Origin of the sequence: Marilutibacter spongiae (assembly GCF_014145325.1) — a bacterium.
GTDB classification, from domain to species: Bacteria; Pseudomonadota; Gammaproteobacteria; order Xanthomonadales; family Xanthomonadaceae; genus Marilutibacter; species Marilutibacter spongiae.
Genome location: NZ_JACHTF010000013.1, coordinates 1 through 107,327 on the forward strand (window position 1 = coordinate 1; position 107,327 = coordinate 107,327).

Here is a 107,327-nt window from a genome sequence, read left to right on the forward strand (position 1 = left end):
GCCCGGCGAGCGCCGTCCGCGCCGCAAGCCCGAAGGCGAGGCGACGGCTGCCGCGCGTCCGGCCGATGCGACCGAGACGCCCGCCGCCACGCCGCCGTCGCCCGCGGCCGCCGCGGTGGCCAACGCGATGCCGGCCGAAGGCGACGCCGCCAAGCCGCGCAAGCGCCGCCGTCGCCGTCGCGGCCGCAAGGTCGAGGGGGCCGGCGAGAACGGCGCCAGCGCCACCCCATCCGCCCCGTCGACGCCATCGCCCGCTTCGACGGCGCCCGCCGCCGGCGGTGCCCGACAGGTGCAGGCGAACAAGCCGCGCCAGGCCGCGCCGGCCAAGCCGGCCGCCGATGCCGGCGAATCCCGGCCGGGCCTGTTCAGCCGCATTGGCCGTGGTCTGAAGTCCCTGGTCACGCGCGCGCCCAACTCGCAGCACTGAGCACGCCGGGCGGGCCGCGAAACGCGGCCTGCCCCGGACCCCGCCGCCGCCGCCCGCGCGGCGGCCCCGGTGGCCGCGCATGCCCCGGAACCGCGACCGCGCACCTAGCCATCGCGCTCCGCGCCGTCGATACTGGGCGGCAGTGCGTGGACCCTTCCATGCGACCGGGTGATCGATGAGCGTCCTGCGCTTCGACAACGTCAGCAAGCGGTATGCCAGTGGGCGCGAGGCGCTCAGCGAAGTCAGCTTCGAGGTCGGGGCGGGCGAGATGCTGTTCGTCACCGGCCACTCCGGCGCCGGCAAGAGCACCCTGCTGAAGCTGATCCACCTGTCCGAGCGGCCCAGCCGCGGCGCGGTGCTGTTCGGCGATCGCAACCTGCTCAAGGTGCGCGGACGGCGCGTGGCCCTTCACCGGCGCGAGGTCGGCGTGGTCTTCCAGGACCATCGCCTGCTGACCGACCGCAGCGTCGCCGACAACGTGGGCCTGCCGCTGGTGCTGCGCGGCGAGCGTCGCGCCGACACCGGCAAGCGGGTGCGCAGCGTGCTCGACCGGGTCGGCCTGGGCGACCGCGCCGGCGCCCTGCCGGGCCAGCTGTCCGCGGGCGAGCAGCAACGCGTGGGCATCGCCCGGGCAATCATCGCCGAGCCGCGCCTGCTGGTTGCCGACGAGCCCACCGGCAACCTCGACCCGACGCTGTCGGCCGAGATCATGGCCCTGTTCGAGTCGCTGCCCGAGCGCGGCACCAGCGTCATGATCGCCAGCCACGACCTGGCCCTGGTCAAGCGCATGCGCAAGCGCGTGCTGGTGCTCAACCAGGGCCGCCTGGTGGACGACATCCGGCCGGAGGACCTTGCCGAATGAACGTGCGCAGGCAGGCTCCCGCCAACACCCCGGTCACGCGCCGGCCCTCGCGGCTGGCGGCGTGGCTGGACCACCATGTCTTCAGCCTGGTCGCCAGCCTCGGCCGGCTGGCCGCCAAGCCCTGGGCCGCGGCGCTGACCATCGGCGTGATGGCGGTGGCCCTGGCCCTGCCGCTCGGCCTGTGGGTCATGCTCGGCAACGCCGAGCGCTTCGTGGGCGATGTCCAGGAGGCACGGCGCATCGACCTCTTCCTCAAGCCCGGGGTCGACGTCGACCGGGCCCGCGCGCTGGCCGGCGAGCTGGAGGCGCGCGCGGACGTGGCCGGCGTCGAGGTGCGTACGCCCGAACAGGGCCTGGCCTCGCTGCGGGGCGCCAGCGGCCTGGACGAGGCCCTGCAGGTGATCGGCGAGAACCCGTTGCCCAGCCTGCTCGTGGTGTCCCCCGCCGGCGACGAGCTGGCCCTGGCCGAGTCGCTGCGCGGCCTGGACGAGGCCGACGTGGTCCAGCACGACGCCGCCTGGCGCGAGCGCCTGGACGGCTGGCTGCGTTTTGGCACCCGCTTCGCCTGGGCCCTGGCGGTCCTGCTCGGTGTGGGCGCCCTGCTGGTGGTCGGCAACACGGTGCGGCTGGACATCCAGCAGCGCCGCGAGGAGATCAGCGTGCTGCAGCAGCTCGGCGCGACCGACGGATTCATCCGCCGGCCGTTCCTGTACCTCGGCGCCTGTTACGGTGTGCTGGCCGGTGCCGTTGCGCTGGCGGTGCTGACGGCCGTGGACTGGTCGCTGCGGCCGCCGCTGCTGGCGCTGGCGCGAAGCTATGGCAGCGACTTCACGCTGCAGGGCTTCAGCCTGTCGCATGCGGGCCTGGTGGTCGTGGCGGCGGGCGCGCTGGGTTGGCTGGGGGCCGGCCTGGTGACCGGACAGACCCTGCGGCAGACCCGCGCCACCGATACCTGATGCAGACAATGAGTGCCACGTCGTGACCGAATCACAGGACAAGCTCCGCCACGTCAGCCAGGACGCGCCCAGGATCATGGTGGTGGACGGCTCGAAGCTGGTGCGCAAGCTGATCGGCGACACGCTGCGGCGCTCGGTCGAGCGCGTGGAGGTCGTGTCCTGCGGCAGCATCGCCGAAGCGCGCGAAGCGCTGGCCGAGGCGCCGGTGAACCTGGTCACCACCGCGCTGGTGCTGCCCGATGGCGACGGCGTCGCGCTCGCCCGCAGCGTCCGCGACGCCGCCGGCCAGGCCTACGTGCCGGTGATCGTGGTGTCGGGTTCGGCGCAGAGCCATCTCGAGTCGCGCCAGTTCACCGAGGACGTGACCGACTATTTCGACAAGGCGCTGGGCCATGAAGCGCTGGCGGCCTTCATCCTGGGCTATGTCCAGCCCGAGGCCATCCCCGACGCGCGCGTGCTCTACGTCGAGGACAGCAAGGTGGTGGCGCTGGCGACCAAGCGCATGCTCGAGCGCCACGGCGTCAAGGTCATGCACTTCATCGGCGTGGAAGAGGCGCTCGAGTACCTTGAGACGCAGCGCGGCGAGGACGACCCCGGCGCCGACCTGGTCCTGACCGACGTCTACCTGAAGGGCGAGCTCAGCGGCATGGACCTGCTGCAGCGCCTGCGCGAGGACTTCCGCTACGGCAAGCGCCGCCTGCCGGTGCTGGTGATGACCGGCGACGACAACAAGGACAACCAGAGCAAGCTGCTGCGGCAGGGCGCCAACGACCTGGTGCTCAAGCCGATCGAGGAGCGCCTGCTGATCACCAAGACCCTGTTCCAGCTGCGCCTGGCGCGGCTGCCCGAGCAGGTGGCGATGGACGCGTCCTGAGTCCGGTGGGCGAGGCGCACGTCCGCCTGGAGGCCAGCTGGAAGGCGCGGGTCGGCGACTACCTGCTGCGCGAGGACATGCAGGCACTGTCGGCCTTCCTGCGCGAGCGCAAGGCCGCCGGTGCCACGATCCATCCGCCCGGGCCGCAGATCTTCGCCGCCTTCGACGCGACCCCGTTCGACGCGGTGAAGGTGGTCGTCCTCGGCCAGGATCCCTACCACGGCCCCGGCCAGGCCCACGGCCTGTGCTTCTCGGTGCAGCCCGGCGTGGCGGTCCCGCCCTCGCTGGCGAACATCTACAAGGAGCAGCAGCGCGACCTGGGCATCGCGCCGCCGCGCCATGGCTACCTGATGCCCTGGGCGGAGCGCGGCGTGCTGCTGCTCAATGCCGTGCTGACGGTGGAGTCCGGCCGCGCCGGCAGCCACCAGGGCAAGGGCTGGGAAGGCTTCACCGACCACGTGGTCGACACCCTCAACCGCGAGCGCGAGGGCCTGGTGTTCCTGCTCTGGGGCAGCTACGCGCAGGCCAAGGGCAAGGTCATCGATCCGCGCCGCCACCGCGTGCTGAAGGCGCCGCACCCCTCGCCGCTGTCGGCCCACCGCGGCTTCATCGGCTGCGGGCACTTCTCCGCGGCCAACGACTACCTGGCCCGCCAGGGCCGCGGCGCCATCGACTGGACCCTGCCGCCCGTCGCCTGAGGCCGCCCTTTGCGCCGGCGCCCCGGCGCGGGGATGATGGGGCTGGATCGTCTCGCTCGAAACCGGGTCTGGCCAGCATGGGGTGGAAGATGAAAGTGACGTTGGCCGGCGTGGGCACCCTGGTGCTCGCCGCGCTGCTGTTCGTCGTGCTCGGCTGTTCGACCCTGCCCCCGCGTCCGGAGGGACCGGCGACGAGCGTCCTGCCGGTCGCCGGCGACACCCGGCTCGACCGCGTCGTAGGCCCGGCGCTCGAGGCCCGGCCCGGACAGTCGGGCTTCCACCTGGTCGCCGACGGCGTGGAGGCCTTCGCGCTGCGCGGCCTGTCCGGGCGCGCGGCCGAGCGCAGCCTCGACGTGCAGTACTACATCTGGCACGACGACCTGACCGGGCGCCTGCTCGCGCTCGAGCTCATCGAGGCCGCCGACCGCGGCGTGCGCGTGCGCCTGCTGCTCGACGACATGGACGCGCGGTCCAAGAACTTCGCGATCGCCGCACTGGCCGCGCACCCCAACATCAGCGTGCGCCTGTTCAATCCCTTCGCCTCCCGCCAGGGCTTCTTCGGCAAGGCGATGGAAGGCCTCACCAGCTTCTCGCGGATCAACCACCGCATGCACAACAAGAGCTGGATCGTCGACAACCGCTTCGCCATCGCCGGCGGGCGCAATGTCGGCGACGAATACTTCTCCGCCAGCGAACACGTCAATTTCAACGATCTCGACCTGGCCTTCGTCGGTCCGGCGGTGGAGCAGCTGAGCGCATCGTTCGACCGCTACTGGAATTCGGACCAGGTCTGGCCGATCGAATCGCTCAGTCCCGACGCGGTGTCCACCGAGGCGCTCGACGACCTGCGCCGGCGCGCCCAGGCCTATGCCGTTGAGGCCCGCCAGACCCCGTACATCCGGGCCATGGAAGGGCACGACGCGGTGGCCGCGGCCAAGGCCATGGCCCTGCCGATGCAGTGGACGCCCCGCTGGCAGGTGCTCAGCGACGCGCCGGACAAGGCCACCCGCAAGGCGCCGGCGCTGGAAACCTCGGCGGTGCTGGACGGCCTGACCCGGGCGGTCGGCGAGGCGCGCGACGACGTGGTGTTGATCTCGCCGTACTTCGTGCCCGGCGACAGCGGGACCGCGCAACTCGTCGGCCTGGTCGAACAGGGTCGCAAGGTCCGCATCCTGACCAATTCGCTGGCGGCCAATGACGTCGCCGCGGTGCACGGCGGCTACTCGGCCTATCGCAAGGACCTGCTGGAGGGAGGCGTCGCCCTGTGGGAGCTCAAGCCCGAGCGGAGCAGCGAGGGCAAGGACGGGATCAGCATGTTCGGTTCGTCCGGGGCCAGCCTGCACAGCAAGGCCGCGGTGATCGACGACGAGGTCGCCTTCGTCGGTTCGTTCAACCTGGATCCGCGTTCGGTCTCGCTCAACTGCGAGCAGGGCATCCTGGTGGACGACCCGGTCATCGCCGCCCAGGTCGCGGCGCTGTTCCAGGCCATGACCGCGCCCGCGTCCGCCTGGGAAGTCACCCTCGAGGACGGCGACCTGCGCTGGAGCGACGGCAGCGAGCGCTTCGACAGGGAGCCCGAGGCCAGCTTCGGGCGTCGTTTCCAGGCCCGCATGGCGCGCTGGCTGCCGGTCGAGACCCTGCTTTGAGGCTCGGCGGCGTGAAAAGAAACTGAACAGGTGGTTTGTCCCATGCCTGAAACACTGTGAACTTATTGCCGACTTAGCAGTCATATAACGTGACTGCTAAGATGACTGCCATGACCCAGACTGCCTCCACCGCCCTGATCCCCAACAACCTGCCGGTCCCCAACGCGCTGGGGTCGCTCGACGCCTACATTGGCGCCGTGTACCAGATCCCGGTGTTGACCCAGGAAGAGGAGCAATCGTTGGCCCGTCGCTTCCACGCGGACGAGGACCTCGATGCCGCCCGCGAGCTGGTGCATTCGCACCTTCGCTTCGTCGTGCACGTGGCGCGCGGCTACAACGGCTACGGCCTGCCCCTGGGCGACCTCATCCAGGAAGGCAACATCGGCCTGATGAAGGCGGTCAAGCGCTTCGATCCCGACCAGGGCGTGCGCCTGGTGAGCTTCGCGGTGCACTGGATCCGTGCCGAGATGCACGAGTTCATCCTCAAGAACTGGCGCATCGTCAAGGTCGCGACGACCAAGGCGCAGCGCAAGCTCTTCTTCAACCTGCGCAAGAGCAAGAAGCGCCTGGGCTGGCTCAATGCCGCCGAGGTCAGCGCGGTGGCGAAGGACCTCAACGTCTCCGAGCGCGAAGTGCTGGAGATGGAGTCGCGCCTGTCCGGCCGCGACATCGGTTTCGATGCGCCGGCGAACGAGGACGAGGAGCGCGCGCCGCCGTCGCCCGCCGCCTACCTGCGCGCCTCGGAAGAGGACCCCTCGCAGCTGTACGAGCGCGAGGACGAGGAAGACAACCAGCTGGCCCTCCTGCGCGAAGGCCTGTCGAACCTCGACGAGCGCTCGCGCGACATCGTCAAGCGCCGCTGGCTCGATGGCGAAGGCAAGATCACTCTGCAGGAGCTGGCCGACGAGTACGGCGTCTCCGCCGAGCGCATCCGCCAGATCGAAGCCAATGCCCTGAAGAAGATGCGGGCGCTGTTTGCTGCGTGATGGGTCATTGGTGAGTGGTGATTGGCGATTTGAAGAAAAGGCCCGCGCAGCGGGCCTTTTTCGTGGGGGCGCGTGGTACGCCAGTTCCCGCGTTCCGCCCAGGATGATCCGGGCGTGGCGCTGGCAGCCCTAGGGTGGATGGAGCCGAAGGCGATACCCACCGTCGCGGGATCGCACGCACGACGCACGATGGGTTTTGCTTCGCGCTACCCATCCTACGGTGCTGCCTCTCGCCCCGCCTCGTAGGGTGGGTAGAGCCGAAGGCGAAACCCACCGTGGCGTGTTCGCATGGACGATGAATGATGGGTTTTGCTTCGCGCAGCCCATCCTACGAAGGGGTGGCATCCCCACGCAAAGTCAAAGGCTTCCGCCCATTGGGCGGGTCCCTTCTGTCTTGTCAAAAGGAACCAAAACCGCCGGCTCCATCGGCCGCCGGTCCGGCTTCGCCGCACCGGTCCCCTGCGCTACTCGGCCCTGGCGGCACGGCGCCCAAACTCGCTTAGCTCAGACAAGGGCGCCTCTACGGCCGCCACGGCCTGCGGTGCTCGGCGGCCTCAAAGTCGCGAAGATCAACGGCAACGGCAACGGCAACGGCAACGGCAACGGCAACACGCCGCGTAGCCCGGGTAAGCGAAGCGCACCCGGGGCCCGGTCGAGGATAGCTCGTAGGGCGCAATAAGCGCAGCGCATGGCGCCACGCCCCGTGCCGGCCAACTGTCCCGGGCGATGATGGGCGGCGCGGTAGAAAGCAAAGGCTGGATCCCAGCATTCGCTGGGTGACGGCTTATGGGGTCGCCGGATGGGGTTCGGTCGCGACGTAGCCGTAGGGGGGGGGCGAGCCGAAGGCGATACCCACCATGGATTCCGGCCACGACGTGAGATGGGTTTTGCTTCGCGCTACCCATCCTACGAGGGGGGTGGAACTGCCGACCGCCCGCCACTCCCCCTCGTTTGGGAGACGAACAGAAATGCCCGCTCAGACGGCATTTTTTCGTCGAGGCGTGCTGTACTCCTATTCCCTATTCCCTATTCCCTGCTCCCGCTTGCCCCCCAGGATGATCCGGGCGTGGCGCTGGTAGCTCCAGTAGGCCCAGGCCCAGTTGATGAGCACGATGAGCCGGTTGCGGAAACCGATCAGGAACATCACGTGCACACACAGCCAGAACCACCAGGCCAGCAGGCCCGATAGCCGCAGGCCATGGACGTCGACCACCGCGGCCATGCGCCCGATGGTGGCAAGGTTGCCCATGTCGGCATAGCGGAAGGCGGGCGCCTGCCGGCCCGCGAGGCGTGCGCGGATCGCGCGGGCGACATGCGTGCCCATCTGCTTGGCGGCGGGCGCGACGCCGGGCACGGGCGTGCCGTCGTCCTGCCGGACGCTGGCGAGGTCGCCGGCGACGAACACCTCGGGGTGGCCGGGTACCGACAGGTCGGACTCGACCTGGACCCGGCCGGCGCGGTCGCGGGGCGCGTCCAGCAGCGCGCCGAGCGGCGAGGCGGCCACGCCGGCGGCCCACAGCACGGTACGCGCGGCCACGCGTTCGCCACCGAGCACGTACCCTTCGGCATCGATCGCTTCGACCGCGCGTCCGGTCGCCACGTCCACGCCGAGTTTCTCCAGCTGCCGCTGCGCCCGCGCCGACAGCGACTCGGGAAAGCCGGCGAGCACCCGCGGGCCGGCTTCGATCAGGCGCACCCGGGCACCGGCGGGGTCGATGTGGCGGAACTCGTCCCTCAGCGTGTGCCGCGCGATCTCGGCCAGGGTGCCGGCCAGTTCGACGCCGGTCGGGCCGCCGCCGACGACGGCGAAGTCGAGCCAGGCCGCGCGCTCGGCCGGATCGTTCGCGGCCTCGGCGCGCTCGAAGGCCAGCAGCACCCGCCGGCGGATCGCGAGAGCGTCGTCCAGCGATTTCAGACCGGGGGCATGCGGCGACCAGTCGTCGTGACCGAAGTAGGCGTGGGTCGCGCCGCTGGCCACCACCAGGACGTCGTAGGCGATGCCGTCGCCGTCGGCCAGGGCAATCCGGCGCGCGGCGGTATCGATGCCGGTGACCTCGCCCAGGCGGACTTCGACGTTGCGCTGGCGCCGCAGGATGTGGCGCAGCGGCGCGGCGATGTCCGGCGCCGAGAGGCCGGCGGTCGCGACCTGGTAGAGCAGCGGCTGGAACAGGTGGTGGTTGCGGCGGTCGACCAGGGTGACGTGCACCTTGTCGCGGGCGAGCGCGCGTGTCGCCCACAGGCCGGCAAAGCCGCCGCCGACGACCACGACGTGGGGCCGAGCCGGCGCGTTCATGCGTGCCCCCGCACGGCCTGCCGGGGCGTCGGCGCGACCGCGCGCCCTTCCGGCAGCGGTCGGCCCACGATGCGCGGAGGGCGGCCGAGCAGGGCCGGAAGACGATTGACCCGGGGGCAGTTGTCCTGCCGCAGCAGCTCCCAGTGGCCATAGGAAAACGGCGTCAGGTGCAGCAGGTCGCAGGCGTGGCTGGCGAGGCGGGCCAGCCAGCCCGGGACCGTCAGTGCCATTGCCGGGTGCGCGTGGTGCAGGCGGCGCATGGCCGCCACGTGCCCGGCGAGCGTGCAGGCATGCAGGCCGCCGAGCTCGTGCTCGCGCACCATGCCCGCGCTCGCCGGCGCCTGCACCAGGTTCGCGATCGCCTCGCCCAGATCGCGCACGTCCAGCACCGCGATGCGCCCGACGGCATCGGCCGGCAGGACCAGCAGGGGCCAGCGCGCGACCCGCCGTACCCAGCGCGCGCCGAAGCCGCCCTCGCCGTCGAGCAGCGAGGGGCGGACGATGTGCCAGTCGGCCCCGCTCGCGCGCAGCGCCGCCTCGCCGTCGCGCTTGGAGCGCAGGAAGCCGCTGCGGACCGGGCCGTCGAGGCCGAGCGCCGATACGTGGACCAGGCGCAGCCCGCGTGCGGCGCACGCGGCGGCCAGCGCGGCCGGCGCGCGGTGATGCACGCGATCGTAGGTTTCGCGCCCGCGTGGCCGCAGGATGCCCACGCAGTTGACCACGGTGTCCACGTCGGCGAGCACGTCCCGCCAGGCATCCGGGTGCGTCATGCGTTCCATGCGCAGGCCGCGGAAGGCGGCTGACGTGCCGCTGGCGCGCTGCCGCCGCCGCGGATGCCGGCTGCCGACGCTGACCCCCAGGCCCTTCCCGAGAAGGGCCTCGACCACGTGACGGCCGATGAAGCCGGCGCCGCCCAGGACCAGCACGTGGCGCGGCGGGGCGGGACCCGCGTCGGGGAGGGGGGCGATCGGAGCCTGCATGCCTGCGCTTCCTTGTCTTTTATTTCTGTATTGACAGAAATATATGACGAAACTAACCTCCAGCCAAGCCCCCATGGGTCATGAGCCCAAACCCGATGAGCGAATCCGAGCCCCTGTCCCCGATCGCCCGACGCTTCGTCCTGCACTGGGGCGAGATGGGCTCGCGCTGGGGCGTCAATCGCAGTGTCGCGCAGATCCATGCGCTGCTGTTCCTGTCCGCGCGGCCCCTGCATGCCGAGGAGATCACCCAGGCGTTGGGCGTGGCCCGTTCCAACGTCAGCACCAGCCTGCGCGAACTGCTCAACTACAACCTGGTGCGCACGGTGCACCGGCTCGGCGACCGTCGCGACCATTTCGAGACGTCCAAGGACGTATGGGCGCTGTTCCGCACCGTGGTCGGCGAGCGCAAGGCGCGCGAGTTCGACCCCACCGTCGCCATGCTGGGCGAATGCATGGCCTCGCCGGAAATCGACGACGAACCGCCCGAGGTGCGCGAGCGCATCCGCGACACCCTGGCGATGATGGGCGCGCTGTCGGCCTGGGGCGACGAGATGCTGCGGCTGGAACCGGCGACCCTGATGAAGGTGATGAAGCTCGGCAGCCGCATCCAGAAACTGCTGCGCGACGGCTGATTGCGTCGAGGCTCAGGCGGAGTCGGTGTCTACGCGTGAGGTGCGGCGCGTGTCCGATATCCACACGCACACCGTCAGCGACACACCGATGCAGGCGGGCGCGCACCAGTAGAGCCCCTGTTCGATGCCTGCCTGCTCGAACTACAGCGCGACTTACTCGGCGGTGTCTGCTCGCATCCGGCAGTCTTGCCAAGGGTGGTGGCTTGCACGAGGGAGGTGATAGCGTGGCTCTCCAGATCAGGGGCCGACGATTCAAATGCAACCATATGTTGCCGGTGAGGTGGTGCAGGGTGTGGCTGTCTGATCCGTCGCATTCAATGAGGATGTGTTCCTCGATTAATTCATCGAGACCCTTCGGTAGCCAAGGAGCAAGGATCATGATCGGAATCAGATTGTTTTTTGTTGGTGTCTTGATGTTGTTTTCAATAAATGCAGTTGCAGCTGGGCGGCTTGAAGTGAATTTATATTATCCGGCTGACGCGCATGGATCTCGTCTGGATGCGGGGGCTGGCAAGGTTGAAGTTGTACTGTTGAATACGGGAGACCAATCTATTGATGTGGTCTTGCCGACGATCCCCAGTGTTACCGGCAATGGCTTCTTGACGAACAATCTTTTCGAAGTGATTGCAGATGACGGTGTTCGGGCAAGCTATATTGGCATCGACCTTGTCTCGGCGAGTTTGGAGGGGCCTTACGTAACGATTGCTCCCGGGGAAAGCCGGGTATATTTGGTGAGCATAAGAGACAATTATCGGGTCCGGGCCGGCGGCAAGTATGATGTCAAGTTGCGTCCAGTACGTTACTTGAGGCGGCCTCGAGCAAGCTATATGCAAACGTCAGCACAGGATATTCGCGCCTTGCTGTCGGAGTCTCAGCCCCAGCAAGTGTTGACGTTGTGGATCGATCCGCGTCTTGCTTCACCTTCGGGCATCAGCAGGCAATTATTGTTTGATGAGTCAGCTGAATGCGAAGATTGGCAGCTGAATGAGTTCGAGCATATTAAGGCCGCAGCAGCCTCACTGGCCAATGAAGCATTCTGGCATTACAATGATTTGTTCGTGACGGAATGGCTGGGGATGCCGCCTTGGTTTACTTGGGAGTTCACTGCATCCCAGCGGTATACGAAATGGTTTGGAGTCGATCCAGTTGCAGACATGAATCAATGGGCTGAAGATGACTTGCTGCTTTATTCCACGTTGCAGGCCATTCCCGAGCGCATGGGTAGCGAGTTGGTGGCCGTAACCTGCCATTGCGAGGCTGGCAAGGATCGTCCGGATGCAATGGCATATATTCAACGTCCATATCACTACATAATAAATTCATGCCCTGCTTTCTGGCAGTCGCCAAGGGTGCCGACATTCAAAGACCAGCCGTCTCAAGTTGGCACTTTGATACATGAAGCAAGTCATTTTGAAGATTCATTGTCGTCGCCTGGCACGGAGCATCATGCCGAGTTCTACGATAATGCATCAACATTGGCAGGGGTCAATCGCTCTTTGGCGATCCGAAATTCGAACACTTACAAGTTCTATGTGTTGAACCAGAGCTGGTAGTCGGACGTGGCTGCACAGCCGGCGCGCAGATGTGAGCGACGATGCAGGTGCGTGGCGAGTGCAGGCGCCGCCCGCCGCCCTCATGCGACGCTGGCAATGTCCATGCGGTCGGCCAGCAGCACTTCCAGCTTGGCCTGATCCGCGGCGAAGCGGCGAATGCCGTCGGCCAGCTTGTCGGTGGCCATCGCGTCCTCGTTGTGCGCCCAGCGGAAGCGCGCCTCGTCCAGCGGCGCCGGCGGGGCCTTGCGCTCGCCATCGTCGACCAGGGCGCGGGCCACGTCGCCGCCGTCGGCGTCCAGCTCGCCCAGCAGGTCGGGCGAGATCGTCAGGCGGTCGCAACCGGCCAGGGCCAGCACCTGTCCGGTGTTGCGGAAGCTCGCGCCCATCACCACGGTGTCGTAGCCATGGCGCTTGTAGTACTGCCAGATGCGCGTCACCGACTGCACGCCCGGGTCGTCGGCCGGGTCCGCGGGCGGCGCCATGCCGTTGCCCAGGTGCCAGTCCAGGATGCGGCCGACGAAGGGCGAGATCAGGAACACGCCGGCCTCGGCGCACGCGACGGCCTGGGCGAAGGAGAACAGCAGGGTGAGGTTGCAGTGGATGCCCTCGCGCTCGAGCCGCTCGGCGGCGCGGATACCTTCCCAGCTCGCCGCGATCTTGATCAGCAGGCGCTCGCGGCCGATGCCGGCGTCGGCGTACAGGGCGACCAGCTTGCGCGCCTGCGCGAGCGTGGCCTCGGTGTCGAAACTCAGCCGCGCATCGACCTCGGTCGACACCCGTCCCGGGACCAGCTTCAGGATCTCGCCGCCGATCGCCACCGCCAGGCGGTCGCCGGCGTCGGCGATGCGCGTGGCCGCGTCGTCGCCGCGCGCGGACTCGAGCGCCTGGTCGAGCAGGGGCGCATAGGCCGGCAGCGCTGCGGCCTTGAGCAGCAGCGAGGGGTTGGTGGTGGCGTCGAGCGGCCTGAAGCGCGCGATCGCGTCGATGTCGCCGGTATCGGCGACCACGGCGGACAGGTCGCGCAGGTGCTGGAGCTTTGAGGTCATCGTCAGGAGTCCGGAACCGGTGGAGGGGCGTCTGGACATGGAGGATGACACGTCCTGCACCCGCCCCGCACGGGGCTGCGGTAGTCTCGGGGCCAATCCCCGTCCACGGAGGCCGCATGGCCGAGCCCGAGAAGCGCATCGCCCTGTTGATCGACGCCGACAATGCCCCCGCGTCCAAGATCGACGTGGTGCTCGCCGAGGTCGCGCGCCACGGCGCGGCCAACGTCCGCCGCGCCTACGGCAACTGGAAGAGCCCGGCGATGAAGGGCTGGGAAGCGGTGCTGCACGAGTACGCGATCCGGCCCATCCAGCAGTTCGCCTACAGCAAGGGCAAGAACGCCTCGGACATGGCGATGGTGATCGACGCGATGGACCTGCTGTACGCCGGTCGCCTGGACGCGTTCGCGATCGTCTCTTCCGATGCCGACTTCACCCCGCTGGTGATGCGCATCCTCACCGAAGGCGTGAAGGTCTACGGCTTCGGCGCGCGGCAGACGCCCGAGCCCTTCGTCAATGCGTGCTCGAAGTTCACCTATGTCGAGGCCCTGGGGCAGGCCAGTGGTGCCGACGACAACGGCGGCCCCGCCAGCCGCGCCATGTCGGCCAAGGCCCTGCGCGGCGACACCCGCCTGCTGCAGATGCTCCGCAGCGCGGTCGACGCCGCCGCCGAGGACGACGGCTGGGCGCACCTGGGCGCCGTCGGCAGCCAGGTCGGCAACCAGGCCTCGTTCGACCCGCGCAACTACGGCTACCGCAAGCTCAGCGACCTCATCGAGGCGATCGGCCTGTTCGAGGTCAAGCGCCAGAACCAGGTCGTGCTGGTGCGCGACATGCCCAAGGGCGGGAAGGGCGGCAAGGGCGGCGCCCGGCGCGGCTGATCCCCTCGACGCCGCCCGGGCCGGCGGCTAGTCTGGCGACGCCCGGTGCAGGAGCACCGGCGGGGACGTGGCGACGGCAACTGCAACAGGGGAAAGGAATGCGTTTGAAGGCGATTGCACTGTGCGTGCTGGCGTGCGCGTGGACGGTATCGACCGCGCGTGCAGGGGGGGACCTGGACGCGTTCCTGCAGCGGGACGCGTTCGGCACGATCAAGGTCTCGCCCGACGGGCGGCATTACGCCGCCACCATGCCCATGGGCGATCGCACCGGCATGGTCATCATCGATCGCAAGGAACGGAGCTTCGTCTCCAAGGCCACGGGCGGCGTGGGCTCGGCAGTGGCCGATTTCTGGTGGATCGACGATGCGCGCGTTGTCATCGCCATGGCCGAGACCGAAGGCAGCGAGGCCATGCCGTACGTGACCGGCGACCTGTTCGTGTTCGATGTAGATGGCAACAAGGCCAGGAACATCTTCGGCCGCCAGGTCGACCCCGGCATGACCGACCGCTACGGGCCCGCCACGCAACGACGCGACATGGCCACCCTGATCGATCCCCTGGTCGATGCGCCCGGCGAGGTCCTGGTCGCGGTGGCGCCGTTGAACAGTACGCCGCACACGCGCGTCGAACGTTTGCACATGCAATCCCGGCAGACCCGCGTCATTGCGACGGCGCCGGTGTCGCGCGCGCACTTCACCGTCGACGCCGGCGCACACGTGCGTTTTGCGGAGGGTGCCGACGAGCGCAACTACCGCAAGCTCTTCTACCGGGTCGACGACGATGCCGACTGGCAACTGGTCAACGACGAAACATCGAGCGGGCAGGTGGTCTCGGCGATCGGCCTGTCCGCCGCGGGCGACGTCGCCTACCTGCGGGTGCAGCAGGGCTCCGGCCCCGATGCGATCGAAGTGCTGGACGTGGCGACGCTCGAGCGCAAGCCGTTGCTGCGCGATGCCCATGTCGATCCGTACGCCGTGCTCTATGATCGCGATGGCCGCACGCCAATCGGTGTGCAGTACATGGACGAAGGCGTCCGCAACCGCTTCTTCGACGAAGCCTCGCCGATGGCGCGTACCTATCGCGCGCTGGAGAAGTCGATGCCCGGCTCGGCGATCGACTTCACCTCCTTCAGCCGCGACGGCAACCTCGGCGTGCTGCGCGTGCGCAGCGACCGCGTGCGTGGCGACTATGCGCTGTTCGACATGGCGGCGCGCCGCGCCGACGGCATCTTCCGGTCGCACGAGTGGCTGTCGCCCGACGACCTGCCGCGGACCGCACGCATCGAACTCCGCGCGCGCGATGGCGTGGCGCTGCAGGGCTACCTCACGCGTCCGCCCGCCTGGACGTCGGGCGCCATGCCGATGGTGATCGTTCCACACGGCGGCCCCTTCGGCGTCTTCGACGAATGGACGTACGATGCCGAGACCCAGCTCCTGGCCGCGGCGGGATACGCTGTGCTCCGGGTGAATTTCCGCGGTTCGGGCAACTTCGGGCGGGCCTTCCGGCAACTGGGCGCGCGCGAGTGGGGCGGGACCATGCAGGACGACCTGACCGATGCCACCCGATGGGCGATCGACGAAGGCGTCGCCGATCCGGCGCGCGTGTGCATCTACGGCGCCAGCTACGGCGGATATGCTGCCCTGATGGGCGTGGCCCGGGACCCCGGCCTGTACCGATGCGCGGCCGGCTATGTCGGCGTCTACGACCTGGAGGCCAAGCATGCGAGCAACTCGCGTTACGCCGATTGGGCCCGCCACTGGTCGAACGACTGGATGGGCTCGCGTTCGAGCCTGGAGGCGCGCTCGCCGGTGACGCTGGCCGGCTCGATCAAGGTGCCCGTCTTCCTTGCCGCGGGCGGGGCCGACCCGGTCGCTCCGCTTTCGCACAGCAGGCAGATGGAGCGCGCGCTCCGCCGTGCCGACGTGCCCGTGCAGACCCTCTACTACGACAGCGAGGGGCATGGCTTCGTCGACGATGCGCACCGGCGCGAGTTCTACGCCCGCCTGCTCGACTTCCTCGCCGATCACATCGGCGGCGAAAGGGCCGATCCGGCGGACGTGGCGCAGGCTCAGTCGCGGTCGGGTGCGCCCAGCGGGAACAGCGGCCGGTAGGGCCGGGCCTCGTCGACCGCCCGGGCGAACGAGGGGCGGGCCAGCAGTCGCCGGCGATAGGCGTGCACGCGCTCGAAGGCCGGGTCGATCGGGTGCGACCAGTCGGCGTAGAACAGCGCGGGCGCCGCGGCGCAGTCGGCCAGGGTGAAGCGGTCGCCGATCGCCCATTCGCGGCCCTCCAGCTCGTGGTCCAGCCAGCGGTAGGCGGTCTCCAGCATGCGGCGCGCGTCGGCGACGCCCACCGGGTCGCGGTCGGGTTCGGCGCGCATGCGATCGAACACGAGCTTCTGCTGCGGCGTCGAGACGTAGTTGTCGAAGAAGCGGTCCAGCCGTCGCGCCTCCAGCGCGAGCCCGGGGTCGTCGGGCAGCAGCATGATCGGGCCGGGATGGTGCAGTTGCAGGTACTCGATGATGATCGTCGCCTCGGGCACCACGCGCGCGCCATCGCGCAGCAGCGGGAAGCGCTTGATCGGCCAGAACGCCTCGAACTCGCGCACATGCGACGGATGTTCCGGCGACAGCATGCGGAACTCGAACGGGGTGGCGTTCTCGTACAGGGCGACCAGCGCCTTCTGGCAGTACGACGAGAACGGGTGGGCGTAGAGCTGCAGGGTCATGGGCGTGCCTCCGGGTTTATCTTGACGACGGATGGAGGGTGGCCATCTAGACACCCGGGCCGACGAACCTCATCGTCCGACACCATGATCGTGCCGCCTGCGAGGACGTGGCTCTTCATCGTGCACTGATACACTGGCGTCCCCGCGGGGGCAGGGGGCAGGGGGCAAGGGGCAGGGGACGTCATGCAAGCGCAGTCGATCGAGTTCAATCCGGTACTGATCGTGGAGGACGATGCGGCGACGCGCACTCGCCTGCTCCGGCTGATGCGCGATCTGGCCGGGGCGGCGGCACGCATCGATGCTGTGGCCGGGATGGTCGAGGCGCGCGAACACCTGCAGCGCCAACCATGTGCGCTGGCGCTGGTCGACGTGAACCTGCCCGACGGGAATGGCATCGACCTGGTCGCGTGGATTACCCGTCGTCTGGACGGCCCCTCGTCGGTGATCGTCTCGGCGTTCGCCGCGGAGGACACGATCCTGGCGGCGGTGCGGGCGGGAGCGATCGGCTACCTGCTCAAGGATCGCGACGACGAAGAGCTGAAGTCATCGCTCGAGAGTCTGCGGCGCGGCGGCGCGCCGATCGATCCACTGATCGCGCGGCGCATACTCGCGCTGGTGCCGCCGGCGCCCATGGACGCGACGCCGTCGCCCGAATCCGCGCCGCCGCTGTCTGGACGCGAACACGAGATCCTGCGCCTCGTGGCCCGGGGCTTCAGCAACCGCGAGATCGCCGACCTGCTGGCTTTGTCCCGACTCACCATCGAATGCCATACCAAGAACATCTACCGCAAGCTTTCCGTGGGCTCGCGCACCTCGGCGGTGTTCGAGGCGCGCGCGCTGGGTCTACTCGACTGAACCCGGCACGCGCCGTCGCTGCGCGACGCCAGTGTCGCCGATGGTGCCGGCTCGTGATCGCATTGCTGGTTCTTGCCACGGCCGGCGTCGCGGCGGGAGCGGAGCCAGGGGTGACCGTGCTCGATCGTGGCGAGGCTGCGCGCTCGACCTGGCACGCCGAGGTGCCGCCGGCCTCCGGGTGGGTCCAGGTGACGTTGATGGACCTGTGGCAGGAGCGCTGGCCCCGCCATGACGGGGTGGTCTGGTATCGCCTGCACTGGCACCAGGACGATCCGCTCCGGCCGACCGCGCTGCTTGCCGACTACATGAGCATGAGTGGCGCGGTCTACGTCAACGGGCAGGCGGTGGCGCGCGATCCCAGCCTCGTGGAACCACTGTCGCGCACCTGGCATTCCCCGCACTATGCGCTGCTCCCGCCGGCGCTGCTGCGCGCGGGCGAGAACACCGTGTGGCTGCGGGTTTCCGGCATGGCCGCCTACCAACCCGGTGCGGGCGCGGTACGCGTAGGCGATCCGCACGCGCTGCAGCAGCGCTACCTCGGCGAACGGTTCCAGCGCTACGACATCAAGCTCATCAACCTGGCGATGGCGGTGGTCCTGGGGGGCGTATTCCTGCTGGTGTGGTTGTTGCGCACCAAGGACAGCGTCTATGGCTGGTTCGCGTTGACCGAACTGGCAGGCGCCCTGTATGGCTACAACCACATCGCCATCACGACCTGGCCCTTGCCGGGCACCGACGCCTGGCAGGCATTCAATGCCGCGTTCTACGTGGTCGCGGCGGCCTCGTATGCCCTGTTCCTGCTCCGGTACTGCGAGCGCCACCATCGGCGAACCGAGCGTGCGCTGGGCGTGCTCGCGGCGGCGGCACTGCTCTCGGCGGCATTGGCGCCCGCCTGGATGGGGCACCATCGCAACCTGTGGTTCGCCGCCGGTGGCCTGTGCTACTACGCCGCCATTGCCTGGTTCCTGCTGCAGGCCTGGCGCAGCAAGCGACCCGACGCCCTTGTACTGGCCGCTTGCCTGTTGCTGCCGGTGCTGGTGTCGTTCCACGATTTCGCGCTCTTCTTTGGCTGGGTGGAGGGCACCACCTATTGGCTCAGCCTGACCTCGGTGTTGACCCTGGTGGGCATCGGATTCGTGCTTTCCTACCGTTTCGTGACCGCGATGCGGCGCGTGGAAGGCTTCAACCGGGAGCTCAGGCGCGAGGTCGATGCGGCCACCGGCGAGCTGGCCGCGACGCTGTCGCGGCAGCATGCGCTGGAGCTCGCGCACGGTCGGGCGGGAGAACGCCTGCAATTGGTGCGCGACCTGCACGATGGCTTTGGCGGCACCCTGGTCGCGACGATCGCGCAACTGGAGGCGGCGCCCGAGGAGACTCCGAAGCACCGGCTCGTCGCGATACTGCGTGACCTGCGCGACGACCTCCGCCTGGTGATCGACAGTACCGCGCGCGAACATGCGGACCTGCTCGCGCAGGTGGCCCCCTTGCGACATCGCCTCGCCCGCCTGACGGAGAACGCCGGCGTCGACCTTCGCTGGCACTTGCTGGACCTGGAGGGAGTCGAGCTGGACAGTGCCCGTACCCTCGACCTGCTGCGGCTCTTGCAGGAGGCCCTGGCCAATGCCCTCAGGCACAGTGGCGCGCGCCGGGTCGACGTCAGGTTGAGACGGGTCGGCGCGATGTTGCAGGTCAGCATCGAGGACGATGGCCGCGGCCTCGGCGGGACCGCCCTCCCCGGCAGCGGCGCTGGCATGGCCAGCATGCGCCTGCGCGCGCAGCGCCTCGGTGGCGCGCTGCACATCGTGTCGGGGCAGGCAGGCACGGCGCTGCACGTGCGCGTGCCCGTCCCGGCCTGAGCCGCGCGCGTCGCTACCCGGTTTCGGGGATGTCGCGGCCATCGGTGCCGACGCATCGTGGGTGGGTGATCACGCGCGCGCACGGCACGCGTTGGGTCTTGTGTCCCCATGCAGGAAGGAGCTTGCAATGTCTGCCAACAAGGTGCCGCCCCCCTCCAGCGCGAACCAGGACCTCTCAAGCGACCTGGAGGAGCTCAAGTCGTTCCTCGCCTCGCGTCTGGTCGGCCCTTTCTTCGGCCTGCTGATATCGCAGCAGGTGGATTCACTGGACGCATTCGCCGCGTTGATCAAGGTGTCCGACCTGAAGGCTTCCTTGCGAGAGGCCTTCAAGCGGACCGTCGTGGACCCTACCCCCGACCCGTCACCCGGCAAGGACGACGCATCGGGATCGCAGATCCCCAGCGAGGGAAAGGCGCGCCCGGCGCCTTCCAGGAAGACGGCGCGGGCCGAGGCGGTCGTGGAGGACGCCGCACTGCCGGCCGGCTACCGGGCCGCGCTTGCTGCGTTCGACGCACTTGACGGCGACGCTATCGATGGAGACGTCAAGGCGTTCCGCAAGGCGCGCGAGCCGGCTTCGGCGCCTCTGCAGCGGCAGCGCTACGAGGCCACGACGGAACTCAAGGAGTATCTGTCCCAAGAGGGCTTGCCCTCGGCCAGCGTGCCCATGTTCGAGGAGCATGGCGTCTACTCGGTCCAGTCCCTGCAGGATCTGTGCGGCGATCCCGGGCGCCGGGATGCCCTGGAGGCCGACCTGCGCAAGGGCGCCGTGATCGACGGACGCAGCTTTCCCGGTTCCGATAGCGCCGCCAACCTGCTCAAGAAGCTTTCCGCCGACGACGTGGCGGCGCGCTCGAAGCCGTCGATCCAGGCCGACAGCGTCATGTCCGAGCAGGCGCAGGCGCGCCGCAAGCGGGTAGAAGAGGCGATCGCCAAGGTCGAGGAGCTTCGCGCTGCCTGTGCCGCCGATGCCAGCGCCGACATGGCGACGCTGAAGAAGCGCGCCGAAGCAGAGCTGGGCGCGATGCTCGAGCGTGCCGGGGTGGACGGTGCATTGGCGCGATTGGAAAAGGGTGCCTTCGCCACCCGGGGGACGTTGACCGACACGCTGGCCGACATCGGCAGGGACCTCGGCGAGGCCGTGGGCAAGGACGTGCTGGCCGCGCAGCGCAAGGAGGCGTCGCTGTCGAACGACGCGCTCGTCGAGTACAACGATCTGCGTCGCGGCGTCTTGCTCAGCGTGGCCGGCGTGCGCGATGCCTGCGGCCCGGAGCTGGTGGACGTGGCCGCGAGCGTGAGCTACAGCAACGAAGGCTATCGCGAGAGTATCGCGCAGTTCGAGAGCGAATCCGCCTACCAGTACGCGGAGAAGACGGTCGAACGGTCGTCCTCGGCATTCTCCACCTCCGAACGCGCCAGTGGAGGCGGTATCGGCCAGGCCGGGCTGTTCGCGCTGAGCATGGCCGGCTCCCATGCGCGCGCCCGGTACGCACAGAAGGAGTCCACCACGGCTGGGCGGCGTAGCCAGGCCAACAAATTCGCGGTGCGGAAGATCGAACTCACCTGCGCGCGCGTGCGCTTGCCGTCCGTTGGGGCTCGGCTGACGCGCGCCGCCACCGTCGCGGTGGCACGCATCGCCGCCGAAGCCGACGAGCAACGGGCGCAGGCGCTCGCCCGGGGGTTCATCGAGGAATTCGGCAGCCACCTGTTCCGGGAAACCAGGCTGGGAGGCTGTTACAAGACCGTGGTAAAGGCCGAGGCGCTCGCCGAAGACGGTATCGGGGTGTTGTCCCGGGCGGCGAGCCTGGCGACGGGCTGGAAAGCATCCGGCGCGGCCACCTACGTGGGCCTCAACTTCATGGGCAGTGCTGCGACGGCCAACGAGGGCGAGAAGGCGGAGGCCGAGGGCTTCAGCAAGGACGAGCGGAAGCAGCTCAAGTCAGTGCGCGTCGACATAAGCTCGCACGCCGTGGGCGGCCTGCCGGGGCTCCCTGCGGACCTGTGGAAGCACAGCCTGGGCAAGAACCATGGGTGGAGGGTCGTCGACCGGCTGCGCCCCGTCGGCGTGTGGACGCTGCTGGCCGATGCGATCGTCGACGGCTTGAGCGATGCGCAGAAGGACCGTGTGGCCCGGCTGCTGGAACGCAGTTGGGTACGCGACTTCTTCCTGCCCGAACTGTTGGCGCTGGATCCGGAACTCGCGCAGCACGATGCGTTGGCGCATGCCGATTCCGTGGAGGGACTGGTGGCGGCGGTCGAGCTGTTGATGCGTCCACCGCCGCTGCACGTGTGCTGTTTCCGCAAGACCTTCGACGCCAGCAGGACCCGGCGTGCCGCGCTGGAGCTTCCCGAACATTACAAGATCCTCTCCGGCGGCGTACGCACGCTGCAGACGGTGGAAGGGAATTTCGTCGTCTCCAGCTACCCAAGCTACGACCCGACGCTGGCACGCTGGGCCTGGCACGCGGAGATGCGCGACATCAAGTTCGCCTCGAGCGAGGAGCACGAAATCACGGTCGTCGCAGTGTACGACCCCGAAGACGAGTGGGACGTCCGCCTGTTCGGTCGTCGGACCCAGGGCACGGCCACGTCCCAATCGCTGCATGTGGACGTGGAGACCGGGTACCTGGTGACCGGCGGCGGCGGCCAGATCGACCGCTTTGGTTGGGCCGTGCTGACGCAGTGCGGGTTCGACCTTGCGTCCGATGTCCAGGCCAGGGCCATGCCCGGCCCTGGCTTTCGCGTGGCCTCGCGCAGTTGCCTGAAGGAATCCGAGCACGTGCTGACGGGGATTGCCATTGGCCTGCGACCGCGCAACGGTACCCGCCTGGCGCCCCTCTACCTCCACCAGACGGCGAAGGCCTGCGCGCATCCGGACGTGCACCTGGCGCGGCCCGATCGCCACGAGCGATTCCTCGGCGGTGGCGTCCGATTGCATCCGGACGTCGACAACTTCCTGCTGGGTTCATCTCCGGTCTTCGACGACGCGTCCGGTGTGTCCGGCTGGCGGGCCGCGTCCAAGGACCACGAGCACGGCGCTCCCGCCAGCATGACGGTGACCCTGGTCGGCGTGGCCAACGCCGACGTCCTCCTCCACGTACCCAAGGGCGCAGCCGTGGTGCGCGAGGACCCGGCCCAGGTGTGCCTGGCGTGTGGTCATGTGGGGCCTTGGACCGAAGTGCCGGTTGGCGTGACGATCCCGATCTCCATCGGCAAGGCCCAGGCCGAATATCTTTTCTGTTGCGCCGCTTGCCGGACGGTCATGCGGAAAGGCGCGTAGCGGCAAGCGAGCAGGCGGTACCCCGGCGGCGATGCGTGTCCCGGAGCGGAGTCCGGCCGCGACTGGCCATGCGCGCCCTCGTCCCCGGGCGTCCAGCCACTTCGCGAGAACGCGGTCGGATGCGGCATGCCGCGGGCGATGGCTGCATCGGCGTAGCGGTGCAGGGGCCTGGCGCTACCTGATTTCGGCGATGCGGGCCGCCCCGCTGGCGCGTAACGTCCCGGCATTCCGCTTGGGGGGATCAACCTTTGGAACCTCTCGGCGTCGGTCACGAGCGAGGGATCTCCATGTCGAAACCATCTGCCCGGGCGCTGTGCCCACTTGCGCTTGCCATCGTCCTGTCGGTGGGCAGCATGATCACGCCGGTGGTCGCCGGCACCACCTGCGACTTGCTCGATGCCTCCGGTACCCCGGCGGGCGACGGAGGCGCCGACGCGGGCGACGATACTGACCAGGCGAACGCATTGGCCTGCGGCCCGGGTGCGGTCGCGACCGGAGCGGGGTCCGCGGCGCTGGGCGACGCCAGCCGGGCGTCGGGCGCGCGTAGCGTGGCGGTGGGCAGTGATTCGGTGGCCGGTGCCGACGACACGGTCTCGCTGGGTCACGGCGCACGTGACCTCGACGCGCTGGGCGACCCGTTCGGGAGCGATCTCGATCGCCGTCCGACCCACCTGGCCGACGGCGTCGACGCCACCGATGCGGTCAACCTGCGCCAGCTCAACGCGGCGATGGCCGCAAGCGGATCGCCCTACTTCGCCATCGGCGCGGCCGCCAGCGACATCGGCACCGCCGACGCGCAAGCCCCTCGCCTGGGATCGATCGCGATCGGCAGTAACGCCATGGCCAATACCAGCGGGAACAACTACGGCATCGCCATCGGCGCGGCCAGCCAGGCCCAGGGCTACAGCTCGATTGCCATCGGGCCGGTGGCGACCACGACGTCTTCCGCGTTCGGATCGGTGGCCATTGGCCTGTATGCCGTGGCTGGGGAGAGTGGGGTCGTGTCCTTCGGGCACGCGGCCGGCGATTCGGTCTTTCTGCCCGGGAGTGGCACCACCATCACGTTCGACACCGAGCAGACGCGCCGGCTCCTCCACGTGGCGGCTGCCGAAGGCGATACCGACGCGGTCAACCTGTCGCAGCTGCATCCGCTGGCCGCGGCGCTGGGCGGCGGCGCGAGCTACGCGAGTGGCATTCTCACACCGCCATCCTACGCCATCCAGGGGGCCCGCTACTCCAACGTCGGTGACGCCTTGGCCGCCGTGGACACCCGCCTTGGCCAGCTGCAGGCGAGTATTGACGACATCGCGACCGCCCCCGGTCCGCAGGGGCCCGAAGGACCGGCAGGACCGGCAGGACCAGCAGGACCGGCAGGACCCGCCGGCCCGGGCAGCGAGCTCGCGGTCGAATACGACGGCAGCGACGCCGGATCGATCACCTTGGAGGGCGTCGGAGGCACGGTGATCTCCAATGTCGCAGACGGCACCGCGGCACGCGATGCCGTGAACAAGGGACAGATGGATGCCGCCGATGCCGGAGTGCTGGCCTCCGCGGGCAACTATACGAACGCGCGGGAAGCCGCGATACGCGACGACATGGCCGCCGGCGATGCGGCCACGTTGCAGGTGGCGCAGACCTATGCCCGGTCGGCGGCCGACGGTGCGCTGCAAGCGGCCAATACCTATACCGACAGCCAGATGGCCGTGCTCAATGATCGTTTCGAAGCGCTGTCCAGCGACGTGGATGCGCGCTTGCGCGGCCAGGACCGCCGCCTGGACCGGATAGGCGCGATGGGGGGCGCGATGGCGGCAGCCGCGCTGAATACCGCTGGACTGTCGGGCCGCAATCGCATCGGTGTCGGCGTGGGCTCGCAGGGCGGCGAGAGTGCGTTCGCCATGGGCTACCAGCGCGTGTTCGGTGAGCGTGTGAGCCTCTCGCTTTCGGCCGGCTTTTCCGGCGACGAAAGCAATGTGTCAGCGGGTGCCGGCTTCAGCTGGTAGTGCACGCGATCGGTCCGGCTGATTGAGCGCCGCGGCGTCAGTACAGGTCGATCGGGTCGACGTCGAGCGACCAGCGCACCTTGCGCGCCTCCGGCGCGGCGTGGATGGCGGGCAATGCGCCATCGAGCACGGCATGCAGGTCGCGGCGGCTGGCGGCCGACAGCAGCAATTGCACGCGCTGGTAACCGGCCCGTCGCGGCATGGGGGCGGGGATCGGCCCCTGGACTTCGAACGGCGCATCGCGCGCCGTCGGCATGCACGCCTCGAACGCGGAACGCGCCATGCGCAGGAAGGCTTCGGCGACCTCGACCTGGCGCGCCTCCGCGCGCAGCATCGCCATGTGCGAGAAGGGGGGGAACGCGGCCGCTTCGCGCTGCGGCAACTCCGCATCGGCGAAGGCGGCATAGCCGCCGCCCAGCAGGGTTTCCAGCAGGGGATGGCCGGGGTGGTGGGTCTGTAGCAGCACTTCGCCGGGCCGCTCGGCGCGCCCGGCGCGGCCGGCGACCTGGATCAGCAACTGCGCGAGCTTCTCCGGCGCACGGAAATCGGCACTGAACAAGCCCTCGTCGATGCCGACCACGGCGACCAGGGTCAGCCCGGCGATGTCGTGGCCCTTGGCCAGCATCTGCGTGCCGACCAGGATGCCGGGCGCATCGCCGAACTCGGCCAGCAGGCGTTCCATGGCATCGCGGCGCTGGGTGCTGCCGCGGTCGATGCGCAGTACCGGGGTATCGGGGAAGCGCGCCTTGAGTGCGTCCTCGATGCGCTCGGTGCCGGCCCCCTGCGGTTGCAACGCCAGTCCGCCACAGTCCGGGCAGGCGTCGGGCACGCGCTGGCGCGCGCCGCAGTGGTGGCACTGCAGGCGCCGGCCGCCGCCGTGCACGGTCATCGGCGTGCCATGCAAGGGCGTGCTGCAGCGCGGGCACTGCGCGCTCCAGCCGCAGTCGTGGCACAACAGCACCGGGGCATAGCCGCGCCGGTTCTTGAACACCAGCACCTGGCCGCCGGCCTCGAGCGCCTGGTCGATGGCGGCCAGCATTTCCGGCGACAGGCCGGCCTCGAGCGGGCGCTTGCGCACGTCGACGACCCGCACCCGCGGTGGGCGGGCGTTGCCGGCGCGCTCGCGCAGGCGCAGGTGCGCATAGCGGTCGGCGCGCGCGTTGCGCAGGGATTCCAGCGAGGGCGTGGCACTGCCGAGCACGACCGGCACGTCCAGCGCCTTGCCGCGTACCAGGGCGAAGTCGCGGGCGTGGTAGCGGATGCCGTCGAGCTGCTTGAAGCTGCCGTCGTGCTCCTCGTCGACGACGATCAGGCCGGCATCCGGCAGGGGCAGGAAGATCGCCGAGCGCGTGCCGACCACCACGCGGGCTTCGCCGCGCGCCGCCGCCGCCCAGACCCGCGCCCGCTCGCCGTCGGCGAGGCCGGAATGCAGCGCATGCACCGATACGCCCAGGCGGCTGCGGAAGCGCGCCAGGGTCTGCGGGGTGAGGCCGATCTCGGGGACCAGGACCAGCGCCTGCCGGCCGCGCGCCAGGCAGTCGGCGATCGCATGCAGGTAGACCTCGGTCTTGCCGCTGCCGGTTACCCCGTCCAGCAGGAAGGGGTGGAAGCGGCCGGCGCTCGCGAGGATCGCGTCCACCGCGGCCTGTTGCCCGTCATTGAGCACGGGCCCCGGCGTGGGCTCGGGGACGCGCAAGGACGGGGCGATCGCCACGCGCTCGGCGTACCCGCGCTGGGCCAGGCTGCGCGCGGCGGCGCGCCAGCCGTCGAGGTGGCCCGGTGCGCCGGCATCCTCCAGTCGGTCTTCGCCGACGCCGATGCCCGGATCCGGCGCGTCCAGGAGGCGGGCGGCCAGTCGCGCCGGCTTGCCCTGGCGCAGGCCGGGCAGGGCGGTGGCCCCGGCCTCGGTCAACCGCCAGGCCCAGGTGCGGGTGTCGGGCAGTGTTTCGCCGTGCCGCAACGGGCCGGGTAGCGCGGTGGCGAGGACTTCGCCCAGCGGCGCATGGGTGTAGCGGGCCAGCCAGCGCAGGGAGGCGAGCAGCTCGTCGCGAAACAAGGGGGCGTCGTCGATTCGTGCCAGCACCCGCTTGGGCTCGGCGACCGCGGCCTCCAGCGGCCCGGTCGCCACGACCACCCCGACCTTCTCGCCCGAACGCCCGAACGGGACCAGCACCCGGCAGCCCACCGGGTCGCCCGGGACCGCCCCGTCGGCGGGCGGCAGGTAGTCGAACAGGCGGGGCAGGGGGACCGGCAGGGCGACCCGCCAGGCCAGGGCGTCCGGTCCGGGGGGCGCGTCGGCGCGGGCGTCGGCAGGGGGCTGGGGCATCGCGGCAGTCTAGGGGAAGTGCCGCACGCGCGGTTTCGTTTCAGTTGCGGGTCATTGTTGCCTGTCATGTGATGAAAATCACGCAAGTCACCGGATGCAAAGAAGAAATTTCCTTATCCACATCGACTGTGGATAACTCTGTGCATGTCATGTCGGCAGAGGGGCGTAACCCCGGCGCAATAAGCCTTCACGCCAGCTTGGCGAAAAAATAGCCACCGCGTGAATAAGTATTTGAATCAATAACTTACCCGTGAAACATCGGTGACATGAGGCGGGGTTGCGATGGCGGGCACCGGCGGGTGACGGTTTTCTTACTGCTGTGCACAACCGATTTCGGGCCAGAACCTCCGTCACACTTGGCGGAGCACGGAATGCGCGCTTGTCAAGCCTGAATCGGTGGCGCCGCTCCGACGCCAACGCAGTCACGGAACCGCGCCGTCGGCGGATTTTTTCGAGGGCGCGGCGGACGGTTCCCGGCGGGGCGTGGCTATCATGCGCAGATGCCCGCGTGCCCGCCATGACCGACGCTTCCGAGTCGCCCCCTTCGGCCGCCCTGGCCGCGTTCATGCGCGGGGTGGAGCGGCGTGCCGCGGTACTGGCCGAACTGCAGGCGGGCGACGCCGCCGCCGGCGATGCGGCGGTCGAAGCCGCACTGTATGCCTTCCGCGCCGAAGCCGACCGGCGGCCCATGAGCCAGTGGCCCCTGTGCTTCTGGTCCGGCCTGCTGGCCGATCCGGCACTGCAAAGGCGCGTGGCGGTGGCGATCCCGCTCGCGGCCAGCGACCGCCTGGCGGAACTGGGCAACGGGCCCCGCGCGGCGGTCCTGTTGCGCCTCGCCGCCGGACTGACCGAAGACGAGGCATCGCAGGTGCTCGGCGTCACCATCGCCGGCTACCGCCTGGCCCTGGCCCGCGCCGTGGCCGAGGATGGCACCGGGGTCGGCCAGCAGGAGGCCTGGCAGCGCCTGCGCGACGAAGTGCAGATGCGCATCCGCCTGTTGCCCCCGCCGCGGATGTCGCACCTGGCGCGCGTACGCGAATCGGCCCTGCACGGCGAGCGCCCCGCGGGGACGCCCGCGGCTCCCCAGGCCGCGTCCGGCGCCGCTGGAGGCCCATTGCGCGCCCGGCGGGGCGCGGAGCCCTCGCGGCCCCACGTCGGTCTCAGGCGGCTGCTGTGGGCCCTGCTGGTCCTGTGCATCCTGGCCTTCGGCGCGACGTTCTGGTGGCCGTTCCCGGGTTTCGACCCCCTGGGCCTGTCGAAGGGCTCCTGGGCGCGTTCGGCGCCCGGCATCGGCGAGGTCCGGGTCGAGCCGCTCGGGGCGCCCGAAGCGGCCGCCTCGAACTACGACGCGGCGACGGCGCTGCTGCTGCATCCGGATTTCGACCTGCTCGCCGATCCCCAGGGCGCGGAAGTGGCGACCGGCATGGACTTCTACAGTTGGCTGGTCGCCGACGGCGCGGACGCGCCCGACGCGATGTTGCCTCCGCTCGAGTCCGGGTCAGGGTCCGGGGCGGACGACCCGCCGGCCGACACCCCGCCAGGCCCGATCGACGATACGGTGCACGACGATGCGACGCTGTAGCCCATCCAGCGCCCGCCGTGGCGTCCTGACCGTCGCCGGGCTTGGGCTCCTGCTCGCGAGCGCGGCGGTCGCGGCGGCGTTGCCGGCGCCCCCGGTCGCGCAGGTCGCGGGTGCCGGGGCGGCCTTGCCCGAAGGCGTGGACACCCTGCTGGAGACGCTGCCGCCGGCACAACGGGCCGTCCTGCGGCAGCGGGTTGAGCGCTGGCAGTCCTGGACGCCCGAGGCGCGTGCGGCCTTCGCCGAGCGCGCCGCGAGCTGGGACGCCCTGCCCCCGCTCGAGCGCGGCCGTCGGCGCGAGGCCTGGCAGGCCTGGCGCGCCCTGCCGCCGATGCAGCGCGAGCAGGTGGGCGGCATGTCGCGCGAATTCGCGGCCCGGCCGGTCGACGAGCGCGAGGCCCTGCGCGCGCGCTTCCAGGCCCTGGACACGAGCGTGCAACGGGGCTGGCTGCTCGGCCCGGTGCTGGGGGCGGACTACTGGCGCCTGCACGGCCTGTTGGCGCAGGTCCCCGGCGACCAGCGCGCGCCGTTGCTCGAGGTCCTGGCGGCGATGACCGCCGCCCAGCGCGCGCAGTTGTACGTGCTGGTCCAGCGCACCCCGCCGCAGGACCGCGACGCGCTGCGACGCGAACTGGTGGCCACGCCCGCCGGACGGCGCCAGCAGTGGCTGTGGGAGCAGCTCGACCGCTGAGGCCGCGCTCGCCTCAGCGGCCGCAATCCTCCTTCGCCAGATGTACCAGCACGCGGCGACGAGCCGCGTAGCGGCCGCCGAAGCGCGTCTCGCCCTCTTCGCGCATGCGTGGCGCATGGTCGGCCAGGTAGCTCTGGAACGCCGCCGCGTCGCGCATGCGGTACTGCACGCACAACGCCACGCGGCCCGGCTCGCTGGCCGGGTCGATGACCTCGTAGAGGTCGGCGTCGATGAAGCCCGGCAGCTGGCAGACATCCTCGACGTGCGCGTCCAGCCACGCCCGGTAGTCCTCGATGATCGCCGCGTCGACGTCCAGGTTGACTTCGTAGACCACGTTGCCGTTCATACCGTCTTCGCCATGGTTGCCAGGAACATGAAGGTCGCCGTCAGCGTCAGCATCCAGAAGTAGATCGAGCCGATCACCAGGTACTTGAGCAGCGTCATCGGCCAGCCCTGGCCGTAGACGCGCTTCTGCATCAGCAGCAGGTAGACCGGCATCCACAGCAGGATCAGGACCCAGGCGATCCCGGTGAGCGTGGACAGCCACGGCAGCGAGGTCGCGACGGCGTCGCCCAGGCCGATCAGCAGGAACATCACCGTCAGGCTGACCAGCAGGAAGCAATGGCTGTAGAGCGCGATCGCCAGGTGCTCCAGGTAAAGGCGGCGCTTGAACAGGTAGGCGACCTTCAGCAGCAGCGCGAACAGCGGTACCAGCACGAACAGCGCGGACGGCACCGAGCCCAGGAACGCCTGCAGGTACAGGTCGGGGCGTCCTTCGAGGCGCTCGAAGTTCGCGACCATGTGCGCGAACTTGCGGTTCAGCCAGGCATTGGCCGGCGCCGGCAGGCTCTTGATGTTCACCGTGTTCTCGTCGACCTTCCAGGCTTCGGAGTCGGCGGCGAACAGCGGGCCATCGAACTCGCCGTCTTCGCCCGCATCGGCGTCTTCCGTCGCGCCGGCATCGGCGGTCGCCGTGGCGGCTGCAGCGTCCGCCGGGGTCGCCGGATCGGCGGCAGGCGTCGTCGCGGCTTCCGCCCCATTCGGCGCGCCTGCCTCCGCGGGCGGCGCGTCGCCGGCCGCGCCCGCCTTTGCCCGCGCGCGACGTTCCGCGCGCTGCAACTGCCCGATGCGATTGGCCGCCTCGCCGCGGATGCGGGTCTCGGCGGTGATGAGCACGACGTCCACCCCGGGCAATGCGGCGCCGTCGGCAGCCGCCTCTTCGCGCGCCTTGCGGATTTCCGCGAGCATCTCGTCGCGGCGCTTTTCCACCGCCTCCACGGTGTCCAGCTTCGCCAGCGCCACCGACTCCTTGCCGGCGTCGACGACCACCGGCTCGTCCTCGATGTGGATCATGATCCGGCCGATGAAGAAGGTCAGCACGCTGAGGATCACGAACATCCGCAGCGGCGGTATGTAGCGCGCGCGATGGCCGGCCAGGTACTCGAGCGCGGCGCGCCCGGGCACCATCAGGTCGCGCAGGGTGCGGAACACGCGGCCGTCGAGGTGCCAGAAGGACTCGAACACTTCCTCGATGGCATGGCCGACGTGGCGTACCGGGCTGTGCGTGGACTGTCCGCAGTCATGGCAGTAGTGCCCGTGCAGGACGGCGTCGCAGTTCTCGCAGTGGCCGTGCGGGGAGGTCTCGGGCGCCTCGGTAGCGGGGCTGGCCACGGGAATGTCGGTCATGTCGGTCGGGAAGCGTCAACGCGCGTGTTCAGGAAGCTGCCGCTAAGATAACGGGCTGCCGTGACCCGGCGCCAGCGCGCGACACCTGATCGCTGCCGGCCGAAGTCGCCCGACGGTGTCCTGCATGTCTTCCCCGGTCTCTCCGCGCCCGCGCTTCCGCCGCGAAGTGCGCGCCTCCGCCATTCTCGCCGCGCCGCTGGTGCTCGGCCATCTCGCCACCGGCCTGATCGGCTTCGTCGACAGCGTCATCGCGGGCCACCACGGCACCGACACCCTGGCCTCCGTCTCGGTGGGCACCGCCCTGTTCTGGCTGCCGGTCATGATCCCGATGGGCACCCTGATGGCCCTGCCGGCGGCGGTCTCGCAACTCGATGGCCGCGGTCGCCGAGAGGACATCGGCGCCCTGTTCCGGCAGGCCTTGTGGTTGTCGGCCGGGCTGGGCCTGCTGCTGTTCGCCTTCATGAGCCTGGCCACTCTTGCGCTCGGCCCGATGGGCATCGCACCGGAGATCCGGCCCGGCGCCCAGGCCTTCCTGGATGGGATCCGGTGGGGCGTGCCGGCACTGACGATGTACCTGTGCATGCGCTACCTGTGCGATGGCCTGCACTGGACGCTGCCGACCATGCTGTTCGGTTTCGGCGGCCTGCTGCTGCTGGTACCCATGGGCTACGCCTTCACCTATGGCGCGTTCGGCCTGCCCGAACTGGGCGCCGGCGGCCTGGGCCTGGCGTCGGCGACGATGATGTGGGCGCAGGCAATCGGCTTCGCCGTATACCTGCGCCGTTCGCCGCGTTTCGCCGGCCTGCGCCTGTTCGAGCGCTTCGACCGGCCGCATTGGCCCGCCATCCGTGGCCTGCTCGCGACCGGGCTGCCGATCGGCGTGACCGTGGCGATGGAGGGCGGACTGTTCATCGCCACCGCGCTGCTGATCGGGCGCCTGGGCGAACTGCCGGCGGCCGCGCACCAGATCGCGATCAATGTCGCCGCGCTGTGCTTCATGATCCCCATGGGCCTGGCCGAGGCCACCACCGTCCGTGTCGGGCATGCGCTCGGCCGCGGCGATGCCTACGGCGTGCGGCGCGCCGCCTTCGCCGGCTACGCGATCATGCTGGGCACCCAGTTGCTCTCGGCCGTCGTGCTGCTGGCCGGGCACGACGTGGTGGTCGGCTTCTACACCGCCGATGCCGCGGTGGCCTCGCTGGCGGCCAGCCTGTTGCTGTACGCCGCGGCGTTCCAGTTCCCCGATGGCATCCAGGTGCTCTCGGCGGGGGCGCTGCGCGGCCTGAAGGACACGCGCGTGCCGATGATCCTCGCCGCCATCGCGTACTGGGGCATCGGCATGCCCCTGGGCGCGGGACTGGGGCTGGGCCTGGGCTGGGGCCCGAAGGGCATGTGGATCGGCCTGATCGGGGGGCTGTCGGTGGCCTCGGTGCTGCTGGCGGTGCGCTTCATGCGCGCCAGCCAACCGCATCGCCTGCTGCCGCATGCCGCCTGAAGGCGCGCCCGGCCGCCCGTCCGGGTGACGTTCGGCGGATGCCGTCGACCGTGGCCTCGGGTAGTCTGGGTGCCTGACTCAGACACCGTGATGCCATGAATTCCACCGTCCAACGCAATCCCGTCGCCCGCATCCTCGTGGGCCTCTGGGACGCCATGAACTTCACCCGTCGGTTGATCTTCAACCTCCTGTTCTTCGGCCTCCTGCTGATCCTCCTGGTGGCCCTGGGCAGCGGCGAGCGGGCGGTGCCGCTGCTCGAGCGCAGCACGCTGGTGATCGCGCCCGAGGGCAACCTGGTCGAGCAGTTCAGCTCCGACCCGGTCACGCGCGCCATCGGCAAGTCGATGGGCCAGCACGGGGGTGAAGTGCAGTTGCGCGACCTGCTGCGCGCGCTGGATGCGGCGGCCGACGACGCGCACATCGAGCGCGTCGTGCTGCGGCTGGACGGGCTGCAGGGGGGTGGCATGGCCTCGCGCCGCGAACTCGCCCGCGCCGTCGCCCGGCTGCGCGAGAGCGGCAAGCCGGTGCTGGCCTTCAGCGAATCCATGGGCCAGGGCCAGTACCAGGTCGCGGCGGAAGCCAATGCCCTCTACCTCGATCCGATGGGCGGCATGATGCTCGAGGGCCTGGGCCGCTACCGCACCTATTACCGCGAGCTGCTGCAGGACAAGCTTGGCGTCGACGTGCACCTGTTCAAGGTCGGCGAGTACAAGTCCGCCGCCGAGCCCTACGTGCTGGACGCGGCCTCGCCGGAAGCGAAGGAGGCCGACCTGTTCTGGATGAACGACCTCTGGCAGCGTTACCTGGCCGACGTCGCCAAGGCACGCAAGCTCGATGCCGCGCAGCTGGCAGGCACGGTCGAGCAGATGGACGTGGGCATCCAGGCCGCGGACGGCGACCTTGCCCGCTACGCGCTGGAGCAGAAGCTGGTCGACGGCCTCAAGACCCGCGAGCAGTTCGACGACATGCTGCTCGAGGATGGCGTTGCCGACGAGGATGCCGACGGCGGCTTCCGCCAGATCGACCTGGACACCTACGTGGCCCACCTCGACAAGGCCGCGCTGAAGGCCGTCGACCCGCGCCCGCAGGTGGCGGTGGTGGTCGCCGAGGGGGAGATCAGCGGCGGCGAGCAGCCGCCGGGCACCGTCGGCGGTGCGTCGACCTCGGCCCTGCTGCGCGAGGCCCGCGACGACGAAAAGGTCAAGGCCGTGGTGCTGCGCGTCGACTCGCCCGGTGGCGAGGTGTTCGCCTCCGAGCAGATCCGCCGCGAGGTCGTCGCGCTGAAGGAAGCCGGCAAGCCGGTCGTGGTCTCGATGGGCGACCTGGCGGCGTCGGGCGGCTACTGGATCTCGATGAACGCCGATCGCATCTACGCCGACCCCTCCACGATCACCGGTTCGATCGGCATCTTCGGCCTCATCCCGACCGTGCCCCGCGCCCTGGAGAAGATCGGCGTGCACAGCGATGGCGTCGGCACGACGCGTTTCGCGGGGGCCTTCGACATCACCCGCGAACTGGCGCCGGAAGTCGGCCAGGTCATCCAGTCGGTCATCGAGAAGGGCTATCGCGACTTCACCGGGCGCGTCGCCGCCGCCCGCGGCAAGTCCGTCGACCAGGTCGACCAGGTCGCGCGCGGCCGTGTCTGGAGCGGCGCGCAGGCCCGCGAACGCGGCCTGGTGGACGACTTCGGTGGCCTGGACACCGCCATCGCCGACGTCGCCAAGCGCGCCGAACTGGGCGAAGAGGGCGACTACGCCGTGCGCTATGTCGAAAAGCAGGCCACGCCGTTCGAGCGCTTCTTCACCGGCCTGGCCGAGGGTCGCGCCGGCAGCGCCCTGCTGCGCCACAGTGGCCTGGGCGAGCACATGCTGGCGCGCGCCTTCCCGCAGATCGACCAGGACCTGCGCTTCATCGAGGCCTCGGCCCGACCGACCGCGGGCGTGCCGGTGAAATCCCTGGCGTACTGCTTCTGCAAGCTCTGATCCAACGCTCGCAAGCGAGCGCAGGTTGAAAGACGCCCCGGCCATGCCGGGGCGTTCTTCTTTTGCGTGGCATCACCACTGCGCAGATGGGGGCTGACGCTGTCCGGGTCGGCGCCGTGCCGATCGCGCGCCCGGCGCGTTCCCACCCAGGCCATCAGGCGCTGGATCCCAGCGTACGCTGGGATCCAGCTTTCGTCCTGGCCCTGACCCGGGCCTTCGCTCTCGAGCGTGCATGCGTCCAGGCGCGCGATAACGGGTATCGCTGCGCTCGACCCACCTACGGCTCGCGGCGGCGGGCTTCTGGTGCTTTCAAGCGCGTTCCCCTGGCGGGGTCGTGGCTGGCGCGCGCGCGTCGCCAGCCGAGCCTCAGCCGCCCGCGGCCTCGATCGCGTCGTCCTGGGCCTGGGCGGCATCCTGGACGGCTTGTCCGGCGGCCTTGGCCTCGTCGATCGGCGCCTGGATCGCATCGCGCATCCCGGTCGCGTCGCTGGCGGGGGTGGCCTGCGGCTCCGGCGGCTGTTCCTTGTCGGGCGCTTCGGGCTTGCTGCAGGCGCCCAGCGAGAGGGCGGCCAGCATTGCGGTGGCGAGGGTCATCCGGTGCAGACGGGACATGGGCGTCTCCTGGCGGTCGGGTCGCGACGATCAGGCGCTATGCTACGACGACACGCACGCCCTTGAAGGCGCGCTGCGAGGAGGAGCAGGCATGGACCCCAACCGTTGGCGACTGGACGGACAACTGGCGCTGGTGACCGGCGGCAGCGCCGGGATCGGACAGGCCATCGCCCGCGAGCTGCTGGGCTTCGGCGCCGACGTCCTGCTGGCCGCGCGCGACGCCGATGCCCTGGATGCGGTGCGCGATGAACTGCGCGAGGAATTCCCCGAAAGCGACATCGAGTGGTTCGCCGCCGACGTCGCCGACGACGAACAGCGCCGCGAGCTGCTGGACTGGGTGGAAGACTTCGGCGAAGGCCTGCACGTCCTGGTCAACAACGCCGGGGGCAACCTGAGCAAGCCCGCGACCGAGTACGCCGACGACGAGTGGCGCGCGATCTTCGAGGTCAACACCTTCGCCGCCTTCGAGCTCTCGCGTTACCTGCATCCGCTGCTCACCCGGCACGCGGCCTCGAGCATCGTCAACGTCGGCAGCGTGTCGGGCAGCACCGCGGTGCGCACCGGCGTGCCCTACGGCATGAGCAAGGCGGCGATGCACCAGATGACCCGCAACCTGGCGGTGGAATGGGCCGAGGACGGTGTGCGGGTCAACGCCGTCGCGCCGTGGTACATCCGCACGCGGCGCACGTCCGGCAAGCTGGCCGATCCCGACTATCTCGACGAGGTCCTGCTGCGCACGCCGCTCGGTCGCGTCGGCGAGCCCGAGGAAGTCGCCGCCGCCGTGGCATTCCTCTGCCTGCCGGCCGCGGCCTACATCACCGGCGAGTGCATTGCCGTGGACGGGGGCTTCCTGCGCTACGGGTTCTGATCCGGGGCGGCCACGGTCGCGGCCGCTTGCCCGCCCAGTTCCTCGTCCAGCAGGGCCGCCATCGGCGCGAGGCCGCGCGACGGGGCTTCGATTTCCGGACTGATCCGGGCGACCAGGTGGTAGCGACCGTCGAGGTAGGCCTCCACCAGTACCTGGCTGCCATCCTTGACCCGCGGCGCGGTTGTTTCCGGTTCGATGGACGGCATCGACCAGAAGCCCGTGTCCGCCAGCAGCCGCACCATGTCGGACCTCGCCTCGACTGGCAATCCGGCCTGCCTGACCAGCACCACCTCGCGTGCGTTGCCGGTGCCGGGCTGGCGCACCGCGTGGCGGCGCAGGCCGTTCGCGTCCACGAAGGCGTAGCGCACGCTGCTGGCGCCTTCGAACGCCGGCATGCGCAGCATGCGCAGCTGGAAACCGGCGTCTGGCCCGCGCGGCAAGGGGGGTTCGCCCAGCGCTTCCAGCTGCTTTCCGTAACGCTCGGCGAGCCCGTGCGGCAGGCTGTCGGCAGGAAAGTACGGTACGGACGGCACATGCCGTAGACGGGCCAGGACGACCAGGACGACGACCAGCACGCCGACGAGCAGCAGCGCCACGAGGTTGAACAGCGTATTGCGGATGGGGCGACCGGCGGCGTCGGGCGCCGTCGGGCCCGCAGGTGTCCAGCGCGCCTGCGCCGGTCGGCGGGAACGCTCGTCCGCCGTCATCGGCAACGGCTCGCGCGGATCAGGCCCTCGATGCGCCCGACCTCCGCGCGCGTGGCCGCGGGATCGTCGCTGCGGGCGAACACCAGCTTGGCCTGCTCATCGCGCAGCCGGTGCAGCCAGGCATCGCACAGGCCGTCATCGGGCACGGCGCTGCAGCTGTCGTCACGCATCTCGCAGGCACTGCCCGCGCCGATGCCGGGATTGCCGCCGATGCCGACCGTCTGCAAGGGCGCGCAGCGCGGTGGCGGTTCCGCGAGGTCGCCGAAATAGCGGTCGTTGTCCCAGGTGCGACAGTCGTACAGCGGCGGCAAGGGCGTGGCTTCATCGCCATCCGCCTCGTGCGCGTCCGCGTCCGCGTCTGGTGCGCGTTCGGCGAGCGGCGTGCCCGAGTCGAGCAACTGGAAGTCGGAGATGCTCTCGCCGCCCACGCCGATACCGTCCGAGCGGGTTTCCAGGGGGATCGCGCGCACGATCGGTTGGCCCGGCGTTGGCATCGCGGCCGGGTCGGGCGCGGGCGCCTCCTTCGGCGCGAGCACCGCGGACGGGGCCGGCGGCGCTGCGGCGGGTTCCGGCGCGATCTGCCACTCGGGTTCGGGCAGCGTCGAGGCCGGGCGCGGCGCCACCGGCGGCGCGCTGGGCAGGTCGTTGACCACCTGCTTGCGTTCGTCGGTGCCGGCCGGGCAGGGCGCGCTCTGGATGGTCAGGTTGCCCCCGGCATCGGTGCACCGGTACAGCGTGGTCTGGGCCTGCGTGGGCCCGGTGGCGAACATGGCGACGCCGACCGCGCTGGCAAGGCCGGCCAGGATCAGCGGGCGCGTCGCGCGCTGGAACAGGCTGTGGCGTGCGCCGCCCGGCGCGTCGAGGCTGGGGCAACGGGGCATCAGGGATTCCGGCAGTCGTTGGCGAGGCGTGCGTCGATGCCACGCTGCTCTTCGTCGATGGCGTGGCGCTCGCTTTGCAGCGCGCTGTTGTAACGGCGATCCAGCGCATAGCGGCGATCACGCAGGCGATCGCAGACCTCGCGCTGGGGCAGGGCATTGCAGGTGTCGCGTATCCAGGTACCCGCCGGATAGCCGACCGTCGCCAGCGGTGGGCTGCCGCCGTGCCGGTAGCCGCCGCCGACGTCGATGCGGCCCCTCACGTTGCCACCGCCGATGTCCACGCGCCCCCGGTAGCCGCCACCGTGCACGGGTCCCGTCGCGACGGGGTAGCCGAGCGTCCACAACGGCACCCAGCGCGGATTGCCTTCCGGCGTATCGCTCGTGTAGGTCTCGCCATCGGGCGTGGTGCATTCGTACATCGGGCGGGGGGCTTGCAGATAGACGACCTGCGGCGCGGCCGGGGCGGGCACCGCTGCCGGTGTCGCGGGCGCCGGTGCCGGGGCCGCCGCGGGCGGCGGATCCACCGGCCGGCGCATGGTCTGGACCTGTTCGCGCTCGCCGGGCTTGCATGGGGTGTCGCGCAGGCTCAGGCGGCCCTGGCCATCCGTGCAGCGGTAGATGGTGACCGTCTCGGCCACGCCGTTCCCGCATGCGAGCGCGCCGGCCAGGCACAGGGCCGGGAGCACGCGGGGCGCGGGGCGGGCGGCGGTAAGCGTCGTGCGCATGCCGCCATCTTGCGCCCTGCGGCCGCGCCGGGAAAGCGCGGGGATGAACGCCCGCCTATTCGGCCCGGCTGAATTCGATCCGCATGGTGTGGCGTTCCTCGCCGGCATGCGTTTCGTACATGTCCATCACGTGATGGTCGGCATCGACGATGCGCAGGGTCTCGCGCACCTGCAGCATCGATCCAGCGTCCATCGGGTCGGGCCACTGGCCCCTGAACGTGTAGGTCCGGCTCGCGGCGTCGTACCGGCCGCTCATCGTGGACGTACTGGTGGACATGTTGTCCATCCACACGGCGGTGTACTCGCCACGGACGTTGTCGTAGCCGGTGTGGCCCACGCCCTCCAGTTGCGCCCCCATGATCTCGCCGCTGTAGGCCATGCGCACCTGGCGGCCGCCGAACTCGGCGGTGGTGGTGGCCCGTGCGGTCGCGGTCGCCGGCGGGGCGTCGGGGGTCATCCAGACCGTCTGGCGCGCATTCCAGCGGCCGACGAACTGCTCGGCGAGCCGCGCGTGCTCGGGGCCGGGCGTGGATGCCTTTTCCCAGGCGACCATCATGGCCTGCTGTTCGGGACTCATCGCGGCCATGGGATCGCCGGGTGCATCCTGCGCGTACAACGGTGACGCGAGCGCCAGCGTGCATGCCAGCACGAACGCGCGGTGGACGGGGCTCGTCATGTGCCTGCTCCAGGGGTGCCGGTGGGCGGTACCCCGATCCTACGCCCGCGCGCGGCGGGGCGCATGCGGCGATGCGGTGGCGCTCAGGCCCGGATCAGCTGGCCGTCGCGGGCGTCCCGGATCACGGTGGGGGCGGCCATGCCGCCGGTCTCGCCGGGGGCGACCGCGTCCAGCGCCGACAGCAGGTCCGGGTCGAGCTGGTCGTGCAGGAACGCCGGCGGCGCGCCGGCCAGGTTGGCGCTGGTCGACACCAGGGGCGCGCCGAAGGCATGGCACAGCGCGACCACGTGCAGGTGGGCGCTTACCCGGACCGCGACGCTGTCATGCGCGCCGGTGACCCAGCGGGGCACCCGGGCGGTGGCCGGGACCACCCAGGTGTTGGGACCCGGCCAGCTGGCCAGGACGTCGTCGCGGCGGCCCTCCGGCAGGGCGTCCCAGTCGACCAGGCCGTCGAGTTGCGAGGGGCGTGCGGCGATCAGGATCAGGCCCTTGTCCACCGGACGCTGCTTGATCCGCAGCAGGCGGGTGACCGCGTCTTCGTCGAACGGGTCGCAGCCCAGGCCCCACACGGCTTCGGTGGGGTAGGCGATGACGCCGCCGCCGCGCAGGGCGGCGACGGCGTTGTCGAGGGCGGGTGAGTCGCTCATGGCCGCAGTCTGTCAGCTGTGACGCGCGCGCGCGAGCCCGTCGTCGCGTCGAGGGTCAGAATTCGACCCAGGCATCGCGCCAGTTCGAGCCCGTGCCGGGCGCGTAGTGTGCGGTGCTGTTGATGTTGCACCAGCCTCCCTCGGGGAACGGGCGACAGGCATAGAGCTTGCCGTCGCTGCCCTTGACCACGGTCTCGCCCGGCTTGTACTGGCCGATCCCGTCCGGATAGACATAGTCGTACTCGCCCGGCGGCGGCGGGTCCTGGGGCAGGGTGATGTCGATCTGGTGGCGACGCCTGGTCCCCGACAGGTAGACGTGGTTGCCGCTGGCGGAGGCGACCGGGGTGATGCTGCCGTTGGCGAGCACGCCGATCCGGGCGAAGCTGGCGCGGGCATTGACCTGCTCGCCGACGTGCTTCGGCCAGGCGGTCGTCGATCCCTGGGCGGTGGTGGCGATATCGACGTCGATCCGCTCGGCGTCGCTGCCGTCGGCATTGAACACGCGCAGCGAGACCTGGGTGCCGACGGGCAGGGCATTCTGCGCGACCAGCGCGCCGGCATCCTGCCACTGCGGCGGCGGTGGCGGGTTGGTGCCGCCGGCGAACTTGACGTCCATGCAGGTATAGAAGGCTTCCGTGGAGTCAGAGCGCTGCCAGGTGTTGTAGATCACGTGGCGCCCGCTGCGCTGCGGGAGCTGGCAGCTCAGGTGGTAGTTGCCGTCGGCCGACAGCGGCGTGTTGCCGATGCGGCAGAACTCCTGCAGGTCCGACCACTTCAGCGCGGTGTTCGGGTTCCAGCCTTCCGGTGTCACGTAGAACACCCATTCCCGGGTCGAGTGCGGCGCCGTGCCCTTGAACAGGAACTCGTAGCGACCGTTGGCTTCCGGGGCGATGTCGGTGGCCTGCCAGTCGCTGCGCACCAGGTCGAGGCCGCGGAAGGTCGGGTTGTTGCCGCTGCACAGCTTGCCGTCGGGTACCACCGCCTGGTGGTTGCCGTTCGCATTGGCCTGGTTGATGCCCATCCAGTCGTAGAACAGCTGCGGCCCGGCGACTTCCCAGGCCGCGCGGCAGGCTGGATCGGCGGGATTCTCGCGGTTGCCCTGGGCGCAGGCATAGATGCGGCTGACGGGTTTGACCATGGTGCCGTGGGCTTCGGCGCGGCCGAGGGGCAGGGCGCCCAGGAGCAGGCAGGTGGCGATCGCGCCCCACTGCAGGTGCGGGTGTGTCTTCATGACGGTGTGCCTCTGAATGGATGTCCGGTCCGGATCCCCCGGCGGGCAGAGTAGACAACGATGTCATGAAGAGCTGTGATCGCGCCGGCGGAACAAGGCCTCGCCAGGTGTGGCTTTGGAGCCTTCTTCGCGCTCTTATGCATTCGGTCGATATGTCCTGTGCTGTCCTGCATAAAAAAAGCGGACAAAGTGGACATGGTCGGACATCGAGGGTGCCAACGAAAGCGGCCACCCGGAGGTGGCCGTTTCCCGGGCGGGGAGGGCGGCGGTCAGCCTGCGGTCTTGCCCGCGGCCTTCTTGGTGGGTGCCTTCTTGGCGGCTTTCTTGGCGGTCTTTTTCGCCGTCTTCTTCGTCGCCTTCCTGGCGGCCTTCTTCGCCGGTGCCTTGGTGGCCGCTGCCTTCTTGGCCACTTTCTTGGCCGGTGCCTTCTTGGCGGCCTTCTTGGCGAAGCGGCTGCGCACCGGCTTGCCGGTCTCCTCGAGCAGCTTCAGGGCCTCTTCCAGGCTGAGCGAGGCCGGTTCCCGGTCCTTGGGGATCTTGCCGTTCATCTTGCCGTCGCTGATGTACGGTCCGAAGCGCCCGTTGAGCACCTGGATGTCATGGCCCTCCCACTCGCGGATGATCCGGTTGCGCGCGATTTCCTCCTTCTCTTCGATCAGCTCGACGGCACGGGCGAAATCGATGCTGAAGGGATCGTCCTCCTTCTTCAGCGAGGCATAGGTACTGCCGCGCTTGGCGAAGGGCCCGAAGCGGCCAATGCCGACACTGACGGCCTCGCCATTGGATTCGCCCAGGGCGCGCGGCATCTGGAACAGCACCAGCGCTTCCTCCAGGCTGATGGCATAGATGCTCTGCCCGGGCTGGAGGGAGGCGAACCTGGGCTTCTCCTCGTCCTCGACGGTGCCCATCTGCACCAGCGGGCCGTACTTGCCGATGCGCGCGCTGACCTGGCGGCCGCTGGCGGGGTCGTCGCCCAGCACGCGCACGCTGCCCGAGTCTATCTTGTCCAGCGATTCCTTCTTCTCGTCGACCAGCTGCTTGAAGGGCCCCCAGAAGCGCTCCATCAGCGGCACCCACTCCTCCTCGCCGCGGCTGATCGCGTCCAGCTCGTCTTCCATGCGCGCGGTGAAGTCGTAGTCGACGTAGCGCGGGAAATGGTTGGACAGGAACTTGCTCACCGCACGGCCAACGTCGGTGGGGCGGAAGCGCCGGCTTTCGAGCTCGACGTACTTGCGGAAGATCAGGGTGGCGATGATCGAGGCGTAGGTCGAGGGGCGGCCGATGCCGTACTCCTCGAGCGCCTTGACCAGCGAGGCTTCCGAGTAGCGCGGCGGCGGCTCGGTGAAATGCTGGTCGGCGTGGATGCGGTCGAGCGGGATGCGGTCGCCGGGGACCATCGCCGGCAGCTTGCGGCCCTCGTCGTCGTCGTTCGCGCCCTTGCTGTCCTTGCCTTCCTCGTAGACGGCCAGGAAGCCCGGGTCGACCACCGTGGTGCCCGACACGCGGAAGCTGTGCTCGCTGCCGGCGGCCATGTCGACCGAGACGGTATTGAGCCTGGCCGGGATCATCTGGCAGGCGACGGCGCGCTTCCAGATGAGCTCGTACAGGCGGCGCTGGTCGTCGTCGAGGTAGCGCGACACCTGGGCCGGCGTGCGCAGCGCGGAGGTCGGGCGGATCGCCTCGTGCGCCTCCTGCGCGTTCTTGGACTTGGTCTGGTAGGTGTTGGGCTTGTCGGGCAGGGCACCGGTGCCGAAGTCTCGCGCGATCACGTCGCGCAGCTCCGCCAGCGCGTCCATCGACAGGTTGACCGAGTCGGTACGCATGTAGCTGATCAGGCCGACGGTGCCCTCGTCGCCGATGGCCACGCCCTCGTAGAGCTTCTGCGCGACCTGCATGGTGCGCTTGGTGGTGAAGCCCAGCTTGCGCGAGGCTTCCTGCTGCAGGGTGGAGGTCGTGAAGGGCGGCGCCGGACGGCGCTTGCGCTCCTTGGAGTTGACGTCGGTGACCTGCAGCGCGCCACCGGCGGCCGCGACGATCCGCTGGCGGGCGGATTCGGCGGACGCCCCGTCGGTGAGGGTGAACTGCTCGAACTTCTTGCCGTCCAGCTTGACCAGGCGGGCGGTGAAGTCCTGCTTGGGATGCTTGCACTCGGCCTCGACCGACCAGTACTCGCGGGCCTTGAACGCCTCGATCTCCTCCTCGCGCTCGACGATCATCCGCAGCGCCGGCGACTGCACGCGCCCGGCCGACAGGCCGGCCTGGATCTTGCGCCACAATACCGGCGAGAGGTTGAAGCCGACCAGGTAGTCCAGCGCCCGGCGCGCCTGCTGGGCGTCGACCATCGGGGTGGAGATGTCGCGCGGCTCGTTCATCGCCTCCTTGATCGCGCGCGGCGTGATCTCGGTGAAGACCACCCGCTGCAGCGACTTGTCCTTGAGCAGGCCGCGTTCTTCCAGGATCTCCGCGATGTGCCAGCTGATCGCCTCGCCCTCGCGATCCGGGTCGGTCGCCAGGTAGAGCGCGTCGGCGGACTTGGCGGCCTTGGCGATCGCGGCGACGTGCTTTTCGTTCTTCTCGATCAGGTCGTAGCGCATCGCGAAGTCGTGGTCGGGGTCGACGGCGCCCTCCTTGGGCACCAGGTCGCGGACATGGCCATAGGAGGCGAGGACCGTGAAGTCCTTGCCCAGGTACTTGTTGATCGTCTTGGCCTTGGCGGGCGACTCGACGATGAGGAGGTTCTTGGCCATGCGGTGACTCCACGGGGCGGCGATTGCCCCGCACGTATATACAGCAAAGAAGGCGACGCCCGCGGCAAGACCGCGGGCGCTTGGGAGGTATTCCTTATTATTAGTGGAATCACGCGGACCGGGGTGCTGTCAAGCACGACCGGTCAGGGAAGGGCGATGGCACGCCGGCCGGGCGGGTCGGGAAGGCGCCCGGCCCGCCGTTGCCGTGCTCAGCTGTTGCCCATGGCCGCCATGAACCCGATGAGGACCAACAGGGCGACGTAGGCGAGCACCAGCAGCCCGCCGATCACCAGGATCACCGTGGCCACCGTGCCCAGTTCATGTCGCTGACGCTCGGGATGGTCGGTGAAGGCCCACTGGTCCACCACCAGCGTGCTGCACATGATGTCGTGCAGCGCGCGCTTGCGATCGGTGAATGCCGCCATGATCAGGCCGACGTAGAGCAGCAGCGAGCCGAGCACGACGCCGAAGTAGCGCCCGACGCCGCGCGCGAACGAGATCCGGTGGCCATCGTCGTCGGTGACCTTGATACCGACCGCCATCTTGCCCAGCGTCGCCTGCCTGGAGGACGCGTGGAAGGCGGCGAAGTACACCGCCTGCAGCGCCAGGGGCACGATGACCATGCCGATCAGGATGCCCATCATGCCGCCCGCCAGGAGACCGGCCGAGCCGCCCGTCATGGCGCTTGCGCTGACGCCGAAGAACATCGCCATGACCACCATCTGCACGATCCAGCTGACCACGCCGACCGCGAAGCTGTCGATCATGTACGCCGCGACGCGCTTCCAGAATCCGGCGTAGACCACCTCTCCGCCGCCCTGGTAGCCGCCCAGGTCGGTCAGCGTGGATGCGGGCGGGGCGTACGGCGACGCGAGCGGTGCCGGGGCGCTGTTGTAGGGGTCCATGCCGTCCGACACCGTGGGCGTTGCCGTCGCTGCCGTCGCTGCCGTCGCCGTCGCCGTCGCCGTCTCCGTCTCCGTCGCCGCAGCCGTCGCGCCGGGCCCGAGGATCTCGTCGGCCATCGTGCGCCACGGCTGCCATTGCGACATGCCTTCGCGCCAGACCAGCGCATCCGCCGCCAACCGGCCGCTCGCGTGCAGTCCGGCGAGTGTCGATGCATCGATCGGGCCTTGGCGGTTGCGTTCCTCGTCGCTGTAGTACCACTGTGTCATCGCATGTTCCTTGTTCGTCGATCGTGTGTTCCGGGAAGCGTGGGCCCGTCAGCGCGCCCGCTCAGCGCGGCGGCCGTGCCCGGGGGTGCGTCAGGGGCCGTCCAGCGGGGCCCGGCAGTGTCTCGGCCGGAAGCGGGCGTCGAGGCTGCCTTCGGTGCACGTCCATTCGAACCCGCCACCCTCGTCGGGCATGCCTTCGAAGCGCAGCGTCTGGCCATCGATGCGCGCCGCGTCCGACGCGAACCGGATTTCGTACTCGCAGGGCAGCTTGCGCACCGAGCCGATGCGGACCTCGGCCACCTGGTCGCCGGCATAGGCCCCGGGCGCCTCGAAGCCCTCGTCGCCGTTCTCCGGGCAGCGGCCCGTGGCGGCATGGAAGTCAGCGATCCGGACTTGCAGCAGCTGGCTGGCGGCGACGCCCTGGGCCACCTTCGCGCGCAGCGTGTAGTCCTGGTACGCGGGAATGGCGACGGCGGCCAGGATGCCCAGCACAGGGATCGCCAGCGCGACCGCCACGAGCAGGGCGATCACGCAGCCGGACATGCCCTTGCGCGGCGCGGGGGCGGCATGGGCAGCCGGTCGCGCATGGACCGGAGGTACGCCGGGCGGAAGGGGGGGCGGCAGGTGGGGGGCGGGCGCGATCGCGTCCAGCCCCAGTTCGGCCGCCATTCGCGATAGCGGTTGCCATTCCGCCATGCCCGCTCGCCAGGCCAGCGTGTCGGCCTGGACTTCGCGCTTGCGCCAGGCATCGCGCAGCTGGTCGGCATCGATCGGACCGACCCGCCCGCGGGCGGCATCATGGAAGTACCACTGGTTCATCGCGCACTGTCCCCCTGTCGTGCCATTGCCTGCTCGCCTGGCGCCTCCCCGCGCCATGCGGCCGATCGTCCTGGATTCATGGCCGCCGCATATGCAAGCGCCGGCCAGCCTTTATACCGGCTGCCGGCGCTGTTTTGAATGCAGGAGGTGGACGGCGCCCCGCCCCGGGACACGGGATCAGTGCACCGGTTCGGGCTCGTCGGCGAAGATCTGCGTTTCCATCCAGGCGTAGGCGGCTTCCGCGCCCGGCTGGTTGAACAGCACCATCAGCACGACCCACTTGAGGTCGTCGAGGTCCAGTTCGTCCTGGTCCAGGGCCATGGCGCGGTCCAGCACCAGCTCGCGTTGGCCGGCGTCGAGGATGCCGTGCTGCTCCAGGAACATCAGGAAGCCGCGGCAGTCGGTGTCCAGGCGGTCGAGTTCGGGCGCGGCGAAGACGCGGGTCGGGCCGTTGGGCCGGGCCACGCTGGCGGCGGGGCGCTGGCGGGCCAGCGCATCGAGCCATTCGAAGGCCTTGTTGATCTCGGCGGGACTGAAACCGGCCTGGCCGAGTTCCTCGATCAGGGGGCCGCCGGTCAGGGATTCCTGGTCGCGGACCAGGTCCGATTCTTCGGTGAAGTAGTGCTCGAACAGGTACAGCAGGACGTCCAGGATGCTCTCTTTCATTTCCCTCGGCCTGCGCCGCATGCGGCGCGGTGGTTCAGGAGGAATCGCCGGTCGATGGACTGGCCCGGCGGCGGTTCCGACTGTGTCCGTTCAGTGGCGACGGAAGTACCGGCCATGCTGCGACGTCACGCGTCCTTCAAGCTCCATGACCAGCAGCATGGAGGACACTTGGGCAGCCGTCAATCCGCTGCGTTCGACCAGTTGATCCATATCCGTGGGGTCATGGCCAAGCGATTCCCACAATGTGTTGTGGTCCGGGCCGTCGCATGATTCCTTGAGACTATTCCCGGGCGCACCTCCACCGGAGACGGCGGGTGGGCCTTCCCCGATGACGTGATCCCCGGATGTGGGGGCGCCGAGGCGGCGACGCAAGTCGTCCGCAAGGCGGAAGGCGAGCGGTGCCAGGGCGTCGGTCAGGTCGTCGATGTCCTGCACCAGGGTGGCGCCTTCGCCGATCAGCCGATGGCAGCCACGGGCCATCGGGTTGTGGACCGAACCGGGCACCGCGAAGACCTCCCGCCCGGCCTCCGCAGCCAGTCGTGCGGTGATGAGCGCCCCGGAACGCGCCGCGGCCTCGATCACCAGGGTGCCCAGGGTCAACCCCGCGATGATCCGGTTGCGACGGGGGAAGTGTTCCGGCCGGGGACCGGTGCCCGGCGGGAACTCGCTGACCACCACGCCCCGCGCGAGCAGGTCGGCATGCAGGTCGAGGTTCCCGGGCGGGTAGGCGACGTCCGGCCCGGTGCCCAGGACGGCGATCGTGCTGCCGCCCTGGGCGAGGCAGGCCTGGTGCGCGACGGTATCGATGCCGGCGGCCATGCCGCTGGTGACCGTCAGGCCCGAGCGCGCGAGCGCGCGGGCGAAGCCGCGCGCATTGTCGAGACCGCCCGGGCTGGGGCGACGCGAACCCACGACGGCGACCGCCGGTTGCCAGAGCGCGTCCGGATCGCCCGCCACGAACAGCGCCAGCGGCGGGCTGTCGACCTGGCGGAGCAGGGAGGGGTAGTCGGCTTCGTGCCAGCCCAGCAAGTGGTGGCCAGGGGCGGCGAGCCAGTCGAGGATGCGTCCCGGGGGCGAGGCGGAGCTGCGCAGGGTCGCGAGTTGGGCGGGCTCCAGGCCGCAGGCGCGCCAGGTGGCGGGACCGGCCTCCAGCGCCGCCACAGGCGTGCGCGTGTGCCCGAGCAGGCGGCGGCGGGGCGCGCTGGCGCCGCCGCAGGCAAGCAGGCGCAACAGCGCCAGATGGTCGTCCGTGATCATCGGCAGGCAGGTCTTGGGCAGGCGTCCAGCCTAGCCCGGAAACGACGACGGCGCCCTCGGGCGCCGTCGCAAATGCATGTAGGACTTTTCTGATCCCGAGCTTGGGCGGGTATCAGTAGGCGGCGTCCGGATGCTTGAGCTCCTGGCCGACCTGGACCGGTCGGATGCCATCCATGACCAGCGCATAGCTGACCTTGTCGAAGGTACGGAACACCATCAGGTGGCTCGTGTACTCGTCGGGCAGGCGGACCTTGGAGCCGGCGCCGACGGCGTCGGGGCTGCGGTCATTGCCCACGGCCACGCGATCCACCGCGGTGCTGCCGACGCGCCAGGTGGAGAACACCGTGCCGTTGTCGACGCCGTCGAGCGAGCCGACCGACAGCGCGACCACGTCGCGCGGGCCGCCGGTGATGACCGCGTCGGCCACGCCCAGCACCTTGGCCTGGCCATAGGCAAGGTTCTGTGCCGGCGGGTGCGGGATGAACTGCAGGTCGTAGGGCTGCGCCTCGACCGGGATCAGGCGGTCGCCGGCGCGGACCTCGCGGCCCTTGTCGTCGACCAGCAGCGTGGTGACGTCGGATTGGCCGGCCGGGCCGCGGGTCACGGTGGCGACGGTCTGCTGCATCAGCTCATGGCCGAGGAAGTCCCCACCGCCCGGCGGGGTCATGTGGTTCCACATCTTCTCGGTGCCGGCGATGTCGTGGCCGCGGTAATCCAGGTCGATCGGCCGGCGGTTGCTGATCCCGCAGCAGCGCTCCGGGTCCAGCGTGGTGTAGGTGACGGTCGGGCGGACGACGGCGTAGCGCTGGCCCGGCTGGGCGGCCACCAGGCCCTTGGCGTACACCACCTGGCCTTCGGCGCCGCGCAGGCGGTCTTCCTCGAGACCGACCACGTAGGGCATTTCCTCGAAGCTGTCGACGACGCGCAGGTTCTTGAGGAACGGCTCGATCTCGGCCAGCGGAATGGCGTTGATCGGCGCTTCCTCGCGCGGGCCCGGGTCGACCGCGACGCGGTTGAGGTAGGCCAGCGAGATCACGTCGCCCGGGTAGATCAGGTGCGGGTTGGCGATCTGCGGGTTGGCCTGCCAGATTTCCGGCCACAGCCACGGCTTCTGCAGGAACTTGCCGGCGATGTCCCAGAGGGTATCGCCGCGCTTGACCACGTAGGTATCGGGATGGTCACCGCGCATCTCGGCCGCGAGGCCGTACGTGGCAACGGTGAACAACGCAGCGGCAACTACCGCACGGATCGGTTTAAACATGGCAGCCATCTACCTGATTCCCCTTACAGAATGCCCGCGGGCGCCATTGACGGCGGGGGCACGGGCACTATAGCCCAGATGGCGCGCGCCGTTGCAAGCCTTGAGGCCCCAATATCGGCGTTACAATGGCCGTCCTGCTTGCGTCCTGTGACCGGCGCCCCCATTTTCCAAGCCATGGCCCTGCTTCCGATCCTAGAATTCCCCGATTCCCGCCTGCGCACGGTGGCGACGCCGGTCGATCCGGCGGAAATCGCCGATCCGGCCTTCCAGACCCTGCTCGACGACATGTTCGAGACCATGTACGAAGCCCCCGGCATCGGCCTGGCCGCCAGCCAGGTCGACGTGCACAAGCGCTTCATGGTGATCGACGTCAGCGAGGAGCGCGACCAGCCGCTCGTGTTCATCAACCCGGAGATCAGCGCCCGCGACGGCGAGCAGGTCTACCAGGAGGGCTGCCTGTCGGTGCCGGGGATCTTCGCCGACGTGACCCGCGCCGACCGCATCACCGTGGAATACCTCGACCGCGAAGGCCAGGCCCGGCGCCTGGACGCCGACGGCGTGCTGGCGGTGTGCATCCAGCACGAGATGGACCACCTGCTGGGCAAGCTCTTCGTCGACTACCTGTCGCCGCTCAAGCGCGAGATGGTGCGCAAGAAGCTCGCCAAGGCCCGGCGCCAGGCCGCCGCGTAGCCCGCGAATCGAGCATGGGGAGTCGGGAACGGGTCGCTTCGTGATCCGTCCCGTCGATTGATTTTTCCGCTGGGCGCACGCCTTCGCGCGCCGATGACGCATCCTGGAGAAGCGGGACGGCACCCTGCGCCATGTCCCTTCTATTCCCCAATCCCCAATCCCCATTCCCTCCTCGCTGCCCATGAGAATCGTTTTCGCCGGAACCCCCGACTTCGCCGTGCCCTGCCTGCGCAAGGCGGCCGCGCACAACGAGGTGGTGGCGGTCTACACCCAGCCCGACCGGCCGGCCGGGCGCGGCCGCGGGCTGGCGCCCTCGCCGGTCAAGCAGGCGGCGCAGGAACTGGGCATCCCCGTCCTGCAGCCGGAAAACTTCCGCAGCGCGCAGGCGAAAGCCGAGCTGCGGGCGCTCGCGCCCGACCTGATGGTGGTGGTGGCCTACGGCCTGATCCTGCCGCAGTCGGTGCTCGACATTCCCGTCGAAGGCTGCTGGAACGTGCACGCGTCGTTGCTGCCGCGCTGGCGCGGTGCCGCCCCCATCCAGCGTGCCATCCAGGCCGGCGACGGCGAGACCGGCGTGTGCCTGATGAAGATGGAGAAGGGCCTCGATACCGGTCCGGTCCTGCTGTCGCAGTCGATCGCGATCGGTGCCGCCGAGACCGGCGGGCAACTCCACGATCGCCTGTCCCAGCTCGGCGCGCAGGTGCTCGGCGACGGCCTGGGCCTGCTGCGCGCGGGCATCCGGCCGGTGCCCACGCCGCAGCCGGAGGCGGGCGTGACCTATGCGCACAAGCTCGACAAGGCCGAGGCGAAGCTGGACTGGTCGCGTCCGGCCGCGGTGCTCGCCGACACGGTGCGCGCGTTCAATCCGTGGCCGGTGGCTGAAGCGCGGCTGGCTGGCGAACGCCTGCGCCTGCATGGCGTGGTGGCGCTCGACGAGGTGCACGAAGCGCGCCCGGGCGAGCTGCTGCGTGCCGGCCGCGAGGGCCTGGACGTGGCCTGTGGCGAGGGCGTGCTGCGCATCCGCGTGCTGCAACGCGAAGGCGGCAAGGCGATCACTGCCGCTGACTTCCTCAATGCGCGTCAGGACCTGAAGGCCGGCGCCTGACGTTCATCCGGCGAGCAGGCGCCCGCCGTCGAGGTGGATGATTTGACCGGTGCTGTAGGTCGCGTCCACCAGCAGCCAGCGCACGGCCTCGGCGACTTCATCCGCCGTCCCCGTCCGCGCCATCGGCGTGCGCGCCAGCATCGCGGCCTGCTTGTCGGTGCAGCTGTCGCCGCCCTCGCCCTCGGGCCAGAGGATCGCGCCCGGCGAGACGGCATTGACGCGCACTCCGGGCCCCAGCTCGAGCGCCAGCGACCGCGTCATCGCCAGGAGCGCGGCCTTGGCCATGCAGTACACCGTGTGTTCGTGCAGGGGGCGTTCGGCGTATATATCGGCCAGGTTGACGATCGCACCGCCCGCCTGCCGCAGGTGGGGGGCCGCGGCCTGGGACAGGAAGAAAGGCGCGCGCGCGTTGCTGGCGAACAACAGGTCCCACTGGGCCGGCGTGGTCGTGCCGATGGGCGAGGGCGCGAACGCCGAGGCGTTGTTGACCAGCGCATCGAGACGGCCGAAGTGGCCCACCGTTTGCGCCACCAGCTCCGGCAGGCGGTCGAAATCGGCCAGGTCGGCCTGCAGCGCCAGCACGCTGCCGGGCCGGGTCGCATCGAGCTCGGCGCGCAACGCCAGCGCCTCGGTCTCCGAGCCCCGGTAGTGCAGGGCGATGTCGTGCCCGGCGGCATGCAGGCAGCGGACGATGGCCGCGCCGATGCGGCGGGCGGCGCCGGTGACGAGGGCGACGGGGCGTTCGTGGCGGCTCATGCGGTCCATGTTCAGCGGCGCGCAATGCGGCGTGGGCCAGTCAGGCTATCCTGAACGCCGACGTTTTTACACCGCGCCGCCCCGCGCCCAGGCCTGCCCGTGACCCGATCCACCCTCCCCGAACCCGATGCCGGCGCGCTGGCCCACAGCGCCCGCCTGGCCGCCCACCTGCGTGCCGAGATCCAGGCCGCCGAAGGCGCCGCCATCCCCTTCTCGCGTTTCATGGAACTGGCGCTGTACGCACCGGGACTGGGGTACTACAGCGCCGGCGCCGACAAGTTCGGCGAGGGCGGCGACTTCGTCACCGCTCCGGAGCTGGGGCCGGTGTTCGCGGCCTGCGTGGCCGAGGCGTTGGCCCCGGTGCTGCAGCAGATCGGGCCGGAGGCCTTGTTCCTGGAGTTGGGAGGCGGCACCGGGGCCTTCGCCGAGGTCGCGCTCAAGCGCCTGACCGAACTCGACGCCCTGCCGGACCGCTACGCCATCCTCGAGCCCAGTGCGGACCTGCGTGCACGCCAGCGCGATCGCCTGCGCCAGCGGCTGCCGCCGCCGCTGTTCGACCTGGTCGAGTGGCTCGACGGCCCCTTCCCGCACGACTGGCAGGGCGTGCTGTTCGCCAACGAGGTGATCGACGCGCTGCCGACGCCGCGTTTCGGCATCGTCGACGGCGAAGTCCACGAAGAGCACGTCGTGATCGACGGCGAAGGCTTCGCGCGGATCAGCCGGCCGGCCGACGGCTTCCTCGCCAATGCCGTGCGCCACCTGGAGCAACGCCTGGAGCGCCGCTTCGCCGATGGCTACCGGTCCGAGCTGTTGCCGCAGCTGCCGTACTGGATCCAGGCGGTCTCCGGCGGCATGAAGCGCGGCGCGATGCTTTTCGTCGACTATGGCTATCCGCGTGCGGAGTACTACCTGCCCGAGCGCGACGACGGCACCCTGCGCGCCTTCTACCGGCAGCACGTGCACGCCGACCCGCTGCGCTGGCCGGGCCTGCAGGACATCACCGCCTCGGTCGACTTCACCGCCCTGGCCGAGGCCGGGGTGGGCGCCGGCTTCGACTTCACCGGCTACTGCTCGCAGGCCAGCTTCCTGATGGGCAATGGCATGGCCGGCGTGCTGGAGCGAATCGAACGCATCGCCGACGAGGGCGAGCGCCTGCGCCGCACCGAAGAGGTGAAGAAGCTCACCTTGCCCAGCGCGATGGGCGAGCGTTTCCAGGTGATGGGCTTCGAGAAGGAGGTCGAGTTCGGCGCTGCCTTCCTTGCCGGCGACCTGAGCTTCCGTCTGTGAGCCGCCGCCGATGAGGCCGGTCCTGCGCCCGCTGCGCTGGCCCCGGACCTGGTTCTGCGCCTGGCTGTTTTTCGTCGCCGGGGTGGCGGTGGCCTCGCTGCTGCCGGCGCGCGACCTGCCGCCGTTGCCGTTCGAAGGGGTCGACAAGCTCGAACACCTGCTCGCCTACGCGGCGATGGCGACCGGCGCGGTCATGCTGTTCGCCTCGCGCCGCACCCATGCCGCGGTGGCGCTCGCCCTGGTCGCGATGGGCATCGCCCTTGAGTTCGCGCAGGGTGCGCTGACCGACTCGCGCATGGCCGATGGCGCCGATGCCCTGGCCAATGCGCTCGGGGTGGCCGTGGGCTGGGGACTGGGCCGCACGCCGGTTGCCCGCGGACTGCGGGTCCTGGAGCGCTGGCTGCCCGGCGGTACGGGCACGCAAGGACGCAGCGCGTCCTGAGCTTCGACCCGGGCCGTGACCGCGATCACTCCGCGCGGCTGCGGGCACTTGCGGCGACGTTAAAAAATGGTGAATCTACGGCCGCCTGACAGGGGGGTCGGGCGTCACCATCACAACGAAAGGAATCGCCCATGATTGCCCGTCCTTCCCGGCTCGCGCTCGCCGTCGCCGCATCGCTGGCCGCCATCCTCGCGCCGGCCCATGCCCAGCAGGCCGAAGACGCCGCCACCACCCTCGACCGGATCGAAGTGACCGGCTCGCGCGTCCTCGGGCGTACCGCCGAGGAGACCGCGGCCCCGGTCGACATCATCGGACGCGAGGAAATCGAATCCACCGGCGCGATGGAAGTGGGCCAGATCCTGCAGATGCTGGAGCCCTCGTTCAATTTCTCGCGCACCTTCGTGTCCGACGGCACCGACATCCTGCGCCCGGCCACGCTGCGCGCGCTGGGCCCGGACCAGGTGCTCGTGCTCGTCAACGGCAAGCGCCGCCACCAGCAGGCCCTGGTCAACGTGCAGCAGACCATCGGGCGCGGCTCGGCCGGCACCGACATCAACGCGATCCCGGTGTCCTCGATCGAGCGCATCGAAGTGCTGCGAGACGGCGCCGCCGCGCAGTACGGCTCGGACGCGATCTCCGGCGTGATCAACATCATCCTGAAGAAGCAGACCGACCACACCGACGTCGTCGTCGAGGGATCGCAGTACTACGCCGGCGACGGCGAGATGCTGCACGGCTCGGTCAACACCGGCTTCAAGCTCGGCGCGGACGGCGGCTTCCTCAACCTCTCGGCCGAGGCCCGCAACCGCAACGAGACCAATCGCGCCGGTCCCGACAGCCTGCGCGTCGATCCCCCGCGCGTGACCCAGCGGCTGGGCGACGCCGACGCCAAGGACCAGTACCTGTGGTTCAACGGCGGGCTGCCGGTCGGTGGCGGCGAGCTGTATGCCTTCGGCGGCCTGTCCCGGCGCGAGGGCGACTCGTCGGGCTTCTTCCGCAGCGCCGGCGACAACCGCACCGTGCCGGACCTGTATCCCGACGGCTTCCTGCCCAACATCCTGACCACGGTCGACGACGGTTCGATCGCGGTGGGCTACCGCGCGCCGCTGGGCAACACCTGGGACTGGGACATCTCGGTCAACCACGGTCGCAGCCGCTTCGGTTTCGAGGAAGGCAACTCGGTCAACGTATCGTGGTGGTACGAGCCGATCGATCCGGCCGATCCCTCCGCCGGCATCTACGCCGACTCCCCGACCCAGGCCGACACCGGCAAGCTCGAGTACGACCAGACCACCTTCAACCTCGACTTCCGCGGCAGCGTGGGGGGCTTCAACGGCGAGCCGCTGTACCTGGGCACGGGCCTGGAGTACCGCCGCGAGAACTATGCGATCCGCGCCGGCGACCCGGTGTCCTACAGCTATGGGCGCACCAACGATCGCGGCATCGACATCGTCGGCCAGACCGGCGATATCGCGCAGCCGGGCATGCAGGGCTTCCCCGGCTTCTCGCCGACCGAGGCCGTCGACGAGGGGCGCCACAACGTGGCGGCGTACCTGGACGCGGAGACCAACCTCAGCGAACGCTTCCTGCTCGGCGCCGCCGTGCGCTTCGAGGACTACTCCGACTTCGGCAACACCACGACCGGGAAGCTGTCGGCGCGCTTCGACGCGACCGAGGCCTTCGCCGTGCGCGGCACGGTCTCCACCGGGTTCCGCGCACCCGGCGTGCAGCAGCTGTTCTACGGCCAGCGCTCGACCAACCTCAACGCCGCCGGCGTGCTGACCGACACCCTCACCGCGCGCCAGGACAGCGACGTCACCCGAGCCTTCGGCATCGAGCCCCTGCAGGAAGAAACCTCGACGAGTGGCTCGCTGGGCTTCGTCATCACCCCGAACGATCGCTTCTCGCTGACCGTCGACCTGTTCCGCATCGACATCGACGACCGCATCATCTTCTCGAGCAACATCCAGCCCGAGTCGGTCGGCACCGATGGCAACCCCTGCGCGGTCGACAACGCCAACTGCCCGATCAGCGCGATCCTCGACCCGATCGGTGTCGGCCAGGTGTTGTTCTTCACCAACGCCATCGACACCCGCACCACCGGCCTGGACATCGTCGCCAACCACAACACCGAGTTCCAGGGCGGTTCGACGCTCAACCTCACCGCATTGCTGCATTTCAACGAGACCGAAGTGACCGCGCGCCGCTCGCAGTCGCCGATCCTCTCGCCCGAGGCGCTGTTCGACGACACCCAGGTGACCCTGCTCGAGGAAGGCCAGCCGGGCGAGCACCACGTGCTGCAGGCCATCTGGGGCAAGGATGCGTGGCAGCTCACCGGCCGCGCGAACTACTACGGGTCGGTTGCCGGCGAAGGCTTCACCCCGGGTATCAAGCAGACCTGGGGCGGCAAGACCCTGTTCGACCTGGCGGTGCGCTATTCGTTCTCCGACGCCCTGGCCCTGACCGTGGGCGGCAACAACATCTTCGACACCTATCCCGACAAGTGGGACGCGGTCGACGGCGCTCCGTTCCCGCAACTGGGCTTCAAGTACGGCTGGGAGACCTTGCCGTTCGGCATGAATGGCGGTAGTTATTACATGCGGCTGAACTACAGGTTCTGACCCGACGACAGCAGGGGGAGGGATGCCGGGCGGTGGGGAGACTGCCCGGCATCACTTTTTCGGACAGGCGCCGGGCCCTTTCGTGCCGCCCGACGCCGCCCAATCCGCCGGCCGAATCTCATCGGGGTCGCATTGCCGTAGCAACTGTGTTCGTCAGATGGCGATGTAGGGTGGGTAGAGCCGAAGGCGAAACCCACCGTCGCGACGCTGCACGCACGACGCGCGATGGGTTTTGCTTCGCGCTACCCATCCTACGAGGCGCGTGGGATCGCGAGGCAACCGCAAAGGCGACTCGCCTCGCAGCCCGGGTAATCGAAGCGCACCCACCGAAAGTTGGAAAGGCCTCGTGCAATAAGCGAAGCGCATTGCACCATGGGCCGCCGAAGGCACGCCAAGCCCTCGCATCCATAGGATGGATCGAGCGAAGCGATAGCCACCACCGGCGCGCGCATGACCGCCGCGCCAAAGGCTGGATTCCAGCGTTCGCTGGAATGACCGTCAGGGGGCCGCCGTAGGGTGCAAGAAAGCAAAGCGCATTGCACCGCACCTCGGCCCCGTGGGTCGGGCGCAAGGCGGTGACCCGCGGCTCGACCCCGTCATCGCGTGTTGCGATGCCGGTGGCTGTGCGCGCCGGGCGCGAGAGGCGAAGGTCGACTCACCAAAGGCTGGATCCCAGCGTTCGCTGGGATGACGAGATGAGGGTGCAAGGCGTGGCGCGACGACGTAGCGCCGTAGGGTGCAATCGAGCAAGGGGATAAGGGTTCTCCGTCTTATCCGGACGTGACCTTGCCCGTCAACGCGGCGATGCCGGTTGGATCTCAATCACCCCGGGGGGCGGCTGCGATCGCGGCGATGCGCGCGCGGCGCAGGGCTTCGCCGACCTCGGGGCCGGAACGGCCTTCCGCGACATCGCGGGCGCGCACGGCACAGGCGGCGGCGAATGCCGCGCGCAGGCCGGCTGCCTGCGGGTAGGGGGATTGCTCAAGGCCGGTCCGGCCGCGTTTGTCGGCCTCGCACACCGTGGCCAGGCCTTCGATGCGGCCGGGGTTTCGGAAGCCGTCGCAGCGGGCGATGAGGTCGTGCACGGTGGCGGCGCGCAACTCCATGAACCGGTGCACGTTGAGATGCTCCCGGCAGGCGACGGTGGCGAGCTGGCGGTGCTCGGCGGGCATCTTCAGGCGCTCGCACAGCGCGGTCAGAGGCGCCAGGCCGGCATGTTCGTGGCCGACGTGCGCGGGAAGACGGTCGGTTGGGGTCAAGGCCTTGCCGAGGTCGTGGACCAGCGCCGCGAAACCGATAACGTCGTCGCCGGGCGCCAGTCGCGCGGCCATGTCGCAGACCAGTTCGACGTGGATGCCGGTGTCCACTTCGGGGTGGTACTCGGCCCGTTGAGGGACGCCGTACAGGGCGTCGACCTCGGGCAGCACCACCGCGAGCGCACCGCAGTCGCGCAGGGTGCGCAGGAAGGCCGAGGGCGCGGCGGTGCGCAGGGCGCCGCGCAGCTCCTGCCAGACGCGCTCGGGGACCAGTGACGACAGCTCGCCGGAGGCGACCATGCGCTGCATCATCGCGCGCGTCTCGTCGGCGACGGTGAACCCCAGCGGCGCGAACCGCGCCATGAAGCGCGCCGCGCGCAGCACGCGCAGCGGGTCTTCCTCGAAGGCGGGGCCGACATGGCGCAGCACGCGCGCGCGAATGTCCGCCGCGCCGCCGAAGGGGTCTACGAGCATGCCGTCGGCGGCTTCGGCGATGGCGTTGATGGTGAAATCGCGACGGACCAGGTCGTCTTCCAGCGTCACCGTCGGGTCGGCGTGGACGACGAAGCCGCCATGGCCGCGGCCGCTCTTGCGCTCGGTGCGCGCCAGCGCGTGTTCCTCGCCGGTGTCCGGGTGCAGGAACACCGGGAAGTCGCGGCCGACCTGGCGGAAGCCGCGCGCGCGCATCGCGTCGGGCGTGCTGCCGACCACCACCCAGTCGCGGTCGCCGGGCGACAGCCCCAGCAGGCGGTCGCGCACGGCGCCTCCGACGAGGTAGGTCGTGCTCATCGCGCCGCGCTCATCCGGCTTCGTCCAGGCCGAGGATCGCGGGCACGCGCTCCACCACCGGCGTCGCGGTGATGCCCAGCCGCGCCAGTCCGTCCTCGATGCTGACCGAATCCAGTTGCAGCGAGCGCCAGTTGTCGCGGCTGATGGGCTTGCCGGGCAGGAACTCGCCGACGTTGGCCTGCAGGCGCCCGAGCGCGTCCGGCAGGGGCAGGACCAGGCGATGGCGCCCGCGCGCCCGCGCGGTGAGGCGGATGATGTCGGCCAGGTCGAGCACGTCGGGCCCGACCAGCGGATAGGTCTGGTGGATGCTGGCCGGATTGCCGAGCGCGCGCGCGAAGGCTTCGACGACGTCGCCGATCCACACCGGCTGGAACTTCGCGTCGGCGCGCCCGACCGGCAGCACGGGGGCGAAGCGCAGCAGGCCATCGAAGCGGCAGAACAGGCCATCGCCCGGACCGGCGATCACCGAGGGCTGGAACAGGGTCCAGTCCAGCCGCGATGCGCGCACCTCGCGCTCGGCGTGGCCGCGCGCCTGCAGGTAGTGGCTCTCGCCCTTGCCGGCGTGCAGCGCGCTCATCTGCAGCAGGCGACGCACGCCGTTGTCGTGCATCGCGGTGAGCAGCGAACGCGTCAAGGCGGTGAACACGCGCTCGAAGCCTTCGCCGCTGTCGCCCTTTTCGTTGAGGATGCCGACGAGGTTGACGACGGCGTCGGCATCGTCGAGCACCGCACGCAGGAAGCCGACGTCGTGCACGTCGCCTTCCAGCAGGCTGGCGTCGCGTGTGAGGCGTGCGCGGCGGGCCTGGTACTCGGCGGGTGCCTTGCCGGGACCGCGGCTGAGCACGGTCACGCGCGCGCCATCGTCGAGCAGGCGCTGGACCAGCGGGCGGCCGACGAAGCCGGTGCCGCCGAGGACGACGACATGGGTGGCGGGCGTGGTGGCCATCAACCTGCCTCCGCCGGGGCATGCGTGCCGGCGTCGCACACGAAGTGCTTGCGCGGCCCGTCGACGCGGCCGCGCATGCGATCGCCCAGGGTGAGCGCGTCGCCGTCCAGCTTCCAGTCGTAGATCACGCTGAAGGCCAGCACGCGGGCGACGTACTCGCGCGTTTCCCGGTAGCTCACCGTCTCGATCCAGAAGTCCGGGTCCATCCCCGGGCGCTGGGTGCGCCAGCGCAGCAGCGGCGTGGGGCCGGCGTTGTAGCCGGCGATGGCGAAATAGGGCTGGCCGCCGTTCTCGTCCATCATCTGCCGCAGGTAGGCGCTGCCGAGGATGATGTTGGTGTCCGCGTCGTACAGGCTCTGCGCGCCGCCCCAGGGCAAGCCCAGGCGCGCGGCGACGCTCGCCCCCGTACCCGGCAGGATCTGCATGAGGCCCAGGGCGTTGGCGGGGGAGCGCGCGCGCGGATTGAACGTGCTCTCGGCGCGGATCTCGGCGGCGATCCAGGCCGGGTCCAGGCGGTTCTTCGCCGCCTCGCGGCGCAGGGTGGCGTCGTGGTGCAACGGGAAGCGCAGGTCGTACAGGCGGCGCTCGTCCTCGTTCTTGAGGTCGAGGCCGAACACCGCGCGGTCGAACCAGCCATTGGCCAGTGCGTAGTCCACCGCCACCAGGCGCTCGGCGTCGCTGAAGCGCGAACGCGCGTCCTTCCATTCGGCCGCGGCCCAGCCCGGCTGCTCGAGCCGCGCCAACAGGACCGCGCGCCGGAGGGCGTCGTCGCCGGTCACCCGGGCGACGGTCGCGGCCGGTGCGTCCGGCTGCCACGGGCACAGCGTGTAGGGCTGCTGGAGGCGGTCGGCGGCGAGGAAGCCATGGAAGTCGCTGTTGCCCGCGGCGAGGCCGTACAGGCGTTTCGCGGCCGCGGCGTCCCCGGCCTTCTCGGCCAGCCGCGCCTCGAAGTACTGCCAGCGCGATTCGTTGCGTTGCGCGTCGCCCATCTTGCGTACCGCCGCCAGCGCGGCAGGCCAGTCCGAGCGCGACATCGCCTCGCGCACGCGCCATTCGTGCAGGCGCGGGTCGTAGCTGGCGGCAGGCACGGCGGCCAGGCGCCGCGCCGAGTCGGGCAGGTAGGAGGCCACCGTCCACAGCGCGACCTGGTACAGCACGCGGCCACGATCGGCCTCGCTGAAATCCAGGGCGCGGGCGTACTGCGGCAATTGCGCCTCGGCGGCGTCGGGGTCGGCCTTGCCCAGGCGCGCCAGGCCCTGGGAGGCGACCAGCCGGCTGCGCGCGGTCTTCGGCCAGGACAGCGCGCGCGGATGCGGCGCGTCGAGGAAGGCGGCGTAATCGTTGGCCAGCGCCTGCTGCTCGGCGGGCAGGCCACGGGCGATGCTGCGCATGACGCCCGGTTGCCACGCCTCGGCGGCCAGGTCGAAGCGTTGCCAGCGCAGCTCCGGCGTCAGGCCACCGCGCGCGGCCAGGGCCGCGAACGGCGGATCGCAGGCATCGGGCAGCGACTCGCCGCTGCGGGTCCAGATGGCCTGCGCGCGCGCATTCCAGTCGCCCGACGCCTGTCCGGTGGCCTGTTCCGCCTGCAGCCGCTGGCAGGCCAGTGCGGTGCCGTCGACGCCGTCGCGCCAGGCGGCATTGAAGGCCGGCCAGTCCTCGCGGCGGGCGAGCTGGGCCAGCCAGGCCTTGCGGAAGGTCTCGGCGACCGGGCGGCCCTCGTGGCGCGCCAGGAAGGCTTCGGCGCGATCGCGTGGGACGGTGTCCAGGTCCCGTGCGAGGCTGGCGTACTCGATCCACGGGTACAGGGGATGGTCGGCGAGATCGCCGTAGGCGCTCGCGTCGAAACGGCCGGCCCGCGCGGCGTCGATCGCTTCGCCGACGCGCGGCAGGCGCGGGTCGGCGAGCGGCTGCATCGACGAGGCGCGCGCGGCCGGGCTGGCCGATGCGGCGATCACGGCCGGTGCGGGGGAAGACTGTGCGCAGCCGGCCGCCGCGAGGGCGGCAAGGGCAAGCGCGACGATGGCATGTCGGGGGAGGGGGGCGCTCATCCGCCGACTATAGCCGAGCGCATATGAAGCCTTTGACGATGCGCGTGCCCCCATGCGCCATGCAGGTCACGCCGCACGCGGGCACGCATCACGCCGCGGCATCGTGGGCTCGGCGGCGGTGCGCGCAGCGTCGCCTTCCCGTACCCTTCACGCGACTCGACGCCGGTGCCGACCATGCTGCTTTCCCTGCCCGTCTCCATGTTGCTGTTCCTGCTGCTGGGCGCGATTGCCGGCGTGCTCGCCGGCCTGCTCGGCGTCGGTGGCGGACTGGTGCTGGTCGCCGCGCTCGCCTGGCTGCTGCCCTTGATGGGAATTCCGCAGGAGGCGGCCATGCATGCGGCCCTGGCCAGCTCGCTGGCGAGCATCGTGCTCACCGCGGCCGCATCGGCGCGCGCGCACCACCGCCGCGGCAGCGTGATGTGGACGACGGTGGCCTGGATGGTCCCGGGGCTGCTGCTGGGCGGATGGATCGGCAGTGGCCTGGCGGTGAGGATCGACGATGCGGTCCTGCGCTACCTGGTGGCCGGCTACTGCCTGGTCGCCGCGGCGCAGATGCTGCTCGGGCGTCGTCGCGCGACCGGTGGCGACGCAGCACCCCCCCGCGGCGTCGGCATGAGCCTGGCCGGCAGCGGCATCGGCGCCCTGTCGGCGGTCATCGGGATCGGCGGGGGCAGCATGACGGTGCCCCTGCTGGTCGCACTGGGTTCGGCGCCGGTGCGCGCGGTGGGCACCTCCTCGGCCTGCGGCGTCGCCATCGGGCTTGCCAGCGCCCTGGGCTACGCCCTGCATGCGCCCGCGGGCGCGCTGCCTGCCCATGCGCTGGGCTATGTCTACCTGCCGGCCGCGGCGGGGGTGGCAGCGGCCTCGGTCTTCGCCGCGCCGTACGGCACGCGCCTGGCCCACCACCTGTCGGGGGAAGCCCTCAAGCGCGTGTTCGCCGCGTTCCTGGTCCTCGTGGGCGGCAGCCTGCTACTGGGCGCCTGACTCAGGCCCAGACGTCGTTGGGCGCGGTGTAGCCGCCGCCGGCGTCCCCCGTGTTGACCACGCCGCGCGGCTCGACGAGCAGGATGCGGCATTCGTGCTCGGCGACCGGCCGGTGCTCGACACCGCGCGGTACCACGTACATCTCGCCTGCCGCCAGCTCCACGCGGCCATCGCGGAATTCGATCGACATCGCGCCATCGAGCACGATGAACGCTTCGTCGGTGTCCTCGTGCCGGTGCCAGACGAAATCGCCCTGGATGCGCGCGATCTTGAACTGGTAGTCGTTCAGTTCGGCGACCACGCGCGGTGACCACTGCTCGCTGAAGCCGGCGAAGCGGGCGTCGAAATTGATCGGGACATGCGGCATGTTGTCTGCGTTTCCTGCGTGGGGTCGAGCGGCGCGACAGGCGCGATGTCGGCCTGCCAGAGGTTCCAGTAATACAGTGTCAGGGCCAGGCCGCCGGGGCAGTCGACGGTGTCGCGGGTGACCGGCATGGCCTCCAGCCAGCGCTCGTGCGCGTCGGCCTGCGCGATGCTGCGCGGCGTCTCGCAGAACGCCATCGTCCAGTCCGAGAACTGCCGCTGCGCGATGGTCTCGCGCGAAAGTTCACGGAGTCCGCCATGGCTTCGCGCCGCGCGGATCCGGCAGTACGCCGACTCCACGCCCTCGGCCGGACCCTCGACATACTGGAAGAACGCGCCGCGGTGGTGGAAGAGCACGCCCGAGACACCGGCATCGCGGTTGTAGCGCCGTGCATCGAGCAGCAGCGCGTCCATCCGCCAGGGCGGCAGGCCACGACGGGCCACGCTGGTCCAGGTGATCGCCAACAGGTCGTTCATGCGGGCTCCCCACGGTCGGTACCGAAGGTGCGCCTCCCCCCAGGCGTACGGGGCACGGGTCTCCCGGCCCCGTGCCTGGTTTCGATCATCCCCCCGGGCGCGGGGGCCGTCAAACGCCCAGGGGGGCGGCCCGACCGGTGGGCCGGTGCTGCCGCTCGCCTGAACATCTGTTCAGCTTCTCGTCGGGAAGCGGCGGCCCGGCGTGCAGACGCTCGCCGGGAAGCCCATGGCATTCAAGGGTTTAGCGCGGTGGGGCCGGCGGATGGCCCGGTCCGGCTCCCGCCTCCCGGCAGTTGTGGTGGATTCACAAAAAGTTTACAAACCCTCAGCACCCCAAGGACATGGACAGGGGATAGGGGTGTGTTGGTTCGTCATTTTTTGTCAGCCATTGATTAGGGAGAGAGAGCAACATGAACGTGCAACGCAAGACCCTTACGCGCGCGATACGCGCGTCCTTGATGGCCTCACTGGTCGCGATGCCGCTGATGGCCGCCGCCCAGGACGCGGCCCCCGATACCACCGACACGACCCGGACCCTCGATGCGGTCACCGTCACCGGTACCCGCATCAAGCAGACCAACGCCGTCACCGCCCAGCCGGTATTCGTGCTCGACCGGCAGAAGCTGGACGAGACCGGCGTGCAGACCGTGGGCGAAGTACTGCAACAGCTGACCTCGAGCGGCCAGGCGCTCAACGCGAAGTTCAATTCGTCGGGCAACTTCGGCTATCCGCCCGATGGCGGCGGCATCGGCGCCGGCTCGGCCCAGGTCGACCTGCGCCACCTGGGCTCCAAGCGCGTGCTGGTCCTCGTCGACGGCATCCGCTGGGTCAACGAGTCGTCCGCGTCCGGCGTGTCCGGCAGCGCCGACGTCAACACCATCCCGCTCGCCATCGTCGAGCGCATCGAAGTGCTGGAGGACGGCGCGTCCTCGATCTACGGTTCGGACGCGATCGCCGGCGTGGTCAACGTGATCACCCGCCGCAACTTCGACGGCGTGCAGCTCAACGGCTACTACGGCGAATATTCGCGCGGCGGCGAGACCACCGAGGCCTCGGTGACGATCGGCGGCGGCGGCGAGAAGTTCAATGCCGTGTTCGCGGCCAGCTACTACGAGCAGAAGTCGATCGGCTCGGGCGAATGGGAGCAGTCCTCCTACCCGACGCCGGGCACCGGCGTGCGCGGCGGCAGCTCGGGCACCCCGCAGGGCCGCTACACCTTCTGCGATCCCTCGCGACCGGCGGGCACCCTGGGCTTCTGCGACCCGGCCGGCGACTTCTGGTACGACGTCACCCTGGACGACGGCACCACCAGCCCGGTCTGGAACCCGGCCGATCCCGATGCCGGGACCTACCATGGCTTCGGCGGCGCCGACCGCTTCAACTTCGCGCCGTACAACCTGTTGCTGACGCCCAGCAAGCGCAAGTCGATCTTCGCCAGCGTCAACTACGACCTGAGCGAGAACGTCCGCCTGCACGCCAAGGCGCTGTACAACAACCGCACCTCGACCAACCAGGCCGCGCCCGAGCCGATCTTCGTGGGCCCGTTCGCCGGCACCGGCGGCATCGCCGATACGATCGTCGTGCACGAAGACAACCCGTACAACCCGTTCGGGATCACCCTCGATCCGGCCAGCAACTTCGGCTGGGTCACGCGACGCCCGGTGGAAGTCGGTCCGCGCATCTTCTCCCAGGACGTCGACACCAGCTACATCAACGTCGGCCTGGACGGCATCTGGAACGTGGGCAACGGCTACAGCTGGGACGTGAACGCGGTGCACTCGGAGAACAAGGCCGAGCAGCGCTTCACCAACGGCTACAACGTCGCCAAGCTCAAGCTCGCGCTCGGCGACCCGGCCGTCTGTGCGCAGGTGCCCGGCTGCGTGCCGCTCGACTTGTTCGGCGGCCAGGGTCGTCCGATGACGCAGGAGATGATCGACTACATCCGCACCACCCAGATCGACTCCAGCAAGCAGACCCTGGACATCCTGTCGGCCAACATCACCGGCGACCTGTTCGCCATCGGCGACCGTTACGCCGGCTTCGCCGCGGGCGTCGAGCACCGTAAGTACCAGGGCGACTTCAACCCCGATCCGCTGCGGCAGACCGGTGAGTCGCAGGACTCCTTCGCGGCCGCCGTGTCGGAGGACTACGACGTGAGCGAGGTCTACGCCGAGGGCAACTTCCCGCTGCTGTCGACCCTCGACGTCAGTGCCGCGCTGCGCTACTCCGACTACTCGACCTTCGGTGGCGCGACCACCGGCAAGCTGGGCTTCCGCTGGCAGCCGGTCGAGGACCTGGTGCTGCGCGGCACCTACTCCGAGGGCTTCCGCGCCCCGAACCTGGGCGAGCTCTACGGCCTGACCCAGTTCGGCGCCACCCTGGTCGATCCCTGCGGCTCCACCGGCAGCCCCGGCCCGGCATCGCCGGACTTCGCCGCCGGCTGCCTGGCGCAGGGCGCGGGTCCGAACTTCGAGCAGGCCAACACGCAGATCACCACTTTCACCGGCGGCAACCCGAACCTGCAGCCCGAGGAGTCCGACAGCTACACCTTCGGCGTGGTGTACGCGCCGTCCTGGGCCGAGGGCCTGAGCTGGTCGGAGCGGATGGATTTCGAGTTGAGCTACTACAACCACGAAATCGACGGCGCCATCCAGGCGCGTGACCTGCAGGCCCTGCTGGAAGCCTGCCTGCGCGCGGGCGGCACCACCGCCGCGTCGCCGAGCTGCGCGCCGTTCACGCGCCAGGCCAGCGGCAACCTCAACCCGCCGGAGAACTTCCTCGACAACCTCGGCACCATCGAGACCGACGGCCTCGACATCAAGGTCAACTGGGCCAGCCCGGAGTGGGGCTGGGGCCGCCTGACCGCGGCGCTGCAGGCCACCACCGTGTTCGACTACCGCGCCGTGGACATCGACGGCAACGAGTCGCAGCGCGAGGTGGGCATCGAGGTCAGCGACAGCGCCATCCCGGACTGGCAGACCAACCTGACCCTGGGCTGGAGCCTGGGCGACTGGTCGGTCAACTGGACCAGCCGCTACATCAGCGCGGTGGACGAGTACTGCTCCAACGTGCCGGTGCCGGAGGCTCCGGGTTGCATGGGCGGCGTCGAGAAGAACACCCTCGGCTCGACCACGTTCCACGACATGCAGGTCAACTGGAGCGATGCGTTCGCGCTGGAAGGCCTGAAGTTCTCGCTGGGCGTCAACAACGTGTTCGACAAGGAGCCGCCGGTCTGCTTGACCTGCTCGTTGAACGGTTATGACGCCGGTACCTACGACCTGCCCGGGTCGTTCTGGTACCTGAGGGCGGACTACCGCTTCTAGTCGCGCGCGGCTGGATCGCAATGAAGAACGGCCGGGGCTCGCCCCGGCCGTTCTTTTTTGCGGCCGCCGCAATGATGGCGCAGGCGGCGGGTCAGGGCGCGGCGGCGCGCTTGCGGTACACGATGAAGATCACCAGGTCCTCGTCGCCGCGCTGGTAGAGGGCATGCGTGCTGCCATCGCGCGTCAGCACCGCGTCGCCCGGGCCTACGTCTCGGTTTGCGCCGTCGAGCATCAGCTCGCCGCGCCCGGAGAGGACGTAGTAGATCTCGTCCTTGTCGTTGCGGTGCTCGCCGATGCTCGCGCCGGGATGCAGCGCGCGTTTGCGGAAGATCGTCTCGAAGCCCTCGGCATCGTCGAAGAACGGATACGCCGTGGTGGTGCCGGTGCCCTCGTGGGGGCCCGGCTGCTCGACGGCGATGTCGCGCTCTGACTGGACGTAGGAATCGCGGCGCGGTTCGCCCGCGTCCGCGCCACCGGCCGCGACCAGGGCGGCGACGGCGAGGCAGGCGGGCATGCGCATGGCGGCCGTGCTCCCCGTCCCGGACTCAGCGCGCCAGCCAGCCGCCATCGACGGGGATCACCGCGCCGTTGACGTAGTCCGAGGCCGACGACGCCAGGAACACCGCGGTGCCGCCCAGGTCGGCGGGCACGCCCCAGCGCCCGGCCGGGATACGGCCCAGGATCTCGGCGCTGCGGGCCGCGTCGGCGCGCAGCTGGGCGGTGTTGTCGGTGGCCATGTAGCCCGGCGCGATCGCGTTGGTGGTCACGCCCTTGGACGCCCACTCGTTGGCGAGCAGCCGGGTGATGCCGGCGATGCCGCTCTTGCTGGCGGTGTAGGAAGGCACGCGGATGCCGCCCTGGAAGGACAGCATGGACGCGATGTTGATGATCTTGCCGCGGCCCTGGGCGATGAAGTGGCGCCCGGCCGCCTGCGACATGAAGAACGCGGACTTGATGTTGACGTTCATGACGTCGTCCCAGTCCTTCTCCGTGAAGTCCACCGCGTCGGCGCGGCGGATCAGCCCGGCGTTGTTGACCAGGATGTCCAGGCCGCCCAGGCCCTGGAGCGTCTCGGCGATCACGCGGTCGATCGGCTCCACGCTCATCAGGTTGGCTTCGATCGCGACGAAGCGCCGGCCCATGGCCTTGACCTTGGCCTCGGTTTCGGTCGGCGGCGCGATGCCGGCAGCGGCGATGTCCGCGCCGGCCTCGGCGAGCGCCAGCGCGATGCCCTGGCCCAGGCCGGTGTTGGCGCCGGTGACCAGCGCGACCTTGCCTTCCAGGCTGAACGGGTTGTGTGCCATCGATATCCCCTTGCGTGTGGGTGCCGGACCTGCGCGCTTACTTCAGCTGGCAGATGTCGAGCTGGTTCATGTCGGTGTAGTCGAGGTTCTCGCCGCCCATCGCCCAGATGAAGCAGTAGTTCTGCGTGCCCGAGCCCATGTGGATGGACCACGGCGGCGAGATCACCGCCTCGTTGTTGGCGATGACCAGGTGGCGCATGTCGGCCGGGTCGCCCATGAAGTGCATGACCCGCTCTTCGCCGAGGTCGAAGTAGAAGTAGATCTCCGAGCGGCGGTCGTGCAGGTGCGGCGGCATGGTGTTCCAGACGCTGCCCGGCTTGAGGATCGTCAGGCCCAGCAGCAACTGGCACGAGGTGCAGGTCGCCGGGACGATGTACTGGTAGATCGTGCGCTCGTTGCTGGTTTCCAGCGCGCCGCGCTCGAGCGGCACCGCGTTGGCGATCGAGATGTGCTTGACCTCGTGGCGGGTGTGCGCCGGCGTGGAGGCCAGGTAGAACAGCGCCGGCCTGGCCGCGTCCGCGGAAGCGAAGCTGACCTCGCTGCCCATCGGCACGTACAGGCCGTCCTTGGGCTCCAGCGCGTGCTCGGTGCCGTCGACGGTCACCGTGCCGGCGCCGCCGCCGACGTTGACCACGCCCAGCTCGCGCCGCTCCAGGAAGGGTTTGCCGGCCGCCGAGGCGGGTTCGGTCTGCGCGGGCAGGGCGATGGGCGCATCGGTCGGGGCGGCGCCGCCGATGACGAAGCGCTCGTTGTGCGAGTAGTTCAGCGTGACCTGGCCGGGCTTGAACAGGTCCGTGACCAGGTAGCGATCGCGGAGCTGCTGGTTGCTGGCGCCTTCCATCATGTCCGGGTGGGTGGCGTGGTAGGTCTTCTGGAACATCGTGTCGAGCCTCCGTGGTTGCGGTCGCGCGGGCCATGGGCCGGGCGGTGTTTCGGTATACGGCTGCCGATTCTACGGATTTCGGTAACCGGTGTCATTTTGCGCTGCGCCATCGTCGCCCGGGCGCATGGCGGGGCGAGCCGGGATTCAGGCCCGGCGGACGAGGGCGGGGCTCAGGTTTCCGGCGGCTGGCAGGAGTCGCGCACGATCAGGTGCGGGCGCACGCTCGCGATGGGTCGTCCACGGACGTCGTCGTCGGCCTGGATGAGCATCGCCGCGGCGACCCGGCCGGTATCGCGGGTGTTGCGCCTGACCGAGCTGAGCGGCGGCCACAGGCGCGAGGCCAGCGGGCTGTCGTCGTAGCCGATCACCGACAGCTGGCGGGGAATGTCGATGCCCATGCGCAGGGCGACGCGGTACACGCCGGCGGCCATTTCGTCGTTCGCGCAGAAGATCGCGGTCGGGCGGCGCTTGCCGGCAAGCAGCTTCTCGGCCGCGGCCACGCCCGACTCGAAGGTGTAGCCGGCTTCCAGGATGCGCGACTTCGGCAGCTCGATCCCGCGCCGGGCCAGCGCGTCGACGAAGCCGCCGGTGCGCTCGATCGCCGAGCGGTAACTCGACGGGCCGGTGATCACCGCCATGTCGCGGTGGCCCAGGGTCTGCAGGTAGTCGGCGGCCTCCGCGGCGCCGTCGCGGTCGTGGGTGATGACCATCCGCGAGTGGTCGTCGAGCGCGAGCGCGGCGATGCGGGTGTAGCGGCAGCCGATGCCATCGAGCATGTCGGCCAGGGCCTGGTCCTCGGACACGCGCGGCACCAGCATCACGCCGTGCAGCTTCTGCTGCTGGACGAAGCGCCGCACGCCGTCGATGTAGCCCGGGCTGCGGCTGTCGCACGGGTGCACGACCAGTTCGAAACCCGAGTCGCGCAGGGCATCGAGCGCGCCGTACTGCATGTTGACGATGAACTGCGCGGTCGGGTTGTCGTAGACCATCCCGATCAGGAACGAGCGCCGGAACGCGAGCCCGCGCGCAAGTGGGTCGGGCACGTAGCCGACGTCGCGCATGAGCTTCTCGACCCGCTCCCGGGTTTCCTCGCGCACCAGAGGCGAACGGTTGATGATCCGCGAGACGGTCTTCTTCGATACCCCCGCCAGGCGGGCGATGTCGTTGATGGTCGCGCTCTTCCCCGGGGGCAGGGGCGTGTCGCTGGCGGTCTTCCGGGGTTTTCGGGGTGCGGGCATCCGATCGGGTCCGGCTCGGGGAGTCGTGCTGGGATGATAGCCGTTCGACTCAGTCGAAGGCCCGGTAGCGATAATCGAGGAAGCGCACCTTGCCCTCGCCGGCGGCGTACAGGCCCGGGCGCAGGGACAGGAAGCGGCCGGCGACGTTGTGGTGGTACCCCGAAAGCTCCATCTGCACGCCGTACTTGGTCCACTCGCGGCCGTCCGTGCTGTGGTGGATGGTGAGGATCTGGTCGCGGTAGGTCATCCGCAGCCACAGGTCGCCGCCCGGGCCAGGGGCGAGGCGCGCGGGGCGCTCCTTGCCATAGCGGTGCATGATGAAGTCCTCGCCGTTGCTGCCGATGCCGGCGTACAGGCGATCGCTGTAGAACATCAGCGCGCCGCCCACGGCGCCGGGGTCGATCCGCATGTGGACCTCGAAGCGGTAGTCGCGGTCGCCGGCGATCTGGGTCAGCGGCGAGGCATCGGCCGGCACCGTGCCCTTGCCGCCCAGCACCAGGGCGCCGTCCTCGAAGCCGATCCGCGACATCTCGCCCGGGGCGGGATCGTAGAAGGCCCACTGCGGCCCCAGGTCCGGCCCGTCGAAGCTGTCCGACAGCGCCATGCCGTGCGCGACCGCGGTGCCGGCCGGCTTGGGCAACGGTGCGCCCAGGTCGCCGCCCTTCGCCACGAACCAGCCGTCGTCGGTCCATTCGATCGGGTCCAGCAGGGCCTGTCGGCCCAGCGTCCACAGGCCGTGTTCGTAACCGTGGTAGACCATCCACCATTGCCCCGCGGTGTCCTCCACCAGGGTGGCGTGGCCGCGCGACCACCAGTCCTCGCTGCGCGCGCGGGTGCGCACGACCGGGTTGTCGGGCGCGTTCTCCCAGGGGCCGTGGATCGACTTCGAGCGCGCAACGATCACCATGTGCCCGGTGGGCGGGCCGGCGGTGCCGCCGACGGCGGTGATCATGTAGTACCAGTCCCCGCGACGGGTGATCTTCGGGCCCTCCTGGGCATAGCCCTCGACCACCCAGTCCTCGGGATATTTCCAGCCGTCGTAGACGTGCTTGACCTCGCCGACGGTGGAAAGCCCGTCGTCGGCGAGGCCGACGTAGTCGCCGCCGCTGAGGAAGAGGTAGCGCTTGCCGTCCTCGCCGACCGCGTGGCCCGGATCGATGTGGCCGGGAAGTCCGATGTTGACCGGCGCGCTCCATGGGCCCTCGATGCTGTCGGCCCAGACCACGTAATTGCTGCGCCGGGTGCCCTCGGTGCCGCCGACGCGGGCGGGGAAGTAGATGTAGTAGCGGCCCTCGTGGCGGACCAGGTCGGGTGCCCAGATCGAGCCCACGTTCTCGCTGATCGCGTGGCCGACCGGCGCCCAGTTGACCAGGTCGCGCGAATGCCAGATCGGCAGGCCCGGGTAGGCGTCGAAGGACGAGAGGGTCATGTAGTAGTCGTCGCCCACGCGCAGCACCGACGGATCCGGGTGGTCGCCGCCGAGGATCGGGTTGAGGAAGGTCCCGTCGCCGAGGTCCGCCTTGCGCTGGTTCTCGATGCCGCGTGCCCATCGCGCCTCCGGCGACTCGACCGTCGCCGTCCCGCCAGGCGCGTTCCCGGTCGTCGCCGGCGGGTCCTGGGCTGCGCCGGTGCAGGCCGCGAGGGCGAGGCTGGCGCAGGTCGTGAGCAGCAGGGCGAGGGCGCGCGGGGCCGGTCCGGTCATCAGGTGTCTCGTCTGGGAGGGAAAGGCCATCGATGGATGACACCGATGGTCATTCCGAAGCTACCAAAGGCGCCGCGCCGAGGCATCGTGCGCTGCAGCAAGGGTCGCGCAGGCATTGCGGTTACAGTGCGGTCATCAGGATCAGGCGCGCCGAAGCACGAATATGACACCGATGGCCAAACTTTGATCGCATTCCCGGCCCACGGTCGACGCCCGGCACGCCGGAGGATGCCGGTGAGCCGGTATCGCGGCCTGGATGCCGTCAAGCCTTGCGCCAAGCGGCGGAGGGACGGCGAACCGGGGCTGTGTCGCGAGACCCGGGTCAACCAGCACTGGATGCACTGAGCATCATCACCTTGCGGGTCGCATGCGCCCGCACCTTCGAACAACGATGGGGATCGACCATGGCGCACAACGACACCGCGACCGGCACGCCGGCCGGGGATACCGGGAACACCCGCTTCATCCTGCTCATCAGTCTGGTCGCGACGATCGGCGGCTTCCTGTTCGGCTTCGACAGCGGCGTCATCAACGGCACCGTCGATGGCCTGCAGGCGGCGTTCCGTTCCGACTCGGTGGGCACCGGCTTCAACGTCGCCTCGATGCTGCTGGGCTGCGCGTTCGGCGCGTTCTTCGCCGGTCGCCTCGCCGACCTGTACGGACGGCGCGCGCTGCTGATCGTCGCCGCCGCCTTCTTCATCGTCTCGGCGTGGGGCTCGGGCGTGGCGACTTCCTCGCTGGAGTTCGTGGTCTACCGCGTGCTGGGCGGGCTCGCGGTCGGCGCGGCGAGCGTCATGTCGCCGGCTTACATCAGCGAGGTATCGGCCGCGCACTACCGCGGTCGCCTGGCCACGGTGCAGCAGATCGCGATCATCGGCGGCCTGTTCGCCGCCTTCCTCAGCAACTACCTGCTGGCGAAGTTCGCCGGCGCCTCCACCCAGCCGCTCTGGGGCGGGCACGAAGCCTGGCGCTGGATGTTCTGGATGGAAATGGCCCCGGCCGCCCTGTTCCTGGTCGCGCTGCTGTTCATCCCCGAGAGCCCGCGCTTCCTGGTGGTCAAGGCGCGCAACGCACAGGCGCTCGGCGTGCTGGTCCGGCTCTACGGTCCGACCGCCGGCGCGGCCAAGCTGGGGGAGATCGAAGCCTCGCTGGCCCGCGACCACCACCGCCCGAGGCTGTCGGACCTGGTGTCGCGCGCCACGGGCCGGCTGCGGCCGATCGTCTGGGTCGGCATCGGCCTGGCGACCTTCCAGCAACTGGTGGGCATCAACGTGGTCTTCTACTACGGCGCCGTGCTCTGGCAGGCGGTCGGCTTCTCGGAAAGCGACGCGCTGCTGATCAACGTGTTGTCGGGCGCGCTCAGCATCGGTGCCTGCCTGCTGACGGTCGTGCTGATCGACCGGATCGGGCGCAAGCCGCTGTTGTGGGTCGGCTCGCTGGGCATGGCGGTCACCCTGGGGCTGGTGACGGTGGCCTTCGCGACCGGCTCGCTGGATGCCCGGGGCACGCTGCAGCTGTCGGATTCGATGGGCGTGCTGGCGCTGGTGGCGGCCAACGTCTACGTGGTCTTCTTCAACCTGTCCTGGGGACCGGTCATGTGGGTCATGCTCGGGGAAATGTTCCCCAACCAGATTCGCGGCTCCGGTCTGGCGGTCGCCGGCCTGTTCCAGTGGGGCGCGAACTTCGCCATCACCATCACCTTCCCGGTGATGCTGGCCGGCGTCGGCCTGGCGGCGACCTATGGCTTCTACGCCGCATCCGCGTTCGTGTCGATCTTCTTCGTCCTGCGCTACGTGCACGAGACCAAGGGCCGCGAGCTGGAGCAGATGGAAGGATAGGGAGTTGGACGTGATTGGGGATTGGTGATTGGGCGTGCGCACGGAGCTGGCGACTGGCCGGCGCGTCCGCCGGCCCGGTCGGGTACGGCGCCATCACCCGCGGTGACGCCCGTGCGCCTGGGCGCACGGGCGGAGATGCATGAGGCTTCAGGCCTTGAGCAGCGCCGGGAGCCAGAGCGACAGCTGCGGGAACACGGCCACCACGATCAGCACGGCGATCGCCGCCAGCCAGAATGGCCAGATCGAGCGCATGCTTTCGCCGATGCCGATCTTGCCGATCGCCGTGCCGACGAACAGCACCGAGCCTACCGGCGGCGTGACCAGGCCGATGCCGCCGGCCAGGACGAGCACGGTGCCGAACTGCAGGGGATCCACGCCGAAGGCCTTGGCCACCGGCAGGAAGATCGGCGTGCAGATCAGGATCATGGGCGCCAGGTCCATGAACGTGCCCAGCAGCAACAGGATCACCACGATCAGCAGCAGCACCGTGTAGCGGTCGTCGGCGATGCGGCCCAGCAGTTCCACCGCGGCCGCCGGCACCTGCAGGTAGGCCAGCAGCCAGCCGAACAGCGCCGCGGTGGCGATCACGAACAGGATCACGCCGGTGGTGCGGGCCGCATGCGCCACTGCGCCCCGGAACGCCTGCCAGTCGAGCATGCGATAGATCGCCAGCGTGACCAGCAGCGCGTACACCACCGCCACCGCCGCGCTCTCGACCGCGGTGAAGATGCCGGCGCGGATGCCGACGAAGATCAACGCCACCAGGCCCAGCCCGGGCAGCGCCGCGACCAGGCGCAGCATCACCGCGCGCATGCCCGGGAAGGCTTCGACCCCATAGCCCCGGCGACGCGCGATCATGTAGCCGGTGAACATCAGCGTGACCGTCATCAGCAGCGCGGGCAGGATGCCGGCGGCGAACAGGTCGGCGATCGAGATGCCCCCGCCCACCGCGGCCGAATACAGGATCAGGTTGTGCGACGGGGGCACGAGCAGCGCGACCAGCGCGGCGGTGATGCTGACGTTGACGGCGAAGTCGCGGTCGTAGCCGCGGTTGACCATCTGCGGGATCATCGTGCCGCCCACCGCGGAGACGTCGGCGATAGCCGAACCCGAGACGCCGCCGAAGAACAGCGAGGACAGCACGCTGACCTGGCCCAGGCCGCCGCGGATGCGTCCGACGAGGGCGGCGGCGAGGCTGATCAGGCGCTCGGAGATGCCGCCGCGCATCATGATCTCGCCGGCGAAGATGAAGAGCGGGATCGCGATCAGCGAAGCGGTGCCGATGCCGGCGCCGACCTGCTGCACCAGCACGATCGACGGCAGGCCGAGGCTCAGCAGGACCACCAGGGAGGCCGCGGCCAGCGAATAGGCCACCGGCACGCCCAGCAGGAGCAGCACGAGGAAGGTGCCGAACAGCAATGCGATGTCCATGGTCAGGCCTCCCCGTCGTCGATCGTGGCCGCGGCGCCGCGCCACAGCCGGGGGAGGGCGAACAGCACCATCAGCGCGCCGCCGAGCGAAAGCGGCCCGAACGCGATGCTCTGGGGCAGGGGGGCGCCGGCCATGCGGATGTCGATGCCGTCGAGCAGCAGTCGTGCACCCCAGGTGGCGAGCACCGCGCCGATCGCGATGGTCACCACGGCGGTCAGCCGCTCGGTCGCGCGACGGGCCGGGCCGGGCAGCGCCTGCGCGAGCAGGTGGAAGCGGAAGTGCCGGTCCTCGTGCACCGCCGCCGCCGCGCCCAGGCTCATGGCCGTCGCCAGCAACAGCAGGGTGACCGGCTCGGTCCAACTTGGCGAATCGTTGAGCACGTAGCGGGCGAAGACCTGCCAGCCCTGGACGACGACCAGCCCGAGCAGGGCGATGCCGGCCACGCCGATGGACAGCGAGGCCAGGCGATCGAGCAGGCGCAGGGCCGCCGCGCGCGGCGCGGCGGGAGGTGCGGTACGGGTAGTGGCGGGCGTCATTGCGCTCCTCATGCGAGATCGCGGATGGCGCGGTAGAGCGGCGCGATCCGTTCACGGTTCAGGTAGTCGTCGAGCAGTGGCTGGGCTGCCTGGCGGAAGGCGCCGACGTCGACCTCGTTGATCGCGACGCCGGCCTCGATCACCGCCTTGCGCGCGGCCGCTTCGGACTCGTCCCACAGCCGGCGCATGACCTGGACGGACGCGCGGGCCACGTCGGTCACCAGCGCGCGGTCGCCCGGCGCCAGCGACTCGAGGCTGCGGCGCGACATCAGCAGCAGGTCCGGCGCATAGGAATGCTCGCTCTGCGACCAGAAGCGCGCGGCCTCGAACTGTCGGCTGGAATGGAAGCTGCGCATGTTGTTCTCGGCGCCGTCGATCAGGCGCGTCTCCAGCGCCGAGAACACCGCGCCGTACGACAGCGGCGTCGGATTGGCGCCGAACAGCCGCAGCAACTGGATGAAGATGTCCGAACCGGGTACGCGGAACTTGAGTCCATGCAGGTCGGCCGGCTCATGCAGCGGGCGCTGGGTGTTGTAGAAGCAGCGCGCGCCGCTGTCGTAGATCGCCAGGCCCACCAGGTCGCGCGCCTCGAAGCTCTTCAGGACCGCGGCGCCGACCGGTCCGTCCAGCGCGCGGCGCAGGTGCGGCACCGAGTCGAAGACATAGGGCAGGCAGAGCGCCTGGGTCAGCGGGAACGCGTTGTTGAGCGCGCCGCTGTAGACGCGGGTGATGTCGATCGCGCCGAAGCGGGCCATGTCGATCGCCTCGGCCTCGCGGCCGAGCTGGCCGGAGTGGTAGAGGCGGATGCGCAGGCGGCCGTCGGTCTCGCGGGCCAGGGTCTCGCCGATCCACTTCACGGCCTCGACCGTGGGGTAGCCATCGACGTGGACATCGGTGGCGGTCAGCGCCCCGTCGGGGGTCTTGCCGATCGCCGGTAACAGGGGCGTGGACAGGGCGGCGCCGATGCCGGCCGCCAGGAAGCGACGCCGGTCCATCATGCCGCGTGGCCCTCGCCGCCACTGCGGTTCGTGGCGGCGGCCGCGACGGCCCGTCCCTCGAGGTCTTCGTGTCCCACGAAACTCACCCGCGCATTCTGTCCGGCCACGATATCGTGGATGCCGGTCGCGTTGCCGGTCGCGATCAGGGTGCCGGCCCTGAGCGGGCGCCCACGCCGGGCCGAGCGCGAGAGCGCGAACGCATACGCGGCCCGCAGCCCGCCCGGCAACGTGGTGGCGCCACCGGTGCCGACGCACTGGCCCTCGATCCAGGTCTCCGCACGCAGCTGCGCTTCCGGAATCGCGCGCCAGTCGGGGATCTCACGGCCGAGCACGAGTCCATTGTTGTTGCCGAAGTCGGACACCACCACGCGCGGTCCCAGCACGTTGATCGTGGCCAGGGGACTGCTGGCGACCTCGATGCCGGTGAACAGGCGGGCAGGCAGTGCCTCGGCGTCTTCGGCGGTCCAGTCGAGCTTGTCGGCGGGGGCGTCGGCCTCCAGCCGCAGCACGTACTCGGCTTCGATCGCGCCAAACCCGCCGCCGAACACCGGTACCTCGTTGCAGCCGTCGGCGGCCCACACCTGGCGCGCGAAGATCGGGCCCAGCAGGCGCTCGTCGCCGGAGGCATCGCGCCGGTCGGGATGGATGTAGCCGACCTTCCAGCCGACGACCTCGTCGTCCCATGCGGCGATCGCCAGGTCCTGCACGGCATAGGCGGCCACCAGGTCCGCGGGGATCGTGCCGGGGAAGTCCGGCAGCGACGTGCCTGCGCGCCTGGCCCGGACGAAGGCGCCGGCGATCGCGGTCGCGTCCCCGCCCTGCTGCGTCGCATCCGTCGCGTTGTCGTTGCCCTTGCTCAAGTCGCTCCCTCCCGAATCGATGTTGCGGTGCACATGGCGTGCCCTTGGCTTACTCGTATATGGTAAACCGGTGTCATTTTCAATGTGCAGTGCGGCAAAACACTTCGCGCTAACGTGGAGCGGCCGCGAACCCGGAGGAAGTCCATGCAGTCGATCAGTTCTTCGCCCGTCCGTTGGACCGGTGCCCTTGCCCTGCTGTTGTCGATGGCGATGCTGGGCGCGCCGCCGGCCGTGGCCGCGGCCGACCCGCAAGCACTGGCGTTCCCCGGAGCGCAAGGCTGGGCGGCGCATACGCCCGGTGGACGCGGCGGCCGGATCATCAAGGTGACCACCCTGGAGGCCGAAGGCCCGGGCTCGTTCAGCGAGGCGGTGAAGGCCAAGGGACCGCGCACCGTGGTGTTCGAGGTCGGCGGCGTGATCGACCTGGGCATGAAGACGGTGCGGATCGACGAGCCCTTTTTGACCATCGCTGGACAAACCGCGCCGCAACCGGGCGTGACCTTCATCAAGGGGGGGCTCGTGGTGGCCGCCCACGACGTGGTCATCCGCCACATCCGCGTGCGCCCGGGCGACGGCGGCCTGCCCAAGATGGCCGGCGTGGACTTCGATGCCATCACCACCATGCGGGGCGCGCACGACGTGATCGTCGACCACTGCTCGTTGACCTGGGCGACCGACGAGAACCTGTCGGCGTCGAGCACGCGCTTCGCCGGCGAGTCCGAGGCCGAGTGGATGCAGAACGCTTCGCGACGGATCACCTTCAGCAACAACATCATCGCCGAGGGCCTGGCCCACGCGACCCACGGCAAGGGCGAGCACTCCAAGGGCAGCCTGATCCACGACCATGTCAACGACGTGCTGATCGTCGGCAACCTCTACGCGCACAACTACGAGCGCAACCCGCTGTTCAAGGGCGGTGCGCGCGGCCAGGTGATCAACAACCTGGTCTACGACCCGGGCCAGCGCGCGATGCATTACAACCTGATCGCCGAGGAATGGATCGGGCATCCCTATTCGCGGGGCCAGATGGTTTCGCGCGGCAACGTGATGCGCGCGGGTATCTCGACCGAGGAGCTGGCGTTCTTCACCATCGGCGGCTCGGGCGACGTCGACGTGTTCTTCGAGGACAACCTCGCCCTGGACCGCATCGGACGGCCGCTGCCGATGGAGGGGCGCTACACCACCGCGCCGGTCGAAGTGAAGCCGATGGCGCGCGCGCCGGCGTTGCCGTTCGGGGTCGAACTGCTGCCGTCGGCGCAGGTGCAGGATGCCGTGATCGCCACGGCCGGTGCCCGGCCCTGGGACCGCGACGACACCGATCGCCGCATCCTCGCCGACACCATCGAAGGCCGCGGCACGATCATCGACAGCCAGGACCAGGTGGGCGGCTACCCCGCGCACGCGCCCACGCGGCAGGCCTTCGTTGCCGCCGACTGGAACCTCGACACCATGGAGCCGCTCAAGCCGCTGGATCGGCGTGAGCCGCTGAAGTAATGCGCGCGGGTGGTGGATGCCGGGCGCCGCGGGTGACCCGCGGCGTCGGTCCCGGGCTCCGGGGGCGTTGGCACGGGTGGGGCGGACTGCTCCTGACCGCACTGCTGGCGACGCAACCCGCGTGCGCGGAGACCCTGTCGTCGGAAACCGTGGACGACCTCGCCTCGCGGGTCTTCCTGTGGCCCGGCGAAACCGGGCCGGGATCGGCGGCGCTCGAGCTGGAACAGCGAATCGTCGAACGCAGCGACGACCCGGCCCTGCCGGACCGCATCGTCACCGGCGTCAGCCGGCCCTACCTGGTCGTCCATCGACCGGCGCGTGCGAACGGGCGTGCCCTGCTGGTGATACCGGGGGGCGCGTACCGCCGCATCGTCCTCGACAAGGAAGGGTCGGCACTGGTGCCGGTGTTCGCAGACGCCCTCGGTTACACCCTGTTCGTGCTGCGCTATCGATTGCCGGGTGAAGGCCACGAGGGCGCCCGCGACGTGTCCGTGGCCGACGCACAGCGGGCGATGCGCGTCATCCGCGACCAGGCCGATCGCTGGGGCATCGACCCTCGACGCATCGCCGCGATGGGCTTTTCGGCCGGCGGCCACGTCGCCGCGAGCCTGGCGATGCGCCACGACGAAGTCCTCCACCCGCCCATGGACGCGATCGACCGGCTCGACGCACGTCCGCAGGGCGTACTGCTGATGTACCCGGTGATCGACATGGGCGTGCACGCGCATGCCGTGTCGCGCGAGCACCTCCTGGGCGCCGATCCCTCGCCCGGGGCGATCGCGTCCTACTCGATGCAGAACCGCGTCCGCGTTGGCATGCCGCCGGTGTTCCTGCTGCATGCGGCCGACGATGCCAGCGTCGACCTGGCCAACAGCCTGCAGTTGTACGCCGCCCTGCGCGAGGCCGGCGTGCCGACCGAAATGCATCTCTACGCGAGGGGCGGGCACGGCTTCGGCGTGCGCGACATCGGCGACAGCAGCCTGTCGCTGTGGCCGCGCGTGGCCGATGCGTGGCTGCGCCAACTGGACCCCGAGGAACCCGATGAGCCCTGAACGCCGCACCGCCCGCCCCGAGGATCCGATGCGTCGCCGCCTGTTGACGGCGGCCGCCGGCGCGACCGGCGTGTTCGCCGCCACCGCCTTCATGCCCGGCGTGCACGCGGGCAGCGGCGCCGCGCATCCGCTGGCCATGACCCGCAGTGGCCAGGTGCGGGGCTTCCGCGACCGCGGCATGCAGGTGTTCCGGGGCATTCCCTACGGCGCCGATACCGGACCCCGGCGCTTCCGGCCCGCCTTGCGCGAACAGCCCTGGGACGGCGTGCGCGACGCCCTGGCATTCGGTGCCGCGAGCCCGCAGCGCGACGAGGGCGAAGCCACCAGCGAGGACTGCCTGTTCCTCAATGTCACCACGCCCGCCCTGCGCGACGGCGGCCGTCGTCCGGTGCTGGTCTACATCCATGGCGGCGGCTTCAACAACGGCTCCGGCAGCGACCCGCTTTACGATGGCGTGAACCTGTGCACTCGCGGCGACGTCGTCGTGGTCACCGTCAACCACCGGCTCAATGCGCTCGGCTACCTGTACCTGGGCAACCTCGGTGGCCCCGCCTACACCGATTCCGGCAACGTCGGCCAGCTCGACCTGGTGCAGGCCCTGCACTGGGTGCGCGAGCACGCCACGGAGTTCGGCGGCGACCCCGGCAACGTCACCGTCTTCGGCCAGTCCGGCGGCGGCGCCAAGATCGCCACCCTGATGGCGATGCCGGCCGCGCGCGGCCTGTTCCATCGCGCGTGGACCATGAGCGGCCAGCAGGTGACCGCGGCGGGGCCACGGGCGGCCACCCAGCGCGCGGCGCTGCTGATCGAGGCTGCGGGCCTGCCCGCGGGCGACATCGACGGCCTCCTGCGCCTGTCGCCGGCGCGCCTGCTCGACGCTGCGCGCGTGCGCGATTCCTCCCGCGTGGAAGACAGCAGCCTGTACTTCGGGCCGGTGATGGACAGCGGCAGCTTGCCGGTGCATCCGTTCTGGCCGGAGGCGCCGTCCCAGTCCGCGACCATCCCCATGGTGATCGGCAACACCCGCGACGAAACCCGCGCCTTCCTGGGCAACGATCCCGACAACTTCACGCTGGACTGGGAGCGCCTGCCGCAACGGCTGGAGAAGCAGCAGTTCGTCGACATCCGGCCGCAGGCGGTGATCGACGAGTACCGCCGCCTGTATCCGGACTACACGCCCAGCGAGGTGTTCTTCGCCGCGACCACCGCCGGGCGTTCCTGGCGCGGCGCCGTCGAGGAGGCCGAAGCGCGCGCGCGCCAGGCGGCCGATGGAGGCGCGCCCACCTGGGCCTACCAGCTCGACTGGCATCCGGACACTGACGACGGTCGCAGGTTCCGTGCTTTCCATACGCTCGACATCCCGTTGGTCTTCGACAACACCGCCCAGCCCGGCTCGCGGACCGGCGATGGCGCGCCGGCGCGCGCGATGGCCGCACGCATGAGCGCTGCGCTGCTGGCCTTCGCCCGCAGCGGCGATCCCAACCACGCCGAGCTGCCGCACTGGGCGCCGTACACGCTGCCGGGGCGCCAGACCCTGGTTTTCGATGCCCGCAGCCGGCTGCAGGACGATCCCCGCGGCGGCGAACGCCGGCTCTACCAGCGCGTGCCCTTCGTCCAGCGCGGAACGATGTGAGCCGGGCGCCCCGAACACCACCCTGGAGATGTCCATGAAGACCTGCCTCCCCCTCGTTGCCGCCTCGCTGCTGGCCGCGGCTGGCGCCACCAGCGCCCAGGCCTTGGCGACGCAGCCCCGTCCCGCGCCGGTCCCCATCCGCGCCGACAAGATCATCCTCGTGGGCGACTCGACCACCCAGGTGCTGAGCGGCTGGGGCGGTGCGTTCTGCGCCAGGCACGTCAGCGCCTTCGTCGCCTGCGTCAACCTGGGCCGCGGTGGCCGCAGCAGCTACAGCTACCGTGCCGAAGGGTCCTGGGACATCGCCCTGGCGGAGATGAAGACCGGTGCCTACGACAACACCTGGGTCCTGGTGCAGTTCGGCCACAACGACCAGCCCGGCAAGCCCGGCCGCTCGACCGACCTGGACCGTGAGTTCCCCGCGAACATGCGCCGCTACGTCGAGGAGATCCGCGCCGCCGGCGCGCGACCGGTCCTGGTCACGCCGCTCACCCGGCGCATGTTCACGGACGGCCGCCTCGACGACGACCTGCAGCCCTGGGCCGACGCGGTGCGTCGCATCGCCCGCGAGATGGACGTGCCGCTGGTCGACCTGCACGCGCGCAGCATGGCCGCCGTGCAGGGCATGGGCCCGGTGCAGGCGATGACGCTGGCGGAGATCCCGCCGCCGTCCTGGATGTCGGCCGCCGCGCAGACCGGCACCACGGTCGACCACGACGTGCCGCCGCCCCCGGAGGTGCCGGCCGACCCGACGGGCCGCGCACCCCTGGGCCAGCCGAAGTGGCAGTTCGACTACACCCACCTCGGCGACACCGGCGCCGCGTTCTTCGCCGCGATCGTCGCCGACGAACTCACGCGGGTCGTGCCGGACCTGCGCGAGCGCATGTATCCCTGAGGGGTCGGAGCCCACGCATGTTCGATCCCTATCGCCGACGCCTGCTCCAGGCCGCCCTGGTCGCCGCGGTGTTGCGCCCGGGCAGCGGCCGGGCGGGCGGCACCGACGCTGCCGGCGCCTGGATGGGCGCCGACGATCTCTCGCTGCACTACCGCGTGCCCGCCCGCCAGTGGGAAGACGCACTGCCGCTCGGCAACGGCCGCCTGGGGGCGATGGCCTGGGGCGGGACCACGCGCGAGCGCTTGCAGCTCAACGACGACACCCTGTTCGCCGGGGGTCCCTACGAGGCGATCAATCCCGATGCGCGGGACGCCCTGCCGAAGGTGCGGGCGCTGGTGTTCGAGGGGCGCTATGCCGAAGCCGAGCGACTCGCCAACGAGACGATGATGTCGCGGCCCTTGCGGATGATGCCCTACCAGTCCCCGGGCGAGGCCTGGATCGACTTCGATGGCATGGGCGGCATCCACGGGTACGAACGCCGACTGGACCTCGACACGGCGATCGCCTCCTGCCGGTTCAACGCGGGCGACGCGCGCCACGAGCGCGAGTCTTTCGTGTCGCCGGTCGACGACTGCCTCGTGGTCCGGCACCTTTGCGACGCCGCGCAAGGCCTCTCGGGCTTCGTGTCGCTGGCCGCGGACCTGGGCCACGAAACGACTGCATCGGGGGCGGAGCTGTTGCTGGTCGGTCACAACGATGGTCGCCATGGCATCGACGGCGCATTGCGCTACGCCATCCGCCTGCGACTGGAAGCGAGCGGCGGCACGCTGCGCGCGGCGGACGGGCGGCTGCGTTTCGAAGGCGCCAGCGGCCTGCTGCTCAGGGTGGCGGTGGCGACCAGTTTCCGTGGCCCCCGGGACGTGGGCGGCGACCCGGTCGCGATTACGCGCGACACCCTCGATGCCTCGCAACGACGTGGCTTCGACGCGATGCGCGAGGCCCATCTCGACGCCCATCGCGCGTTGTTCCGGCGCGTCAGCCTCGACCTGGGCCGCACCGCGGCCGCCGAGCGCAGCACCGACCAGCGCATCACGCGCTTCGCCACCGAGGACGATCCCGCGCTCGCGGCGCTCTACTACCAGTACGGCCGGTACCTGCTGATCAGCAGTTCCAGGCCCGGTACCCAGCCGGCCAACCTGCAGGGTATCTGGAACGACCTCCAGGACCCGCCCTGGGGCAGCAAGTGGACGCTCAACATCAACGCCGAGATGAACTACTGGCCGGCCGAGGCAGGTGCGTTGCCCGAGTGCGTCGAGCCGCTGGAGCGGATGATCGCCGAGCTGGCGCGCAGCGGCGCCCGCACCGCGCGCGAGATGTACGGGGCGCCCGGCTGGGTCGTCCACCACAACACCGACCTGTGGCGCCAGACCGGGCCCATCGACGGTGCCCGCTTCGGCTTGTGGCCGATGGGAGGCGCCTGGCTGTTGCGCCACCTGTGGGATCGTTGGGACTACTCGCGCGATCCGGAGGTGCTGCGGCGCATCTATCCCCTGTTCAAGGGTGCGATCGACTTCTATCGGGCGTTCCTCGTCGAGGATCCCGCAACGGGCGAGCTCGTTACCAGCCCCTCGCTGTCGCCCGAGAACGCGCATCCGCACGGCAGCTCGATATGCGCCGGGCCGGCCATGGACGCACAGTTGCTGCGCGACCTGTTCGGCCAGTGCGCTCGTGCCAGCCGCCTGCTCGACGTCGACCCCGGCCTGGCAGGCGAGCTCGAAGCCCTGGCCGCGCGCCTGCCACGCGACCGCATCGGCGCGGCGGGGCAACTGCAGGAATGGCGCGAGGACTGGGACCTTCAGGCGCCCGAGCCGCATCACCGCCATGTCTCGCATCTGTACGCGGTGTACCCGGGCGACGCGATCAATCGGCGCGACACCCCGCGACTGGCGGCCGCGGCGCGGCGCTCGCTCGAGTTGCGCGGCGACGACGCCACCGGCTGGGGCGTGGGCTGGCGCATCAACCTGTGGGCGCGACTGGGCGATGGCGAACGCGCCCATCGCGTACTGGCGATGCTCCTCAGCCACGCGCGCAGCTACCCGAACCTGTTCGACGCGCACCCCCCGTTCCAGATCGACGGCAACTTCGGCGGTGCAGCGGGGATCCTGGAGATGATCGTGCAGGACTGGGGAGGCACGGTATTCCTGTTGCCGGCCCTGCCGTCGCAATGGACACGCGGTCGCCTGCGCGGCATGCGGCTGCGGGGTGCGGCCGGTCTCGACATCGAGTGGGCCGACGGCAGGTTGGCCTGGGTGGAGCTGGGCAGCGAACGCGGCGGCGAGTGGCGCCTGGACCATCGTGGCCGGACCCGGCGCGTCGTGTTGCCGGCGGGCGGCCGCATCCGGCTTCGCCCTGCGGGCGACGGCGCCCTCGTGGAGGCCTGACCGCGGCCCGGGAAGAAGGGTCTTTCGCCCCACCGAGGAGCGAGTGGCGGAAGGTGATGGCCTACCACGGTAGGATGGGTTGCGCGAAGCAAAACCCATCGTGCGTAGCGGCCGGGAGTCATGGTGGGTATCGACTTCGGTTCGACCCGCCCTACAACCCGCATGCCTCTCCCATGGTCCTCATGCCGGCATTTCCGGTCGCGGTGAGGTTCATCCCCCATCCAGACGGTGCGATGCCTCGACGCACCGATCAATCGTCCGCTGGCCAACACGGGCGCAACGGAACCCCGAGGCCTGGCGCGTACGCTCTGGACCTGGGTACGACACCAAAAAAAGAGCGGTGGGCGAATCCGGCATCGGCGTGACTTCGGGGCTCGCGCGCTGCCGGCCGGACCGCGGCGGACGGGAGAGAGTCGACCGCTCGCGCCCCCTGGATCCGGACGCCCACCACCTGCGACGCCAAGGGGCATCGCGACACGCAGCTGCGGCGCTATTTCATGGGGCCGGCCCCGAGCAGGACGCGGACGGGCACCGAAACCGTCGGGTCGATGCGCGGGTAGAGGGACGGGGTCCAGCCAACATCGTCGCCCAGGGAAGTGCCGTTGGCCGCATTGAACGCGGCGACCACGTCGACCTCGTGCCGGCGCGAGAATCCGTTGACCCAGGTGCCCTCGACGTGGGCCGCGGTGCCCTTGTAGGTCTCCAGGAACAGGTCCGGGGTCACCGCCGACGGCACCAGGAAATGGTTGTTCTGGGCGAACAGCGACGATTCGATGCCGATGCCCCAGCTGTAGCCGTAGCGCGCCGCGCCCGCGGGCGAGAGGCTGTACTGGTTGTTGTAGACGTGGGCCTGGCCGAAGCGGAGCCGCGGGACGCGCTGGCCGAGGTCGTGGAACAGGTTGTGGTGGAGCGTGATGCGCAGGCGGTCGCGGTCGGCGCTCGCGCTGTCGGAGGAGCCCACCAGCATCGCCTTGTCGTGGTTTGCGAGGATGTTCCAGGACACCGTTACCAGGTCGGACGCGTTGGTGATGTCGATCAGGCCGTCGTGCACCTGGTAGAGCCGTCCGAAATGGTTGGGCTGCCCTTCGTCGGCGGTGGCATCGTCGAAGAATGCGTTGTGGTCGATCCACACGTGCGTGGCGTTGCGGATCGAGATGGCGTCGTAGAGCGAGTTCCAGTTGCCCGCCGCGCCATCGGTCGGATCCCAGGCCGGGAAGCAGTCGAAGGTGTCGACGAAGCTCAGGTTGCGGACGATCACGTTGGCCGGGGCATTGCTGCTGCCGCTGCCGGGGCGGATGTCGAGCCAGCCCCCGCGCAGGCCGGCGCCGCGCGTCACGCCGACGAGGGTGGTGTTGGGGGGCACCCGGATGCGGATGCGCGCCGCCTGCGCGTCGGCGGATGCATCGCGCGCGCGCTCCTGCGGTCCCGACGGCTCGTCGTCCCAGCCCCAGGTGGCCGGGTCGTAGTCGGCCAGGTATTGCGCGAGCGAATACATCTGGCCGGTCTCGGGATCGGGGCGGGCATAGTCCGCGCAGTCGAGCGGCGCGTTGGCGTCGTCCACGTTGGCGTCGATCATCGCCGCGATCCGCACGATCTTGGGCGTCGCGTCGGGATGGGCCAGCGCCGCCACCAGCTCGTTGCGCGTGGTCACGGTGAAGACGTGGGCGGCGTCGGCACTGGCGCCGCCGGTGGTGCCATGGGGCTGTTGCGCGGTGGCGAGCGCGGCCCAGCCGTCGTTCGCGCCGAGGGTCTCGCGGCCGACATCGGGAGGGGCATGGCGGTCGCCGGCGGCGACCGGCAGCGGCGCGGCAATCAGCAGCGCCAGGGCGCTGGCCAGGCAGGACAGGGGGCGTGCGTTCATCGAGCGGCTCCTTCTTGCGGGACGGGAAAGGAGGCGAGCGGGGTGGGGCGTGGGGGCGTTCGCCAACAGGCACTTCGATGCCACGGCGCGTGCATCGGGCGGCGGGGCCGCCGATGGAAAAGGCCCGGCATGGGAGCGCCATGCCGGGCCTCCGGGTGCTGCGTCAGAAGCGGTAGCGGAAGCCGAGCTTGTAGGTACGACCGGTGTGGTCGTACTCGTAGCGGCGGTAGGTGTTGATGTCGGTCCAGCGGTCCTGGTAATCGTCGGTCAGGTTCAGGGCCTCCAGGGTCACCTCGAAACTGTCGTTGATCTTGTAGTTGGCCGAGGCGTCGACGTTGAAGGTGCCGTCGTAGCCTTCGAACACGTTGCCGGTGCCGCTGGTGCCGGTCAGGTAGTCGCTGCGGTAGGCGGCGGAGGCGCGGGCGCTGAACTTCTCGTTCTCGTAGTACAGGGTGAAGTTGTACGAGTGGTTGGAGAGGCCGAACAGGCGCTCGGTGATCGTCTCGCTGCCGAAGGTGTAGTCGCGGTCGGAGTCGACGTAGGTGTAGTTGCCGATCATGCCCATGTTGCGGATGACGGGCACGCTCTCGGTCATCACCGCGAACGGCATCTGGAAGCCGATCTCGTAGCCCTGCACCTTGCCGCCCGGCCCGTTGTCGACGCTGCGGATCTCCCACGGACGCCCTTCCGGATCCTGCGCCGCAGGCGAGGTCGGGACCAGCAGGTCGAGCGGGAGGCCGGTCGAGGCATAGGTACCGGTGCGCTCGGAAGAGATCGGGCTGGACTCGATGTCCTTGTAGAACACCGCCAGCGACAGGATCGACTCCGGCGCGAAGTACCACTCCAGCGACATGTCGTAGGCCTCGGCGCGGGTCGGGTCGAGGTAGGGGTTCTGGTAGGTCACGCGGTAGTTGAAGCTGTCCACGCTGCCGCCGGGCGACAGGCTGCCCAGGCCGGGCCGCGTCATCACCTTGGCCGCGGAAACGCGCCAGATCAGGTCGTCGGTGATCGAGTAGGCGGCATTGAACGAGGGCAGGGTGTCGGTGTAGGTCGGACGATCGATGGTGACGTAGGCGCCGGAGTTGTAGCCGCTCGAGGTCTGCTCGGTCTCGACGTAGCGCACGCCCGCGTTGAAGGCCAGCGTGCGGTCGAAGACCAGGGTGTTGCCGTTGAGCTGAACGAACACGCCGGTGTCGTTCTCGCTGACCGTGCGGATGTTGCCCTGGTCCAGGCGGATCGGGCGCCCGTTGAGGTCGATGAAGTCGACCCAGGCATCGAGGTCCGGGATCAGCCAGCGCGTGGTCGAACCGGTGCCGGTGTCGCCGTCGAAGTGATAGAGCTCGGAGAGGTCGTCGGTGGCGGGGATGCCGTACTCGCCCGGTGCGCAGGTGTAGATGCCCGAGGCGCAGACGCCGGTGTCGCGCAGGCCGCCCCAGGTGCTGAAGGAGAATTGTCGATAGTTGACGCCGGCCTGCAGGGCGTAGTCGGTGCTGAAGGCCCATTCGACGTCGGCGGTGACGGTGTCGAAGTCGTGCTGGGTCTTCGTCGGGCGGTCGCGGAACTCGGCCATCTGGAAGTTGGCCGGGTCGGTGACGTCGCCGCCGTTGAACCCGATCACCGGGAACTCGTCGTCGCTGTAGTCGTAGTAGAAGCCGTTGTAGTCGCGGTCGTCGTAGACGAACGTGCGCTCGTAGGGGAACTCAAGCGAGGAGCGCGCGCTGCCGATCAGCGCATGGCCGGTCACGGTGTCGCCGAAGGCCTGCTCGACGTTGACGGTCCACTGCTTGAACTCGCTGTCCCAGGCCTTCTCGAACGCCTCGTTGCGGACCCAGGCGTTGTTGACCTCCATCATCGTGAGGTTGTTGGTCGTCGGATCGATCGTGTAGTCGAGGACGTCCATCCCGCCTTCGTTGCCGCGGAAGAGCACCTCGCCCCACTTCTCGCCGCGCGAGGCGTCGAGCTTGGAGTACAGCAGGTCGAGGTTGATGCGGGTGCCTTCGGCGGGGCGCAGCTCGAGCGACCCGGTGAGGCCCAGGCGCTCGCGCTTCACGTCGATCTCGCCGTAGCGCGGGATGCGCGGGTGGAAGGCGTTGCCCACTTCCAGGCAGCCGGCGTCGTTGGGATTGGAGGCGCAGTCGACGCCGCGGACCGAACGGAAGTCGGCCTGCTGCCAGCGGACGGTGTTCTGGCCAAGCTCGAGCGTCTCGTCGTCGGAGTAGGCCGCGGAGAACGACACCGCCCAGGTATCGGAGGGCGAACGGAAGGCATACAGCGCGGCCACGCGCGGGTCCACGCCATCGGTGAGGTCGTTGACCTGTCCCTGCACGTTGGTGACGAAGGTGCTGCCGACCTTGTAGCCGAAGGGACCGCCGGTGTTGAGGTCGACGATCGCGCCCAGCGAGCCTTCGTCCAGCGAGGCCTCGGCGGTCTTGTGCACGACCACCGAATTGAACAGCTCGGAGGCGAACACGTTGTAATCGAAGTCGCGGCCGCGGTTGGGGCCGCCTTCGCCGCCGGACGAGGCGATCGCCTCCATGCCGTTGATGCGAACGCGGGTGTACTCGCCCGAGAGGCCGCGCACGGAGATGTTGCGGCCCTCGCCCGAGTCGCGGGTGATGGTGATGCCCGGGATGCGCTGCAGCGACTCGGCGATGTTCTGGTCGGGGAAGTCCGCGATGTCCTCGGCGACGATCGCGTCGACCGCGCCCACCGCGGCGCGTTTCATCTCCAGGCCTTCGGCGAGGCTGGCGCGGAAGCCGGTGACAACGACGGCGTCGAGGTCGGTCGCGGTGGCATCCTGCGCCTGCTCGATGGCGGGGGACGCATCGGCCTCCTGTGCGCGGACGGCCTGGGGCGACACCTGCAGGGCCAGGGCGATGGCGCTGGCGAGCAGGGTAACCGGTGTCTTTCCTGAGAAACGTTGGAGCTGCATGGATCCCCTCCCAAAAGGACGAAGTTGGCTCTGTGTGCCACTTTTATGTGATTGACGGTGCCGGATATGTCGCCTGGAAATGCAATGACACCGCTGGCCAAAACCCTAACAAAAGCCTGCGGGAACATCATGCTGCGCTGCGGTAGGCCGATATTTGTATCCCAAGTGACGGAAAAATAACGATTTTTGCACGCGACGTTTTTGCCGCAAAGCACAAATTTCCGGCCCGGCGGAAACGCCTGCCGGACACGAGCGCCACCGCGCGCAATCAATCCGTGACCCAGGCCGGATTCGAGGCGTGACGCGTCGACGACGCGATGCAGATGACGCGACCCGTGCACGAGCGTGTGGCCATCAAGGTCGGCGAGAGGGTGCCAGAGCACCGTGGGACGTCGTTTCGCGCCGCCCAGCCAGGCCGGGGTGGCCACGCGCGGAGAACGATGAGCCCTGCCTGCGTGCGCAGCGGACGTCGACAGGTGCGCGATCTTGACTCGCGGTGGCGGATTGATATGGTGGCCACGCCCGCGGAATGACACCGATAGTCAGGCGGTCCGTCGGCCACCTGTTACGTCGCATCCCGACCGCCGCCACGCTGGCATCCGCGCCGGGATGCTTCACTGATGCAAACCCGACTGGAGGCGGCCATGCCGCGAAGCACACTGATCTGCTACGGCGAACTGCTCTTGCGCCTGGGCGCGCCCGGGCGCCAGACCCTGCTGCAGACGCCCGCCCTCGAGGTGCACGTCGGCGGGGCCGAGGCCAACGTCGCGGTGTCCCTGGCACGCATGGGCCATCGCGTCGGAATGGCCAGCACGGTCGCCGACAATGCCCTCGGCGCACACGCCGTCGGCGAGCTGCGCCGGCACGGCGTCGATACTCGCCACGTTCACGCGGCCCCCGGTCGCATGGGACTGTATTTCCTGGAAACCGGGGCCGGCCATCGTCCGAGCGACGTGCTGTACGACCGCGCGGATTCGGCCTTCACCCGTGCCGCCGCCCTGGATTGGGCGACCTGCCTGGATGGCGCGCGATGGCTGCACCTGTCCGGCGTGACCCCTGCATTGGGCGCCGCGTGCGCGCAGGCGGCCATCGATGCCGCCGAGGCGGCGGTCGTCGCGGGCGTGCAGGTGAGCTTCGACGGCAACTTCCGCGCCAAGCTCTGGCAGGCCTGGGACAGCGACCCGCCGGCGATCCTGCGGCGCCTGATGGCCACCGCGACGGTGCTGTTCGCCGACCACCGCGACATGGCGGTCGTGCTGGGCGCGGACTGCGATGCCGCGGAGGTCGCCGGCAAGGTCGTGCAGGCCGCGGGCCACGCCTTCGAGGCCTTCCCACGGCTGCGCTACTTCGCCTGCACCCAGCGCGTGCAGCACGACGTCGATCACCACGAGCTCTCCGCGATGCTGGTCGAGCGCGGCGGACGCGTGCATGCCACGCCGGTCCACGCGCTGCGCAACGTGGTCGACAGGATCGGGGGTGGCGATGCGTTCGCCGCGGGCGTGCTGCACGGCTTCCTGGAGGGCGCGCCCGCTGGCGAGGCCCTGCAGTCCGGTCTCGCGGCCGCCTGCCTCAAGCATTCGATTCCCGGTGATTTCAACCTGGCCGGGCGCGGCGACGTCGAGCACTTCCTGTCGGCGGAGGGCTTCCATGTCCGGCGTTGACGCGCTCGCGGATCCGGCCGCCTGGGCCCGACTGCTGGGCGGCGACCGGGTGGTGCCCGTCTATACGCCCTCGAGCGTCGATGAAGCGCTGGCGGTGGGCGCGGCGCTGCAGCGCGGCGGCCTGCACTCGATCGAGGTCACCCTGCGCACGCCGGTCGCGCTCGAGGCGGTGCGCGCGCTGGCGCAGTCCTGTCCCGGCCTCGCGGTGGGTGCCGGCACCGTGCTCGACGCGGGCCAGCTCGAACAGGCGCAGCGCGCGGGCGCCGCGTTCGCGGTGTCGCCCGGCGGAACGAGCGCGCTCATGCGGCTCGCGGTCGACATGGGCCTGCCCTACCTGCCGGGCGTGGCGACGGCCAGCGAACTGATGGCCGGACTCGGCGAGGGCTACCGGATGTTCAAGATGTTCCCCGCCGAGCCGATCGATGCGCTGGCCCTGCTCAAGGCCTGGGCCGCGCCGTTCGCGGGCGTGGGCTTCTGCCCCACCGGGGGCATCGACAGCGGGCGCGCGCCGAGCTACCTGGCGCAAGCCAATGTGGTCTGCGTCGGCGGTTCCTGGCTGACCCCCGGCGATGCACTCGCGGCAGGCGACTGGAGCGGGGTCGAGCGTCGCGCCGCGGCGGCGGCGCGGTTGTCATCCGCGCATGCCAACTAGCGCTGCAGCGCTTCGGCGGGGATATCGAGGTCCATCGACAGGGCCAGGTGGTCCGACCAGGCCGCCGGCAATGCCAGTGCCTCGGCGCAGACCAGTCCGTCGCTGGCGAGGATGTGGTCGATCGCGCGCGTCGGCCGCCAGGCGGGGAAGGTCAGGACCTCGCAGGCCGGCGGCTGCAGGCGTGTCTGGCGGAACAGCTGCTGCATTTCGGGCCGGTCGATCGGCGCGTTGAAGTCGCCCATCAGCACCGCGTGCGGATGGTCGTGCAGCAACTCGGCGATGAAGGCCAATTGGGAAGCCCGCGACTGCTTGCCCAGCGACAGGTGGGCGATGGCGACCAGCAGGCCCAGGTCGCCATCGCCGAAGCGCGCCAGCAGCACCCCGCGCCCGGCGATGCGGCCCGGCAGGGCGTGGTCGGTGACCTCGATCGGTTCCAGCTTGCTGAGCAGGCCATTGGCGCTGGACGCGACCCCGCCGACGCTGCGGTTGGGCTGGTGGCTCCAGTAATCGAAGCCGCCGCGCTGGGCGAGGTAATGGGTCTGGTTGGTGAAGCCCGAGCGCAGGCTGCCCGGGTCGCTCTCGTTCAGGCCGACGATGTCGTGTTCGCCGGCCACGCGCGCGATCACGTCGAGCGCGCCGCGCTTGTTGCCGGCCGGCAGCACGTGCGACCAGCTGCGGGTCGCGTAGTCGCTGTAGCGGCGCGTGCTGGAGCCGGCCTGGATGTTGGCGCTGAGCAGCTTGAGGCGACGCCGGTCGCTGGGAGTCTGGATCATGGCGACGGGCGTCGCTTCGGCGCGCGAGGCAAAGGCTTACTCGGCACCTTCGGCGCTGGGCGCCGCCGCAGGCGCCATCGCCGCGCGCTCCATCGCGACCAGGTGGTCGGTGATGCGCAGGCGGTCTTCGAAGCTCTGGCCGCCGATCACGCGGTACTTGCCGTTGACGACCAGGTCCGGGGTCGATTCCACGCCGCTACGGGCGAGGAACTGGCCGACGCGCTTGAGCTTGGCGTTCACCGCGAAGCTGTTCATCGTCGAGGCGAACTTCTTCGGATCCGCGCCGTACTTGGTGTAGAACGCGGCGATCTGCTCGTTGCTGGCCACGGTCGGGGGGGCCGGCATGGAGCGGTCGACATGGATCGCGTTGAACATGGCCGCATGGCTCGGCTCCAGCACGCCCAGGGCCTCGGCGGCGTAGAAGGCGCGCGCGTACGGTTCCCAGTAGCCGCCGAACGGCGCGGCGAGCGGCACGACCTTCACGTCGGCGGGCTGCTTGGCCGTCCAGCTTTCGAACAGCGGCTCGAAGTGCGCGCAGTGGGGGCAGGTGTAGCCGAAGATCTCCACGACCTCGATCTTGCCCATCGACGGCGCATAGGGCTGGCCACCGGCGATCTCGACATAGTCGGTGCCCGCGACCGGCGCGGGACCGGCAGGCGGCACGACCGGGTTGGTGTTCGGGCCGGCCTCGGCCCGGGCGTCTCCGGCTGCGTCCGCGCTGTCGGCGTCGACGGCGCTCGTGGCGCTCGTGGCCCCCGTGGGCGCTGCATCGTCGCCGGCAGGCGCCGGTGCTGCGGCTTCACCGGTCGCGGGCGCGGCACCCGGATCGGGGGCGTCGGTCTGGGACGAGCAGGCACCCAGCAGCATCGAGGCGGCCAGGAGCAGGGGAAGCAGGCGGGAAGTCATCGGGCGTTCTCCGGGTAGGAAGGAGCGGTCGAGGCGCCATCCGGCAAGGGCACGGCGCGACCGGCGTGGGGCAAGGATACCGGCACTGGCCGCGCGCCGCGTGGACGGCGGTCAGGTTCGGGCGGCAGGGTTCAGCGACCGGCGGCGCGCTCGCGTTCCACCAGCGCGCTGGCGATCCGGAGGTTGTCCTCCAGGGTGCGACCGAGCACGCGATAGCGGCCGTTGACGATCAGGGTCGGCGTGCCTTCCACGCCCATCGCCAGGGCGAAGTCGCGCGCCGGCTCGATCCTGGCCAGGGTGGCCGGGGCGCTGGCGGCGGCGCGAAAGCGGTTCTTGTCCACGCCCAGGCCGGCATAGAAGGCGGTCAGTTCATCCAGGGTGGGATTGGCCGGCAGTTCGCGGCTGTCGTGGATGCCCTTGAAGGTCGCCGCGTGCGTGCGGGCGAGGGCGTGGATCGAATCGGCGGCAAAATAGGCCACCGCGAGCATGTCGTCGGGATTGCGCGGCAGCGGCAGGAACGACACCCGCACGTCCTTGCCCTGCTGCTGTTTCCAGCGCTCCATCATCGGTTCGAAATCGGCGCAGTGGTGGCACCAGTAGCCGAACACCTCCACGACCTCGATCTTGCCGTCGGCCGGCCCCAGGCGCTTGCCATCGGCGATCTCGACGTAGTCGATGCCAGCGACGGGTTCCGCCGCGCGCGACACGCCGGGGAGGGCCGCGACCAGGGTCGCCAGCAGCAGCACGAGCCAGGGCGCCGAAGGGGTCCGGGAAAGGGGCGTTGCGGTCATCGGGTCAGCCTTGTCGTTCGGGGCGCGGGGGCGCCATGGGCGGGAAGGCGGGCGGAGACCGCCCTGGAACAAAAAACGCCGGTCGCGCGATGCGGCCGGCGTTGTCGGGTCCGGCGTCCCCGGCGGGGCCGGGGAGCCGCTTGAGACCGTCGAGGCGCTCCGGAAGTTCCGGCGTCGCCCCGCGGGCCCTGGGTCAGGCGCCTTCGGCCGGCTCCGCCATGGCCTCGCCGGCCTCGGCGGGCGCCGCGGCTTCGGGGGCCGGCGCCGCCACGGGGGCGGGGGCAGTCGGGGCGTCGGCCGCGGCGAAGTCCTGGGCGCGCGGATGCAGGCCCTGGAGATAGCTTGCCAGCGCGCCGATCTCTTCGTCGGTGAGCTTTTCGGCCACGGTCGCCATCACGTTGAACAGGTGCGGATCGGCCTGGGTGGTCGTGCCGGCCCGGTATTCCTCCAGGCGGCGCTGGCTGTAGGCGGACTGCTGGCCGGCGATGTGCGGGTAGGCCGGGCCCGGGTTGCCGGCGCCGTCGGGGCCGTGGCAGGCCATGCAGGCCGGGATGCCGCGCGAGGCGTCGCCGCTGCGGAACAGCTTCTCGCCGACCTCGTAGAACTTGAGGTCCTTGTAGGGGCCGCTGGCGACGACGCTGTCGTCGGCCACGCCGGCACCGGCGGTCTGGGTCGCGAAGTAGGCGCCGATGTCGCGCGCGTCCTGGGCCGACAGGGCGTCGGCGAAGGGCTTCATGACCGCGGCCATGCCGCTGTTGCGCTCGCCGCTCTTGAACAGGGCGATCTGGTGGGCCAGGTAGCGCTCGCTCTGGCCCGCCAGGCGCGGGTACTGCGGGTCGGTCGGGTTGCCGTCCAGGCCGTGGCAGGCCGCGCAGGTGCCGGCCTTGGTCGCGCCGGCGTCGGCATCGCCCCAGGTGACCGTGCCGGTTTCCTCGGCGGCGGTGGTCAGCGGCGCGGTCTGGACCGGCTCGCTTTCCGGTATCGGGGTGACCGTGGTCTGGGCATAGGCAACAGTGGCGACCGCCAGGGCGGCGAGGCCGATCATGCCGAGGACGCGGGCTTGGCTCATCAGGCTGGGCTCCGAAACTTCTTGGGCAGCGGGCAAAACGCACCGCCGGAACCGTGGAATTATCGTCTGCGGCCGCGGGCGGGTCAACGCGGGCCCTGGCGGCCCTCGCGGGCGGCGTGCATGCATCGTCCGCACCGGCGGCGCCGGCGCGCTCGTGCGATGCTACGCACATGGCCAATCCCCTTGCCCGCGCCCAGTACCTGCTGGCGGCGCACACGCCCTCCCAACTGCCCCCCGACGGCGGCTTCGAAGTCGCCTTCGCCGGCCGCTCCAATGCCGGCAAGTCGACCGCGCTCAACGCGCTGTGCCAGCAGAACGCGCTGGCGCGGGTCTCCAAGACCCCCGGACGCACCCAGCAGCTGGTGTTCTTCGACATCCCCCCCACCACCGACCGCTACCTGGTCGACCTGCCCGGTTACGGCTATGCGAAGGTCCCAAAGGACCTCCAGGCGCACTGGCAGGCCTTCCTGGAACGCTATTTCCAGAATCGCAACGCCCTCAAGGGCCTGGTCGTGGTGATGGACATCCGCCACCCGTTGAAGGAGTACGACCGGCAGATGCTCGGCTATGCGGTCAATCGCGGCCTGCCGGCGCATGCCTTGCTGACCAAGGCCGACAAACTGGGCCGGGGCCAGCAGGGCAACGCCCTGCAGGCCGTCCGCAAGGAGCTCAAATCGGCCTTCGGCGACATCGTCAGCGTGCAGACCTTCTCCGGCGCCGCCAAGCTGGGCGTGGACGAGGCCCGCGAGGTCGTGGGGCGCTGGCTGGAGATTTGAGGCTGGGCCGCTACAACGGCCGCAGGTAGACCTGGAACGCGAGGTCGCGCACGCCGCCGGCGTCGAACAGTTCGATCCAGCCCGGTCCATTGCCGTCGGCGATGAACCAGCCCTTGCCGCCACCATGGGTGCTGCCGTTGGGGCCGGCGTACAGGCCGCAGTCCCCGGGTTTCGCGGTGAGTGTGAAGGCGTACTGGCCCGGCGCAAGCGTGGCGGGGGCCTCGAACTCGACCAGGCGCATCCCCACCGCGGGCGTCGGCAGCGAGGTGAACACATGGCCGGGTACCTTCTGGTAGGCCAGCACGCTGCCGTTGGGGGCCCCTGCCGTCGTCTTCTCGATCGTCACGTGCACGGTCGCCTTGGGCTGGCAGCTCATCGGCACCATCAGGTGGCTGAGCACGCCCTTGCGGTACAGGGTGAACGACTGGGCCAGGCGCTGGGAGACCGAGCCGCCCAGCGCCAGCGTGGATGCCGTGTCGATGTTGACCTGTTCGGCCTCCAGCTCCGGGTGCGGCGGCGCCGCCATCGCGGTGGGCATGGCCAGCAGCAGGCCGGCGGCCAGCGCCAGTGGTTTGCATGGATCGGGTGTCATGGAAATCCTCCCTGGATGAAGTCCCCTGCACATGGACTTACGCATTGCGCTTCCGGAAGCTGCCAAACACGCCGAACCGCTGCATCGGTGCGGCCCCAGTGTTCCGCTGGTGGCGTTGTCCGGCGGGCGCGCGCCGCTACACTGCCCGGACTGCCGCGGCCGCGCGGCGGCCCCTTTCCAGCGAGGTAGGCGTGTCCGGTCCCAGCAGTGCCAAGGATGTCGAGATCAGCGGTCGTGACGACCTGCTGGAGTTCCTGACCGCGGGCGTGCGGCCGGAGTCCGACTGGAAGATCGGCACCGAGCACGAGAAGTTCGGTTTCCGCACCCACGACCTGCGGCCGCCGGGCTTCGATGGCGAGCGCGGCATCGAGGCCCTGCTCAAGGGGCTGGTGCAATTCGGCTGGGAGCCGGTCAGCGAGAATGGCCGCGTGATCGCGCTGTCGCGCGATGGCGCCTCGGTGTCGCTGGAGCCGGCCGGCCAGCTCGAACTGTCGGGCGCGCCGCTCGACAACCTGCACCAGACCTGCCACGAGGCCGCGACGCACCTGCGCGAAGTGCGCAGCGTCGCCGAGCCGATGGGCCTGGGTTTCTTGGGCATGGGTTTCCAGCCCAAGTGGCGCCGCGACGAGATGCCGTGGATGCCCAAGGGCCGCTACCGGATCATGCGCGAATACATGCCCAAGGTCGGTGGCCTGGGCCTGGACATGATGACCCGCACCAGCACCGTGCAGGTCAACCTGGACGTGGCGTCCGAGGCGGACATGGTGAAGAAGTTCCGCGTCTCGCTGGCCCTGCAGTCCATCGCCACCGCGCTGTTCGCCGACTCGCCCTTCACCGAGGGCCGGCCCAACGGCTTCCTCAGCTACCGCTCGCACATCTGGACCGACACCGACGCCGACCGCACCGGCCTGCTCGACTTCGTGTTCGAAGACGGCTTCGGCTACGAGCGCTACGTCGACTACCTGCTCGACGTGCCCATGTACTTCGTCTATCGCGACGGCGAATACCTGGATGCCAGCGGGCAGTCCTTCCGCGACTTCATGGAAGGCCGCCTGCCGGTCTACCCGGGGCACCGGCCGCTGTTGCGCGACTGGGCCGACCACAGCACCACGGCCTTCCCCGAGGTGCGCCTGAAGAAATACCTGGAAATGCGCGGCGCCGACTCCGGCCCCTGGAACCGGATCTGCGCCCTGCCGGCGTTCTGGGTCGGCCTGCTCTACGACGCGACCGCGCTGGACGCGGCCTGGGACCTGGTCAAGGACTTCAGCCTGGAGGAACTGCACGCGCTGCGCGACGGCGTGCCACGCCACGCCTTCAAGCTGCCGTTCCGCGACGGCACCGTGCTCGATGTCGCCCGTCGTGCGCTGGCCATCGCCGCCCATGGCCTGTCCCGGCGCGCACGGCGCAATGCCGACGGCGCCGACGAGACCCGCTACCTGGAAGCGCTGATGGAGTTCGTCGAGGCCGGGATCACCCCGGCCGAGCGCAAGCTCGAACTGTTCCACGGCCCCTGGCAGGGCAGCGTGGACCCGGTGTTCACGGAGTTCGCGTACTGACCGTGGCCCCGCGCGGCCGCCCGGCCGTGCAGCGTTCGATCCGCCGCAGCCACTCGCGGTTCAATTGCCTTGCGTGCGCCGGCATGCGGCGGGCATGGGCGAGCGCCGCATCGCGCTCGCGGTCGGCGGCCCTGTCGTCGCCCCAGTCGCGCAGCACTTCCACGTACCAGGCCCGTGCTTCCAGTCCGCTGGCGTAGTCGACCAGGGTGTCGAACTCATGCCGGGCCTTGTCGCGATCGCCTTCGGCCGCGACGGCGCGCGCATAGGCGAGGTGGCCGGCGGGCGAGCGGAAATCCGGGTGGCGGGCGATGAGCGCGTCCAGTAATTGCCGCGCCTCCGCCGGGCGTCCGGCCTGCAGCAGGGCCCGGGCGAGCCGGGTCTGCACATCCGGGTCGTCGGCATGGATGCCGCGCAGGCTGTCGCGGTAATGGTCGACCGCCTCTCCGGCGTGCCCCGCTTCGACCAGGGCGTCCGCCAGCAGGACCTGGTTGCGGGTGGTTGGCGCGGCATCGAACGCCTCGCGCGCGCCGCGCAGCCCGCGCTCGGGGTCGAGCGCCTGCCTCAGGCCCGTGGCCAGGCGCCGGCCCTGCCGGCTGTCGGCCATGCCGGGCAACCAGATCGCGAGCGCGTAGACCACGCTCCCCAGCAGGGGGAAGGCGAACAGGACGAACAACCAATAGCGCTCCTGTCCATTGCGAACGGCATGGACCGCGAAGAAAAGCGCGATGGCGACGTGCAATCCCAGTCCGATGGGCATGGCGGGCGGGTCCTCGAGCAGGAGGGCGTGGTGTCGTGCGCGGTCGTGACCGCGGCGTCTATCGGCGACGCTGCAGGCTGCCGCCTTCCGGCGAGCCCAGCAACATCGAGATGCGCACAGTGGCGGGACGGGTGCCCACGAACGGTGCGAACTCGTATCGGGCCAGGCAGGCCTCCATGCGCGCGGCCGCGGCGGGATTGGGCACGAAGTTCTCCAGCACCATGCGGCCGCGCTCGCCCGTGGGCAACACCTCGACGATCCACGATGCGGATGCCGAACCCACGCCGCGGATCGCATTGACATAGCAGTCGTCCGGCACGTGCGTCACCCGCGCCGGGCCGCCGTCCTGGGCCGAGGCGCGGCGCAGGGCGCCTTCCTGTCGCATGCGCATGCGCGGCGCGATGGCGGCCTCGTGCGCGGCCAGGTAGGCGGACAGGTCCGCGGCGATCAGCTTCCGCGACAGGACGGGGCGCGTCAGGCGCCGCCACAGGAAGTCGGTGCGCGCCAGCAGGTGGCGGTTGTATGCCGAGCGCTGGAAGCGCAACGCGTCGACATCCTCCACGTAGTCGGCCTGCACGGTCTGCACGAAGTGCAGGTACACCTGCGTCCACTGCATCGCGGCACGCGCGTTGGCATGACGCATCTCCATCTCGGCCAGGTCGGCGAATGCCGGCAGGTAGCCGTCTTCGGCCATCGGCAGGATCAGCTCCCGGGCGCGCTCGATGTCCTGCGGCACCAGGTTGCCGGGCAGGTAGGAGCCGTGCCGGTAAAGCTGGCCCAGTGTGTAGGCGAACTCGGGGCAGGCCTCGATACCGGCCAGGCGCTCATACGCGGCCAGGGCGGCCGCCCGCCGATCGCCGGGGGCGTGCGGGTCCAGCAGGTCCAGCACGCTGCCCACGGGAAGCGACGCGTAGGCCGCTTCGCAAGGCTCCGTTGGCGTCGGAGAGACGGCCTGCGCATGACTGCGCAGCGGCAGTGCGCAGGTTGCGATCACTGCGAGTACAACGGCGAAATGCGACTTCATGGGCGCTCCCCGTGTCCATGCCCCTGTCCAGCCGCGCCGCGTGCAACGCGGCGCGTGGCGGCGACTATCGCACGTTCGTCCCGCCCGGCAAACCGCGAGACCCGCACGCGCGCCCCGGCGCGCCCGCTCGCACTGTCAGGCGCGTGGCGGACGCAGGTGGCGGGAGCGCCGCCGCGATCCGTGCCCAAGGCTCAGAAGCGCGAGGCGACCAGGTCGACGTCGGCCCACTGCCAGGCGGTGTCGAAGCGGCGTTGCGCCGCCGCAGCGGCCGCGGCATCGCCGCGCGCCTGTTCCGCCAGCGCCAGGCCGCGCAGCGACCAGCCGTTCTCGGGATAGGCCACCAGGTCCTCGCGATAGACCGCGGCGGCGTCGGTCGCGCGGCCGGCATCCAGAAGCGCCGCGCCCAGGTACGGGCGCACGGGCAGGGGCCAGTCGGCGGGCTCGTTGTAGTTCAGGCCGTCCTCCACGGCCGCGGCCTCGCGCAAGGCGGCGATGCCTACATCGCGGTCCCCGGCGGCCAGCGCAAGCTCGCCGCGCAGCATGGCCTCGGCCACCGCCAGCACGCGGTCGGCGCCGTTGATGTCCCACAGCACCAGCGCCGCCATCGCCGGGTCGGCGGCGATCGCGCGCAACGCCTCCAGTTCGATGCGGGCCTCTTCGAGCGCACCGGTGCGAACCCGCGCCATGCCCCGCGCGAAATGCCAGATCGCGGTCGGGTAGGGGGCCTCGGCAGGCGCGGCCGAAGTGGCGAGGATGTCGTCCCAGCGTCCGAAGCGGACCTGAGTCATCAGCGGCGCCACCACGAACTGCTGCATGAAGTTCATGGCGTCGAGCTGGCTGGGGTCGGCGCGGCGCGCGGTCTGTGCGGCCGCCTGCAGTGCCAGCGTGCTCGAGCCATGCAGGCCCGCGGTGAGCGTGGCGAAGTGCCAGTTGTGCGGCACGTAGCCAAGCGGATAGACGCCGTTGCTGCCCCGGCAGACCGACAGGAAGGCCTCGTCGGCACTGGTGGCGGCGAAGTTGCTGAGGGTCGCGTCGTGGTAGCGGCCGACCCGGATGTACACATGCGCCGGCATGTGGACCAGATGGCCCGAGCCTGGTGCCAGCGTGGCCAGCCGGTCGGCATGGCGCTCGGCCCGCGCCGGGTCCGGCGAGGCCTCCACGGCGTGGATGTAGTAGTGCGCCGCGCCGATATGCGCCGGGTTGCGCGCCAGGACGGCTTCGAATGCGTCCAGGATCGCCGTCGTATTGGCGCCGGGCGCGCCGCCCGCTTCCCAGTACGCCCACGGCGAGAGGTCCATCAGCGCTTCGCCATAGAGGGTCGCGATGTCGTCGTCCGCCGGGAAGCGCCGGTAGGCATCGGCCATCGCGTCGGCATAGGCGCGGTCCAGCGACGCGCGATCCTCCGGGGCGGGATCGGCGTAACGGGTCGCCAGCGCGTCGATCAGGGCGCGGTCCGCGTCGGTGGCGTGGGGCTTGAGCGCCAGTGCGGCATCGGCCAGCCGCTTGGCCTCGGCGGCCTGCGCCGGATCCATGGGCATGTTGATGTTGGGGCCCAGCACCAGGGCCTGGCCCCAGGCGCACATGGCGCACGCCGGGTCCAGGCGCGCGGCCTCGGCGAAGGCGCGTCCGGCGGCCTCGTGGTTGAAGCCGTAGGTCATGCGCAGTCCCTGGTCGAAATAGCGTTGCGCGGCATCGACGTCCGTGCCGATGTCGCGATGCAGCGAGCCGAAGTCCTCGAACAGCGGCGGTGCGTCGGTGGCCTCGCGGGTTGCCGGCGCGTCGCAGCCGGCGGCGGCGACGAGGACGGCGAGGAGGGTCAGGGTCGACAGGGACTGGCGCATGGTGGGTTCGCCCATGGGATGACACCTAGAGCGTGACGCGGTCCGGCGCCGATCGCGGCCACCTTTCGTCGGGAACTCCGGGCCCGTCCGCCGACGGTTGCCGCCGCAACTGACGCGCGCTTGATGGTGCAGTGCGGTACGCTCGCGGGATGACCGAATCCAGTGCATCCTCCATCGAGCCCTCGGAAGAATCCCTGCGCACCGTCGAGTTCGCCGCCACCGACGCCCTGTTGCGCGAGGACGTGAAGACCCTGGGCGCCCTTGTCGGCGAGATCCTCTCCGAACAGCGCGGCGCCGGCTTCCTGTCCGAGGTCGAACACCTGCGGCGCGCGGCGATCCGTCGCCGCGAGTCCGGCGCCCCCGTCGACGAACTGGCCGACGCGCTCGCCGGCATCGAGCTTTCGCAGGCCAGCGATCTGGTGCGTGCGTTCGCCACCTATTTCCAGGCCGTCAACCTGGCCGAGCGGGTGCATCGCATCCGCCGCCGCCGCGACTACGAGCGCAGCACCGCGCGCGCGCAGCCGGGTAGCCTGCGCGACGTGCTCACGCAGCTTGCACGCCAGGGCGTCAGCGCCGAGGAAGTGGCCGAGCTGCTGCCGCGCCTGCGCATCGAGCCGGTGTTCACCGCGCACCCGACCGAGGCCGTGCGCCGCGCCCTGCTGGAGAAGGAGCGCCAGATCGTCGGCTGCCTGGTCGACGACATCGACCGCAGCCTCACCCCGGCCGAGCGGCGCGCCGACCGCGAACGCATCCGCCTGGCGCTCACCGCCAGCTGGCAGACGGCGGAGGCGCCGAGCGCCAAGCCCAGCGTCGCGGACGAGTTCGAACACGTGGGCTTCTACCTGTCGGAAGTGCTCTACAAGGTATTGCCGGTGTTCTACGAAGCCTTCGACGAGGCCCTGCGCGAAGGCTACGGTCTCCACGACGTGCTGCCGCCCCTGCTCGGCTTCGGCACCTGGGTCGGTGGCGACATGGACGGCAATCCCAACGTCGGTGCCGAGACCATCGTCGCCTCGCTGGTGGGCCAGCGCGGACTCGTCCTGGCCGCTTACCGGCGCGACCTGGCCTCGCTCGGCGAGCTGCTCAGCCAGTCCCTGCACCGTGTCCAGGTCGATCCGGCGGTGCTTGAGCGGCTGGACGGGTACAAGGCCGCGATGCCGCTGGCCGCCGAGCGCCTGCGGCCGCGCCATGCCGACATGCCGTACCGCAACCTGCTGGCGCTGATGATCGAACGCCTCGACCTGACCACGCGCGAGGCGCCCGGCGGCTACGAAGACGCCGCCGCCTTCCTCGGCGACGTCCAGCTGATCGAGGCCAGCTTGGCCGCGAACGGCGGCGAGCACGCGGGCCTGTTCGCGGTGCGGCGCCTGCGCCGGCGCGCCCAGTGCTTCGGCTTCCACTTGGCCAGCCTCGACCTGCGCCAGGACTCCTCGGTCCACGATGCGGCGCTGGCCGCGGTGCTCGACGACCCCGAGTGGCCGACGCGATCGGCCCAGGCGCGCGCGCAGCGCCTGCACGGCATCGTCTCCAGCGAGGACGAGGTGCCGGCGGTGGAGCCCGACTCGGCCGCCTCGGTGCTGGCCGTGTTCCGCGCCGTCGCCGAACTGCGCCCGCGCTTCGGCGAGCGCGCGTTCGGTCCGTACATCATCAGCATGAGCCGCAGCGCCGCCGACGCGCTCGCGGTGCTCGCGCTGGCCCGCGTCGCGCGCTGCATCGACACCGACGGCCACGTGCCGCTGGACGTGGCGCCGCTGTTCGAGACCGTCGACGACCTGGCCGCCGCGCCCGACACCCTCAAGGCGCTCTTCGCCGACAAGCACTATCGCGAGCACCTCGCCGCCCGCGGCAATCGCCAGGTGGTGATGCTTGGCTACTCCGACAGTGCCAAGGACGGCGGTATCGTCGCCTCGCGCTGGGCCTTGCAGCAGACCCAGATCGCATTGACGCAACTGGCGCAGGACAGCGGCATCCGCATCGCTTTCTTCCATGGCCGCGGCGGCTCGATCAGCCGCGGCGGCGGCAAGACCGAGCGCGCGGTGATCGCCGCGCCGCGCGGATCGGTGGACGGCTACCTGCGCCTGACCGAGCAGGGCGAGGTGATCCACCGCAAGTACGGCATCCGCGCGCTGGCGCTGCGCAACCTCGAGCAGACCACCGGCGCCGTGCTGCGCGCGACCCTGCGTCCGCGTCCGCCCGAGCCGCGCGAGGCCGGCTGGCGGGCGATCGCGGCCGAGCTCGCCGGCAACGCACGCGCGCACTACCGCGCGCTGGTCCACGAGCACCCCGACTTCCCGGCCTACTTCCGCGCCGCCACCCCGATCGACGTGATCGAACGCCTGCGCATCGGCTCGCGCCCGGCCAAGCGCGCCGGCGACGGCGGTATCGGCAGCCTGCGCGCGATCCCGTGGGTGTTCGCCTGGGCGCAGAACCGCTGCGGCCTGACCGCCTGGTACGGCGTCGGCACCGCGCTCCAGCAGGCGCTGGACGCGCACGGCCGCGACACGCTGGCGGAGATGGCCCGCGACTGGCCCTTCTTCGGCACCCTGATCGACGACGTGGAAATGGTCCTGGCCAAGTCGGACCCGGCGATCTTCGAGCGGTATTCGCGGCTGGCCGGCGACCTCCACGCGCGCATGCACCCGGGCATCGCCGGCGAGTTCGAGCGCACCCGCGACGCGGTGCTGGCGATCAAGGGCGAGGACGACCTGCTCGCCCACGACCGGCGCCTGCGCCAGTCGATCCGGCTGCGCAATCCCTACGTCGATCCGATCAGCCTGCTCCAGGTCGACCTGCTGGCACGCTGGCGCGAGGCCGACCGTCCCGAGGACGAACGCCTGCGCGCGCTGGTGGCGACCGTCAACGGCATCGCGGCGGGCATCCAGAACACCGGCTGAGCGTCTGGGCGCGTCGTGCCCGCTACCCGCTCACTCGGTGGGCGGGTAGGCGTACCGGCAGAACACGAGGCTGGCCGGCACCGCCAGGGCCAGCGCGGCCAGGCCCATCCGGGGCTGGTCCGCCATCATCGCCAGGCTGGCCAGTACGGCAACTGCGTGCACGAAGAACGGACCGCCCAGCCCGAAGCGACGCAGCAACCACAGGCTGGGCGCCACCAGCACCAGGCCGGCGAGGAAGGTCACCGCCGCGCACATGAGCGCGCCGCCGCCGACCTCGCGCAACCATACCGGCAGCGGCGTGCGCGCCCACGCCTGCATGCCCGCCCAGAGCGAGAACATCAGGCCCACCGGCAGCCCCGCGAGCAGGCTCGCCAGGGCGATGTTGCCGATGATGCGTTCGGGGCGGGCGGTGAACCCTTCCATGGACGATGACTCCAGGCAGTCGAGGGGGCAGGGCGCGCGCTAAGGCCCGGTCCAGCCGAGGACGTGACGCCCCCAGAGCGCAATTGCCAGGCAAGCGGAAAGATACGCGGCGTGGACGGCCGCGCGCATGGCCCAGGGCCGGCCCGACAGGTCCATGCCCGCTGCCTCGCCCAGCAGCACGCCCGTGCCCAGGCACAGGAACCAGGGCGTGAACAGGAGGGCCGGCGCGCCGCGCGCCGCCATCGTCACCAGGTCGTGCAGGGCGCCGCAGGCCACGAAGGTCGCCAGCAGCGCGATCGGCGCCGGGACCCGGCGCAGCAGCGGGCGGTGCACGAAGCGCCCCAGTCCGTAGCCGAACACGGGGTTCCAGTGCCGCCAGAAGCCGGCGAAGCTGGACGCCCCGAACGCGCGATGCAGCATGTTGCGCAGGCTGCCGCGGGCGCCCGCCGGCAGGCCATTGCGGCGGCGGATGTAGGCCGAAAGCGTCAGGCGTCGCGGCGTCGTGTCGCGTGCCGCGTGCGCCAGGGCGGGCGGCTCCCCTTGCCGGGCAGCTTGCCCGCGCCCGTGGCCTTTTTCGTCGTCAGGAGGTGGGGTCATCGATCTCCATGATCGCATGGCGTTCGCGCGCGGCGCGCGCGACGCGACAGTTCACGGTCACGTCGTCGCCGTGCACGCGCAACCTGCCTTCCACATAGAGCACGTTGCTGCGGTCGTGGTAGCGCGCCGTCCACTGGAAGGGCGTGATGCCCTGGCCGATGTAATGCGCTTCCGCCTCCGCCTTGCACCAGGGCACCAGCTCGCTGGCCTGGTTGAAGACGATCTCAGTACGGTCCTGCGCCGCGGCCGGGGCCGCCAGGCACGCGATCAATGCCAATCCATGCAGCTGTCGCATCTTGCACTCCTTGGGTATCGGGGCGTCCGGTACGGACTTCCATCATGGGCTGCCGGTCGATGGTTTTCCATCGTCGCCGGCTGCCTGCGTCATGCCGACGGAAGCATCGTGGGGTGCCTGCCCGCCGACGCGCCGTGAACGCGGCTCAGGTCAGCCCCTCTGGATGCTGTTGGCCCTCATCGCCAATGACATGCCAGGTCGCCTTGGACGATACCCAGACATGGTGGCGCACGACCAGCCGGTCCTGCACGGCGTCGAGCAGGCCGGCCGGCACATAGGTCGTCGAGGCGTCGTTGCGTCCCGGCAACTGGGTGCCGCAATTCGCGCAGAAGCTGCATTCCCAGTCATGGCCGGGCATCTGCCAGCGTCGTACAAGGTGCTCGCCCCTGAGCCACGCGAATGTCCCGTCGGGTACCACCGCCACGGTCACGCCCATGGTTCCGGTCGCCCGGCGGCAGAGGGAGCAGTGGCAGGCGTAGAGATCCGTGATCCGGCAGGTGACGCGGAACGCGACCCTGCCGCAGTTGCACTGGACTTCGATGCAGTCGGCTTGGCTCATCGGACAAGTCTCGGTCGGTGCGGGCGATTGTGCGCCTGCGCGAGGCGTGGGGGCGTGTCTGAGCGGGGAGTGGAATCTCCGCAGCGCGGTTGGGCACGCGGCCCGCTCGAAGCAGGTCAGCCCAGAGCGTTGGAGCAGCCAATCGCGACCACCGGGCCATGCATTCGAGAAGGTCAGCTCGACAAGTCAAGGCGGACATGGACCCGCAGTGCCGAGTCGCCTTATCGACGAGCCTGCAATGTCCAGCGCTCAACGCGAGGGATCCATGGCCCCGGCCTGGGCGGGCACCATCCCGCGCATGGCCGGCGTCAGCGCTAGCCGAAAAAGCACGCGTGCTTGTCTTCCGCTACGAGCGCCAGGAACTTCTCGATGCTGCCCACTCGCGGGACTGGCGGATACGCATGCCACTTCAGATCAGCCCGCATCCAGAACACCCGCCAGAGATCCTGGGTCCTGACGTACGTCGCCTTGGCGACCGGGTTCTCCATGGTTTCGCCCGGGGCACCCCTCCAGCGTGGACGAATCTCGAAGATTTCAACGCTCTGGCCCTTGATGCGGAAAGCCAGGTCCAGTTCCGGGCGGATGTGCGGAGCTGGCCGGTGCGCCTCGACAAATGCACCGACAAGCTTCTCCAGTCGTTTGGTCTCGAACTCGCTCAAAGCCATTTCATTTTCCGAAGGTGCGAGGGAAAGTCATGCCGCGGGGCCAGGTCATGGGTGTCGTGCATCGATGTCATACGTCCGAGGTCGTCGGGACACTGTCCAGGGAATGGTCAGACCTTCACCTGCTGGACGCAAGCTGCAAGCGAGCCCTTGCGGAGTAGGCGCTCGGTGCGCATGACATGCAGCACGAAGACCTTTTCTCCGTCAAAGAGTATAGAAGATGCGGCAGGGCGGCTCGACGATCTGGCGGCAGCGAGACCGCTTGAGCTCCTGCGGATGACGGCCACTCTACGGTTGACCCGCGAGCTGCCCGACGTGGGGTTCACCCCCGTTTTCACGGACACTTACGAGAAGGCCGATCCAGGCCATGAGGAGTGTTCATGTCGAAGCGAAGGAAGTTCAGTGCCGAGTTCAAGCGTGGCGCGGTTGAACAGGCCAGCCAGCCGGGTGTCAGCTGTGCCCAGGTGGCCCGGGAGCTGGGGATTCGGGATACGTTGCTGACCCGCTGGAAGCGGGAGGCCCAGAGTCAGGGCAAGGTGGCGTTTGGTGGCACCGGCACGCCCCGGGACGAGGAACTGGCCCGCCTCAAGCGCGAGCTGGCGCGGGTGAAGAAGGAACGGGATTTTTTGCGAGAAGCGGCGACGTTCTTTGCCAAGGGATCGTCCTGAGGTATCAGGTGATCGAACGTTGCCGCGATGAATTTCCGGTTCGACTGATGTGCCGCTGCCTGCGGGTCTCGGCCAGCGGCTACTACGATTGGAGCAGGCGCCTGCCCAGCGCCCGAGAGCGCGACAACCAG

The 107,327-nt window shown here is 70.1% G+C and carries 86 protein-coding genes and 3 pseudogenes; 39 read left to right on the forward strand and 50 right to left on the reverse strand.

The window, feature by feature from the left end:
• The 7 genes and pseudogenes from H4F98_RS11980 to rpoH form a co-directional block, all read left to right on the forward strand.
• Positions 1 to 427, forward strand: a pseudogene (locus H4F98_RS11980) (hypothetical protein); the annotation flags it as partial.
• 175 nt (positions 428 to 602) lie between these two features.
• Positions 603 to 1,289 (forward strand): cell division ATP-binding protein FtsE, encoded by a 687-nt coding sequence (gene ftsE / locus H4F98_RS11985; RefSeq protein ID WP_141517645.1) that lies wholly within the window; start codon positions 603 to 605, stop codon positions 1,287 to 1,289.
• Positions 1,286 to 2,245 (forward strand): permease-like cell division protein FtsX, encoded by a 960-nt coding sequence (gene ftsX / locus H4F98_RS11990; protein WP_182687989.1) that lies wholly within the window; start codon positions 1,286 to 1,288, stop codon positions 2,243 to 2,245. The genes ftsE and ftsX overlap by 4 nt, the downstream gene beginning before the upstream one ends.
• 76 nt (positions 2,246 to 2,321) lie before the next feature.
• The gene (locus tag H4F98_RS11995; RefSeq protein WP_182688126.1) at positions 2,322 to 3,119 is read left to right on the forward strand and encodes a response regulator; all 798 of its coding nucleotides are present in this window, start codon (positions 2,322 to 2,324) and stop codon (positions 3,117 to 3,119) included.
• Positions 3,120 to 3,124: 5 nt separating this feature from the next.
• Positions 3,125 to 3,817, forward strand: coding sequence for a uracil-DNA glycosylase (gene ung, locus H4F98_RS12000; RefSeq protein WP_182687990.1), 693 nt, complete (start codon positions 3,125 to 3,127; stop codon positions 3,815 to 3,817).
• A gap of 89 nt (positions 3,818 to 3,906) precedes the next feature.
• Positions 3,907 to 5,463, forward strand: coding sequence for a phospholipase D family protein (locus tag H4F98_RS12005; RefSeq protein WP_182687991.1), 1,557 nt, complete (start codon positions 3,907 to 3,909; stop codon positions 5,461 to 5,463).
• 110 nt (positions 5,464 to 5,573) lie between these two features.
• On the forward strand, positions 5,574 to 6,449 hold the full coding sequence (gene rpoH / locus H4F98_RS12010) for an RNA polymerase sigma factor RpoH (protein WP_182687992.1): 876 nt from the start codon (positions 5,574 to 5,576) through the stop codon (positions 6,447 to 6,449).
• 1,012 nt (positions 6,450 to 7,461) lie between these two features.
• Here the strand turns inward: rpoH and H4F98_RS12015 are convergent.
• Together H4F98_RS12015 and H4F98_RS12020 are read right to left on the reverse strand one after the other, a co-directional pair.
• Positions 7,462 to 8,742: an NAD(P)/FAD-dependent oxidoreductase gene (locus H4F98_RS12015; RefSeq protein WP_182687993.1), complete on the reverse strand. Its 1,281-nt coding sequence runs from the start codon at positions 8,740 to 8,742 to the stop codon at positions 7,462 to 7,464.
• Positions 8,739 to 9,722, reverse strand: coding sequence for an NAD(P)H-binding protein (locus H4F98_RS12020; RefSeq protein ID WP_182687995.1), 984 nt, complete (start codon positions 9,720 to 9,722; stop codon positions 8,739 to 8,741). Before H4F98_RS12020 ends, H4F98_RS12015 begins: the two co-directional genes overlap by 4 nt.
• Positions 9,723 to 9,817: 95 nt before the next feature.
• Between H4F98_RS12020 and H4F98_RS12025 the strand changes: the two genes are divergently transcribed.
• A complete protein-coding gene (locus H4F98_RS12025; protein ID WP_182687997.1) occupies positions 9,818 to 10,354 on the forward strand; it encodes a GbsR/MarR family transcriptional regulator in 537 nt (178 codons plus the stop codon).
• Between the two features lie 377 nt (positions 10,355 to 10,731).
• Positions 10,732 to 11,907 carry a M35 family metallo-endopeptidase gene (locus tag H4F98_RS12030; RefSeq protein ID WP_182687999.1) on the forward strand — a complete coding sequence of 392 codons (1,176 nt, stop codon included), beginning with the start codon at positions 10,732 to 10,734 and terminating at the stop codon, positions 11,905 to 11,907.
• Positions 11,908 to 11,987: 80 nt separating this feature from the next.
• Here the strand turns inward: H4F98_RS12030 and tal are convergent, their stop codons facing one another.
• Positions 11,988 to 12,953 carry a transaldolase gene (gene tal, locus H4F98_RS12035; RefSeq protein WP_182688000.1) on the reverse strand — a complete coding sequence of 322 codons (966 nt, stop codon included), beginning with the start codon at positions 12,951 to 12,953 and terminating at the stop codon, positions 11,988 to 11,990.
• Between the two features lie 116 nt (positions 12,954 to 13,069).
• On the opposite strand from tal, the gene H4F98_RS12040 reads away from it, so the two are divergent.
• Positions 13,070 to 13,831, forward strand: coding sequence for an NYN domain-containing protein (locus tag H4F98_RS12040; protein ID WP_182688003.1), 762 nt, complete (start codon positions 13,070 to 13,072; stop codon positions 13,829 to 13,831).
• 104 nt (positions 13,832 to 13,935) lie between these two features.
• The gene (locus H4F98_RS12045; protein ID WP_246373141.1) at positions 13,936 to 15,942 is read left to right on the forward strand and encodes an alpha/beta hydrolase family protein; all 2,007 of its coding nucleotides are present in this window, start codon (positions 13,936 to 13,938) and stop codon (positions 15,940 to 15,942) included.
• On the opposite strand, the gene H4F98_RS12050 is transcribed toward H4F98_RS12045, so the two are convergent.
• Positions 15,900 to 16,559 (reverse strand): glutathione S-transferase family protein, encoded by a 660-nt coding sequence (locus H4F98_RS12050; protein WP_182688007.1) that lies wholly within the window; start codon positions 16,557 to 16,559, stop codon positions 15,900 to 15,902. The two genes, H4F98_RS12045 and H4F98_RS12050, sit on opposite strands and share 43 nt — an antisense overlap.
• Positions 16,560 to 16,742: 183 nt before the next feature.
• Between H4F98_RS12050 and H4F98_RS12055 the strand changes: the two genes are divergently transcribed.
• From H4F98_RS12055 to H4F98_RS12070, 4 genes are all read left to right on the forward strand, one after another.
• Complete coding sequence (locus tag H4F98_RS12055) at positions 16,743 to 17,414, forward strand: response regulator transcription factor (protein WP_182688009.1); 672 nt, start codon at positions 16,743 to 16,745, stop codon at positions 17,412 to 17,414.
• 110 nt (positions 17,415 to 17,524) lie between these two features.
• Positions 17,525 to 19,270, forward strand: coding sequence for an ATP-binding protein (locus H4F98_RS12060; RefSeq protein ID WP_182688010.1), 1,746 nt, complete (start codon positions 17,525 to 17,527; stop codon positions 19,268 to 19,270).
• A gap of 127 nt (positions 19,271 to 19,397) precedes the next feature.
• The gene (locus H4F98_RS12065) at positions 19,398 to 22,547 is read left to right on the forward strand and encodes a hypothetical protein (protein WP_182688012.1); all 3,150 of its coding nucleotides are present in this window, start codon (positions 19,398 to 19,400) and stop codon (positions 22,545 to 22,547) included.
• Between the two features lie 287 nt (positions 22,548 to 22,834).
• Positions 22,835 to 24,547, forward strand: a complete 1,713-nt coding sequence (locus H4F98_RS12070) for a YadA-like family protein (protein ID WP_182688013.1) — start codon at positions 22,835 to 22,837, stop codon at positions 24,545 to 24,547.
• Positions 24,548 to 24,584: 37 nt separating this feature from the next.
• Here H4F98_RS12070 and H4F98_RS12075 read toward each other — a convergent pair whose 3' ends face one another.
• On the reverse strand, positions 24,585 to 26,873 hold the full coding sequence (locus H4F98_RS12075; RefSeq protein WP_182688015.1) for a primosomal protein N': 2,289 nt from the start codon (positions 26,871 to 26,873) through the stop codon (positions 24,585 to 24,587).
• A 517-nt stretch (positions 26,874 to 27,390) separates the two neighbouring features.
• On the opposite strand from H4F98_RS12075, the gene H4F98_RS12080 reads away from it, so the two are divergent.
• Together H4F98_RS12080 and H4F98_RS12085 are read left to right on the forward strand one after the other, a co-directional pair.
• A complete protein-coding gene (locus H4F98_RS12080) occupies positions 27,391 to 28,455 on the forward strand; it encodes a hypothetical protein (protein ID WP_182688017.1) in 1,065 nt (354 codons plus the stop codon).
• The gene (locus tag H4F98_RS12085; RefSeq protein WP_182688019.1) at positions 28,442 to 29,143 is read left to right on the forward strand and encodes a DUF3106 domain-containing protein; all 702 of its coding nucleotides are present in this window, start codon (positions 28,442 to 28,444) and stop codon (positions 29,141 to 29,143) included. The genes H4F98_RS12080 and H4F98_RS12085 overlap by 14 nt, the downstream gene beginning before the upstream one ends.
• A 13-nt stretch (positions 29,144 to 29,156) precedes the next feature.
• Here the strand turns inward: H4F98_RS12085 and H4F98_RS12090 are convergent, their stop codons facing one another.
• Together H4F98_RS12090 and H4F98_RS12095 are read right to left on the reverse strand one after the other, a co-directional pair.
• Entirely contained in the window at positions 29,157 to 29,489 is a 333-nt protein-coding gene (locus tag H4F98_RS12090) for a DUF4286 family protein (RefSeq protein WP_182688022.1), read from the reverse strand.
• A complete protein-coding gene (locus H4F98_RS12095) occupies positions 29,486 to 30,829 on the reverse strand; it encodes a DUF3667 domain-containing protein (RefSeq protein WP_182688024.1) in 1,344 nt (447 codons plus the stop codon). Before H4F98_RS12095 ends, H4F98_RS12090 begins: the two co-directional genes overlap by 4 nt.
• A gap of 124 nt (positions 30,830 to 30,953) precedes the next feature.
• Between H4F98_RS12095 and H4F98_RS12100 the strand changes: the two genes are divergently transcribed.
• Together H4F98_RS12100 and sppA are read left to right on the forward strand one after the other, a co-directional pair.
• Entirely contained in the window at positions 30,954 to 32,324 is a 1,371-nt protein-coding gene (locus H4F98_RS12100) for an MATE family efflux transporter (RefSeq protein WP_182688026.1), read from the forward strand.
• A gap of 95 nt (positions 32,325 to 32,419) precedes the next feature.
• Positions 32,420 to 34,306, forward strand: a complete 1,887-nt coding sequence (gene sppA / locus H4F98_RS12105) for a signal peptide peptidase SppA (protein WP_182688028.1) — start codon at positions 32,420 to 32,422, stop codon at positions 34,304 to 34,306.
• 366 nt (positions 34,307 to 34,672) lie between these two features.
• Here sppA and H4F98_RS12110 read toward each other — a convergent pair whose 3' ends face one another.
• Complete coding sequence (locus tag H4F98_RS12110; protein WP_246373143.1) at positions 34,673 to 34,918, reverse strand: hypothetical protein; 246 nt, start codon at positions 34,916 to 34,918, stop codon at positions 34,673 to 34,675.
• Between the two features lie 91 nt (positions 34,919 to 35,009).
• Between H4F98_RS12110 and H4F98_RS12115 the strand changes: the two genes are divergently transcribed.
• On the forward strand, positions 35,010 to 35,786 hold the full coding sequence (locus H4F98_RS12115; RefSeq protein WP_182688029.1) for an SDR family oxidoreductase: 777 nt from the start codon (positions 35,010 to 35,012) through the stop codon (positions 35,784 to 35,786).
• Here the strand turns inward: H4F98_RS12115 and H4F98_RS12120 are convergent.
• The 12 genes from H4F98_RS12120 to H4F98_RS12175 all read right to left on the reverse strand — a co-directional run bounded on the left by H4F98_RS12120 (position 35,774) and on the right by H4F98_RS12175 (position 48,575).
• Complete coding sequence (locus H4F98_RS12120; RefSeq protein WP_182688030.1) at positions 35,774 to 36,493, reverse strand: hypothetical protein; 720 nt, start codon at positions 36,491 to 36,493, stop codon at positions 35,774 to 35,776. The two genes, H4F98_RS12115 and H4F98_RS12120, sit on opposite strands and share 13 nt — an antisense overlap.
• Positions 36,490 to 37,374, reverse strand: a complete 885-nt coding sequence (locus tag H4F98_RS12125) for a DUF4124 domain-containing protein (RefSeq protein WP_182688031.1) — start codon at positions 37,372 to 37,374, stop codon at positions 36,490 to 36,492. Before H4F98_RS12125 ends, H4F98_RS12120 begins: the two co-directional genes overlap by 4 nt.
• Positions 37,374 to 38,099, reverse strand: a complete 726-nt coding sequence (locus tag H4F98_RS12130; protein ID WP_246373145.1) for a DUF4124 domain-containing protein — start codon at positions 38,097 to 38,099, stop codon at positions 37,374 to 37,376. Before H4F98_RS12130 ends, H4F98_RS12125 begins: the two co-directional genes overlap by 1 nt.
• Positions 38,100 to 38,154: 55 nt before the next feature.
• Positions 38,155 to 38,775 (reverse strand): DUF1579 family protein, encoded by a 621-nt coding sequence (locus tag H4F98_RS12135; RefSeq protein ID WP_182688033.1) that lies wholly within the window; start codon positions 38,773 to 38,775, stop codon positions 38,155 to 38,157.
• Positions 38,776 to 38,858: 83 nt separating this feature from the next.
• Positions 38,859 to 39,422 carry an L-threonylcarbamoyladenylate synthase type 1 TsaC gene (gene tsaC / locus H4F98_RS12140; RefSeq protein WP_182688034.1) on the reverse strand — a complete coding sequence of 188 codons (564 nt, stop codon included), beginning with the start codon at positions 39,420 to 39,422 and terminating at the stop codon, positions 38,859 to 38,861.
• Positions 39,423 to 39,477: 55 nt separating this feature from the next.
• Entirely contained in the window at positions 39,478 to 40,653 is a 1,176-nt protein-coding gene (locus H4F98_RS12145) for a lytic polysaccharide monooxygenase auxiliary activity family 9 protein (protein WP_182688035.1), read from the reverse strand.
• A gap of 269 nt (positions 40,654 to 40,922) precedes the next feature.
• On the reverse strand, positions 40,923 to 43,400 hold the full coding sequence (locus H4F98_RS12150; protein ID WP_182688036.1) for a DNA topoisomerase I: 2,478 nt from the start codon (positions 43,398 to 43,400) through the stop codon (positions 40,923 to 40,925).
• Positions 43,401 to 43,609: 209 nt separating this feature from the next.
• Positions 43,610 to 44,572 carry an RDD family protein gene (locus H4F98_RS12155; protein WP_182688038.1) on the reverse strand — a complete coding sequence of 321 codons (963 nt, stop codon included), beginning with the start codon at positions 44,570 to 44,572 and terminating at the stop codon, positions 43,610 to 43,612.
• Between the two features lie 90 nt (positions 44,573 to 44,662).
• Positions 44,663 to 45,391, reverse strand: coding sequence for a GYF domain-containing protein (locus H4F98_RS12160; RefSeq protein WP_182688040.1), 729 nt, complete (start codon positions 45,389 to 45,391; stop codon positions 44,663 to 44,665).
• Positions 45,392 to 45,568: 177 nt separating this feature from the next.
• Complete coding sequence (locus H4F98_RS12165) at positions 45,569 to 46,057, reverse strand: DUF494 family protein (RefSeq protein WP_182688042.1); 489 nt, start codon at positions 46,055 to 46,057, stop codon at positions 45,569 to 45,571.
• A 90-nt stretch (positions 46,058 to 46,147) separates the two neighbouring features.
• The gene (dprA, locus tag H4F98_RS12170; RefSeq protein ID WP_425487604.1) at positions 46,148 to 47,320 is read right to left on the reverse strand and encodes a DNA-processing protein DprA; all 1,173 of its coding nucleotides are present in this window, start codon (positions 47,318 to 47,320) and stop codon (positions 46,148 to 46,150) included.
• 106 nt (positions 47,321 to 47,426) lie between these two features.
• A complete protein-coding gene (locus H4F98_RS12175; protein WP_182688046.1) occupies positions 47,427 to 48,575 on the reverse strand; it encodes a LysM peptidoglycan-binding domain-containing protein in 1,149 nt (382 codons plus the stop codon).
• Between the two features lie 174 nt (positions 48,576 to 48,749).
• Here H4F98_RS12175 and def point away from each other — a divergent pair, with 174 nt between their 5' ends.
• Both def and fmt read left to right on the forward strand, forming a co-directional pair.
• The gene (gene def / locus H4F98_RS12180; protein WP_182688048.1) at positions 48,750 to 49,265 is read left to right on the forward strand and encodes a peptide deformylase; all 516 of its coding nucleotides are present in this window, start codon (positions 48,750 to 48,752) and stop codon (positions 49,263 to 49,265) included.
• Positions 49,266 to 49,446: 181 nt separating this feature from the next.
• Positions 49,447 to 50,370, forward strand: a complete 924-nt coding sequence (gene fmt / locus H4F98_RS12185) for a methionyl-tRNA formyltransferase (protein WP_182688050.1) — start codon at positions 49,447 to 49,449, stop codon at positions 50,368 to 50,370.
• A 3-nt stretch (positions 50,371 to 50,373) separates the two neighbouring features.
• Here fmt and H4F98_RS12190 read toward each other — a convergent pair whose 3' ends face one another.
• Positions 50,374 to 51,126 (reverse strand): pteridine reductase, encoded by a 753-nt coding sequence (locus H4F98_RS12190; RefSeq protein ID WP_182688052.1) that lies wholly within the window; start codon positions 51,124 to 51,126, stop codon positions 50,374 to 50,376.
• Between the two features lie 99 nt (positions 51,127 to 51,225).
• Here H4F98_RS12190 and H4F98_RS12195 point away from each other — a divergent pair, with 99 nt between their 5' ends.
• The 3 genes from H4F98_RS12195 (at position 51,226) to H4F98_RS12205 (ending at position 55,476) form a co-directional block, all read left to right on the forward strand.
• Positions 51,226 to 52,413: a class I SAM-dependent methyltransferase gene (locus H4F98_RS12195; protein WP_343064766.1), complete on the forward strand. Its 1,188-nt coding sequence runs from the start codon at positions 51,226 to 51,228 to the stop codon at positions 52,411 to 52,413.
• A 10-nt stretch (positions 52,414 to 52,423) separates the two neighbouring features.
• Positions 52,424 to 52,855, forward strand: coding sequence for a VanZ family protein (locus tag H4F98_RS12200; protein ID WP_182688054.1), 432 nt, complete (start codon positions 52,424 to 52,426; stop codon positions 52,853 to 52,855).
• Between the two features lie 131 nt (positions 52,856 to 52,986).
• Positions 52,987 to 55,476 carry a TonB-dependent receptor plug domain-containing protein gene (locus tag H4F98_RS12205; protein WP_182688056.1) on the forward strand — a complete coding sequence of 830 codons (2,490 nt, stop codon included), beginning with the start codon at positions 52,987 to 52,989 and terminating at the stop codon, positions 55,474 to 55,476.
• Positions 55,477 to 56,294: 818 nt separating this feature from the next.
• On the opposite strand, the gene H4F98_RS12210 is transcribed toward H4F98_RS12205, so the two are convergent.
• Genes H4F98_RS12210 through H4F98_RS12220 form a run of 3 tightly spaced genes read right to left on the reverse strand, consistent with a single transcriptional unit; the run spans position 56,295 to position 60,380 of the window.
• Entirely contained in the window at positions 56,295 to 57,521 is a 1,227-nt protein-coding gene (locus tag H4F98_RS12210) for a multifunctional CCA addition/repair protein (RefSeq protein WP_182688058.1), read from the reverse strand.
• Positions 57,522 to 57,531: 10 nt separating this feature from the next.
• Positions 57,532 to 58,467 (reverse strand): complex I NDUFA9 subunit family protein, encoded by a 936-nt coding sequence (locus tag H4F98_RS12215; RefSeq protein ID WP_182688061.1) that lies wholly within the window; start codon positions 58,465 to 58,467, stop codon positions 57,532 to 57,534.
• Positions 58,467 to 60,380 (reverse strand): lytic transglycosylase domain-containing protein, encoded by a 1,914-nt coding sequence (locus tag H4F98_RS12220; protein ID WP_246373161.1) that lies wholly within the window; start codon positions 60,378 to 60,380, stop codon positions 58,467 to 58,469. Before H4F98_RS12220 ends, H4F98_RS12215 begins: the two co-directional genes overlap by 1 nt.
• Positions 60,381 to 60,689: 309 nt before the next feature.
• Here H4F98_RS12220 and H4F98_RS12225 point away from each other — a divergent pair, with 309 nt between their 5' ends.
• Entirely contained in the window at positions 60,690 to 61,499 is an 810-nt protein-coding gene (locus H4F98_RS12225) for a sulfite exporter TauE/SafE family protein (protein ID WP_246373147.1), read from the forward strand.
• Position 61,500: 1 nt separating this feature from the next.
• Here H4F98_RS12225 and H4F98_RS12230 read toward each other — a convergent pair whose 3' ends face one another.
• Both H4F98_RS12230 and H4F98_RS12235 read right to left on the reverse strand, forming a co-directional pair.
• Entirely contained in the window at positions 61,501 to 61,866 is a 366-nt protein-coding gene (locus H4F98_RS12230) for a cupin domain-containing protein (RefSeq protein WP_182688063.1), read from the reverse strand.
• The gene (locus H4F98_RS12235) at positions 61,785 to 62,339 is read right to left on the reverse strand and encodes a BLUF domain-containing protein (RefSeq protein WP_182688064.1); all 555 of its coding nucleotides are present in this window, start codon (positions 62,337 to 62,339) and stop codon (positions 61,785 to 61,787) included. Before H4F98_RS12235 ends, H4F98_RS12230 begins: the two co-directional genes overlap by 82 nt.
• 458 nt (positions 62,340 to 62,797) lie before the next feature.
• Here H4F98_RS12235 and H4F98_RS12240 point away from each other — a divergent pair, with 458 nt between their 5' ends.
• Positions 62,798 to 65,662: a TonB-dependent receptor plug domain-containing protein gene (locus tag H4F98_RS12240; protein WP_246373149.1), complete on the forward strand. Its 2,865-nt coding sequence runs from the start codon at positions 62,798 to 62,800 to the stop codon at positions 65,660 to 65,662.
• Positions 65,663 to 65,753: 91 nt separating this feature from the next.
• Here the strand turns inward: H4F98_RS12240 and H4F98_RS12245 are convergent, their stop codons facing one another.
• The 5 genes and pseudogenes from H4F98_RS12245 to H4F98_RS12265 form a co-directional block, all read right to left on the reverse strand.
• Positions 65,754 to 66,182 (reverse strand): cupin domain-containing protein, encoded by a 429-nt coding sequence (locus H4F98_RS12245; RefSeq protein ID WP_425487602.1) that lies wholly within the window; start codon positions 66,180 to 66,182, stop codon positions 65,754 to 65,756.
• A gap of 25 nt (positions 66,183 to 66,207) precedes the next feature.
• Complete coding sequence (gene kduD / locus H4F98_RS12250; RefSeq protein WP_182688067.1) at positions 66,208 to 66,966, reverse strand: 2-dehydro-3-deoxy-D-gluconate 5-dehydrogenase KduD; 759 nt, start codon at positions 66,964 to 66,966, stop codon at positions 66,208 to 66,210.
• 37 nt (positions 66,967 to 67,003) lie between these two features.
• Positions 67,004 to 67,846, reverse strand: coding sequence for a 5-dehydro-4-deoxy-D-glucuronate isomerase (gene kduI / locus H4F98_RS12255; RefSeq protein ID WP_182688068.1), 843 nt, complete (start codon positions 67,844 to 67,846; stop codon positions 67,004 to 67,006).
• A 173-nt stretch (positions 67,847 to 68,019) separates the two neighbouring features.
• Complete coding sequence (locus H4F98_RS12260; protein WP_182688069.1) at positions 68,020 to 69,087, reverse strand: LacI family DNA-binding transcriptional regulator; 1,068 nt, start codon at positions 69,085 to 69,087, stop codon at positions 68,020 to 68,022.
• A gap of 49 nt (positions 69,088 to 69,136) precedes the next feature.
• Positions 69,137 to 70,651: pseudogene (locus H4F98_RS12265) on the reverse strand (family 43 glycosylhydrolase); the annotation flags it as partial.
• Positions 70,652 to 71,193: 542 nt separating this feature from the next.
• Here H4F98_RS12265 and H4F98_RS12270 point away from each other — a divergent pair.
• A complete protein-coding gene (locus H4F98_RS12270; RefSeq protein ID WP_182688072.1) occupies positions 71,194 to 72,627 on the forward strand; it encodes a sugar porter family MFS transporter in 1,434 nt (477 codons plus the stop codon).
• A gap of 147 nt (positions 72,628 to 72,774) precedes the next feature.
• On the opposite strand, the gene H4F98_RS12275 is transcribed toward H4F98_RS12270, so the two are convergent.
• Genes H4F98_RS12275 through H4F98_RS12290 form a run of 4 tightly spaced genes read right to left on the reverse strand, consistent with a single transcriptional unit; the run spans position 72,775 to position 76,452 of the window.
• On the reverse strand, positions 72,775 to 74,058 hold the full coding sequence (locus tag H4F98_RS12275; RefSeq protein ID WP_182688074.1) for a TRAP transporter large permease: 1,284 nt from the start codon (positions 74,056 to 74,058) through the stop codon (positions 72,775 to 72,777).
• A gap of 2 nt (positions 74,059 to 74,060) precedes the next feature.
• Positions 74,061 to 74,594: a TRAP transporter small permease gene (locus H4F98_RS12280; protein WP_182688076.1), complete on the reverse strand. Its 534-nt coding sequence runs from the start codon at positions 74,592 to 74,594 to the stop codon at positions 74,061 to 74,063.
• 8 nt (positions 74,595 to 74,602) lie between these two features.
• On the reverse strand, positions 74,603 to 75,592 hold the full coding sequence (locus H4F98_RS12285; protein ID WP_182688078.1) for a TRAP transporter substrate-binding protein: 990 nt from the start codon (positions 75,590 to 75,592) through the stop codon (positions 74,603 to 74,605).
• Positions 75,589 to 76,452 carry a 2-keto-4-pentenoate hydratase gene (locus H4F98_RS12290; RefSeq protein WP_182688080.1) on the reverse strand — a complete coding sequence of 288 codons (864 nt, stop codon included), beginning with the start codon at positions 76,450 to 76,452 and terminating at the stop codon, positions 75,589 to 75,591. The genes H4F98_RS12285 and H4F98_RS12290 overlap by 4 nt, the downstream gene beginning before the upstream one ends.
• A 144-nt stretch (positions 76,453 to 76,596) precedes the next feature.
• Between H4F98_RS12290 and H4F98_RS12295 the strand changes: the two genes are divergently transcribed.
• From H4F98_RS12295 to H4F98_RS12315, 5 genes are read left to right on the forward strand one after another with little or no spacing between them, the layout of a single operon-like run.
• A complete protein-coding gene (locus H4F98_RS12295; protein WP_182688082.1) occupies positions 76,597 to 77,946 on the forward strand; it encodes a pectate lyase family protein in 1,350 nt (449 codons plus the stop codon).
• A complete protein-coding gene (locus H4F98_RS12300; protein WP_182688085.1) occupies positions 77,946 to 78,998 on the forward strand; it encodes an alpha/beta hydrolase in 1,053 nt (350 codons plus the stop codon). Before H4F98_RS12295 ends, H4F98_RS12300 begins: the two co-directional genes overlap by 1 nt.
• The gene (locus H4F98_RS12305) at positions 78,988 to 80,631 is read left to right on the forward strand and encodes a carboxylesterase/lipase family protein (RefSeq protein WP_425487603.1); all 1,644 of its coding nucleotides are present in this window, start codon (positions 78,988 to 78,990) and stop codon (positions 80,629 to 80,631) included. Before H4F98_RS12300 ends, H4F98_RS12305 begins: the two co-directional genes overlap by 11 nt.
• Before the next feature lie 34 nt (positions 80,632 to 80,665).
• Positions 80,666 to 81,526 carry a rhamnogalacturonan acetylesterase gene (locus H4F98_RS12310; RefSeq protein WP_182688087.1) on the forward strand — a complete coding sequence of 287 codons (861 nt, stop codon included), beginning with the start codon at positions 80,666 to 80,668 and terminating at the stop codon, positions 81,524 to 81,526.
• A gap of 17 nt (positions 81,527 to 81,543) precedes the next feature.
• A complete protein-coding gene (locus H4F98_RS12315; protein WP_182688089.1) occupies positions 81,544 to 83,907 on the forward strand; it encodes a glycosyl hydrolase family 95 catalytic domain-containing protein in 2,364 nt (787 codons plus the stop codon).
• A 490-nt stretch (positions 83,908 to 84,397) separates the two neighbouring features.
• Here H4F98_RS12315 and H4F98_RS12320 read toward each other — a convergent pair whose 3' ends face one another.
• Both H4F98_RS12320 and H4F98_RS12325 read right to left on the reverse strand, forming a co-directional pair.
• Positions 84,398 to 85,768, reverse strand: a complete 1,371-nt coding sequence (locus H4F98_RS12320; RefSeq protein ID WP_182688091.1) for a pectate lyase family protein — start codon at positions 85,766 to 85,768, stop codon at positions 84,398 to 84,400.
• A 163-nt stretch (positions 85,769 to 85,931) separates the two neighbouring features.
• Positions 85,932 to 88,700, reverse strand: a complete 2,769-nt coding sequence (locus tag H4F98_RS12325) for a TonB-dependent receptor (protein ID WP_182688093.1) — start codon at positions 88,698 to 88,700, stop codon at positions 85,932 to 85,934.
• Positions 88,701 to 89,344: 644 nt separating this feature from the next.
• On the opposite strand from H4F98_RS12325, the gene H4F98_RS12330 reads away from it, so the two are divergent.
• Together H4F98_RS12330 and eda are read left to right on the forward strand one after the other, a co-directional pair.
• Entirely contained in the window at positions 89,345 to 90,361 is a 1,017-nt protein-coding gene (locus H4F98_RS12330; protein ID WP_182688095.1) for a sugar kinase, read from the forward strand.
• Positions 90,348 to 91,013, forward strand: coding sequence for a bifunctional 4-hydroxy-2-oxoglutarate aldolase/2-dehydro-3-deoxy-phosphogluconate aldolase (gene eda / locus H4F98_RS12335; RefSeq protein ID WP_182688097.1), 666 nt, complete (start codon positions 90,348 to 90,350; stop codon positions 91,011 to 91,013). The genes H4F98_RS12330 and eda overlap by 14 nt, the downstream gene beginning before the upstream one ends.
• On the opposite strand, the gene H4F98_RS12340 is transcribed toward eda, so the two are convergent.
• From H4F98_RS12340 to H4F98_RS12355, 4 genes are all read right to left on the reverse strand, one after another.
• Positions 91,010 to 91,786, reverse strand: coding sequence for an endonuclease/exonuclease/phosphatase family protein (locus H4F98_RS12340; protein WP_182688099.1), 777 nt, complete (start codon positions 91,784 to 91,786; stop codon positions 91,010 to 91,012). The genes eda and H4F98_RS12340 overlap by 4 nt on opposite strands.
• Positions 91,787 to 91,822: 36 nt before the next feature.
• On the reverse strand, positions 91,823 to 92,692 hold the full coding sequence (locus H4F98_RS12345) for a thiol:disulfide interchange protein DsbA/DsbL (protein WP_182688101.1): 870 nt from the start codon (positions 92,690 to 92,692) through the stop codon (positions 91,823 to 91,825).
• Between the two features lie 131 nt (positions 92,693 to 92,823).
• Positions 92,824 to 93,483 (reverse strand): thiol:disulfide interchange protein DsbA/DsbL, encoded by a 660-nt coding sequence (locus H4F98_RS12350; protein ID WP_182688103.1) that lies wholly within the window; start codon positions 93,481 to 93,483, stop codon positions 92,824 to 92,826.
• 193 nt (positions 93,484 to 93,676) lie between these two features.
• Positions 93,677 to 94,552 carry a c-type cytochrome gene (locus tag H4F98_RS12355; protein WP_182688105.1) on the reverse strand — a complete coding sequence of 292 codons (876 nt, stop codon included), beginning with the start codon at positions 94,550 to 94,552 and terminating at the stop codon, positions 93,677 to 93,679.
• Between the two features lie 170 nt (positions 94,553 to 94,722).
• Here H4F98_RS12355 and yihA point away from each other — a divergent pair, with 170 nt between their 5' ends.
• Entirely contained in the window at positions 94,723 to 95,328 is a 606-nt protein-coding gene (gene yihA / locus H4F98_RS12360; RefSeq protein ID WP_182688106.1) for a ribosome biogenesis GTP-binding protein YihA/YsxC, read from the forward strand.
• Positions 95,329 to 95,338: 10 nt separating this feature from the next.
• On the opposite strand, the gene H4F98_RS12365 is transcribed toward yihA, so the two are convergent.
• Positions 95,339 to 95,920: a hypothetical protein gene (locus tag H4F98_RS12365; RefSeq protein ID WP_182688108.1), complete on the reverse strand. Its 582-nt coding sequence runs from the start codon at positions 95,918 to 95,920 to the stop codon at positions 95,339 to 95,341.
• A gap of 191 nt (positions 95,921 to 96,111) precedes the next feature.
• Between H4F98_RS12365 and H4F98_RS12370 the strand changes: the two genes are divergently transcribed.
• Complete coding sequence (locus H4F98_RS12370) at positions 96,112 to 97,476, forward strand: glutamate--cysteine ligase (RefSeq protein WP_343064768.1); 1,365 nt, start codon at positions 96,112 to 96,114, stop codon at positions 97,474 to 97,476.
• Here H4F98_RS12370 and H4F98_RS12375 read toward each other — a convergent pair.
• The 3 genes from H4F98_RS12375 to H4F98_RS12385 all read right to left on the reverse strand — a co-directional run bounded on the left by H4F98_RS12375 (position 97,457) and on the right by H4F98_RS12385 (position 101,113).
• Entirely contained in the window at positions 97,457 to 98,233 is a 777-nt protein-coding gene (locus H4F98_RS12375; RefSeq protein ID WP_182688112.1) for a tetratricopeptide repeat protein, read from the reverse strand. The genes H4F98_RS12370 and H4F98_RS12375 overlap by 20 nt on opposite strands.
• Positions 98,234 to 98,291: 58 nt before the next feature.
• Positions 98,292 to 99,257, reverse strand: a complete 966-nt coding sequence (locus tag H4F98_RS12380; protein ID WP_182688114.1) for an SEL1-like repeat protein — start codon at positions 99,255 to 99,257, stop codon at positions 98,292 to 98,294.
• Positions 99,258 to 99,448: 191 nt separating this feature from the next.
• A complete protein-coding gene (locus H4F98_RS12385) occupies positions 99,449 to 101,113 on the reverse strand; it encodes a hypothetical protein (RefSeq protein WP_246373151.1) in 1,665 nt (554 codons plus the stop codon).
• Positions 101,114 to 101,247: 134 nt separating this feature from the next.
• On the opposite strand from H4F98_RS12385, the gene ppc reads away from it, so the two are divergent.
• A complete protein-coding gene (gene ppc, locus H4F98_RS12390) occupies positions 101,248 to 103,992 on the forward strand; it encodes a phosphoenolpyruvate carboxylase (protein WP_182688116.1) in 2,745 nt (914 codons plus the stop codon).
• A 30-nt stretch (positions 103,993 to 104,022) separates the two neighbouring features.
• Here ppc and H4F98_RS12395 read toward each other — a convergent pair whose 3' ends face one another.
• The 5 genes from H4F98_RS12395 to H4F98_RS12415 form a co-directional block, all read right to left on the reverse strand.
• Positions 104,023 to 104,415, reverse strand: coding sequence for a hypothetical protein (locus H4F98_RS12395; RefSeq protein ID WP_182688118.1), 393 nt, complete (start codon positions 104,413 to 104,415; stop codon positions 104,023 to 104,025).
• A 39-nt stretch (positions 104,416 to 104,454) separates the two neighbouring features.
• Positions 104,455 to 105,012 carry an acyltransferase gene (locus tag H4F98_RS12400; protein WP_182688120.1) on the reverse strand — a complete coding sequence of 186 codons (558 nt, stop codon included), beginning with the start codon at positions 105,010 to 105,012 and terminating at the stop codon, positions 104,455 to 104,457.
• The gene (locus tag H4F98_RS12405) at positions 104,996 to 105,307 is read right to left on the reverse strand and encodes a hypothetical protein (RefSeq protein WP_246373153.1); all 312 of its coding nucleotides are present in this window, start codon (positions 105,305 to 105,307) and stop codon (positions 104,996 to 104,998) included. The genes H4F98_RS12400 and H4F98_RS12405 overlap by 17 nt, the downstream gene beginning before the upstream one ends.
• A gap of 145 nt (positions 105,308 to 105,452) precedes the next feature.
• Positions 105,453 to 105,866: a GFA family protein gene (locus H4F98_RS12410; RefSeq protein WP_182688122.1), complete on the reverse strand. Its 414-nt coding sequence runs from the start codon at positions 105,864 to 105,866 to the stop codon at positions 105,453 to 105,455.
• 314 nt (positions 105,867 to 106,180) lie between these two features.
• On the reverse strand, positions 106,181 to 106,531 hold the full coding sequence (locus H4F98_RS12415; protein ID WP_182688124.1) for a DUF3024 domain-containing protein: 351 nt from the start codon (positions 106,529 to 106,531) through the stop codon (positions 106,181 to 106,183).
• Positions 106,532 to 106,908: 377 nt separating this feature from the next.
• Here H4F98_RS12415 and H4F98_RS12420 point away from each other — a divergent pair.
• Positions 106,909 to 107,327, forward strand: a pseudogene (locus H4F98_RS12420) (transposase); the annotation flags it as partial.

Bases quoted from the DNA above. Each gene is read 5' to 3' on its own strand.
- H4F98_RS12120 (WP_182688030.1), bottom strand. From the start codon at position 36,493: ATGACGGCGGACGAGCGTTCCCGCCGACCGGCGCAGGCGCGCTGGACA.
- H4F98_RS12225 (WP_246373147.1), top strand. From the start codon at position 60,690: ATGCTGCTTTCCCTGCCCGTCTCCATGTTGCTGTTCCTGCTGCTGGGC.
- fmt (WP_182688050.1), top strand. From the start codon at position 49,447: ATGAGAATCGTTTTCGCCGGAACCCCCGACTTCGCCGTGCCCTGCCTG.
- H4F98_RS12330 (WP_182688095.1), top strand. From the start codon at position 89,345: ATGCCGCGAAGCACACTGATCTGCTACGGCGAACTGCTCTTGCGCCTG.
- H4F98_RS12280 (WP_182688076.1), bottom strand. From the start codon at position 74,594: ATGACGCCCGCCACTACCCGTACCGCACCTCCCGCCGCGCCGCGCGCG.
- ppc (WP_182688116.1), top strand. From the start codon at position 101,248: ATGACCGAATCCAGTGCATCCTCCATCGAGCCCTCGGAAGAATCCCTG.
- eda (WP_182688097.1), top strand. From the start codon at position 90,348: ATGTCCGGCGTTGACGCGCTCGCGGATCCGGCCGCCTGGGCCCGACTG.
- H4F98_RS12340 (WP_182688099.1), bottom strand. From the start codon at position 91,786: ATGATCCAGACTCCCAGCGACCGGCGTCGCCTCAAGCTGCTCAGCGCC.
- H4F98_RS12190 (WP_182688052.1), bottom strand. From the start codon at position 51,126: ATGAGCCGCCACGAACGCCCCGTCGCCCTCGTCACCGGCGCCGCCCGC.
- H4F98_RS12400 (WP_182688120.1), bottom strand. From the start codon at position 105,012: ATGACCCCACCTCCTGACGACGAAAAAGGCCACGGGCGCGGGCAAGCT.
- H4F98_RS11995 (WP_182688126.1), top strand. From the start codon at position 2,322: ATGGTGGTGGACGGCTCGAAGCTGGTGCGCAAGCTGATCGGCGACACG.
- kduI (WP_182688068.1), bottom strand. From the start codon at position 67,846: ATGTTCCAGAAGACCTACCACGCCACCCACCCGGACATGATGGAAGGC.
- H4F98_RS12325 (WP_182688093.1), bottom strand. From the start codon at position 88,700: ATGCAGCTCCAACGTTTCTCAGGAAAGACACCGGTTACCCTGCTCGCC.
- H4F98_RS12365 (WP_182688108.1), bottom strand. From the start codon at position 95,920: ATGACACCCGATCCATGCAAACCACTGGCGCTGGCCGCCGGCCTGCTG.
- H4F98_RS12020 (WP_182687995.1), bottom strand. From the start codon at position 9,722: ATGCAGGCTCCGATCGCCCCCCTCCCCGACGCGGGTCCCGCCCCGCCG.
- H4F98_RS12285 (WP_182688078.1), bottom strand. From the start codon at position 75,592: ATGATGGACCGGCGTCGCTTCCTGGCGGCCGGCATCGGCGCCGCCCTG.
- H4F98_RS12355 (WP_182688105.1), bottom strand. From the start codon at position 94,552: ATGAGCCAAGCCCGCGTCCTCGGCATGATCGGCCTCGCCGCCCTGGCG.
- H4F98_RS12125 (WP_182688031.1), bottom strand. From the start codon at position 37,374: ATGCCCCGTTGCCCCAGCCTCGACGCGCCGGGCGGCGCACGCCACAGC.
- H4F98_RS12005 (WP_182687991.1), top strand. From the start codon at position 3,907: ATGAAAGTGACGTTGGCCGGCGTGGGCACCCTGGTGCTCGCCGCGCTG.
- H4F98_RS12200 (WP_182688054.1), top strand. From the start codon at position 52,424: ATGAGGCCGGTCCTGCGCCCGCTGCGCTGGCCCCGGACCTGGTTCTGC.
- rpoH (WP_182687992.1), top strand. From the start codon at position 5,574: ATGACCCAGACTGCCTCCACCGCCCTGATCCCCAACAACCTGCCGGTC.
- ftsX (WP_182687989.1), top strand. From the start codon at position 1,286: ATGAACGTGCGCAGGCAGGCTCCCGCCAACACCCCGGTCACGCGCCGG.
- H4F98_RS12050 (WP_182688007.1), bottom strand. From the start codon at position 16,559: ATGACCCTGCAGCTCTACGCCCACCCGTTCTCGTCGTACTGCCAGAAG.
- H4F98_RS12310 (WP_182688087.1), top strand. From the start codon at position 80,666: ATGAAGACCTGCCTCCCCCTCGTTGCCGCCTCGCTGCTGGCCGCGGCT.
- H4F98_RS12410 (WP_182688122.1), bottom strand. From the start codon at position 105,866: ATGAGCCAAGCCGACTGCATCGAAGTCCAGTGCAACTGCGGCAGGGTC.
- H4F98_RS12165 (WP_182688042.1), bottom strand. From the start codon at position 46,057: ATGAAAGAGAGCATCCTGGACGTCCTGCTGTACCTGTTCGAGCACTAC.
- H4F98_RS12030 (WP_182687999.1), top strand. From the start codon at position 10,732: ATGATCGGAATCAGATTGTTTTTTGTTGGTGTCTTGATGTTGTTTTCA.
- H4F98_RS12130 (WP_246373145.1), bottom strand. From the start codon at position 38,099: ATGCGCACGACGCTTACCGCCGCCCGCCCCGCGCCCCGCGTGCTCCCG.
- tsaC (WP_182688034.1), bottom strand. From the start codon at position 39,422: ATGAGCGACTCACCCGCCCTCGACAACGCCGTCGCCGCCCTGCGCGGC.
- H4F98_RS12320 (WP_182688091.1), bottom strand. From the start codon at position 85,768: ATGAACGCACGCCCCCTGTCCTGCCTGGCCAGCGCCCTGGCGCTGCTG.
- H4F98_RS12205 (WP_182688056.1), top strand. From the start codon at position 52,987: ATGATTGCCCGTCCTTCCCGGCTCGCGCTCGCCGTCGCCGCATCGCTG.
- H4F98_RS12095 (WP_182688024.1), bottom strand. From the start codon at position 30,829: ATGACCGACATTCCCGTGGCCAGCCCCGCTACCGAGGCGCCCGAGACC.
- H4F98_RS12135 (WP_182688033.1), bottom strand. From the start codon at position 38,775: ATGACGAGCCCCGTCCACCGCGCGTTCGTGCTGGCATGCACGCTGGCG.
- H4F98_RS12220 (WP_246373161.1), bottom strand. From the start codon at position 60,380: ATGCAGCCGCTCGCCGACCCGCGCCTGCCGCGCGTCGGCGAAGCGATC.
- H4F98_RS12040 (WP_182688003.1), top strand. From the start codon at position 13,070: ATGGCCGAGCCCGAGAAGCGCATCGCCCTGTTGATCGACGCCGACAAT.
- H4F98_RS12405 (WP_246373153.1), bottom strand. From the start codon at position 105,307: ATGCGACAGCTGCATGGATTGGCATTGATCGCGTGCCTGGCGGCCCCG.
- yihA (WP_182688106.1), top strand. From the start codon at position 94,723: ATGGCCAATCCCCTTGCCCGCGCCCAGTACCTGCTGGCGGCGCACACG.
- H4F98_RS12210 (WP_182688058.1), bottom strand. From the start codon at position 57,521: ATGAGCACGACCTACCTCGTCGGAGGCGCCGTGCGCGACCGCCTGCTG.
- H4F98_RS12395 (WP_182688118.1), bottom strand. From the start codon at position 104,415: ATGGAAGGGTTCACCGCCCGCCCCGAACGCATCATCGGCAACATCGCC.
- H4F98_RS12155 (WP_182688038.1), bottom strand. From the start codon at position 44,572: ATGACACAGTGGTACTACAGCGACGAGGAACGCAACCGCCAAGGCCCG.
- H4F98_RS12150 (WP_182688036.1), bottom strand. From the start codon at position 43,400: ATGGCCAAGAACCTCCTCATCGTCGAGTCGCCCGCCAAGGCCAAGACG.
- H4F98_RS12350 (WP_182688103.1), bottom strand. From the start codon at position 93,483: ATGACCGCAACGCCCCTTTCCCGGACCCCTTCGGCGCCCTGGCTCGTG.
- H4F98_RS12230 (WP_182688063.1), bottom strand. From the start codon at position 61,866: ATGCCGCATGTCCCGATCAATTTCGACGCCCGCTTCGCCGGCTTCAGC.
- kduD (WP_182688067.1), bottom strand. From the start codon at position 66,966: ATGGCACACAACCCGTTCAGCCTGGAAGGCAAGGTCGCGCTGGTCACC.
- H4F98_RS12055 (WP_182688009.1), top strand. From the start codon at position 16,743: ATGCAAGCGCAGTCGATCGAGTTCAATCCGGTACTGATCGTGGAGGAC.
- H4F98_RS12315 (WP_182688089.1), top strand. From the start codon at position 81,544: ATGTTCGATCCCTATCGCCGACGCCTGCTCCAGGCCGCCCTGGTCGCC.
- H4F98_RS12345 (WP_182688101.1), bottom strand. From the start codon at position 92,692: ATGACTTCCCGCCTGCTTCCCCTGCTCCTGGCCGCCTCGATGCTGCTG.
- def (WP_182688048.1), top strand. From the start codon at position 48,750: ATGGCCCTGCTTCCGATCCTAGAATTCCCCGATTCCCGCCTGCGCACG.
- tal (WP_182688000.1), bottom strand. From the start codon at position 12,953: ATGACCTCAAAGCTCCAGCACCTGCGCGACCTGTCCGCCGTGGTCGCC.
- H4F98_RS12080 (WP_182688017.1), top strand. From the start codon at position 27,391: ATGACCGACGCTTCCGAGTCGCCCCCTTCGGCCGCCCTGGCCGCGTTC.
- H4F98_RS12270 (WP_182688072.1), top strand. From the start codon at position 71,194: ATGGCGCACAACGACACCGCGACCGGCACGCCGGCCGGGGATACCGGG.
- H4F98_RS12090 (WP_182688022.1), bottom strand. From the start codon at position 29,489: ATGAACGGCAACGTGGTCTACGAAGTCAACCTGGACGTCGACGCGGCG.
- H4F98_RS12415 (WP_182688124.1), bottom strand. From the start codon at position 106,531: ATGGCTTTGAGCGAGTTCGAGACCAAACGACTGGAGAAGCTTGTCGGT.
- H4F98_RS12115 (WP_182688029.1), top strand. From the start codon at position 35,010: ATGGACCCCAACCGTTGGCGACTGGACGGACAACTGGCGCTGGTGACC.
- H4F98_RS12260 (WP_182688069.1), bottom strand. From the start codon at position 69,087: ATGCCCGCACCCCGAAAACCCCGGAAGACCGCCAGCGACACGCCCCTG.
- H4F98_RS12110 (WP_246373143.1), bottom strand. From the start codon at position 34,918: ATGTCCCGTCTGCACCGGATGACCCTCGCCACCGCAATGCTGGCCGCC.
- H4F98_RS12025 (WP_182687997.1), top strand. From the start codon at position 9,818: ATGAGCGAATCCGAGCCCCTGTCCCCGATCGCCCGACGCTTCGTCCTG.
- H4F98_RS12145 (WP_182688035.1), bottom strand. From the start codon at position 40,653: ATGAAGACACACCCGCACCTGCAGTGGGGCGCGATCGCCACCTGCCTG.
- H4F98_RS12240 (WP_246373149.1), top strand. From the start codon at position 62,798: ATGGCCTCACTGGTCGCGATGCCGCTGATGGCCGCCGCCCAGGACGCG.
- H4F98_RS12160 (WP_182688040.1), bottom strand. From the start codon at position 45,391: ATGAACCAGTGGTACTTCCATGATGCCGCCCGCGGGCGGGTCGGTCCG.
- H4F98_RS12235 (WP_182688064.1), bottom strand. From the start codon at position 62,339: ATGAACGACCTGTTGGCGATCACCTGGACCAGCGTGGCCCGTCGTGGC.
- H4F98_RS12100 (WP_182688026.1), top strand. From the start codon at position 30,954: ATGTCTTCCCCGGTCTCTCCGCGCCCGCGCTTCCGCCGCGAAGTGCGC.
- sppA (WP_182688028.1), top strand. From the start codon at position 32,420: ATGAATTCCACCGTCCAACGCAATCCCGTCGCCCGCATCCTCGTGGGC.
- H4F98_RS12380 (WP_182688114.1), bottom strand. From the start codon at position 99,257: ATGAAGTCGCATTTCGCCGTTGTACTCGCAGTGATCGCAACCTGCGCA.
- H4F98_RS12245 (WP_425487602.1), bottom strand. From the start codon at position 66,182: ATGCGCATGCCCGCCTGCCTCGCCGTCGCCGCCCTGGTCGCGGCCGGT.
- H4F98_RS12015 (WP_182687993.1), bottom strand. From the start codon at position 8,742: ATGAACGCGCCGGCTCGGCCCCACGTCGTGGTCGTCGGCGGCGGCTTT.
- H4F98_RS12295 (WP_182688082.1), top strand. From the start codon at position 76,597: ATGCAGTCGATCAGTTCTTCGCCCGTCCGTTGGACCGGTGCCCTTGCC.
- H4F98_RS12070 (WP_182688013.1), top strand. From the start codon at position 22,835: ATGTCGAAACCATCTGCCCGGGCGCTGTGCCCACTTGCGCTTGCCATC.
- H4F98_RS12300 (WP_182688085.1), top strand. From the start codon at position 77,946: ATGCGCGCGGGTGGTGGATGCCGGGCGCCGCGGGTGACCCGCGGCGTC.
- H4F98_RS12275 (WP_182688074.1), bottom strand. From the start codon at position 74,058: ATGGACATCGCATTGCTGTTCGGCACCTTCCTCGTGCTGCTCCTGCTG.
- H4F98_RS12385 (WP_246373151.1), bottom strand. From the start codon at position 101,113: ATGGGCGAACCCACCATGCGCCAGTCCCTGTCGACCCTGACCCTCCTC.
- H4F98_RS12075 (WP_182688015.1), bottom strand. From the start codon at position 26,873: ATGCCCCAGCCCCCTGCCGACGCCCGCGCCGACGCGCCCCCCGGACCG.
- H4F98_RS12305 (WP_425487603.1), top strand. From the start codon at position 78,988: ATGAGCCCTGAACGCCGCACCGCCCGCCCCGAGGATCCGATGCGTCGC.
- ftsE (WP_141517645.1), top strand. From the start codon at position 603: ATGAGCGTCCTGCGCTTCGACAACGTCAGCAAGCGGTATGCCAGTGGG.
- H4F98_RS12065 (WP_182688012.1), top strand. From the start codon at position 19,398: ATGTCTGCCAACAAGGTGCCGCCCCCCTCCAGCGCGAACCAGGACCTC.
- H4F98_RS12085 (WP_182688019.1), top strand. From the start codon at position 28,442: ATGCGACGCTGTAGCCCATCCAGCGCCCGCCGTGGCGTCCTGACCGTC.
- H4F98_RS12375 (WP_182688112.1), bottom strand. From the start codon at position 98,233: ATGCCCATCGGACTGGGATTGCACGTCGCCATCGCGCTTTTCTTCGCG.
- H4F98_RS12215 (WP_182688061.1), bottom strand. From the start codon at position 58,467: ATGGCCACCACGCCCGCCACCCATGTCGTCGTCCTCGGCGGCACCGGC.
- H4F98_RS12175 (WP_182688046.1), bottom strand. From the start codon at position 48,575: ATGTTTAAACCGATCCGTGCGGTAGTTGCCGCTGCGTTGTTCACCGTT.